Raw genomic sequence first — 113,172 nt, 5'->3', positions numbered from 1 at the left:
GACGTATAAGTCCCCACTCGCTGACCGTGGGCACGAGCAACACCATCAATCATCGCCAGGGTAGAGCCCTTGCCGTTGGTGCCAGCAACGCTAATCACCCGTTTGGCAATGGGGCGTTGCGCCAGCCCCATTCGCTTGGCCACCTGACTTACCCGGTCAAGCCCCATTTCGATCCCCACCGGGTGGAGCGTTTCCAGATGTTCCAGCCACTGCGCCAGCGTTTTAGGCATTGCGAGAGGTGTCGTCACGCTGGGGCTTATTTGCCTCGCTCGTGCCGTTGATCGCCTCGATCCACTCGGGATCTTCAGCGTGCTCGGCCACCTGGGGTTCATCGACCACCGGTTCGAAAATAACGGCCTCTTCCTCTGGAGCAGGCTCGCTACCAGCCACCGGTTGGTGGGATAGCTTACGTAGCACACCGCCCACGCGCTCGCGCATATCGTGGCGATGGACAATCATGTCCACCGTGCCGTGCTCAAGCAAAAACTCGCTGCGCTGAAACCCTTCGGGCAAGGTTTCGCGCACGGTCTGCTCAATAACCCGGGGGCCGGCAAAGCCGATCAGCGCGTTGGGCTCGGCAATATTCAGATCGCCCAGCATGGCCAGCGAGGCAGAAACGCCCCCAAACACCGGATCGGTTAGCACCGATATGTAGGGCACGCCCTCTTGCTTGAGCTTTTCGAGGGCCGCCGACGTCTTGGCCATCTGCATCAGCGAGAACAGCGCTTCCTGCATACGAGCACCACCGGATGCAGCAAAGCAAATCAACGGCACGCGAGACTCAAGCGCTAAGGTAGCGGCACGAACAAATTTCTCGCCGACCACTGCGCCCATCGAGCCGCCCATGTAGGTAAACTCAAACGCTACGGCTACCACTGGCAAACCATTCAATTCGCCGTGCATAGCCACCAGCGCGTCTTTCTCGCCCGTGGCTTTTTGTGCAGCGACCAAACGGTCTTTGTATTTTTTGGAGTCACGGAATTTGAGACGATCGACCGGCTCAATCTCAGCCGCAATCTCTTCGCGTCCCGTTTTGTCCAAAAACCAATCCAAGCGTTTGCGGGCGGTTAAGCGCAAGTGGTGATCGCACTTAGGGCACACACTTTGCAGTTTCTCTAACTCAGGAAGATAGAGGACGGCTTCACACTTAGGGCATTTACGCCAAAGACCATCGGGAACGCTAGCGCGACGATCCTTACGCTGGATACGCCCCATGGAGGGTACGATCTTGTCTAACCAGCTCATATCAAAAAGACTTCCGTTGTACGTCAACGCTTGGCAGTGCCAAGCTTGATGAATGGGGTCAAACTAATGTCATTTAGTGTAGACGATGAAAGGACGCATTAAGCATCCATGGCCTTGCGCATGTCGCCAAGCACATGCTTTAACTGGTCGGCGATGGTATCCGGCGCATCGGCGCTCTCAGCAATCCGGTTGACCAAGGCACTGCCAACGATAACCCCATCGGCTACCTTAGCGACCTCTGCGGCTGTCGCCCCGTCGCGGATACCGAAGCCCACACATAGCGGTAAGTCGGTCATACCGCGTAGCGGTGCCAAGTGCTCTGCCACATCATCAGCGTTGAGTGTTGCCGCGCCGGTCACGCCTTTGAGCGATACATAATACAGGTACCCTTCACCGTGGGCGCATATTGTAGCGGCCCGGGCATGGGAAGTGGTAGGCGCAACCAGAAAAATGGCCGCCAGATCACGCGCCTTCAAAAGCGGGCCAAAGACGTCCGCTTCTTCCGGTGGCATGTCCACGGTCAAAACACCATCAACGCCCACGCTTGCTGCTTTGTCAGCAAAGGTCTCGTAGCCAATCCGCTCGATGGGGTTGAGATACCCCATGAGCACCACGGGCGTGGTGGTATCGGTTTGACGAAACTCGGCCACCATGTCGAGCAAATCGACTAACCGGGTGCCTTGTTTAAGCGCACGTTCGCAGGCTTTTTGGATAACGGGGCCATCCGCCATGGGATCGGAAAACGGTACGCCCAGCTCAATAATATCCGCACCAGCTTCCACCAAGGCGTGCATAAAGCCTACGGTGTACTGGGGCGCTGGATCCCCAGCGGTGATGTAAGGGATCAGGGCTTTGCGGCCCTGCTGCTTTAATTCACTGAAACGCTGATCAATACGGTTCATGCTTGCCCTTAAAAAATCTCTGGCCCTTAAAATTCGATGCCGTCAATCTTGGCCACCGTCATAATATCTTTGTCACCGCGGCCCGATAAGTTAATCACGATGTGTTGATCAGCACGCATAGTGGGCGCCAGCACTTTGGCATAAGCCAACGCGTGGGCTGTTTCAAGGGCCGGCATAATGCCTTCCATGTGCGTTAGCTCGCGGAAAGCCACCAGCACATCCTGATCATTAGCAGCTACGTAATTCACTCGACCAACGTCTTTCCATAAGGCGTGCTCGGGCCCCACACCGGGATAATCCAGTCCGGCTGAAATCGAGTGGGTATCGGAGACCTGACCCGCTTCGTCGGACATTAAATAGGTACGGTTACCGTGCAGCACGCCACGCGGTGCGTTGGACGATAACGGAGCCGCATGACGGCCGGTTTCAATCCCATCGCCACCGGCTTCGACGCCGTACATAGCGACATCATCATCTTCAACAAACGGATAGAACAGACCAATGGCGTTCGAGCCACCGCCCACGCAAGCGACTAGTGCATCGGGCAGACGACCGATCTGCTCAAGCGACTGACGGCGCGCCTCACGCCCCACCACGGCGTTGAAATCACGCACCAGTTGCGGGTAAGGATGCGGCCCCGCTACGGTGCCGATAATATAGAAGGTGTTATCGACGTTGGTCACCCAGTCGCGCAGTGCTTCGTTCATCGCGTCTTTCAGGGTACGCGTACCCGATTCAACCGGAATCACCCGCGCGCCCAACAAGCGCATGCGATACACATTAAGCTTTTGTCGCTCAACGTCCGCCGCGCCCATGTAAACATCGCACTCAAGGCCCAAGCGTGCCGCCACGGTGGCGGTGGCCACACCGTGCTGGCCGGCACCGGTTTCAGCGATAACTCGCGGCTTGCCGGTCTTTTTGGCCAGCAATGCCTGGCCAATAGTGTTATTAACCTTGTGGGCACCGGTGTGGTTCAGGTCTTCGCGCTTCAGCCAGATTTGAGCCCCGCCAAGCGCTTGCGACCATCGCTGGGCGTGATAAAGCGGCGATGGCCGCCCTACGAAGTGGGCGAGATCACGATCAAACTCAGCCTGAAAATCGGGGTCGTCGCGCAGACTCAAATAAGTCTGCTCCAACTCTTCCAGAGCAAAGCTCAAGGTTTCTGACACGAACCGGCCGCCATAGGGGCCAAAATGACCACGGGCGTCCGGCATTTTGGTCAGTTCACTGAAACGTGTTTTAGAAACGGTTTCAGAAGCACCAGTTGCTGAGACAGTCACAGGGGTACCTCACAAGATCGCCAGAACAGGCAAACAATAAATGAATTCACATTAAGACGCAGACGAACGAAAAACCGAACTGCGTAACCAACCTAACGCACGTCAGCGAGCGCCACTTGACGCATAAACAACGCCATTTTACGGGCATCTTTACAGCCGCGCGAGGCTTCAATTCCGCCGGAAACATCCACCGCATAGGGCATCACTTGATGCACGGCTTGTGCGACATTCTCAGGCGTCAATCCTCCCGCGAGAATAACAGGTTTTGCTAGTGTTGCGGGGATTCTCGACCAATCAAATGCTTCTCCAGTACCGCCCGGCGTGCCCGGTCGATAAGCGTCTAACAGCAGCGCCTGGGCTTGTCCGTAACGCTCTGCTTCTTCGGACAAATTGATTGTCTCGCGCATGCGTAACGCCTTGATCCAAGGACGGCCGAAGGCAGCACAAAATTCCGGCGATTCGTCGCCATGGAATTGCAGCAAATCCAAATGCGGCAAACACTGCTCTACCGCCTCGACTGACGGGTCGACGAACAACCCCACGCGACTCACAAAGGCAGGCACAGAGGATGCAAGCGGCGCCAGCTGCTCAACGCTAACGCTGCGCGAACTCTTGGGCCACATCACAAAGCCCAGGGCATCGACCCCCAATGCCACGGCCCTGGCAACGTCATCCTCGCGGGTAAAACCGCAAAATTTAACCCGGGTACGCAATAAGGGCTCAGCGCTCATCAAGACGTCTCCTGGGGCTTTTCGGGGGCTTCACGGGTAGTACCCGGCTTGGGCTTGGTAAAGGTCAGCCGCCGCCTGGCCGCCACGCGCTCGTTGTCGGGGAGCTCGCGCTCCCCTGTCCATTCGCCGGAAAAGGCCAGCAGGTTCGGACCCAGCGGTTCCTTGGGCAGATCAAAGCGCTCGTCGTAAACCGAGTCAACAAAATGCAAACCACAGGCCGGTGCGGTGACATCGCCTAGTTTACGGTTTTGAAGCGCCATCAGGCGTTCAATATAGCCCTCGTCTTGGGCCCCGCGGCCCACGCTAACCAAGGCACCGGCAATGTTGCGAATCATATGATGCAAGAACGCATTGCCTTGAATATCAATCATCACCAGCGGGCCGTAGCGTTTCACATCAACAAAGTGCATTTGTCGCCATGGTGTTTTTGACTGGCACCCTGCTGCACGAAAGCTTGAAAAGTCATGCTCCCCCACCAGCGCCTGCGCCGCTCGGTGCATGGCGTCCGCATCCAGTGGATCCCGGCACCAGGTGACATTATGCCGCTCCAATACGGGGCGGCTGAGTTGGTTCAAAAACAGATAGCGATAGCGACGCGCCAGCGCGCCCAAGCGTGAGTGAAAATCATCCGACACTGGCTTAACCCAGCGTATCGAGACATCCCTGGGCAAATTGGTATTTGCCCCAAAAACCCAGGCTTTTTCCGAACGCTGGGCCGGGGGATCGAAATGAACCACTTGGCGGGTTGCATGCACGCCGGAGTCGGTTCGACCGCTGGCATGGATCTGAACTGGCGCGCCGGCCACTTTACTCAGCGCGTCCTCCACCGACGCCTGCACTGAGGCGGCGTGCTTTAGTCGTTGGAAACCACAAAAGCGAGTGCCATCGTATTCGATGCCCATCGCCAAGCGGCCGGTTAACGGTTGTGTCTCATCAAAATGGTAAAACAGCGTCATCGCCTCTTATCAACGTTGCCGGGGGTGGAAGGCGCGCTATTATCGCGAGGAGTGGGCGCAAATGCTACCTCCTCGATATCCCATTCAGGCTCACGGGCAGCGGGAGACGATGGCGGCACTTCACGCTGGGCATCAAATTCAACCGTGGGTTGCATGGGTGTTTCCTGGCGTGCCGCTTTTTCTGAGGCCAGCGTCGGCGGCTGATAATCAATCATCCAAGCGCCGTCCTGGCTCCCCCGCAACGACGTCCGCTCAAGCTCAGATTCAGGCACGGCCGCTTCTTCAGGCGTCGCTGCCGGCTCAGGCGTAGCGACAGGCGCGTCCTCCGACGTACTGGGGTATCCCATTGCCGACAGCATCGCTGCCACCGAATGAGGCTTAGCGGGAGGCGCAAGCCATAGCTCAGGGTCATGCCCGGCGGGCAACGCTTTTAACGCTAAACGCCGTTCTTGGCCAATCTCGATCAGCCCTGCCGCTTGAGTATTGACCATAGCCGCCCTATCCAACGATGCATCGTACGCCGTATATTCCGTGGCTGCCTGTTCGGGGGCCGTTTGCTCAGGTGAAGGCTGGCTAATATCCACCGTCAAGGCCATCTCGCTTACCGCTGAGGGCGACACCGCCGGTGTCTCTTGGGAAGGCGGTACTGACGACACCGATGGAGACACGCGGCTCGACCCCGTCGCCCCAGACGAGGGCTTTTGGGGTTTCTCAGCGCCCGTCGCTGCCATCGGCGGTGGTGTTTCCCACTGCTGTCGACGGCGGCGCACCGTTATCAACAGCCCCACCAGCAGGAGCAGCGCGCTTAGCAGCAACCACCATTGATAGTCGCCAAGCCGCTCGACGATAGGCAGGCTTGCGGCCTCAGCCGGTGACCGTTGCTGCGTGGCGACCACATCGCTTAACCGAGCCACCTCCTCACGCAACGCGGCTAACTCGCGACGCATCGCGTCGCGCTCTTGCTGCCATTGCTCGCCCGGCACATCCTCCAGCGAAGCTGAAGATGCTGATGACGACGAAGATGACGCGCTGGGCGCCATGTTGGCAAGCACCCGCACCGCACTGACCACGGTTGGGTCAATTAGCGGGGCTTCCGCTGAGTTAGCGTCCGTACCTGAAGACGCTGCCGGCGCTGCGGATGCGCGATTCGCCTCGACGGTCTCGGCGTCGCTGTCATTTGCCTCGTTAGGTGTTGCGCTATCATCACCGCTTGCCACCTCGGGTAGCGCCACCGGATCGGGGCCGTTTTCATCGCGGCGCTGCCATGCAGCGTTCATTGCGCGAATGGTGTCAGCTGCCTGATCCGGCGAACGCGCCATCACGCGCGAATCATCGGGCAGCGTCAGCCGCTGGGCGGCGCGCATTTGGTGGATATTACCCGAGGGGAACGCACTGGGGTTGGCTTCCAGTAGCGCGAGCATCATTTGTTGAACGCTGGCTTGCGCAGGCTTGGTCCGTGCCGCGACACTCCACAACGTATCGCCGCTACGCACATAGGCATCGCCCTGCGTAGCTACTGGGTTTTGCGACGCCGTTGTAGAAGCGCGCTCAGCAGGGCTTGGCTGGGCGACAGGCTCGCGGTTGGCACTTTCCCCACGAACGGCGTAATCGGGGGGATCAAACAGCAGCGTGATTTCCTGCGTCTGCTGGCCGTCGGGCGATGACACGGTAAGCAAGAGGTCGAGCCAAGGCGACGTCACCGGCGCATCGCTGGTGAGCACCACCACGCGCTGCCCTTGGCGCTCTTCTATGGCAACCTGCACGCTACCCGCCAGCGGCGTCCATTCGACACCCGCCGATTCAAAGTCACTCTGGTCAGCAACGCTAACGTCAAAGGACGAGCGCGGGTAACTCCCGCTATCGACAAGCGGGAGCGTGGCCTCCAACCGGGCGTCTAAGCTGGAGTTCACCTGCGCAGGCCCCAGATCAAGCGCCCAGCTTAATGACCCCACCATGCTTAGCCACAGCCCTACGGCCAGTGCGCCTACTTGTTTCATGGATGCCCCTGTTGCCAATCTGGCTTTTTATATACAGCGTTTTTATAGAACGTTACTGCTTCATTGTGCAGCTGACTCATACGTTTTTACCATAGTACTGCTCTGTATCGCACAAAAAACAAGCACGCATAAAAAAACGGGAAGCGTTTGATTCGCCCCCCGTTTTTAACCGCACTTAGTGCTGGCTTGACCTAAGCGTTAGATTATTGCTCGCGCAAAATCTTCAGCATACGCTTAAGTGGCTCGGCCGCACCCCACAGCAGTTGGTCGCCAACGCTAAAGGCAGAGAGATATTCACCACCCATTTGCATCTTCCGCAAGCGACCAACCGGCACTTGTAGCGTGCCTGTTGCGGCTGCCGGTGTTAAGCCGTCGATGGTGGCGTCTTTCTCGTTGGGAATCACCTTGACCCACTCATTGTGCTTGGCAAGCCGATCCTCGATTTCATCTATCGGCACATCCTGCTTCAGCTTGATAGTAAACGCCTGACTGTGTGAGCGCATCGCGCCGATACGCACGCATAGGCCATCGATGGGAATCGGGTTATCGCCGAGGCCGAGAATCTTATTGGTCTCGACGTTACCTTTCCACTCTTCGCGGCTTTGGCCATTTTCCAACTTGGTGTCGATCCACGGCAGCAAGCTGCCGGCTAGCGGCGCGCCGAAATTGTCAGTGGGGAAGTCGCCACCGCGCATGGCGGCCGTTACCTTGCGATCAATATCCAGGATCGCGCTTGAAGTATCTTTCAGTTCTTCGCCAACACTGTCGCGTAATGTCCCCATCTGGTTAAGCAGCTCGCGCATGTGCTTCGCGCCAGAACCCGAGGCCGCCTGGTAAGTCATGGAGGTCATCCACTCGATCATATCGGCTTCAAACAACCCACCCAGTCCCATCAGCATCAGGCTCACGGTGCAGTTGCCACCGACAAAGGTTTTGGCGCCTTTAGCTAGCTGGGCGTCAATTACCTTGCGGTTAACCGGATCCAATACAATGGTCGCTTCATCTTCCATGCGCAGCGTGCTGGCGGCGTCAACCCAGTAGCCTTTCCAGCCAGCGTTGCGCAGGTCTTTGTAAACGGGCTTGGTGTAATCACCGCCCTGACAGGTCACAACGACATCCAGCGCTTTCAGCGCATCGATATCAAAGGCATCTTTCAGCGGAGGCACATCCACACCGATGTCGGGGCCGGGCTGGCCGACCTGGGAGGTGGTGAAAAACACCGGCTCGATGCCGTTGAAATCACCATCTTCCAGCATGCGCTGCATCAGCACTGAGCCCACCATGCCGCGCCATCCCACGAAACCGACTTTCAACATTATGAAGTCCTCCTGCAAAGAATGAGTGTTTGCATTATACACGATTCTTGACGGTGGTTTTATAAGCGCGAAACTGAGGGTTTCACTGCTTAGCAAACGCCGCCAGCACGGCATCGCCCATGGCGTCGGTGCCGATGGTCTGCATACCCTCTGATGCAATATCCGCGGTGCGCAAGCCATCATCCAGCACGCTGCCCACGGCGGCTTCAATACGCTCGGCCATGGCATTTTCACCCAGCGAGTAACGCAGCATCATGGCCACCGAGAGCATCATGGCCAGCGGGTTGGCCATGTTCTGGCCGGCGATATCCGGCGCGCTGCCATGGCAGGGCTCGTACATGCCCTGCCCGCTTTCGTTGAGCGAGGCGGACGGCAGCATGCCGATGGAGCCGGTGAGCATAGCGGCGGCGTCGGAAAGAATGTCGCCGAACATATTGCCGGTGACCACCACATCAAACTGCTTGGGCGCGCGCACTAGCTGCATGGCGGCGTTATCGACATACATGTGCGATAGCTCAACGTCCGGGTATTCCGGTGCCAGACGTTCCATGACCTCGCGCCATAAAATGGTCACTTCAAGAACGTTGGCTTTATCTACCGAGCAGAGTTTTTTGCCACGTTTCTGGGCCATTTCAAACGCCACGCGGCCAATCCGTTCAATCTCGCTTTCGGAATACACGTAGGTGTTAAAGCCCACGCGCTCACCGTTGCGCTCTTCGATACCACGCGGATGGCCGAAGTAGATGCCACCGGTCAACTCGCGAACAATCATAATATCCAGCCCGGCGACTAGCTCAGGCTTTAAGCTAGAGGCGCTGGCGAGCTGCGGGTAGAGCATCGCCGGGCGCAGGTTGCCGAACAACCCCAGGTTTTTACGCAGGCCTAGCAAGCCTTTTTCGGGTCGCTTGGCGAGATCTTCGATTTTGTCCCACTTGGGGCCACCCACCGCCCCCAGCAGAATGGCACTAGCGGCTTTAGCTTTATCGAGGGTTTCCGCGGGCAGCGGGTCGCCGTGAGCATCGTAAGCAGCGCCGCCAACCAGCGCTTCTTCCACCTCAATATCCAAGCCAGCGTCCTGACAGGCTTTTAACAGCCGCGCCGCCTGAGCGGCGATCTCGGGGCCGATTCCGTCACCGGGGAGCAATAAAACTTTGTGAGTCATGCAACGTCCTTAGCATTCAATGATGAGAGGCTGGCTTACGCAGTCTGGCGAAACAGCCAGGGGCGTGCGGCTTTATGTTTTTGCTCAAAAGCACGAATAGCCTCTTCGTCTTGAAGCGTAATACCAATATCGTCCAAGCCGTTCAGCAGGCAGTGCTTACGGAATTCGTCCACCTCGAATTCAAGAATCTCACCGCGCTGCGTGATAATTCGCTGCTGCTCTAAATCAATGTCCAACTGGTAGCCATCTTTGGCCTCCACTTCGTTGAACAGGCGCTCCACTTCATCTTCCGATAACGTGATCAGCAACAAGCCATTTTTAAACGCGTTGTTGTAGAAGATATCAGCAAAGCTTGGCGCAATAACCACCTTGAAGCCAAAATCTTCCAGCGCCCAGGGCGCGTGCTCGCGAGAGCTACCGCAGCCAAAGTTACGACGGGTTAGCAGTACCTCGGCGTTTTGATAGCGCGGCTGATTGAGCACAAAATCCGGGTTCAACGGACGCTGCGAGCAGTCTTGGCCGGGCTCGCCTTCATCCAGATAGCGCAGATCGTCAAACAAGTTCACCCCAAAACCGGTGCGCTTGATCGACTTCAAAAACTGCTTCGGAATGATCAGGTCGGTATCCACGTTAGCGCGATCCAACGGCGCGACCACGCCTTCAAAACGTTCAAACTTTTTCATGGCTTAAGCCTCCTGAGCGTGGGTGGCGTCGTTGGCGGGCAGGCTACGCACGTCGACAAAGTAACCGGCAATCGCTGCCGCCGCCGCCATGGCGGGGCTAACTAAATGAGTGCGACCACCGTAGCCCTGGCGTCCTTCAAAATTGCGGTTAGAGGTTGAAGCACAGTGCTCACCCGCGCCCAATTTGTCCGCATTCATCGCCAAACACATGGAGCAGCCCGGCTCGCGCCATTCAAAGCCGGCTTCGATGAAGATTTTATCCAGACCCTCTTCCTCGGCCTGACGCTTCACCAAACCAGAGCCCGGCACCACCATGGCCAGCATAATGGAGTCGGCGACTTTCTTGCCCTTGGCGACTTTAGCGGCTTCGCGCAAATCTTCGATGCGCGAGTTGGTACAGGAGCCGATAAAGATTTTATCCAGCTTGATATCGGTGATTTTCTGATTGGGTTGAAGCCCCATGTACTCAAGCGCACGAGTATGGCTACGCTGCACGGTTTCATCCGGCGCAGCACTGGGATCCGGCACCTGGCCTGAAATACCGGTGACCATTTCCGGGCTGGTGCCCCAACTAACCTGTGGCTCGATGTCTTCGGCTTGCAGAGTAACGACGTTGTCGAACTTAGCGTCCGGATCCGACACCAAGTTGCGCCAGTCGGCCACGGCGGCTTCCCACTGCTCGCCAGTCGGCGAATAGGGGCGATTGCCGATATAGTCGATCGTGGTGTCGTCCACCGCGATCATGCCCACACGAGCGCCCGCTTCAATGGCCATGTTGCACACCGTCATGCGACCTTCCATGGACAGCGACTCAATGGCACTACCGGCGAACTCAATCGCGCAGCCGGTGCCGCTCGCGGTACCAATTTTGCCGATGATTGCCAGCACCACGTCTTTCGCGGTGACGCCAAGGCCCAATTCGCCTTCGACGCGCACCTGCATGTTTTTCATTTTCTGGGTCAACAAACACTGGGTGGCCAGCACGTGCTCAACTTCAGAGGTGCCAATACCGTGAGCCAGTGCGCCAAAGGCACCGTGAGTCGCCGTGTGAGAGTCACCGCAGACCACCGTCATGCCCGGCAAAGTGGCACCCTGCTCCGGCCCAACCACGTGAACGATGCCCTGGCGTGGGTCGTTAATCCTGAATTCGGTAATACCGTACTCAACGCAGTTATCGTCAAGGGTTTGCACCTGAATCAACGACACGGGGTCTTTAATGCCACTATTACCCTGGGCGCGTTCTTCCAGCGTGGTTGGCACGTTGTGGTCAGTGGTGGCGAGGTTGGCATCCAACCGCCACGGCTTACGGTTCGCCAACCGCAGGCCTTCAAACGCCTGGGGCGAGGTCACTTCGTGGAGCATGTGGCGGTCGATATAGATCAGCGCAGTGCCGTCATCGCGCTGCTTGACCAAATGCTGATTCCACAACTTATCGTAAAGTGTCTGACCTGACATGTGCTTCTCCCGGGCAAGGCCCTGCTAGTTCGTAACAGCAGCTTGTTGGCGCTGCTTTTATAACGCGTAGAAAGAGTGTCACGCGGCTCGAAGATAAAAGCAATTCATGTTATTCATAGTTTAGATTCCAAAACGGAATACAAGACCAATTGCCGCACGGATACCTCACGCAATGGACACCCAAAGCCTTCAAGCCTTTTTGGCCGTAGCCGACACACAAAGTTTCTCACGCGCGGCAGAAGAGCTTTACTTGACCCAGCCCGCCGTCAGCAAGCGCATTGCCACACTAGAGACCCAGGTGGGTGCTAGGCTGTTCGACCGCATTGGACGGCGCATTGCGTTAACGGAGGCAGGTAGTGTGCTGCTGCCCCAGGCGCGGCAGATTTTATTCACTGTTGAAGACAGCCGACGGGCGCTGGCCAATCTTTCCGGCCAGGTGGGCGGGCGCTTGACCGTGGCTACCAGCCACCACATTGGGCTGCACCGCCTGCCGCCCATTTTGAAGCACTACACACAACGCCACCCAGAGGTAGAGCTGGATCTGCATTTTCTGGACTCGGAACTTGCCTACCAGGGCGTGCGTGATGGCTCGCTGGAAATGGCCGTGGTGACCCTGGCACCCCACCCCGTCGAGCAACTGCACGTAGTGGAGCTATGGCGCGACCGGCTGTGCTTTGTCTGCGCCCCCGACCATCCGCTGGCCAACGCTGACCAACCGGGGGCGTTGTCGCTTGCAACCCTGTGCGACTACAACTGCGTGATGCCCGGCGCGAGGACGTTTACCGGCACGCTGATTGCCCAGCGCTTTGAAGAAGTCGGCCTGGAACTGCCGGTCAGCATGGCCACCAACTACTTAGAAACGCTCAAAATGATGTGCAGCGTGGGGTTAGGCTGGAGCCTGCTGCCGGAGAAAATGCTCGACCACGATCTTGTCGAGCTAGACGTGGCGACCGCCCCGCTCCACCGCCCGCTAGGCTACCTGGTTCATACCAACCGCACGCTGTCTAACGCCGCAAAAAAGATGATTGAGGAATTAGAAAGTGCGCGCAAGGAAGAGACCAACGCTTAACCAACTGAGCGACGTTTGTGCGCATCCAATAAAAATTCGCCATGGCGGACGCCATGACGAATAAAGCAATCAAGTCAATTCGACACCCAGTCAGGCCGCCATCCTCGGTGACCGCCTTTTAAGCTTCCAGCCTATTGCCTTCCAGGCTCTGACAAAGCGCTGCCAACCTGTCGACCGTCTGCATTAACACCTCGTCCGGTACCGTCAGCGCCAACCGAATCAATGTCGTGGCACTCTCGCCAAAAGAGGCGCCAGGCATTACCGCCACACCCTGCTCTTCGAGTAGGCGCCAGGCAAAGGCCTCCCCGTCCAGACCGGTCTTGGAAACATCAATCATCAGGAACATACCGCCCTGAGGCAAGCTTGACGACAGCATCGGCAACTCGCTGATGGCCTCATGCAGAAGCTTAGCACGCCGCCCCAGCGCCTCACGCAGGCGGTCGGCGGTGTCAAAATGCTGTCGCAGGGCCACTTCGGTCATATCGGCGATAAACGGTTGGTTGCCGAACAGCATGGTTTCCGAGATCGGCAGCAGCCGCCGCGAGAATTCCACCGGGCCGATGGACCAACCGCTGCGGAAACCGGTGGCGGCATGGCTCTTGGAGATTGAGGACACCACCACGGTGCGCTCACGCAGCGCTTCGATTTCCAGCGGTGAGACAAAATCACCATCAAAAATCAACGCCTCGTAAACCTCATCGCAGAGAATCCACAGGTCATGCTCAATGCATAATTGGCCCAACTGCTCCAGAGACTCGCGATCCAACACCGCACCCGTGGGGTTATGGGGTGTATTGAGCATCAGCACCCGGCTTTGCGGCGTGATGGCGGCAGCCAGATCTTCGGGTTGCATGATGAAGCCATGCGCCATGCGCAGCGGCACCGGCTGCAAATGCGCGCCTGCAGCGCGAATCACCCCTTCATAGGTGGCGTAGTAGGGATCGCCGGTGATCACGCCTTCCCCTTCATTGACCAGCGCCAGGATCACGGCGAACAGCGCGGTCTGGGTACCAGGGAAGCACAGCACGTTCTCCTCACTTATGTCGGGCAAACGAGACGCATAGGTATCGATCAGTGCATCCACCAGGCCCGGCTCACCGCGCCCGTTGGAATAACGGGTACGACCGGCTCGCAAAGCATCGACGCAGTGCTCAACCAGGGCGCGATCGGTGGTAATGTCCGGCTCGCCGATACTCAATTCGATGATTTCTTCACCCTTGGCCTGGCGTGCTCTGGCGGCGTTGTGCACCGCCCATTTGTCACCACCTAGATCATACAGGCGATCGGTAATCGCGGCGTAGCGCATGAGTTATTTCCTATCGTGTTGCGGGTTAAGAAGACAGTGAATCGGCAGCGGCATGCTGCATCAGGGTGTTGCTAGGCAGCGCGAGGATACCCTCCGCTGCGCTCAGTGCGATTTTCGGCAGCAGCGCCGTGTCGTAGAGGCCGTGCCCTAGCCCCCCTTCAAGCCACAGACCATCGATCACGGCATTCAGGGCAATGGCATAGTGCTGGCAAGTGGTGGGATCCGCCGGACGTTTAAGCCCCATAAGCAGCGGGTGAATCAGCGTTTCCAGCAGGGCCATGAATTCGCGGTAGCTTTCCCGGTGGATATCGGCATAGGCCGGCTCGGTACGCACCCGTCCGATAAAGGTGGCCCATAACGCTACTTTGCGCGGAGACAGGTTGGGCGCGGTGACATTGGCGACGATAAAGCGCGCCAACCGCTGCTCGGGCGCCTCACTACCTTTCTCGGCAGACTCCCCGGCTTCGTTGGTCAGTTGCCCGATCAGGTAGCCATACGCAGCACTCACCATCGCCTCTTTGGAGCCGAAATAATGGCGAATGAGGCCCGCTGTCACCCCGGCACGTTCAGCCACGCGCCTTGCGGTAGCGCCGCTCATACCATGCTCGGCCACACAATCCAGGGTGGCTTCGAGCAAGCTGCGTCGCCGTGCGTCCATGGACCAACGTTGAAATGATTTCCTGCTCATAGTTCCCATCGCTTCCGGTAAAAAGCAGCCGTCTCAGCGTTTTCACGTCAAGTAGATCAGCACTTCGTAGAGGCGCCACCATTTAATAAGGTAAACTGCTGATAACCTTGTGAGTTTGGCGCCTAACCTGCTCATGAAGTCGACTAACCAACCGCATCAGATTCATCTTTCGTTGAATGTTGATACTTTGAATCTCGTCGGACTTGGCTTACAGTTATACTGTCGTATAACAAGAAATTAATTGCAAGCGCCTTCTAATATGACGACGTTTCCCGCTCCGGGAGGCAGATGGGCGCCCCCAGAGACGAGAGAACCAATGGCAAACGAACCTGCAATAGAGATACGCGACCTGCGCAAGCAATTCGGCTCCCTAGAGGTTCTGAAAGGTATTCCCTGACCGCCAACCAGGGCGATATTGTCGCCATCATTGGCGGGTCGGGCTCGGGCAAGTCGACACTACTGCGGTGCATCAACTTGCTAGAACGCCCAACCTCAGGCGAGGTGGCGATTCAAGGCGAAACTTATCGCCTGCGATCCGCCCGCCACGGCGACCTGGAAATTGCTGATCGGCGCCAGGTTCAGCGCATTCGCGCCCACCTCGGCATGGTCTTCCAGAATTTCAACCTCTGGCCGCACCGCACGGTGCTGGAAAACGTCATCGAGGTGCCCATTCATGTGCTGGGCATGAAGCGTGACGAGGCTATTCATCGCGCCGAGGGGTTGCTCGACCGGGTGGGGCTTGGCAGTAAGAAAGACATGTATCCAAGCTTCATGTCCGGCGGGCAACAGCAGCGAACCGCTATTGCTCGCGTACTGGCCGTCGACCCGCTGGCCATACTGTTCGATGAACCCACCTCGGCGTTAGATCCAGAACTGGTCGGCGAAGTGCTCGCCGTGATCCGTGATCTAGCCGCCGAACACCGCACCATGCTGCTGGTGACCCACGAAATGGCTTTTGCGCGGGACGTGGCTAGCCACGTGGTGTTTCTGCGCGAAGGCATCATCGAAGAGCAGGGCCCTCCCGAGCAGATTTTTGGCGACCCTCGCTCACCGCACCTGAAGCAATTCATCAGTTCGGTGGCCTGACCGTCAATGGCATTTCCGCCACGCCTTTAAACAGGACAGACCCTTTAAACAACACTGAAAACCACAGAGGAAGTTTCTATGATCAAGACACTAACCACCACCGCCAGCCTTATCGGCCTAAGCATCTTCGCTGCACCGGCCCTGGCCGAAACCTACAAGATCGGCCTGTCCGCCGAGCCCTACCCGCCTTTCTACTCACCGGATGCCGCCGGCAACTGGTCGGGCTGGGAGATCGACTTCATCGATGAGCTATGCGACCGCCTGGACGCCGAGTGCCAGATCAAGCCAGTGGCCTGGGAGGGCATCATCCCCGCCCTCAAAACCGGCAAGATCGACATGATCATCGGTTCGATGTCGATCACTCCGGAGCGCGCCGAACAGATCGCCTTCTCCAACAAATATTACGCTAGCCCCACCGGCATCGTGGCGCTCAAAAACAGTGATATTACGCCTACCCCAGAGGGCGTCGAGGGCGCTTATCTAGGCATTCAATCGGGCACCAACCAAGAGCAATATGCACGCAAGCATTACGCCGATACAGCCGATCTCAAGGTTTACCAGACTCTTAGTGAAGAGCTTCAAGACCTAGTCGCTGGCCGCCTGGACGCGGTGGTGGCCGACACCCTGGCCGTGCAAGACTTTATTAACTCCGAGACGGGCCAGGCCTGCTGCGAATACCGCGGTGAGGTGCCCAGCGACACCGACCTCATGAGCGAAGGCATGGGCGTAGGCCTGCGCCAGAGCGACACCGAACTCAAGGCAAACGTCAACGCAGCTATCGATGCGATGCGCGCCGACGGCACTTACGAGACCATCACTGAACCCTACTTCGACTTCGATATCTACGGCGGCTGATGCCCGCCCACGAAGGCCGCCCCAACAGGCGGCCTTCGCTTTTCCGCCTTAACAAGGACAACCGCCACTATGACGACTGTCTTCGATTTTAGCCTGCTGGCCTATTCGCCCCCCGGGTGGGGCAAGGTGCTACTGGTTGGGTTTCTGCGCTCGATCGAATTGGCAGCAGGCGGCTATCTGCTGGGCATCCTAATCGGCATCGCCGGCGCCAGCGGTAAGCTGTATGGCAACAAGGTCGTCCGCGACCTGCTGGAAATCTACACCATGGTGATCCGCGCCGTGCCAGAGCTGGTATTGATGCTGCTGTTCTACTATGTCGGCACCGACCTGCTAAGCCGCGCCTCGAGCGCCATGGGCTTCGGCGGTGTCAATATTGATGGCCTGACCGCCGGTATCCTGGTCATCGGACTGGTGCAGGGTGGCTACGCAACCGAAGTCTTTCGCGGTGCCATCCTCGCCATTCCCCGCGGCCAGATCGAAGCGGCTCATGCCTTCGGCATGCCCCCTGGGAAAGTGCTGCGCCGTGTCACACTGCCTGCCATGACCCCGCATGCCCTGCCCGGCATGGCTAACCTATGGATGATCGCCACCAAGGACACCGCCCTGCTGGCCGTTATCGATTTCAGCGAGCTGACGTTAGTCACCCGTCAGGCCGCTGGTGCTACCCAGTACTACATCATGTTTTTTCTCGCCGCGGGCGTGCTGTATCTGGCGTTAACGCTGGTGTCTAACTTCGCCCTGCGTCGCTTTGAGCGCCACGCACGGCGCGGTCTTGTCCCCGCACGCTGATTTCGAGGAATAATGCCTGTGTCTGACCCCCACCCTATCGCGTCGCTTGTTCGCCCCTCGCGAACGCGCACGTTAAACAAGCTATCGGGGCTGCTCGAGCCTCATCGCCTCATCCTGCTGGCGTTGTTCATCGCCGGTGTGTTGGCGGCGATTCAACTGATGGAATGGAGCTGGCTGCCCGGCTACCTACCCAAGCTCTGGGAAGGGCTGCAGATGACCCTGATTATGCTGGTTTCCAGCGTGGTCGTGGGTTTCCTGTTCGCTTTACCGCTAGGGCTTGCGCAGGTCAACGGCATCTGGCCGCTGCGCTGGCTGGCCACCGGCTTCTGTACCGTGATCCGCGGCACACCGCTATTGCTGCAGTTGTGGTTGTTCTACTTCGGCCTGGGTGCGCTGTTCGGCCAGTTTCCGGAAATCCGTGACTCCTGGGCCTGGGACTACCTGCGCCAAGCCTGGCCCTATGGGTTCATCGCTCTGACCGTATCGTTCGCCGCCTACCAAGGTGAGATCATGCGGGGTGCTTTTGCCGGCGTGCCGCATGGCGAGCTGGAAGCCGCCGAGGCCTTCGGTATGTCCCGGCGCAAGGTGTTTTGCCGGGTCTGGTTTCCGCGTGCCCTGCACCGCGCCCTGCCAACCCTAACCGGCGAGATCATCCTGCAGCTGAAATCCACGCCGCTGGTCGCCACCATCACGGTGATGGATCTGTATGCGGTGATTACCCAGGTGCGCCAGACCACCTACCTGACCTACGAACCGCTGCTGTTCCTGGTCGCTGTCTACCTGTGCCTAAGCGGCATTCTGATCGTTGGCTTGCGCTGGGTGGAGAACCGAGTGCCGTACTGACGCCCACTCACCTGGTCGTGGCGGCAATACCTACCAACGACAGGCTTAACCACGGTATCAACAAAAAAGAAGGGGGCGGCCCAATGGCCGCCCCCTTCTTTGTTCTAGCACCTGTTACAGCTCAATCCTTGTAGCTTGGATCCAACGCATCGAGGGTACGCAAGTGGGCTGCCCACTCAAGTTTGAGATCGCCGTCTTCATGAATGGTCTGGTCGTACTGGCGTGCCACATGGCGGGCTACGTCCTCCGGCACCAGCCGCACGGCCTGACCGGTGGACCGCACCGCCACCTGAAGCTCGCAGGCACGCTCCAGATAAAACATATTATTGAACATCTCAGCGGCCGAAGCGCCGGTGGTCAACAGACCGTGATTGCGCAGTATCAGCGCCGGATTACGCCCAAGGCTTGCCACAATGCGCTCGCGCTCGGCCAGGTTCAGGGCAATGCCTTCATACTCGTGGTAGGACACCCGCTCGTGGAACTGCAGCGCGATCTGGTTAAGCCGTGTTTCGAGGCCTGATTCCAACGACGACACCGCCACCCCGGCACGCGTATGGGTATGCATTACCCAGGCGGCATCATGGCTGGCGCCATGGATCGCGGAATGGATGGTGAAACCGGCCGGATTTACCTGTTCTGGACTGTCATCGACCTTATGGCCGTCAACGTTGATTTTCACCAACGAGGAAGCAGTGATCTCCTCCCACCGCCAGCCATAGGGGTTGATCAAGAAATGACCTTCCTCGCCCGGCACCCGTGCGGTGATATGGGTATAGATCAAATCCGTCAGACGGTAGTAGGCAGCCAGGCGATAGCAAGCCGCCAGCGCAATGCGGGTCTGTTGTTCGGCGTCGCTCATCGTATTGGATTGAGACGAATCGAGGCTCATCGGACGCTCCTTTGCAGCAAGTAATCGTCATGCAGCGTAAATAGGATTTGCTTCAGTAACCGCGTGACCGGTCGACACCCATGGCAAGCGGCTGACCATCGCGCAGGGCACGAGCGGTGTCGATCACCTGACTCGCGACCACTTCCGGCAGCGAGTCACTGGCGATGTGCGGGGTGATGCGAAGGCAGTCATGCTGCCAGAAAGGATGATCCTCGGGCAGCGGCTCTTCCCGGAAAACATCCAGGCTCGCCCCCGCTAGATCACCACGCTTAATCGCCTGAACCAGATCATCCTCGACCAAATGCTCACCGCGGCCAATCTGCACCAGCCAAGCGCCCGAGGCGAGCGTCGCGAACAGGTTTTTATTGAGCACGCTCTGGGTAGATGCCGTCAGGGGTAGCACATTGATCAGATAATTGGCGCCATCCGCCGCATCCATCACCGCGCTTTCACCGCTCAGATAAGTTACCCCCTCGACTGGCGCCTGCGGCTGGCTGCGGCAGGCCACGCGCACGGAAAAGCCGAGCGCGGCCACCGCCTCCACCACCGCACGGCCCATGGTGCCATGGCCCAGTACCGCCACCGTGGCGGATGCCGGCGCGCGCATGGGCAGCGGCTGCCAATGTGCCTTAACGGCATTGCTTTCCAGAGTGGCGAAGTCGCGTTCATGATGAAGCACCTCATGCGCCGCAAATCCTGCCATCAAATCGGCCTGGTGCGGATCGCGCACCCGAGCGATCTGAACCGCATTGCTTAGGCCGGGATGCGCCAACAAAGCATCGACGCCAGCACCAATGGACATTGCAAGCTCAAGATTAGGATAAGCCTCAAAGGCGTTCTCGTCGGGCAACCAGCAGATCGCAAAGCGTACGTCTGCAGGATTGTCAATCTCGTGCGGGTGGCGCAAGACGACATCGCTGGCGCCCTCGCGCAGGGCTTCACCATAAGTGGCATCCAGATCAAGCGAATCACTCAGATAGACGCCCAGGATCGAATTCGCATTGGTCATGCAGCTTCCTTCGGTTCACATTCAAGATAATCAGCGACTGTAAAGCAGCCCTTGTTACTCAACTGTATAATAAATCGACCAGCGATGCCATATCCGCAAGCATCTGCGTACTGGATGTATTGCGTCTTAAACTTGTGGAGAAACTGGATAACGCAAACAGGGCAGCGCCAACCCCGGCAGCCACGAAAGCCACCTGCTCTAGTAGTCGGCTGAAGGGATGCGCCACGGGGGGTAATAGAGTAAGGGTCTGTTTTTAATTTTAGTTAATGACGTGCACGAGTCTGCGCCCGAGATCAAAATGAGGGCACCCGCTCACAAAAGCAGAAAACACACAAGATAACGGTATAAAAACTCATTGCGGTTAGAGGAATCCGCGCACAACAGGCTACTTCCGTTAAGGAGCAGGCTTTCTGTCGCTAATCACCAAAATAGGCTTGATAGTTCACCTTCATCAACGAATTATCCTGCCCCATGGTCATCAGAAAGATACCAATCTTGCGGTTACCCTCGATCCAACTCACGCTGGCTTTTCTCATGATGCCTGCCTTGGTGGTTTCAGAATCCGCTTCTTCCCCATATTGTTCGCGCAGGTCTTTGGTCAACGCCTCCACCAGCGCCATATTGGTGTCGAAATCCCGCTCGTCGTCCAGCTTGAAGGTGACCTGAGTAAGCTGTCCGTTCATGAAGTAAAACTGCTGGGTAAACGTCTCGCCCGCCAGTTCAACGTCATCCTTGCGGACTTCTTCTACCGCCGTGGTGGCCAGGCGGCCACCGTCCTCAATGCGGTAAGCGCCATCCACCGCCCGCAAAACCTCCTTCACCGTCATCCCCGCGTTGGTCGGCCCCCATAGCTCGGCTGACAACGCCGTATTGGGTAAAAGCAGCAGCAGTAAGACACCCGCCAAGACATTACGCATTCGAGATTCTCCTTTGGTTTTTGTGTTTTGAAGATAGCAACATGGGGAGCAAAGCAAAGCTTTTTTATTCATAACGCTTAGCCAATAACAGCGCGTAGTTGGCGGCCCGCTGAGCGCTTAGTTAGAACACATCGGCCGGTTAACGTAGTTGACCATATTCACTTCACCAACCGACACATGTGTAAGCCCACAATTCTCATGTGGAAATCGCGTTTTATTCGGCATGGAAAGAATGTTGTTTAATAACTCGCGAAGCATGTGGCCGTGAGTGACCACCAGCACTCTGGCGAAAGGCTGGGATACGATTAATTTATGAGCCTCCACAACGCGACTCAGAAATGCCCCTGCGGCTTCATGTTCAGAAGGATAGTCATAACCAGATGTGTGGCGGAAGTACTTGAGTTCCTCTTGAACGGGAGACTCTCCCAGTACTAGCTGCCCTTCAGCCAAACAGGGATGAACGTCTACCTCTAGCTTTGCTGCCTGCGCAAATGGTCGGATGGTTTCCAAGGCCCTGGGATATGGAGAACTTAAAATGGCTTCGACCTCAAACTCCATGAGACCTTCAATGATGCTTTGTGCCTGCGAGCGACCGTGCGGAGTGAGCGTATCCCCGCTTCCAGTTGCCAACGCTCCATCTCGATTTGCTTTCGTCTCTGCATGCCTTAAGAGAAATATTTCCATATCTTCCTTATTCTACTGCCGGAGATTGGTGACTTCCCAAAGCACCGTCCAGTGCATCCTATTCTAGGAAATCGGGATCTGCTGCGCCCAAATAGCATCGATCTCCTCTAACAGTTCATCACCGAACAGACGTCGACCATAATGTCGTTTCCTTGCAATTTGCTACTCTGCGAGGAGATTACCTGTATAGATAGGGATAAAAATTGGCAGCAGGCTCATGGACTAATGAAGCGGCACTCTGCCCACCATTGTGCTTCAAGTATCTTTCGACTAACTGATAACCGAGGCTGTAACCGGCCCAATGAGGAAGCTCTCCTTGGCCAAAGAACCATGCTTCATGCCGGTAAGATGGCATGCTCCACTCTTGCTCTGCCTTCATGGCGCAAGCAACTGTCTCTTTATCACTTAACGCAGATTCCCAAGGCTCAGGCGCTGAACCATAGAGTTGGCGGCAAAAATGGCCCGCCAGCCCCTCGGAGACCAGGGCTTCTCCCAGGGTTCTGCCATACCCTGGCCCTCGCCAACGCATCACATGGTGGAGCTCGTGTACCACCATACGTTCGAACGGTTCCCCCATACTGTCGGCGAAATGGGCATTACCTGGGTCGAGTGTTAGCTGCATCATGGTGCCCGTAGGTGCATAACCGACAAATCCTCGGCACTCGATGACACATCCGGGCCAGACCTGCACCACTACATCCAGGTTGATTGCCGTCGACACTTGCTCGGCTCGATAGCGCGCTTCTTCTATCCCCTCGCTGATACGTTCGATCCAACCATCGAGTTGCCCGCAGGCATTTGCGTAGTGCACTGTCCATTGTGCCATGTGGCCTCCTACTTGCTTGATACGATGCTCTTCAGCTTTTACACATCCTACGCAAGGCTATGTTCATACCCGTAGGCTTTGTCTGAGAAGTCGGTGAGCGAAGGCCAGACAAGGCAAAAATCGGCGAAAAGACGGATCGGACTCGCGCACGAGCCGATTTTTAACGCAGTATGGTCGAGCGCAGCCAGTTTTCCGACAGAGACTAATACCTGCACTTATTAGGCAAGTTTATTATCCAGCAAGAACCTCAGGCTCACATCCGACGTCAAAATTGACGGAATTGGCAATAAAGCAGAACGAATGCGCTTTATCGTGGAGAGATTTGGCAAGCTCGCTATCGTCAGCCGCCCCTATTCGGATGCTTGGCTTCAGCGTTACGCTCTCGAAATAGCCACTGCCATTGGTCGTCTCAATCATTCGCCCTGTGGCGTTGTCTATATACTCCGTTACCGTAATGCCAGCGTTGGCACACAGATGCAGATACCAAAGCATATGGCATGCCGAGAGCGAGCTTAGCAATAGCTCTTCCGGGTTATAACGGGACGAGTCGCCCAGGAATGCGGGATCTGCCGATCCGAATACTGTCGGTTTACTGGCGCACGTTATCTCGTGGTCACGCGAGAAGGCGCGATAATGTTTGGTACCTTCGCCTGAATTCCCCGTCCAGACAACGGTAGCGGCATAATCGTGCCGACCTTTTTCTGACATTGATGCTTCCCTCTTCAGAAATGACCCGCCTCATCGCTTAAACGGAGACGCACCCGTCGATCGGCCTTTATCCACCATACTGAGCGAACACTTCTTCGCCGGTCAGCTGCTTGGTTTTTTCTGCTAGCGAATAGTAGCGTGGCTTTTGGTCGATGAATATTTGCTCGGTTATTTGCCAATCATCCGAGCCATCAAGAAGACCAACGGGAAGCGCGTAATGACCATCCTGCTTTAAGCGATAGAAGAGATGAGTGCCACACCGCTGGCAGAAACCACGTTCGGCCCATTCTGAGGAACTAAAGGTGGATATATGCTCTGTGCCTTGGAAGTCCACATCACCGGCAAACTCAACCGCAAACATAGGGCCACCACCCCACTTTCGACACATTGAGCAGTGACAAACGCCGACATGGTTGCTGTTGGTGGTAACAGTGACGCTGACCAGACCGCACAGGCAGGCCCCCTGACGCTGTGTGATAGATGCCATCTTGGTCTCCTTCAGTTGTGCTTACATCAACTCTGATGCCCCCCACTGCCGTCTCAATAAGGGAGGAAACGCAGCTGCTAGCCCGCTGGATCGATGGTCAAGCGTTGAGATAATGCTTCGTGGAGTGTTTGCCGGGCAGCTTCATCGAATAAAACAACGCGGATCAGGCGCACTTTGTGCAAGGTGGGCAGTATGGCTTCAAGGGTCGTCGCGCATACTTGTGCGGCCTGCTCCACCGGGTAGCCAAAGGCGCCAGTGGAGAGCGCCGGAAAGGCCAGCCGCTCAATGCCGTGCTCGTCAGCCAGTGTCAGCACATTGCGGTAGCAGTCTGCCAGCAACTGATCCTCGGGCTTATCCACGCCATACACCGGGCCCAGACAATGAATCACCCACCGGTTAGGCAGATCATGGCCGCCTGTAAGTACCGCCTGGCCCGGGGAGATAGGCGCCATAGGCCGCCCTTCTTCCGCCAAGCCTGGCCCGGCAGCGCGATGAAGCGCCCCGGCGACGCCACCGCCGGTTCTCAATTGCGCATTGGCAGCATTGACCACGGCATCGACATCGGGCTGCTGGGCAATATCACCCACCACGCACTGCACGCTGATGCGGTTGTCGCTCATAGGCTCCTCCGTCTATTGCCACGTATCATGCAGGCTCTAGTGTTGCTGAACCTTGGTGACTGCGGCAAATATTGAAAGTGTAGACTGAAAAAGAGCTTTGGTTCATGCATTGCCCTTTATGACCGCACCGGCTTCGCGAATCTTATCAATCGCGGTGCCAGCCTTGTTACTCGCTCCTGCATCGGATCCTTTCATGCCGCGCTGCATGTCGATGGCTATGAGAGCAATCTTTATGGGTCATATTTTTGTGCGCCATGGCTTTGCGGCGTGCCGGAGCGCTAGCGTAGGCGCGTCGGACAACAGCCACTGGTTAAGCTGCTTCGAAGTCCAGGGGATGAATGCCATCCAGGTTGACCGTATTGCGGGCCACCCAAAGATCGTACATATCCTGCATTGCCAACCAGCTCTCAGGAGTGCGACCGAGAACCTTGGATAGCCGCAAGGACATTTCCGGGCTAATACCACTAGCCCCTTTGAGAAGCCGAGACAACGTAGAGGGCGAGACGCCCAGGTTGGACGCAAGCTGGCGGGAGCTGATACCGAAAGGCTCCAAGTAAACCTCTCGGATGAACTCACCGGGATGTGGGGGATTATGCATAGTCATCAGTGATAATCCTCATAATCAAGAATGTAGGCGTTGCCGTCCTGAAATTCGAACGTCATGCGCCAGTTTCCGTTCACCCGAATCGACCACCGCCCTTTGTCTTTACCCTTCAATAGATGAAGCCGAAAACCGGGGATGTCCATGTCTTCCACCGAAGTCGCTGTATCCAGGGCAGCCAGCTGCATGCGCAGCTTCTTGGCGTGGTCAGGCTGTATGCCTGACGTGTTGCCAGTCGAGTAAAACCGCTTCAGTCCTTTGTGACGGAATGATTTAATCATGGGGAGATCTTAGCATGTTGCGCATCACGCAACAACAGAGCTTAACGCCTGCATAAGCGGCGGCCTGACAAGGCCGTCCGGTGGAGGCCTATTTGGGCCGAAACAAACTTAATGCACTGGTTAGGCATATCACTCATAGTCTGGGAAAAACGATTCGTCGCTATTGGCTGACCAACTGCTTTTTCTACTTGGTTTTGAGGGCCTGGACTCTTTTGATGATCTTGAAGGGCGGGATTGTCTTGACCCGCGAGAAGGCCTTGACTGTCTCGAAGGGCGAGAAGGCCCACCTGAGGAATATTTGGTAAAAAAAGCACATGTGCCATCTAGAAATGAATAAACACTACCATTGTGAACCCAGCCTAAATATCGACCGGAAAAAGAAACAACATACTGATTATTATGGAGATATGCTAATGGGGTACCATCATAATGATAGAACCACTTTTGATCTCTTAGATAAAAAACTGCCCTACCCGTTGCACAGTAAAATGTCACTACTTCATCTGGGTATGGACATTCGTCTTCCATTTTATTCTCCAACAAATGTGCCTAACGCTTTTGTTTAGCGGCGCCCCGCCAGGGGCGTCCGGTGGAGGCCATAGGCCGGAACAACCTACAACAACTGGTTATATCCATCCCATAGCTTCCTGTACCAAAGCTGTTCCGTAAGCCCAAATCACGGTGCCGACTACCATGAAACCAACGCCATATTTCTCATCAGCAAGGACTCCCAGGACCCAGCTTTCCATCTCTTTGCTTAGAGTCTTGGTACCCATTGGGCCAGCTCCCGCCTTGATGTGATATTTGTCGATCAAAGGTATTTTGAGATGAAATGCCATCGTGTGTTTTATGTTCAAGAAAATACCGCAAATGGTGACTACTGCACCTGCGCTGGCAAATAGGTCATCCCTATAACCCCAAAATACAGTTGCACAGAAAGAAGCAACACATATCAGTATCGCTAGCACGAGCAAAAAACGACGATTAAACCAGAACGGGTGCTCCACATTCATCATAAGTGCTTACTCGAACGCCAAAATCGATATAACGCCCGCATTTGCGGCTGGTTTGAAGCGCAGCGGAAAAACAGTCCGACAACATGCGCTTGTTAGTCTTATCTAAGTCGGTGCTGCTGTAATTCATTGCCAGTACACTCCTTGTAGAGTGCATTCATTGCCGTAAATGTATCCGCCAATTCAAATTTCGCGTAGTCTAAAAATCCACTCTTTCTTATGTCATGCGGAAAGGGCTCATCATTTTCTTCGGCAAGAAGTCCCTTAATTAAACCACTTCTAACGTGGGCCATATTTCGTACTTCTTCGTATGATGATTGAGCAAGATCGAATAAGTTAGAATCTAGTTCAGCAATGCTGGCAATAAACTTTTCGTAGTATTTGTCGTGTACTATCGGTATCGGGCAGCTCTCTATCAAATCATCGCCATCATATCCGTGGATATACTCTTGACCAGACTCTTTTATAAGAAGCGTATAATTAGCGTTTGGATGCTCTTCTTCCTGACTTTCTATGTCTTTCACAATCATGAGTAACCTTTTATATGCCCATAGATTCAACTCTAACTCTTCAGAAATTAATGATTTGTAAGCAAAGAGCTTTCTCTTTGACTCTCGTCTCTTTTTGAAAAACTCTAACACCTCTTTAACTATAAAAAGTAATATTGCCACTACAACCGTGACAGGTAATAAGCTGACATCTCCATTCACGACCTTGTCGGCTAACTTTGAAAAGCCTGGAGAGGAGGTTACCTCCAATGAAAAAGAGAACAAAATATACGCAAATGCCATAAGAACAACTGCGAAAGTAGCTCCTAACATTTCTGGCAAAAGACTTTTCAATAATGCTTTGATGCTAAAGCTCCTTCCGCCTAACGCGAAGCTTTGCGGCAATTTTGGAACCGCGAAGCGGTGGAAAAATTGTCCGGCAACAGCGGATGGTTATATTTTTCCGTCAATTTGATCTGCGGCCTGCTGTAGAACACTTGGATCAAGTGATGACGAAAGCTCGTTAAGGAAAATGACTTTACCACCATTTTCACTGGCACTTTTGAGTGGCCCTGGCTTTTTGTCGAGTGTCAGGACGTAATTGTGCACGGACAGTGCTCCAAGCTCGATATCGGCCTCTTGTTTGTTAAGAATCAAGGCATCTTTCCTTTTTCCCTGCCCACCAAACAGGGCGTTCAACCTTTTCCGTTCATTGTTCTCAAAAACGGAACTAAAGCCACCCGCACCAAATCCTGAGGATCGCTGCTCATCATCTGGATAACGCGGATCTTTGAAGCCAAAGGTGTGGACTTCCTCTATATCGCTACCGAGGAGTGAGAAGATGTATTTCTTGAGCCCGACCGTGCATGGCTTATCAGGCATCTGATTTATTTCAAAGCGACCATGCTTACTGATCGCTAGAGCGAACTTATCACGAGGAAAATAGGCCGTCAAATCAACATAATTTTGATAGGCGAAATCCCACACATTGTTGTCAAGATAGACTCGGTTCATCAGTTCCCTTAAATATAACGCCCGCGTAAAGCGCGCGAGGTACGAGTGTCGCATTTAACGCGCTTGTTACATTTTGGATTCCACATAGCTTGGCACATCCAGGGGTGAACCTCCAGAATGATAGTGGTCATCCAGGAAATAAGCCATTTTCTCTAACGGAGCGGAGTTATAACCAAAGCTTTGAATCTCGTTTATGTACCGACTTATGAAACCCTCTGCACCGAGTATGCTCCACTGAACTACATGAACGAGCTCATGAAAGTGCAGCCGAAGAGTACTTGCCTGCTTTGGGACTACATAGTAGGTGTTCTTGTAGGTAATGCCGTTCACAGGCATATCAATAAAATCACCGAGTCCCATTTGGCGCAGTTCGGGGAAATTAGGCTTAGGGATATCCTCCACAACCACAAAATACGACCCCCTCAAAAAGTGAGGCGGATAGAAACCACTAAATGAAGCCTCAAACGTTGAGCACGAATAGCGCTGGGATTGATATTCACGATTGGTTTCATCAATCCAATTTTCTATTCGGTTAATCACATACTCTCCAGAAAAATGTAACGCAGAGCGCACCGGTGACCTTTACAGAGCCGAGCGGCGTAAAGGGCATCCGCGTGACGCGTATGGTTATACACCGGCCTTGGCCTTTTGAATCAAGGCGGCCAAGTCCTTATTAATAGGCATTTTTTTAAAAGAACTGACATTTGCGCCGCCGGTATTACCTTGCGGCACTAGGCCAAAAGCGGTTTTAGTCGCAGCGCCAACAATACGAAATAGCTGACCCAGCGCTTCCCGGATTGAACCATTGCGGATAGCCCATGCCAACATCAGCACATGGATCCTAACGTGCCAATACGTTGATTCCTGCCCAAGCACATGCGCCCGCTCCAAATGACTAAATTCTTGCTGAGGATCACCTGCTGAGCTTGCCTCCCTGGCACTCGATAACTCCGCCTCGACATAGAAGGCTACTCGCTGTGTAAATGTACCTTGCATAAGGCCCTCCTCGTAGGGGTATAACGCCGCCAACACGCGCAGCGTTGCAGTGGCGACGGAAAAGCTGTCGCCGTGCTTGGCTTGGTTATGTGTAGGGCTCCCCGTCAGCACCTCACCTTCCGCGACTCTGCAACAAGTCACTGGTGCTCTACGACGATGCCTGTGCAGCACCCACCGTTTGTTGGATGATAGTCCACGGAACAGGCCGTGATCACGACAAATAAATCAGCATCGGCTCGCAGCAGCACGTTTCCACCGGGGGGATTGTCTGATGCAATCACTTCAAGCCGACCGTCGGGTTGCGGCTCGGATCGCTGGAACAGATTGACCGGGTCAGGAACAATCGGGAGGGAAATACCAGCTTTGGACAGGATACCCAGGAGGTTATCTCGACAGTTCGGGTGGCTCCGGAAACCGGCGCGCTCATAAAGCCCACGGTTGCATGCAGGAAAAAGCATATCGTGGGGACAGGGTGAGTTGTCTTCGATGAGCGTCAAGACCTGGTTAGCCTGTTCGCTGTAAAAGCTCTTGCCAGGAACAGGAAACATTCGTTCTGTAATGTCCCGTGTTTGCGAGGTGCTAAGCCAATCGACTCCATCGCTGCTCACGACGAACGCCCACAAGTCAGCAACCTGTTGGCCCTCGGGGTCAATCACACGCAAGCATTCACCCTTCTGCACTCGGAAGCCTCGCCCCGATTGTGGCGGTATTTCGGTGCGGTATTGCTGGTGTCTCTCAACTTCAAAATCATCTTCCATCTACATTCTCCAAGATGGAGTCTTTGAGCACATAACGCCGAAAGCACAGCGGCGACCTTGGAGTGGCTACGAAGGAGCCACGTAAAAGGCGTCCGGCGGCCATCGGCCGCGTACTGCTGCGACTTGTTATGGGCCAGGAGCACAACACCCGGACCCTTGTTGAATTGGTGGGCACGGAACTGTGCCGTATGAACAAAAGACACAGCAGTCTCCATGCTTAGGCTTCAGTAAAGCATGGCAAAACTCACACTCGTAAAAATACTGGCATGAGTCTGTAGGCATGGTTTCCTCTTTCTGGTGGCCACAGTTCGGACACTTGATCGTCGATTCCAAGACTACATCGACCATAGCCATGCTCTCCCGAAAGGTAAGAATTTCAGCCCCATCCATACTGGACGTGCCTCAGCACAGAAACTGACTAGGCCTATAACGAGGCTGTAGAAAAAACCACTTCCGAGCGATCTCTACCACCTGCTGCCTTAATTAATTTGTCCGGCTAGTAAATTGGCCGATTTTCTTAATACGGTTACTTCCACATTGATTCATCGTGCCGACGCTAATAACTCACCTTTGCTCGGCTCACCAAGGCGCACTTTTCGGGCATTACCCCCCGTTCACGCCTGCAATTGGCCATAATTCGCTAACTTCTCAATATTATGCACCAGGCAGTATAACTGCCACTGACCCTGCACCTTTTTCTTACCCCGTAGACTGAACCGGCTCAGTCTTTTCGTCGTGCCAATATTGCCGAACACCGGCTCCACTACCGACATGCGATGGCTGTAAATCTGCTTGCCCTTCGGGCTATCCACTCGGTGCTTCATCCAGTCGGTGTAATTCGGTAAGCGGTTGTTCTCAATGATAAAAGACACTTGGCGGCCAACACCGTTGCGATGGTCGGCAGAGCTCGGGTTCTGCATGCATCGGTATTTCTTTGGGCAATGCCGACATTGCAGCAAACGCCCTTCGAAGTGTACTCGGATCTTGCCATTGTCGGTGTCGCGTTGCCCTCGATAGGTCAATTTTTCGCCGGTTGGGCAGGTACACGTTAGCTTTACAGGATCAAACTGGAACGCGCTGGCTGGTGTCGTCTCTCGCCAGCCTTTGTCCGGTAGGTTCTGGTGGCGCTTGCCGTATTTGTCTTTCTGGTCGGCGAACTTCGGATCTCGACTGCGGAACTGGTTATCGGGGATGTAGCCATTGATCTGACGTTCGTGCAGGTATTTTATATTGGCTTCGTTAGCGAAGCCGGTATCCGCGGTCACGACGGGCCTTTCTGGTAGATGTTCTCCGCCATCCCCAGCTTCTTAAAGCGCGCTTCAACGGTTTCCAATACTGGCTGCAATGTGTGGTGTTCTTGGCCTTCGCCAAAGGCCTGAGCGTCAATAATGATTTGGTGTTTTTTGTCCACTGTGGCGACACCGTTATAGCGCTGGATCGTGCCTTTACTGGTGGTCATCTTGGCACTTTCGTTATCAGTGAGGTTGCTCTTCACTTCCTTGATCCGCTTCCCCCGGCCCATCCTTGGGCTGTGCGTCTTTAGGAAACGATCCAATTTGTTCATGGCCGCATCTAGCGAGAGGGTCGTCTTGGCCCGGCGAATGTCCCGATCCAGGTCGGCTTCCGTTTCGGCTTCATCACGCGCGTAGTGCTCTAGTAGGTGATGCCGAATCAGGCCTCTCAGTTTCTCCCGCTTCTCGCCCAGCTCTTTGAACGTACCCGACCACTCCTTAGAGGCATCGGAGGACATCTTACAGCCGTCAATGGCAAAGAGTTCGTTACCCAACAAGCCTTGTTCGTGGCACACCAGCAGCACTTGTTCAAACAGTGCTTCAATCTCATCGGCATGGCGGCTGACGAAGCTGGCCAGCGTGGTGAAATGGGGCACGGTATCGCAGGAAAGGGCTTTGAAAATAATATTGGTCTCGCAGCACCACTGCATCTCGCGACTGGAGGTGATGCCTTTGGAGTAGGCAAACAGGATGATCTTCAGCAGAATGGCCGGATCATAGGCCAGCCGACCTGTCGCATCGTTGCGATACTTAGGATGGAAAACCGACAAGTCGAGTTTATGCTCGATCAGGTAATGCACTGCGTGCTCAAAGGTGCCGGGTTGGAGTTGATCTTGGTAGTTGATCACCACCATGGCGTTCTGGTCGTAGTTATAAGCCTTGAAGCGCGGCATGCTGACCACTCCTCGTCTGTTTCCTCGATCCTACCAAAACATAGCCGTCAGCGAGGTTTTTCTACAGCCTCAACGCCTAAGCTCAGGTGCGTTTGAGGCGACGGCCGTTTTTGTGGTAACAAAAATGGGCGGCGGGTCAAACGTCACCTGCATCGATTTGTTATGTGCCTGCTCGCCACACCCTGAACGACTAAGCCATGCCAGCATGAACAACATTGATCGCTCGCTCAACGAATTGCCGTAACTCACCATCTATGATCTGCACTTGATCAGCGGATGGATTGGTGTCGTGATGGTACTGGCCGGCGTAACCATTGATGTCATTTAACTCATCGGTGATGTTCTGCGCATGAACAAGTGGACTGCCTTGTGGTGCATTATTGATTGCGTCGATGACCTGCCCAAAGAGCAAACCACCGCTTATCAAGCCGGGGAATCGCCGATGCAGGTATCCTTCAAGCATAGGCCTTATCGATCTAGCCACCTCCATGCTGCTCTGCGCTGTGCCGTTCAAATATTCGCCCAGCACCCTATGGCATTTGAAGTACGCGCTCTCGCACTCCTTATCAACGTCAATTGCATCAAAGTTACTATAACGGTTTGCGACGGTTTTCAATTTCACACATGCAATATTTTGAGGAGAACTTGCTCGTAAAATTTCATCCCTTAGGCTTCGCATGAAATGAATATCGTGAACCAACACGATTAGTTGCTCACAACCGTTATGAACTCTCTTCAAGATCAAACGCGTTTGCTGCTTGCGATTAAGATCCAAACTGCACATAGGGTCGTCAATGACAACGACTTTATTTGCCAAGTCAGGATCAGACTCAACAGATGCTATAAAAAACGCAAATGCTAATGTCCGTTTGTCACTCTCACTCAAAGAAGTATTAAAATCTGGTATGCCTCCGGTCAATTCAATATTTGACCCTCGCATGTGTAAGTTGTAATTACTTCTCAATCCGCCCCTGTAGTTGAAATCTATGTTTGGAATTGAAAATTGCGCACCGAAATCACCAAGCAGTTGATTTATTCTGCCTTTGTAGCGTTCGAGCGTTGCCTGCATGATGGCATTCAAGGCATCCTTTTTATTTTGCTTTTCTTCCTTAGTAGCAACTTCCTGCGCAAGAGCCGCATCAAGTTGAGAGAAGAGATCAATAACATCCTGTCGATGTCGAAGCTTCGCCAACTCCAAATTGGTAATTGCCTGACGTAAACCATCCGGATTCACAGCGGCCAAGCTCGCCTTGTATGCCGTGATTAGGTTAACTGCATGGTCTATACCGTCATTACACGACTTCACTATTCCAATGAGTTCATTCCAGATGCCAATCAGTTCATTCTTCGTGTCGTCGGAACCTACTGATTCAAGGAGATTTGCTTCTTTGGCAAGCCTTAGAGCATCAAGACGGCCTCTTATGGTAGCTAATTTTTGCTTCGCAGCCTCACCATCAAATTCTGGAGGAGGTATCTCAACATGCTCCTGCCAACCGTCAATGATCGCGCTAGCGGTCGCAAAACTCGCTTGAAGTCTTTCGATGATTGCTTCGGGCGTTGTAATTGATATTAGTCTGATCAGATCAGCGACAGAAGCCTTCAGTTGGTTGTAATCCTGATTGAAATAGCTGCGATAGGCTTGTATGAGATCGACCCCTTCAAGTGGTTGGTTGCAATATGGGCAACTTTCCATCTCTCCAAAGGCGTGGCCATCACTGATCCATCTTTCAAGGTTCGGCTTGGCATGAGCGTCTAAGTGCTGCTTGACTCGTTGCTCTGCGGCCAGATCAATATCGGCTAGCGAGCTTTCAAATATATCGAAGATTTGAGCAACATCAAAAGCTGGCTCATCCAACTTCTTAGGCATAGCTTTCGCTTGGATTACGCCGATATTCTGTGCTTCAACAATACGTTCGTTTAACGCTGCGATCTGGTCGTCCGCATCTGCCACTTCCGCTAGGTCTCGGAACTGTTGCAGTGAAACTCCCCGATGAAACCCAGTCAGCTGATTAGTGAGGTCTCTTACCGATTGAGATGCCGCAAGCGCATCATTGTCAGCTTGATCGTACTCACGTTGAGCGTTCACTGCGCTGGTTCCCAACGCAAATTGAAGTAGGTTCTTCCTCTGATCAGTCGTTACCTGACCGCCCGCGTATACGTTTTGCTCTACAAAGTCCGCATCGAAGACCAGCAGTTCTGGATGTGGGTTGCTCCAACTACTGTTTGCAAACGCCGACTGCTGCCCATTCGAGAATTGAAGGAGAACCTCGGGTTGGTGGCTGCCATCTATCGTTTTTCGGCGACGGATCAAATCAGAATCATTATAAGCACAAGACCGAAAGATAGACGCGAGAGTAGACTTTCCTACTCCGTTATCAGCATAAACAAGAGTTGCCTTCTTAAAAGCATGCTGCCTGCCGTCTGCATCATGGAGAAGGCCAATTCCCTTAACTCGGTGTATTCTTTCTAGTGTGGTGATTCTCAAGTTCGCATAATTAATCTGACTTGTCGGTGCGCCGATCAAGAGCTGATGCGGCTCGACCCACCGACGCCACTATCTGGTCAGCAGTTTTCCGCCACTGGAAAGGCTTTGGGTTCTCGTTATAGACCGACAGGTAGTGCCGAATAGAATCTTCCAAGTCCTTCACGCTTGTGTGCGCCTGACGCTTGATCCACCTCTCGCTGATCGTGGAAAAGAATCGTTCTACCAGATTCAACCATGATGCTGACGTTGGCGTGAAATGAACATGATAGCGCGGCCTCTCCGCCAACCAGGCCTTTACCTTATCGGTCTTGTGTGTCCCATAGTTGTCCAGAATGAGGTGGACATCGAGATCCGCTGGCACTGACCGATCGATGGCATTGAGGAACTCAAGAAACTCCACACTGCGGTGCCGCCGCTTGAGGCGACCAATGACTTCACCGGTCGCAATGTCTAGTGCCGCAAACAACGAGGTCGTGCCATGACGTTTATAGTCGTGGGTACGTGTCTCAGGCTGCCCAAAGGTTAATGGCAGGCCTGGCTGGGTACGGTTGAGTGCCTGAATCTGGCTCTTCTCGTCAACCGACAGGACGATCGCCCGGTCAGGAGGATCCATGTAGAGACCGACGACGTCATGCACCTTGTCGACGAAAGCCGGATCAGTAGACAGTTTGAACGTCTTCTCCCTGTGGGGTTTGAGGCCGAAGGCCCGCCATATCCGATGCACACTGGCCGGGGAAATCCCTGTCACTTCGCTCATGGAGCGCGTGCTCCAGTGGCTGGCATCTTCTGGCTTTTCCTTTCGTACCCGATCAATGACATCCTGAATCACGTCGTCGGAAATTGATCGTGGACGGCCACTACGAACTTCATCATTCAAGCCGTCCAGACCATAGGCAGCAAAGCGCCGCCGCCACCTCGAGACCGTTTGTGCAGTGACACCCAATCGCTTACCAATCGATGTGCCGGGCTCACCGTCTTTGCAACCCAATATGATCAAGGCGCGGAGTCGCTCATCGGCAGGCCCTTTCCGAGCGGCCACTCGCCGATTCAGCTCAGCCAACTGATCGTTTGTGACGGTAATCTGGGTGGCAGGCCGACCTTGCTTGGCCATAATACCTCCAGCAATGGTGCGAAATTCAGGTATCAGGATAGTCTATATTTATGGGGTCAACTTGTGAAACACCACACTAGCATTATTTAGCCTCTGTAAATCCCCCAATCGCCAACCATCCAGCACTCAGTAGCGCCCAACCGGCACATAACAGGTATTAGACGGCGCGTCCTATGACTGCATAAACGCGCCTGCATGTTTACTTAGCAAATGTAGCCTACCTTTTCGCGTGTAACCACATGATTTTCAATTAAATTAATATTAATTAGGCTACATTTTCAGAATTCGCACGTTTGCGCGTTTTGCCAAGCTCAATAATACTGTATGCATACCCACCATCAGGGGATCGACACCAAATGGATATGCAAAGCAGATCCCCGAAACTAATGGATCGTGTGAAAGCTGTTATGCGAGTAAAGCGCTACAGCCCACGTACCGGAAAAACATATACGCTAAACGAATGCAAGCTACCGCCCCGGTGCGTCTGGGATGCGTTAAAACACTCCCCTTGCGACCGTCTCACCAATCTTAATCGCCTATTTCAAATTAAACAGACGTTATATCGTTGACGTTACTCAGTTTTATTTGGCATTGCAAAGCAGGTACAACGTTTTTTGCTATGGCATTCACCACCGCGATTTCATGGCGGGGTTTTGGTCATATCATCGCTCGGCTAGTCTGGCTCCTGCATGGGTGTGGTGCTTTTAGGGGGTTGCGTGGTGCTGTGGATTTCTGGGCATTTTGGTGGGTGCCTTTCTTGAATCCATGCATGCGTTAGGTGTTGTGGCCTTATCAATCGCCCGAAAAGTCTGGCTCCTACATTGGTGTAGTGCTTGTAGTGGGTGGCGTAACATTTTGAATTTATGTGTATTTCTGCTAATGCCTTTACTGAACCCATGCATGCGTTAAGTGTTGTGGCCTTATCAATCGCCCGACAAGTCTGGCTCCTACATTGATGTGGTGCTTGTAGGGGGTTGCGTGGCGCGGGGGATTTCTGTGCATTTTGATGGGAGCTTTTACCGCACCCAGGGTGTTGCGGCCCTTGCCGGTCGGTTCGGGGCTGGCCTTCCGTTGCAAACCCGATTAGCCTGCTAACTCAACCAGTAAGGGATTGCGATGCAAGAGACGACTCCTCGGCAGCGTTTGGCGGGTGTGCTGATTCTGCTTGGTTTGATGGCGCAAATAGTGGGGTTTACCGGCTGGGTGACAACGATTCACGCGGTGAGCTATTTGCTGTGGGCGGGGGCTTTTTTGCTATGGCGGGATATTCCCCGGCGTTCACGTATCCAGGCGGAGGTGTTGATTGCACTGGGCGCGGGCATGTTGCTGGTGGCACAGTTTGTGTACGGCGCCGAGGTGGATTGGCCCGCCATGCTTCAGGGCAATGCCTTTGTGGTGGCGATGCTGGTGGGCGTTAGCTTTATTTCGTTGATTGGCAAGCAAGGCAGTAAGGGGGCGTCGGGCAGCCGCGTCACCGGCGCGGGCGGTGTGCTGCGCACCTGGCTGGGCGTGCACTTTTTGGGCACGATCTTAAATCTTTCCACCGTGTTTATGGTCGGCGATAAGCTCGCCCGACGGGGGCCGCTTACCACGCCTCAGTTATTGGCGTTGAACCGTGGACTGACCAGCGCGGCGCTGTGGTCACCGTTTTTTGCCTCAATGGGTGTGGTTCTTTCATTGGCGCCCGAAGTTGAGTATGCACAAATTGCTATGGTCGGTTTTCCCTTGGCGATGCTCTCGGGGCTGTTAACCACGTTAGAACTACGTCGGCGATTTGACCTTGCCGAAGTCGATGGCTTTTCGTTGGCGCCGCGCAGCCTGTTGATGCCGGTTAGCATGGCGGCGCTGGTGATGCTGTTTCATTTTTGGGTGGCACCCTCGCTTACCATTGTCAGCATTATTACCTTTCTCCTGCCGAGCGTTGCCGTACTTAGCAACCTGCGCGACGGGCCGCGTTATACCCTACGGCGCGTGCGCCAGCATACCCTCATCCGGTTACCTGCCATGCGCGGGGAAATTTCGCTGTTTTTAGCGGCTGGGTTATTAACGCTGGGGCTTTCCACCCTGGTATCAGCGGCGGCCGGAAGCGATTGGAACTTGTTTGCCCACTTTGGCGCGCCCCAGGCGATGATCAGCTTCGTCGCCATTTCGCTAAGTGCACTGGCCGGGCTGCATCCGATTATCGGCGTGTCGGTATTGGCATCAATACTCAACTTACAAGGCAGCGAGCAAACGCTGTTTGCCATGGTGGCGCTGTGTTCCTGGGCGGTGGGTACTAGCGTAGGGCCGCTATCGGGCATCAACCTGTCGCTGCAGGGGCGTTACGGGATGAGCGGTTACCGGATGATGACCAACAACCTGCTTTATGCCGGCGTGATGAGCCTGCTTTCGCTGGGGGCGATCGCAGGCATCAGTGTGCTAGTCGACTAGGGTTATCGATGCGGGGTTATCACGTCTCGACGACGGTGCTCGGAATGCGGTAGAAATAGCGGTGGCCGCATTGGTGGCATGGGTCGATACGCGCCACGTTAGGCAGCATGACCTGAGCGTCGCAATGCACGCAGGCCAGCAGGCCGGGAGCAGCCATTTCGCCTTCGCAATAGTCGGCACGGGCGGCTTCCAGATCCTCGGCAAAGCGCTCACGGTCGACGACACTACGGTCGGCAATCGATAACAGCGATTCCACCACCCGGCGTGAAAGGCCTTCAATATCAATACCCAGCCAGGTGGCCACCTGTTTGCCGGTATCTGCCATAAAGTAGCGCATGTCTTTCAGGTCACGCTCTACCCAGGCGCGCAGCAGGGCCAACTCGTCTTTGGTGTATTCTTCCAGCTCCGCCTCAAACTCGACTGCGTCGTCCAGATCCTTTTGCAGATTTTCCCAGGTTAGCTCGTCAGCGCCGTCCTGCATCCGCTCCAGCAAGCGTTCGTAGCCCTCGCGTAGGCGATGATCATTGCGTTGTTCACTCATGGTACTTCTCCTTTTGTCGACGCGGGGTGTGACCTATCATCGGCAGACCGTTCAAGGATACACCTGCATAGGATACAATCGACGCCACTAATCTGACAGTCGTCATCTAACATTCACTTTGCGCCCAACTTGGGCGATACGCCAAGGCATTAAATAAACCGATGGACGCACAATACAGCCCTCGTGAAATTGAACGCGACGCCCAACAATATTGGGATCAACATCAATGCTTTAAAGCAGTAGAGGACGCGAACCGCGAAAAGTTTTACTGCCTTTCGATGTTCCCCTACCCCAGCGGCAAGCTGCACATGGGCCACGTGCGTAACTACACTATCGGCGACGTGGTGTCCCGCTTCCAGCGCATGCAGGGCAAGAATGTCATGCAGCCCATGGGCTGGGATGCATTCGGCATGCCGGCGGAAAACGCCGCGATTCAAAACCAGGTGCCGCCCGCCAAGTGGACGTACCAAAACATCGACTATATGCGCAACCAGTTGAAGGCGCTTGGTTTTGCCTACGACTGGAACCGTGAATTTGCCACCTGCGATCCCAGCTACTATCGCTGGGAGCAGTGGTTCTTCACCAAGCTGGTGGAAAAAGGCTTGGTATATAAGAAGATGTCGACGGTCAACTGGGATCCGGTCGACCAGACCGTACTCGCCAATGAGCAGGTAATTGAAGGCCGTGGCTGGCGTTCCGGCGCGTTGGTCGAGCGTAAAGAGATCCCGCTGTGGTTTCTGAAGATCACCGACTACGCCGATGAGCTGCTGGCGGATCTCGACCACGTCGAGTGGCCCGAGCAAGTCAAAACCATGCAACGCAACTGGATCGGTAAATCCCAGGGCGTTGAGCTGAGCTTTGATATTAAAGCCGCCGACGGTTCAAGCGGTGAGCCGCTCTCGGTCTACACCACCCGCCCGGATACGCTGCTGGGTGTCACCTATATGGCCGTCGCGGCGGATCATCCGCTCGCCAAACAAGCCGCTGAAGGCAACGCGGAACTTGCTGCATTCCGTGAAGAATGCGCCCGGGGCGGCACCTCGGAAGCCGAAATGGCGACCAAAGAGAAAAAAGGCCTGCCGACCGGACACAAGGCCATTCATCCGCTCACTGGCGATGAACTCCCGGTGTTTGTGGCTAACTTCGTGCTGATGGAATTTGGTACCGGTGCGGTCATGGCAGTGCCTGCCCACGACCAGCGCGACTGGGAATTTGCGACCAAATACGACGTCGAAATCAAGCCGGTGATCGCCGATGAGAACGGCAATTCGCCCGATCTCACACAAGGCGCGTACACCGAGCACGGCCCGCTGATTAACTCAGGCGAGTTCGACGGCCTGGGCTTTGAAGACGCGTTTGATGCAATCGCCGCCCGCCTCGTTGAGATGAACCGCGGCGAGGTGAAAACCAACTACCGCCTGCGTGATTGGGGCGTGGCCCGCCAGCGCTATTGGGGCGCGCCGATCCCGGTCAAATACGGCCCGGAAGGCCAGACCGTGCCGCTCACCGATGACCAGTTGCCGGTCGAGCTGCCGATGGAAGTCACCGTCGACGCCTCAGGGTCACCGCTCAAGAAGATGCCCGAGTTTTCCGACCTGGGCGACGGCTGGACCCGGGAAACCGACACCTTCGACACCTTCATGGAGTCCTCCTGGTACTTCGCGCGCTTCTGTTGCGCGGATAACCATGAAGCGATGCTCGATGAACGCGCCAACTACTGGCTGCCGGTGGATCTGTATATCGGCGGTATCGAACACGCCATTCTGCACCTGCTCTACGCCCGCTTCTTCCATAAGCTGATGCGTGACTTCGGCCTGGTGGATTCCGACGAGCCCTTCCAGCAGCTGCTGACCCAAGGCATGGTGATTGCGGAAACCTACTACCGCACCACCGAAAACGGCGGCAAGCAATGGTTTAATCCCGCCGATGTAGAGGTCAAGCGCGATGAAAAAGGCCGCCCGCTCAGTGCTACGTTAATGAGCGATGCTCAGCCGGTGGAAATGGGCGGCATAGAGAAGATGTCCAAGTCGAAGAACAACGGCGTGGATCCGCAGTCGATGATCGACAAGTTCGGTGCCGACACCGTCCGCCTGTTTATGATGTTCGCCGCCCCGCCGGAGCAATCGCTCGAGTGGTCGGATTCCGGTGTGGAAGGCGCGCACCGCTTCTTGAAGCGGCTGTTGCGCCAAGTGCACGAGCACCTGGAGGCCGGTTCGCCGAGTGAATTGGATGTCACTGCGCTGAACGACGATCAAAAAACGCTGCGCCGCAAAACCCATGAAACCATCAAGAAAGCCAGCGATGACATTGGCCGCCGGACGACCTTCAACACAGCGATTGCCGCAGTGATGGAGCTCTCCAACGCCCTGGCTCGCTTTGATGACGACTCGCCACAGGGGCTTGCCGTAAGCCGTGAAGCGTTAGAGGCATGCGTATTGCTGCTCGCGCCTATCACGCCACACCTCTGCCACCGCCTGTGGCAGCAATTAGGTCACACCACACCGGCGATTGAAACGCCTTGGCCAGCGATCGACGAAAGCGCCCTGACCCGCGATACGCTCGAACTGGTCGTACAGGTAAACGGCAAGCTGCGGGCCCGCCTTGAGGCGCCGGCGAATGCCGATAAAGCGGCCATTGAGCAACTGGCAATGGAAAACGAGAACGTCCAGCGTCACCTGGAAGACAAAACGGTGCGTAAAGTCATCGTGGTGCCGGGCAAGCTGGTCAACATAGTGGTAAGCGGATGAATCGACGGACTTTTATAGCCACCAGCATGGCCGCCTCGGCGGCCTTGTTCCTCAGTGCCTGTGGATTTCGTCTGCGCGGCACCGGCTCAATCCCCAGCCTGCCGCCGCTCGCCCTTGAGGGCAATACCAACAGCGACATGGCCCGGCAGCTAACTGATCGCCTAGAACAGCTTGACACCGAAATCACCGCCAACGGCGTATGGCGCGTCACGCTAGGCACCCCGACCTTGGATGAGCGTCGTTTAGGCGGCGAAGGTCGTGCCAGCCGTGACCACGAGCTAACGCTACGCAGCACGATTTCGGTTCAGCGCCGTGACGACAACGCCTATCTGGTCAACAGCGAAACGCTGTCAGCCAGCACCCGCATACGCGTCAACGACGATGACCTGCTCACCCGTGAGAACCTGTTCAGCGAAGCCGAACAAACCCTCAACCGTGAGTTGGCGGAACGTATTATCGAACGCCTCAGCGCCCTTAATAACGCATCGTGAAAGTATTTGCCGACCAACTGCCTGCTGCGCTGGCCAAATCGCTACCCAAGGTAGTGATTGTCGCCGGCGACGAGCCCTTACAACACCGTGACGCCTGCGATGCGGTGCGAGCCGCCGCCCGCCAGGCGGGCATCGAAGAACGCGAAGTATTGGACGTCGAGCCCAACTTCGCTTGGGGGCGGCTGCTTGAAGTCGCCAGCAACCTTTCGCTGTTCGCCACCAACAAGCTACTCGAACTGCGTTTAGGCCAGCACAAGCTGGGCCAGGAAGGCAGTAAAGCGCTAGCCGAATACGCCCAACACCTGGGTAATAACGATGACCTGCTGCTCATCAGCATGGGCAAGCTCGACGCCAAACAGCAAAAAAGCGCTTGGTTTAAAGCCCTCGATAAGCATGGTCTTTTCGTGCCGGTGTGGCCCATTGATGTTTCGCGGCTGGGTTACTGGCTGCGCGACCGCGCCTCGCTACATGGTCTGCAGATCGACCTTGATGCAGCTCGATTACTCGGCGAGCGTACCGAAGGTAACCTGCTGGCCGCCGACCAAGCCATGCAGAAACTGTCGCTTATTCACCCCCAGGGCACGCGGCTTAACGCGGAAAGCATCGCCCAGGGTGTGGAAGACAGCACGCGCTTTGATGTTTTCACCCTGGCCGACGCCTGTTTAAAAGGTGAGCCCAGCCGCGTGTCACGGATTATCCATGGGCTGCAAGGCGAAGGCGTTGAAGCGCCGATTGTGCTGTGGGCCCTGACACGCGAAATGCGCACGTTACTCTCGCTACACCAACACCTGGATCAAGGGCAGAGCTTTGAACATGCCTGCAAAGCGCAAAAGCCTATGATCTTCGATAAACGCCGTCCCAATTATCAAAAGGCCATTGCGCGGCTGCCCATGAAGCGCTTGCATAAACTCTTGCTGATGGCTCAACGCTTAGACCTAGCCGTGAAAGGTGCGTCACCAGTGCCTTTGTGGCCGGGATTGCACGACCTGGCCTTCACCATGGCGGGAGGGCGCGGCCTACTGGCGGAATCTGCCTGGACGTATCGCGTCGCGCCAAGCTTTTAAGTACTAGAGCAAACTCGCATTTACACATTCGCCACGAAATAAGCACAAACCATGAATTATCGGTACCAAACCGTACAATTGGCTTAAAAAAATGCTGAATTATTCCTATACTTAGCCTACAAGTGGATAATCGCTTGGCCTATCCCGGATCAGTCTAAGGAAAAAGACGATGAAAAACATACGCGCTTATCTCTCGACATTACTCATTGCCGCCTTGGTCATTACCAGCCTCCCCGTCGCCGCCGCTCCTGCGGCTTCGCCCTCGACGGATCTCGTCAGCACACAATCGGTATTGGCCAATGACAGTGGGCTAGCCGACCGCGAACGAATCCATCAACTGCTCAACCGTGCCGATATCCAAGACGAACTGGTAAAACAGGGCGTTGATTTGGATGAAGTAGAAGCACGTGTTGCTGCGCTAAGCGATGCCGAAGCCCAGCAAATGGCCAATCAGTTAGAAGAACTACCGGCCGGTGCGGGCGTGATTGGTGCCCTTTTTGCGGTATTTGTGATTCTGTTGGTCACCGATATCCTGGGTCTTACCGACGTTTATCCGTTTACCCGTTAAGCCATGGCCACTATTTACCGCTTCCAAAACGCCCGCCTAGCGGGCGTTTTGCTGTTACTCTGCCTGCTATCTGCCTGTGCTAGCACCCCGTCGCTTCGCGACACCACCGAGCAACAACTACCACGCCAAAGCGAACTCGCAGACGTACCGTTCTACGCTCAAACGGAGTACCAGTGCGGCCCGGCCGCTCTTGCCATGGTGCTCACCCACCAGGGCGTGGACACTGACGTTGAGACCCTTATCCCCCAGGTGTTTATCCCCGGCCGCGAGGGCAGCGTTCAGCCGGAAATGCTAGCCACTGTGCGTCGCCACGAGCGCCTTGCCTTGCCCATTCGCGGAACTTTCGACGATTTACTTAAGCATTTAGCGGCAGGCGACCCGGTTGTGGTAATGCAGAACCTGTCGCTCCCGGCATTTCCCATGTGGCATTACGCGGTGGCGATTGGCTACAACTTGGACGACGACTCTATTACGTTACGCAGCGGCGAAATTGAGCGACACACAATAGCTTTCAGCCGTTTTGATGCGACCTGGGCACGTACCGACCGCTGGGGATTTGTCGTGGCTAAGCCCGGCACGCTGCCCGAAGGCATTACGGCACACAATGCCCTCACCGGAATCAGTGCCTATGAAGAGTTGCACGGCCCGAAAGCCACATTGAGTAGTTGGCAGGCGATGGTCGAGCGTTACCCCGGCCATGCACTTGCCCAGTTTGCCCTGGGTAATGCGTATTACGCCGATGAGCAGCCAGATAAAGCGCTTAGCGCCTTTCAGTCGGCTACCCGGAATGACCCAGAAATGGGCGCCGCCTGGCTTAATATTGGGCTTCTACAGTTGCAGCAGAACCAACCCGACGCCGCTCGACAGGCACTTACCCAAGCCGCCTCCATCGAAGGCAGCTGGCAAGCACGGGCTCAAGAGCTCTTGGGTCAACGCTAGTGGCGATTAAAGGCACTGCACCTGACGAGCGCGCAGCAAAACGCCGTGGGCAAGCCACGGCGTTATAGAGAAAAAAGTAGCGTTAGCGGCGAGTCGCGTTATAACCCAGATCGGCACCGCGGCTTTCATCGCTACGGCGACGGACACTGCCTCGCTTGCGGTTTTCTTCTTCGCAGACCTTGTCTTTGCCGCCGCAGATATCGCAGCCATCTTTCATGCCAATTTGATTCAAGCCACCGCATGAACCGGCGATGGGCTTACGGCCCATGATGACACCCACGGCCATCACGCCCATGATCAATGCCATAAACCCGAAAACGAGTAGCCAAATAGCCATACATACCTCCTCTCACGATAGGACTATACCATAGACAGTCGCTGGCTCAGTTAGTGCCTGAGATAGTGACTGAGGAAGAGCTTTAGGTAGCGCCTGGCATCCCTGACGTGAAAATAAACGGGGCCAGCCAATGGCTAGCCCCGCAACAGCCCGAAGGCGTGACGTTACCCGCCGAAATCATCCAACATGATGTTTTCCGGCTCAACCCCTAGATCAAGCAGTAGCTTAATCACTGAGGCGTTCATCATGGGCGGTCCACACATGTAGTATTCGCAATCTTCAGGCGCGGGGTGATCCTTCAGATAGTTGTCATACAGCACGTTATGGATAAAGCCAGTCGGCCCATCCCAGTTATCTTCTGGCAGCGCGTCTGACAACGCAAGATGCCATTCAAAGTTCGGGAACTCTTCAGCCAGCTGATCGTATTCTTCATTGTAGAACGTTTCGCGCCATGAACGCGCACCGTACCAAAACGAGATTTTACGATCGGTCTTCAAACGCTTGAGCTGATCGAAGATATGGCTACGCATGGGTGCCATGCCGGCCCCGCCGCCGATAAAGATCATTTCGGCATTGGTATCCTTGGCGAAGAATTCGCCAAACGGCCCCATCACGGTGACCTTGTCACCCGGCTTCAGGTTGAAGACGTACGTCGACATCAGACCTGGCGGATGGCTGGTACCCGGAGGCGGCGTCGCGATACGGATGTTGAACTTGAGGATACCCTTTTCATCAGGGTAGTTCGCCATTGAGTATGCGCGAATGATTTCCTCGTTGTTCTTGTGGGAAACATCGAACAGACCGAACTTTTCCCAGTCGCCGCGATACTCTTCTTCGATATCAAAATCGGAGAACTTAATATCGTAAGGCGGCGCTACCAATTGCACGTAACCACCGGCACGGAAACCTACTTCCTCGCCTTCCGGCAGCTTCAGGTTCAGTTCTTTGATAAAGGTGGCAACGTTGGGATTGTCGATAACCTCGCATTCCCACTTCTTAACGCCAAATACTTCCTCAGGCACTTCAATCTTCATGTCCTGCTTGACAGGTACCTGGCAAGACAGGCGCCAACCTTCTTTCTTCTCGCGCATGGTGAAGTGCGATTCTTCGGTGGGCAGAATGGAACCGCCGCCCTCTTCCACCCGGCATTTACACTGGGCGCAGGAACCCCCGCCGCCGCATGCCGATGAAAGAAAAATACCGTTGGCCGCCAGGGTATTCAGTAGCTTGCCACCGGCCTGGGTCTTCAAGGTATGTTCGGGGTCTTCGTTGACCTCAATGGTCACGTCCCCACTACTCACTAGCTTGCTGCGCGCTGCCAGAATGATCGCCGTCAAACTAATAACGATGACCGTGAACATGACAACACCGAGCAAGATGACTGCTGTATCAACCATGTCGGTTTCCTATTGCTGGAGGTTTTCTATCACCCGACAGTGCCTTCGCACCGTCGGGAAAAACCGGCTCCGATTAAAGCTGAATGCCTGAGAAGGACATAAAGCCCAACGACATCAGACCCACGGTGATAAAGGTGATACCCAGGCCCTGCAAACCAGCCGGTACATCGCTGTACTTGAGCTTTTCACGAATACCTGCCAAGGCGGCAATGGCCAGCGCCCAGCCGGTACCTGCACCGAACCCGTATACGACCGATTCGCCAAAGTTATAGCTACGCTCTACCATGAACAGTACACCACCGAGGATGGCGCAGTTCACGGTAATCAGCGGCAGGAAAACACCTAACGCGTTGTAGAGCGAAGGCACGTACTTATCCAGAAACATTTCCATGATCTGGACAAGCGCGGCGATAACACCGATGTAGCTCAGCAGACCCAGGAACGACAGGTCAATATTCTCAGCGCCGCTGATACCGGTCCAGGTAAGCGCCCCTTCCTGCAGCAGGTAGGTAAATACCAAGTTGTTAACCGGAACCGTTACGGTCAGTACCACGATAACCGCGATACCTAGGCCAATCGCGGACGATACCTTCTTGGATACGGCCAAAAAGGTACACATCCCAAGGAAGAAGGCCAACGCCATGTTCTCAACGAAAACCGAAGCAACAAAAAGGCTTAGATAGTGTTCCATGTTACACGGCCTCCTTCGGCTGAGTGTTTTCCTTCATTTTGAATTCGTTCTCTTCTACCTGTTCGGGGTTGAGTGAGCGCAACACCCAAATCATCAGGCCGATAATAAAGAACGCTGAAGGGGGCAGTAGCAGCAAGCCGTTGGTCACGTACCAGCCGCCATCCTGAACGGTCGGCAGCACGGTGAAACCAAACACGCTTCCTGCGCCCAGAAGTTCACGGAAAAAGCCAACAACCATCAACACAAAGCCATAGCCCAGGCCGTTACCAATACCGTCTAGGAACGACATGCCCGGCGTGTTGGACATCGCAAAACCTTCTGCACGCCCCATGACGATACAGTTAGTAATGATCAGCCCCACGAAAACCGACAACTGCTTGGACATTTCGTACGCGTAGGCTTTGAGAATCTGATCCACCACGATGACCAACGAGGCGATAATGGTCATCTGGACGATAATACGAATTGAAGACGGAATATGGTTCCGTATCAACGAAACGAATAGATTCGATAACGCCGTTACAAAAATAACCGCCAGCGCCATTACCAGCGATACGCTCATGCTGGTCGTTACCGCCAGTGCCGAACAAATCCCCAAGATTTGCAGTGCAATCGGGTTATTCTTGAAAATCGGCGCTGTTAAAACGCTTTTTGCATTTACGTCCGCCATGATCAGGCCCCCTCAACGTCGTCGAAGTTGGTATCGGTGTCTTCGGCGTCTTCCGGGTCAGTGCCACTGCGGAATCTGGCCAAATACGCACCGAAGCCTTCTTCACTTAACCAGAACTGCAGCATGTTGGTCACGCCGTTACTGGTAAGCGTAGCGCCGGATAGCGCGTCTACTTCGTGCTCACTACTCGCGCCGCCTTTGGTGAGGTGGATTTCCGGTGAGAGGTCGCCCTCTTCATCGTAAATCTCTTTACCTTTCCACTGAGACTGCCAGCGCGGATTGTTAACCTCAGCGCCCAGGCCAGGCGTTTCGCTGTGCTCGTAGTAGGTAATACTGACGATGGTGTTGCCATCGCCTTCTACTGACAAGAAGCCACGCATTAGGCCCCACAGACCTTGGCCGCGAATAGGCAATACTATCTGGTCAGGGTCTCCAGCATCACCCACCAAATACACCGTCGCGAATTTTTCTACCCGCGAAAGGCCTGCGATATCCTTTTCGCCGGAAAGCGTGCGACCCGAAGCAGGATCCCGCGCAGCCTCGAAACTATTGTAGGTTTCGGGATCAAACTCATCGGTATACTCGCCGGTTTCCAGATTCACGACCCGAGCGGTAATGTCCTCGTTGAACACCTCTTCAACGTCCATACCCGGCTCATAGAGTTTGGCGACGTTCAAGATATTCGTTTTACGGTCAAGTTCCTGATTCAGCTGCTGCAATGGTCGCAATGCGACAGCCGCCGTCGAGACAATGACGGAACACACGATACACAGTGCAAACGCCACAATCAGGATTTTCTTGATTGAGTTATTACCTTGTGCCATTAGGCAGTCTCCTCGGCCGGTACGCCGGTACGCTTAACGCGACGTTTGATATTGGCCTGGACGAAGAAATGGTCAATCAGCGGTGCAAACAGGTTAGCGAAGAGAATCGCCAGCATGATGCCTTCCGGGAAGGCCGGGTTCACAACGCGAATCAAGACGGTCATCACACCAATCAACGCACCAAATAGCAGGCGGCCTTGGTTGGTCATCGAGGCGGATACCGGGTCGGTCGCCATAAACACCATGCCAAAGGCGAAACCACCAACCACCAAATGCCAGTACCACGGCATGGCAAACATCGGGTTAGAGTCAGAGCCCATCAGGTTAAATAGTGCGCTGGTGGCCACCATACCGAGGAACACACCCAACATAATCCGCCATGAGGCGATACCCGTCCACAGCAACACCGCGCCGCCGATGAAGATCGCTAGCGTAGAAACCTCGCCTACCGAACCCGGAACAAACCCTAAGAACGCATCCCACCAACTAAAGGTATTGGCCAGCGAGCCCATGCCTTCCTGGAAAGCCAGCGACAGTGCCGTTGCGCCGGTATAGCCGTCGGCCGCGACCCAAACGGCATCACCCGAGATTTGCGCTGGATAGGCAAAATACAAAAATGCACGGCCGGTTAACGCAGGGTTAAGGAAGTTTTTGCCGGTGCCGCCAAAAATCTCTTTACCGATGACCACGCCAAAGGTGATGCCCAAGGCCACCTGCCAGAGCGGGATGGTCGCAGGCAATATCAGTGCGAAAAGAACCGATGTGACGAAGAAGCCTTCATTCACCTCGTGACCGCGCTTGATCGCGAACAGTACTTCCCAGAAACCACCGACCACAAAGGTGACCAGGTAGATAGGTAAGAAGTAGGTAGCGCCAAGGACGAAGTTGGCCCACAAACTGCTGGGGTCATGCCCTGAAGCCAGGGTCATCATGATCGCTTCGCGCCAACCGTCCATGGATGCGTAGCCTGCGTCGATGGCGGTGTTGGCCTGCCAGCCAGCGTTCCACATACCGAACAGCATAGCCGGGAAGGTACACAACCACACCGTGATCATGATGCGTTTGAGGTCAATACCATCGCGCACATGCGCCGTGGTTTTGGCCACATTGGGGGGAGAGTAGAAAATTGTGTCTACAGCTTCATAAAGTGGGTAAAACTTTTCGTATTTACCACCTTTATGGAAGTGCGGCTCGACGCTATCGAGTGTTTGTCGAATACCCATCATCAGGCCTCTTTCTCAATCATGGAGAGATTGTCACGCAGAATGGGACCGTACTCATACTTGCCGGGGCAAACATAGGTACACAATGCTAGGTCCTCTTCATCCAGCTCCAGACACCCCAGTTGCATGGCAACCTCAATGTCGCCCACGATCAACGAACGCAATAGCTGCGTTGGCATAATATCCAGCGGCATTATGGTCTCGTAAGCGCCGACCGGCACCATAGCCCGCTCTGACCCGTTGGTAGACGTGGTAGGGGCGTAGTTTTTCAGACCTTTAATTTTCGAAAGGTAAATACCCAGCACGGAATGGCGATCAGTACCTGGCGACAACCAGCCCAAGAAAGCGCGTTTATTGCCCTCTTCAATCAAGCTGATCTGGTTATCAAAACGGCCCAGGTAGGTCAATTTGCCTTCAGCGGCAAAGCCTGAGAAGACCGATCCTGAAATAACACGAGTGTCCTCAGGTTGGATTATATCACCCGCTAAGAGTTCATCCGTGCTGGCACCTATGCGAGTGCGCACCAAGCGTGGATTTTCGGCACGCGGACCACCAATAGCGACCACACGACTGACATCCAGCTTACCTTCGGCAAACAGCTTGCCGAAAGCGATAACATCCTGGTAACCAATGTGCCAGACCGTCTTATGTAGGGCGACTGGCGACAAATAGTGAATATGTGTACCGACCAAACCCGCAGGGTGTGGTCCGGCGAAGCTCTCGGTTGTAACGCCCTCGACGTCACCACCGGGAACAGAGGCGTTGGCTCCCGTGCACAGAAAAACGTTGCCCTCGGTCAGGCGGGTTAGCACCTTGAGGCCGTCTTCAAATGCTTGGGTATTCTCATTGATGATCACCGAAGGATCTGCACTTAGTGGGTGCGTATCCACGGCGGTGACAAAAATATCGGTTGGTGTGCTATCAATTGCAGGCGTCCGCGAAAAAGGACGCGTACGTAGCGTGGTCCAGAGTCCAGACTCTACCAGTTGATCGACCACGACCTGACGGTCAAGTTGGCCCAAAGAGCCACGCTCATGAGAGGCAAAACTTACCGCCTCCTCTTGCTCATCGGCCTTGATCACGACAGACAATAGACGACGCTTTTCGCCACGGTTTATTGCGAGCACTTCACCGGAGGCGGGTGCGGTGTAGCGCACGCCCTCTGTTTTTTTATCGGTAAAGAGCAGTTGGCCTAGTTTGACCTTATCCCCTTCCTGAACTTCCATGGTTGGCTTCATGCCAACGTAGTCAGTGCCCAGGATTGCCACATGGCGCACAGGACGCGCATCTTCAATACGCTGCTCGGGCGCTCCCGTGATGGGGAGATCCAGGCCTTTTTTGACTTCGATCATAGTCTCGCCCAGTTGATGGATCGGATATACGAAGGTAAGGGGTTCGAATGGGTTCGAATTCTTGTTTGCTGTTCAGATTGTAACCAGTCAGGCTCAAGCGGTACTTGAACAACCCCGAAAAATCTACCGCATTATAAAGACAAGCGAGCCTAATGACCACATCAAGTGGTGTCGCCAAAAGTGCTATAGACGCATCAAAAACGAGGCTCTTTTAGCCAATCCATAAGCAAAAACGCCACCTTACGGTGGCGTGGGTCGAACAATACTTATACATAAAAATTCAACGTTAGGCTGCTTGATTCGGCAACTTCAAGAAGCTGACATTGGACATTTGCTGGAGAATGCGTATGACCTGGCAGCTATAGCCAAATTCATTATCGTACCAAACGTAAACGACTGCGTGGTGGCCGTTAGCAATCGTGGCTTTGGCGTCGACAATACCAGCATGCCGATTGCCCACAAAATCGGACGACACGACTTCGGGAGAGTCGACGAAATCGATTTGCTTTTGGTAGGCCGAATCGATCGACATACGACGCAAGTAGTCGTTTAAGGCCTCAACATCAGTAGTTTTATCCAATGTCAGGTTCAAAATCGCCATCGACACATTGGGGATGGGTACGCGAATCGCATTGCCCGTTAGTTTGCCTTCAAGCTCCGGCAGCGCTTTGGCCGCTGCCTTAGCAGCACCGGTTTCGGTCAATACCATGTTGAGCGCTGCGCTACGGCCGCGGCGATCACCCTTGTGGTAATTGTCGATCAGGTTCTGGTCGTTAGTGTAGGCGTGTACGGTTTCCACGTGGCCGTTAACAACGCCGTACTCGTCATTGAGCGCCTTGAGAACCGGTACGATGGCGTTAGTGGTGCAGGAAGCCGCTGAGACAATACGGTCTTGCTCAGTAATCGCCTCGTGGTTGATGCCGTAAACAATATTTTTAATGTCGCCCTTACCCGGTGCGGTCAGCAACGCTTTGGACGCCCCTGGGCAAGCAACATGCTGGCCAAGCCCCGCTTCATCGCGCCACATACCAGTGTTATCAACGATAACCGCGTTGTTGATACCGTAGTCGGTATAATCAATATCCGTTGGGTTATCGGCATAAATCACCTTAACCACATTACCGTTGATCGTCAGGGTGCGCGCCTCGACATCCACCACAATGGTGCCGTCAAAGGGGCCATGAACCGAATCACGACGTAGCAGACTGGCCCGTTTTTCCAGGTCTTTCGCCACATCACCGCGCCCGCGCACGACAATTGCCCGTAGCTGTAAAAGGTTCCCGCCGCCGGCTTTCTCAATCAATACGCGCGCCAGCAAACGTCCGATGCGGCCAAACCCGTAAAGCACCACGTCTTTCGGTTCACCCTTGCTGGCGCCCGGCTGGTAACCATCAACAATTTGGTGCAGCTCTTTGCGTAGAAAGGCTTCAACATCGCCGCCGCCCTGCTTTTTAAACATCACCGCCAGCTTACCGACATCCACATGCGCCGGTCCCAAGTTAAGTTCGCACAGCGCTTTGACAACCGGATAGGTATCTACCACCGATAGCTCGGTGCCTTCGATTTTACGCACAAAACGATGGTCTTTGAGGATGCGAATGACCGATTGATTGATCAACGAACGCCCATACATGGTCGCCACAACATTATGCTGACGGTACAGACGGCCAATCAAAGGGATCATCTGCTCTGCCAGAGCTTCGTTGCTTTGCCATTCTTGAAAAACGTTTTCGAGCGTTTGCTGACTCACGGGCGGCCTCATTAAGTAATGAAAAAAATGCAGGGGTATTATCAATAGCCATCTTAAGCGCCGCAATGCCTGGATAGTCGCAGACGGTGTAGGTGGATTACACAAACGGCTAATCGACTACAAGCATGCCGTTTCTGCCTAAAAGCGTTGATCGTGTATGATCTAGCTTCCGTTTCAGCGCAGAACGACATCACTATTATGCCGACTTTTTCTTTACTGGCTCCGCCCCAGCCTCAAGGCGCGCGCGATACACTCTATTGGACCTCGCCTCCTGGAAGCGCGACGGCGCTGGCCTTAGCTCGCCTTGCCGCCGACGCACCGCTGCTGGTGATCACGCCCAGTACCGCGAGTGCGCAGCGCCTGGAGCAGGACCTGTCGTTTTATAGCGATGTGCCGGTCCTGCCCTTCCCCGACTGGGAAACGCTGCCCTACGACAGCTTTTCCCCGCACCAGGATATCGTCTCAGCAAGGCTGCGCACCCTGCGACAGCTCCAAGACGGCGTTCGCGGCCTCGTGCTGGTGCCCATCAATACGCTGATGCAGCGCTTACCACCGGTTGATTATATTGCCGGACGCGTCCTCACGCTGACTGCCGGTGAAAAACTTGACCGCGAACAGTTTCGCGAAGCGCTGTCCCGAGCGGGCTATCGAGCGGTGGAAACGGTTTACGAGCCCGGCGAATATGCCATGCGCGGTGCTTTGATCGACCTGTTTGCCATGGGCATGGACGAACCGATCCGCATCGACTTGTTCGACGATGAGATCGACACCCTGCGTCACTTTGACCCAGGAAGCCAGCGCTCAACGGAAAAACTCAGCACCATTGAATTGTTACCGGCCCACGAATATTCGCTAAGCCGCTCGTCGATCGCCTGCTTCCGCGAACATTTTGAAACCTTGTTCGACGTCGACCCACGCCAATGCCCGCTTTATAACGAGGCGTTAAAGGGCATCCCCTCGCCAGGACTGGAACATTATTTGCCGTTATTTTTTGAGCAAACGGCGTCGCTATTTGATCATTTAACCGCTGACACGCGAGTCGCCCTGCTGCCGAATGTTCATTCAGCGGCCGAGCAGCACTGGCAGGCGATTGAAAGCCGATACGAAAATCTCGGCGTTGACCCCACGCGGCCATTACTGCCGCCGCACCGCGCGTTTTTCTCCGTCAGCGATGTATTTGCGGCGATCAAACAGCGCCCAAGGGTTGAGCTTAGCGACGACCCTGAACAGCGCCACGCGATAGAGCCTGAGGCAAAATCACTGCCAACGGTGGCGATCAACTCTCGCGCAAAACGGCCACTGAGTGACTTTTCTGATTTCCTGGAACGAGAGCAAGATTCCCGCGTATTACTAGTGGCCGAGTCCCGCGGGCGGCGCGAAGCCCTTGAAGAGATTCTGGCACCGCTGTCGATAAAATTGCCGCACATTGACGGCTTTCAAGATTTTCTCGCCGGTGACCAACGCATCGCCATTACCGAAGGGCTGATTGACAGCGGGCTATGGCTCACCGACCCACCGCTTGCCGTGATAAGCGAAACGGAGTTGTTCGGTGATGTGGTACGCCAAAGCCGACGTCGCGAAAAAGCCACCGACGAGAACGAGTTCGCCGTTCGTCACCTCTCCGAACTACGTCGCGGCGCGCCCGTGGTTCATCAGGCTCACGGGGTCGGCCGCTATATTGGTTTAGAAGCACTTGAGGCGGGTGGCCAGGCGAACGAGTTTTTAGCGCTGGAATACGCTGACGGGGCCAAGCTTTATGTGCCGGTCGACAGCTTGCATCTGATCTCTCGCTATAGCGGTGCGGATGATGAGCTAGCACCTCTCCACAAGCTAGGCTCCGACCAATGGGAAAAAGCGCGCAAAAAAGCCGCCGAGAAAATTCGCGACACCGCCGCCGAGCTACTGGATGTGTATGCCCGCCGCGAAGCTCAGGAAGGCGTCGTGTACGAATCGCCTAGCGATGAGTACGCGCGCTTCGCCGGGAGTTTCCCGTTTGAAGAAACCCCCGACCAGCAAGCCGCCATTGAAGCGGTGATTGACGATATGACCTCGCCTCAGCCCATGGATCGCGTCGTCTGCGGTGACGTTGGTTTTGGTAAAACCGAAGTTGCCATGCGTGCGGCCTTTCTGGCCGTTCAGTCCGGCCGCCAGGTGGTTGTGCTGGTTCCCACCACGCTACTGGCCCGCCAGCACTTCGAGAATTTCCGCGACCGCTTTGCCGACACAGCGGTCAATATCGGCCTCATCTCACGCTTTACCCACGGCAAAGAGATGAATAAGACGCTGGAAGACATCAAAAACGGCCAGACCGACATTGTGATTGGCACCCATAAGCTGCTCGCCAACAGCGTTGAGCTGCCTAAAATGGGGCTACTGATAATCGATGAAGAGCACCGCTTCGGCGTCGCTCAAAAAGAAAAGCTCAAAACCCTGCGCGCCCAGGTCGATATCCTCACACTCACCGCCACACCAATCCCCCGGACCCTGAATATGGCGATGAGCGGTATCCGCGACCTGTCGATCATCGCCACCCCGCCGGCCCGACGCTTATCGGTCAAAACCTTTGTCCAGCAGCACCAGGACGGCGTCATAAAAGAGGCCCTACTGCGGGAGATTTTACGCGGCGGCCAAGTCTACTATTTACACAACGAAGTTAAGACCATCGAAAATGCCGCCGAGCGCATTCGTACATTGGTACCTGAGGCCCGCGTTGCGGTCGCCCATGGCCAACTACCCGAGCGTAGCCTTGAGCGCGTGATGTCCGACTTTTACCACCGTCGTTTCAATGTCTTGGTCTGCTCGACCATTATCGAGACAGGTATCGATGTGCCCAGCGCCAATACGATCATCATCGAACGGGCCGATAAATTTGGCTTGGCCCAATTACACCAATTGCGCGGGCGTGTGGGCCGCAGTCACCACCAAGCCTATGCGTATCTACTCACCCCGACCCCCAAGGCAATGACCCGGGATGCCATGAAGCGCCTGGAGGCGATCAGCGCATCGGATGACTTGGGTGCAGGCTTTACCCTGGCGAGCCACGATATGGAAATTCGTGGCGCGGGCGAGTTACTGGGCGACGAGCAAAGTGGCCAAATGGAGACGATCGGCTATACCCTTTATATGGAAATGCTTGATCGTGCCGTCAAGGCAATTCGTGCTGGCAAAACGCCCAACATCGACGCGCCCTTTGATAGCGGCGTCGAAATCAGTCTCAATCTGCCTGCGTTGATTCCTGACGACTATATTCACGATGTACAGCAGCGTCTGGTGATGTACAAACGCATCGCCAACACGCAAAGCGATGCCGAGCTTAAAGAACTCCAGGTTGAGCTGATTGACCGCTTCGGATTGTTGCCCGCGCCGCTCAAGCACCTGATCCGCCAAACACGTTTACGCCAGCGTGCCGAGCAACTCGGCATTAAGCGATTGGAGGCTGGCGAGCAGCGCGGGCGGATTATCTTCGATGCCCACACACAAGTGGATCCCTACACCTTGGTGACACTCATTCAATCGTCGCCGCAACACTACCGTTTGGACGGCTCAGACACCTTACGGTTTGAATTTTCAATGGAAAAAGTTGACCAACGGTTTGAACATATCGAGTCACTGTTAACCACGCTCAATCAAAAAGTGGCGGCAGCGTAGCAGTTGCGGCAAACTGCGCCTGTTGCCATCGCCTGCGTTAGCGATGTATTCACTGATTAGGAATCACCATGAACATTCGTCACACCTTTCTTCACTGGGGCCCCACCAGCCTCGCGGTTCTGCTAGCCGCAAGCCTGTCGGCGCCGGTGATGGCCCAATCCGATGACGAGCAGGCAAGCCAAGACATGCCTGAGCTCAGCGACATCGCCATTGAAGGCGCCAAGCAAGTCGCGCTGAAGACACCTAACGATCTACCCCGCGGGGAGTTCTACCTTCCCGAGGAAGGCGACGTGATCGGCAAGCGCTATACCATCACCATCGACAACCCAAAAGACACGCTGATCGATGTTGCCCGACGTCATAATATCGGCTACGAAGAGATCCGCATGGCCAACCCCGACGTCAGTATATGGGTACCCGGAGAAGGTACTGAAGTCGTGATTCCGGCCCGGTACATTCTTCCGCCGGCTGAGCGCGAAGGCATTGTGATCAACCTGTCAGAACTCAGGCTTTACTACTATCCCGCTGATAAGCCGGGGATTGTCGAGACTTATCCGGTCAGCGTGGGTCGCGAGGAATTTGCAACACCGGTAGGCAAGACCAAAACCACCATCAAAGTGAAAGACCCGGCTTGGTCGCCGCCTTCCTCGATGCGCCGCGAAGCCGCTGCGCGTGGCGAGCCAGCCCCCTCAATCGTGCCGCCCGGCCCTGACAATCCGCTTGGCCGGCATGCGATTCTATTGGGCTTACCCAGCTACTTAATCCACGGCACAAATCGCCCGGAGGGCGTCGGGATGCGCGTCAGCCGCGGTTGTATTCGCATGTACCCAGAAGATATCGAATCCCTTTACGAGCGTGTACCGAGCGGTACACCCGTGAATTTGATTGATGCGCCTTTTAAAGCAGGCTGGGCCTCAGACGGTACGCTATTTGTACAGTCTTACCCGCAACTTGAAGAAAATATGGATGACTTTGAACCGCTGCTGGATGCCCTCAAGCGCGTCTCTGAACTTACCGAAGACAATATTCAGGTCGACTACGCCCAAGTACGCCGTGCGGTAGAATCACCCAATGGCCGCTTTGTTGCGCTATACGGCCCTCAGGCGCCTGCACCCGAACCTGAGGCACCTGCAGTGGAGGAAACGCCCGATTTTCTTGAGCAGGGTATCTTTGAACAGATCGAGCTGAGCGACCGCCGCGAGGGCGACGAAGAGGCGTAATTTTCTTGCGTTGTGCGTGATGCAAAAACACTGATCACGCACCGCATTCCAAAATGCACCCACAAAAAACCCCGCCGAAGCGGGGTTTTTTGCATGCTTAAAAGTTGTGAAGAGCTTGGCCCTTACAACCGATAAGTCATATTACTTCTGCATAGAGCGCTCAAACATGCGCTCCATTTCTGCACGGTTCTGCTCAGACATCTGCAGGGCAGCTTGCGCGTCGCGCTGAGCTTGGTTTGCAGTGTTCAGAGCTTGAGAAGCCATGCTACGTGCTTCAGCGGCATCAGCTTGCGCTGATTCAGCTGTCATGCGAACTTCTTCCAGTGCGCCAGTAGACGCACAACCAGCCAGAATGGCCAGCGAAGCGGCAGCAGCAGACATCTTCAGAGTAGTCTTAAAAGTCATCGTGTTCTCCTTGATCTTCCTTGGGTACAACGTTAAGGGTATGACAAATATAAGCCTACGAGGTACGCCTAAATTTGTCTACCTGCGGTGCAGGTTCTATACAGTGACTAGTGCCGCAAAGCACGTCAGTCAAACGCTGTTTTATTATAGACCACAGCGGTTGTCTATAGCCACGAGTTTAAAACCTCGAACTTCCTTCAACAACACCAGCTTAGCGGATCACCACGCGAGTGCCAACCTCAACTAACTCGGTGAGGCGTTCAATTTGCGAATTCGTCACCGCGACACAACCTTGGGTCCAGTGGTAGCGGCCATGGATATCGGGATCCGCCTCGCCTAACCCATGAATGCCAATGGCACCCCCCAACACTGTTTGTTGGGGCGGCTCGCGGTGGCGCCGGTAATAATCGAAGTAAGCATCGTAATCATGCTGCGAGTAGACACCGTTTTGCAGCGCCATACGCGCATGCGTAGGCGTCGGATAATTGACGCCCATAAAAGTGTGCCACTTACTGTCATAATTGAAGCGGTTAATGCGAAACTCACCCATTGGCGTCGCATTACCACCCCTCAGCCGCTGGGTACTGGCCCCACCACGGCCTAACGAGACAGGTTTAAACGCCTCAATCACCCGGTAGCCACGATAGACAGAGAGCGTTGCGGCTTCATCGTCGATCAACACCCATAGCTCATTGGGCTCGCGGGGTTCAGCGGCCCGCTCAAGCGTCTTGGCGACAAGGTCAGGATATGCTTCAGATGCCAAGGTGGTACTGGCCGCGGCGCTGGCAGCAACGGGCCAACTAAGGGCAATCGCTAGGAAACGACGGCGGGTTACCAGCTTCATTTAATACTCTCACGCTTAACGGGTGTTACGGCAATGTCGCCATTTCAAGCAGCTTTATAACTGAGATTGGTCATCACTACTAGGGCCGCGGGTCTAAACGCCTTGCAGCTCTTCGATACTGGCGACAATTCGGCGCAGCTCTGCGTTGTGGCCTTCCGCCAAAGCATTAAAGAATTCGGCTTCGGGTTCAATGACCGCCCGGTTCACGCGGTGAGCATAAAGCGCTTCCAGAGTACGGTGTGCTTCGACAGCGGACGCCATCACAGCGTCAATAGAATTGCCCAAAGGCTTATCGGCCAGCGCTTCTAATTGAGGCGGTTGGGGAAAGTCATTCGGATCATCAAACCAGGTTTCAAGTACGTCACGCTTTTCATGCCCTTCATCGAAAATAGCACGCAAGCCTGCCTGCATGCGGGTTTCGTGTTCGGCTAGGTAGGTCAGTACCATCTGCAGGCGTTCGCTTTCAGCATCCTTTGCACGAGCACTGTATTGCTGGGCAAGACGCCCATGGTAGCCCTCAACCCAGGCAATTAAATCTTTAACTTGGTTATAGCGCATTGTCTCTCCCCTCTAGCATCGCACCGTTCACTTATGCGACCCGTTATCTGATTACCACTCTTGGCTGGTTTCTCGCAATGCGGCAACTTCACGCTTAGCGGCGTTGAGGTGAGTCACCAGTTGCTCGCTCAAGCTGGCTTGATCAGCGACCGCGATCATTGCCGGGTTAGCAGCGCGGCGCGTTGCCACCCCGTCACTGCTATGCAACTTCTCAAGCTGCGACACCAGCCAAAACAACCAACTGTCTGGATGCTGTGCCAAGTCACGTAGGCGCTGAAGCTCTGCCATCGCAGGCCCTTCATCGGACAATAGATAACGCCAATCGTGTTGCCCCAAGCGAGCGTGCTCGGTCACTTCGCGCAGCAACGATACCAGCGCCAGCTCAAACAGGGCGAGCGCGCCCTCCTCTTGGGCCATTCCCCGGGCGGTTGCGTGCTCGTCATCCTCACTGGTGGATGTGATCAGTAGTTCAGCTTGATAAAGCAATTGATTGGTGCGCGAACGATCACTCATTTCTTGCGTTTGTCCTCAACATGCCACTTACCGCCTTCGTAGGTCGCCTTCCAGCCCGTCGCTTTACCTTCCTCGTCGGTCATTACGTACTGCTCTTTAAACTTGCGCGAGTAGCGAATTTGCGCAGGACGTCCATCCGGATCTTCACTCGGTGCCTTGAGAATAAAATGATACTTCTCGGGCAGTTCATCGGCATGGGCTTTCAGCTCTTTAACAAGCGGCGGACGTGTTTCACGATTTTTGGGGAATTTGCTGGCCGCCAAAAATAGCCCGCTTGCCCCGTCGCGCAGCACATAGTGGTCGTCAACTTTTTGACAGGTCAGCTCAGGCATCGCAATGGGATCCATTTTAGGCGGTGCCACTTCGCCGCTTTTTAACAGCTTCCGGGTGTTTTTACATTCGTCGTTGGTGCAACCAAAGTACTTCCCGAAACGGCCCGATTTAAGCTGCATGTCGGCACCGCATTTATCGCACTCGATCAGCGGACCATCGTAGCCCTTGATTTTGAACTTGCCGGTTTCCACCTCGTAGCCTTCGCAATCCGGGCTGTTACCACAGATGTGCAGCTTGCGGGTTTCATCGATCAAATAGTTATCCATGGCCGTGCTGCAAATCGGGCAGCGGCGCTTGGCTCGCAAGGCGTTGGTTTCGGCCTCTTCATCGGCGTCGGCGGCCACCGCCTCTTCACCGGGAATCAAGTCAATGGTGGTTTTACAGCGCTCTTTGGGCGGCAAATTATAGCCACTGCAACCGAGAAATACGCCGGTCGATGCCGTCCGAATCTGCATTTCACGACCGCAGGTAGGGCAATCGATATCGGTGGGCACCGGCTGGTTGGGCCGCATACCGTCTTCGCTTTCGGCCTGGGCTAACTCCTCGCGAAACTCTTCATAGAACGCGTCTAACAGCGCCTGCCAGTTTCGTTCGCCCTCAGCCACTTCATCCAGGCCGTCTTCCATCCGCGCGGTAAACGAGAAATCCATTAAATCAGGGAAGGATTCTTTTAACCGCTCGGTGACGATATCGCCAAGCTTTTCCGCGTAGAAGCGGCGACTTTCAAGCTTCACGTAGCCGCGATCCTGGATCGTCGAAATAATTGAGGCGTAGGTCGACGGACGCCCAATGCCTTGTTTCTCAAGCTCTTTGACCAAGCTTGCCTCGGTGTAGCGTGCAGGTGGCTTGGTAAAGTGCTGCTGTGGGTCGAGTGTTTCAAGCGTCATCGGCGTACCGGTCGGCAAGTCGGGCAAACGCTGGTCTTCGTTTTTACCGCTGGGTTTCATGACCCGCGTATAACCGTCAAATTTCAGCACCCGCCCTTTGGCGCGCAGGTCGTAACCGTCAACTTCCACACTCAGCGTGCTGGAAAGGTACTCGGCAGGTGTCATCTGACAAGCGACAAACTGCCGCCAAATCAGCTCGTACAGCCGCTCTGCGTCGCGTTCCATGCTTACCAGGTCAGTAGCCTGACGCTCAACGCTAGACGGACGTATCGCTTCGTGAGCCTCCTGAGCGCTTTCTTTACTGGTATAGCGGTTGGCCGTTTCGGGCAAGTAGCGAGGCCCGTATTCTTCACCAATAAACGCACGCACGTTCTCAACCGCGTCTTTTGAAAGATTGGTGGAATCGGTACGCATATAGGTGATGTAGCCCGCCTCGTAAAGGCGTTGGGCCATGGTCATGGTCTTTTTAACCGAGAACCCCAAACGCCCACTCGCCGCCTGTTGCAGCGTAGAGGTAATAAAAGGCGCCGTGGGCTTGGAACTCGTCGGCTTATCTTCCCGGGAGGTAATCGAAAGCTTAGATTTCTTGAGCTGCGCAATGCGCGCCAAGGTGTCTTTTTCCGACGTTGGGCGGAACGCTTTGCCATCTTGGCGAACCAGCGCAAAACGCACCTGATCGCCGTCCGGCGAGGCTAGATCGGCGTGAACGTCCCAGAACTCTTCGGGTATAAACGCGCGTATTTCACGCTCGCGCTCAACAATCAAACGAACGGCAACGGACTGGACACGGCCCGCCGAAAGTCCTCGAGCAATTTTGGCCCACAGCAGCGGCGACAACATAAAACCCACTACCCGGTCGAGAAAACGCCTGGCCTGCTGGGCCTCAACGCGAGGAATATTCAAGGCACCCGGGGCTTTGAAGGCATCCTGAATCGCGTTTTTGGTTATCTCGTTGAACACCACGCGCTTGTAGCGGCTGTCGTCGCCGCCAATGGTTTCACGCAAGTGCCAGGCGATCGCTTCCCCCTCACGATCCAAATCCGTCGCCAGATAAACGGCGTCGGCTTTTTCGGCTAGCTTTTTGAGTTCAGCCACTACCTTTTCTTTACCGGGAAGCACTTCATAGTGCGCCTGCCAACCGTTGTCAGGGTCGATGCCCATCCGTCGTATTAACTGGTCTTGGGCCTTACGCTTTTTGTATACGGCCTTCTCATCCGCCGACATTTTGCGAGTTGCTGCAGCTTGGCGAGCGCGCTCCTTAGGGTCAGAGGCCGCCTTACCTGAGCCGCTGGTCGGCAGGTCACGGATGTGACCCACGCTCGACTTTACGATGAAATCGTTGCCGAGGTATTTATTGATCGTCTTCGCTTTGGCGGGCGACTCGACGATGACCAGTGACTTGCCCATAGTGCTCCACTTTAACTTTATTAGTGCACACGCTGACGGTGCAATGAATACGTTGCCGCAACAGCGAACAGTAACCGTGCGGGCGAAAAAATGCGCCTACCCTACCCCAGCCCAATACGAAGCGCCAGTAGCAAGCCTTGAGAATCCCGTCGATTTGATGGTGATGAAGATCACACTTTTCAATTAAAGCGTAGCTAGACACTAGACTGCCGGTTGCACAACGGCAACCCAAAAATCCTAGCGCTCAACGCAAACGCCCCTGCCTATAAGCAGGGGCGTAAGAGACTAACCGAAAAAACTATCCTTTCGTGGGAGGCTTGCGCCGTGATGCTGTCGGCTTTTTAGTGCTTGCGTTGCTCTTTGCCGCCGGGGCTTTCTGGGTGGCCTTTGCCGGGGCTTTCTGGGTGGCCTTTGCCGGGGTTTCCTGGGTGGCCTTTGCTGGCGCCTGAGAGGCCTTTGCAGGCGGTTGCTGAGGCGTGTCAGGACTAGACTCAACCGCTTTCACGGCGGGCCGAGCTTGACTAAATAGTTCGCTGACCTGCGCAAAGCGCGACGCCGCATGTTCCGAAAGCTCACCGCTTGCCGACAGTACATCTTCAAGATGCGTCAGATGGGCATCAATCTCAGCATTGGATTGACCCTTGAGCAGTGTAGGCAGCGAGCTAAGCGCTTGCTCCCGATCCAACTTCAAGATGAAGAACTGCTCACGCACCAAGTGCTTAAAGTCACTCAGCTTGGTACTGGGCTCAAGGGCCGCCCGTGAGGCACGGAGGCGTTTAAAGTTACGTTCGTCAGTGGCAGGCGCGCCCCCGAGCACGTAAATCACTGCGCGCATAACCGCTTCGTGGGCGCCACCTTGCTCAATTTTTTCACGCAGTTCATTTTGGCGCTGCTCCAAAAAGCGGCGGTGCTCGGGCTCGTCACCGGGACGGCGGCGATGCACATGAGCATCGCCATATAGCCCAACGGCGGCCTGAAGAAGCGGTTGACCGTAGATATCCATAAATAGCCGCTCGGTAGCGCTATCGCGGGCATCGCGCATCGCGTTGAGGCCTGTCACGATTTGGTCGGACGTCATGGTCTCAAACGCTTTAAACAGATTGTCTTTGCCCACCGGGTGACGATCTTGACGAATCTGTTCTGCCATAACGGGTAGCGGCACGCTCATGGGGTTACGGTCGGAGAGTAGTTTATAGCCAAGTCTTATGGGGTGCATTCGACGGATCCAGCGCGCCGCCTCGGGGGTCATGACCGCCTGCAGCCAAGGCTGCATAAAAATACGATATAACCCAAGATTAATCTCAGAGATGCGCGCCACCGTAGCAAAACGGCGATCATCTTCCGGCTCGTGCATTACCTCGCGATCCAGCTCGTCAAAGTTACGCGGGGTAAATTCAAGCAAATAGTCACGCTCGATCAACTCGCCTTGGTCATGCTCATCAACATGCGTGATGGTCGTTTCGAACAGTCCCGGCGGCATGACATCGATGTAATCCATGTTAGCCGTAAACTCGGTGTGCTCCTTGCGCGACACACTGCTCGATACGAAAATGCCCAAATGCCCTGTGGTGTCGTGCTGGCAATAGACGATGGTCTGCTCGTTGGCAATAATATCTTTTTCGTCATCGTACAAATCACGAATCCAGCCCAGCGCCTGGGGTGGCGGCGTAATGTCATCGCCTCGTGAGCAGAAGACTACAACCGGCGAACGTACGTTGCGTAAATCGATTCGACGACCGTCGCGGGTCACCAGCTGCGCGGTGGACAGCCGATTGCCTATAAATAGATTATCGACGATGTACTGGATCTCTTCGCCGCCCAGCACAACATGACCACCCCACCACCGCTCAAATTCGAGGTAGCGGTTTGCCTCGGTATCGACATTGGCAAACAGGTTGTACTGTTTTTTCCAATAGGTATTCGCTGGGTTAAGGCGCTCAAAGTTTTGAACCAGCCACGCCCCATCAAATAAGCCGTTACCCAAATCGCTGGTCATAGCGGTCACCCAGCTGCCGCCGGCCATCCCGCCGGTGTAGCGCATAGGCGCTTTGCCGTGCTCACCTGCCCAATACGACAGGGGTGCACCGGCAATCAAAATAGGACCAAAGACATCGGGCTCTAGCGCCGCGGCCATCATCACCTGCCAGCCTGCCTGGCAATTGCCAACGACCATCGGCTTTTCAGTGGTTTCAGGGTGGCGCTCAATGATGTGACGCAGGAACGCCACCTCTGACTCGACCACGTCTTCGACCGTTTGGCCTGGCTCGGGAAACGGTAGAAAACCAATAAAGTAGCAAGGGTGCCCAGCTCTCAATGCCACACCAAGCTCGCTGTCGGGTTTAAACCCGCCGATACCCGGCCCATGGCCGGCGCGCGGGTCAACCACCACAAAGGGGCGACTTAGCGGGTCAGTTTCCACGCCCTCAGGCGGTATAACGCGAAGTAATTCGTAGTTGGTGGGCTGCGGTAAAGTGCGCCCATCCACCAGGACTTCGGTTTCAAACCCCAACACACTGGGCTTGGTCTGCTCCATGTGGGCCAAGTATTGATTGCCACGCTCGCGCATCACATCCAGGTAAAGCACGCTACGTTCAACGCTATCACGCCAGTAATCAAACGCAGCGCGGCCAAACCCAAATGGATCCATCAGCGTCGTCATCGCCTCGCTGACGGAAACCGCCAAGTTCTCTTGGCCACCTGAAGGACGAGCCTGAGTTGGCATGAAAGGGTTAGCGAAGAAATTCATAGGATCTCCCATTAGGTTGATGCAATAGCATCGAACCCGAAAGCAATGATGCTGCAATGCAATATAGTTTAGGACACTCGCCGCTGAACGTCGATGCTTATCGCTGACTCATTGGTATAACCTATTACTAAGCCCTTGTGCCCACTGCAACCTCTTTGTCCTTTGTTAGGGCCTGTGTCTAGCATGCGGTGTCATGCAAAAGCCAAGTTATGTTACATTATGCTTTACTACCTACGTATCAATCGGCATGCAGTCGGAGATGGCTTACGTTGCCGCGTGACATTGCCTGCCGCCCAGTAGAGAGGCTCTCTCGCTATGAGCAATAACACCTCGCCACGTGTTCCCAGCGGTGAAAAATTCCGCAACGAACACGGTATGTCGGTGATTAAAGATGGCATGAAACAGCGTAAGACAGACGCTGACGCCCCTTCTTTAGATCGTAAGCCCAAATGGCTACGCGCTCAGATCCCCGGTGGCGAGCGCTTTGAGGCGGTAAAAAAGAACGTCGCCACCCATCGGCTCAGTACCGTTTGCGCCGAATCCCACTGCCCGAATATGGGCGAGTGTTGGAGCAACGGCACGGCAACGATCATGCTGATGGGATCGGTGTGTACGCGTGCCTGCCGTTTCTGCGCGGTCGACACCGGCAATCCTCAGGGCTGGCTTGATCACGAAGAGCCTGAGAACACCGCAAAATCGGTCGAGCTGATGGGCCTTCGCTACATCGTGTTGACCTCGGTCGACCGCGACGACTTGGACGACGGTGGCGCCGGCCACTACGCCAATTGCATTCGCGCTATCAAGGCGCGCACCCCCCACGTGGTGGTGGAAGCATTGACGCCGGATTTCGACGGTGAGCCAGCGGCGATCGAGCAAGTGGCCGACTCAGGGCTTGAAGTCTTTGCCCAAAACGTCGAAACGGTCGAACGGCTGACCAGCCGCGTGCGCGACCCACGGGCAGGCTATCGCAAGACGCTGGATGTGTTGGCCCATGCAAAACGCCACCGTCCCGGCGTAATCACCAAGACCAGCTTGATGCTCGGCCTGGGTGAAACCGACGAAGAGATCCTTCAGACGTTTGACGATCTCCGCGAGATTGGCGTCGATATCGTTACGTTGGGACAGTATCTGCGCCCGACCAAGAACCACCTGCCGGTGGAGCGCTGGGTAAGCCCTGAGGAATTCGATCGCTATCGAGAAATCGGCCTAGAGAAAGGCTTTATGGAAGTGCCGTCGGGCCCGCTGGTTCGCTCAAGCTATCGCGCTGACCGCGTATTTGAAAAGAACAATTTAGGCTTGGCCTCTCCAGCGACAGTTCCCGGTCAAGAGCCAGACCCAAACCGTATTCCCACGCTTAACGTTGGTTAAGCAATAAGCCTACCGCGCCGCCGCTAGTCGAGCAGCGGTGGCTGCTTGCCCGCCACTAACGCACGCTGTAATTGATTGGCCAGCGCTTTGGCAAGCTGCTCACCGACTTGGTGATCTTTAGGCAAGGCAACCCAATCGGCCAAACGGGTCATGGGCATACCGGCGTAGCCACAAGGGTTAATGGACGAAAAAGGCGTCAGATCACCATCTACATTGAACGCCACGCCGTGAAAGCTAGCACCGCGGCGGATGCGCAACCCCAAAGACGCAATCTTCGCTTCGCCGGTATCGCCCGCCACGTAGACGCCGGGCGCATCGGGCCGAGCGCTTGCCGACACACCGTAGTCCGCCAGAACGCTGATCACCGCATTTTCCAGCGCTGTGACCAGCGTACGCACACCCAGTTGACCGCGTCGCACATCAAGTAGTGGGTAAAGTACCACTTGCCCAGGGCCGTGATAGGTCACCTGCCCTCCTCGGTCGGTATGCACCACCGGAATGTCACCCGGCATTAATATATGCTCGGGTTTGCCGGCCTGCCCTTGGGTAAACACCGGGTCGTGCTCCACCAGCCAAAACTGGTCAGGCGTTTGTGCATCACGGCTGTCGGTCAATGAGCGCATGGCCTGCCAAACAGGCAAATAAGGCTTTCGCCCCAGCACATGCAGCTCAATGGGCAGTGCTGCCATTACACCACCATGTGCACTAGGCCGGTGGCTTTTAGCTCATCGAAAAGCTGTTTCAATTGCGGCTCACCCGTCGCCGTGATGGTGACCCGCACCGATTGAAAACGCCCGTTTCGGCTATCAATAACCTGCATAGTCGCTTCATCGAAGTCCGGCGCATGCCGGACGATGACCTGGCATACCCGTGCCGGAAAATCTTCAGTAGCGTCTCCCACCACTTTTAACGGATATTGGCAGGGAAAGCTGATTTTAGGCGTTTCTTGAGGTGCAGGCTTACGCAGATCACGGAAGCTATCTTGTCCACCTTTTGACATAAAAAACCCATTGGTTTCGCAAATAATAATCCGCTCACAGAGCGTAAGACGGTGCGCTATCAGTCAATAAATTTACTGAGTAAATTGGAAAAGAAAAGACGCACCTGATCAAACATTTTTTTGAAGAAGCCGCCTTCTTCGACGTCTTCCAATGCCACTATACGTCTTTCTCCGACCACATCATCGCCCATATGAATCTCTAGCGTGCCGACTTCATCGCCCACGCTAAGCGGTGCGTGCAGATCCGCATTGAGATTTAAGCGGGCACGCAGTTCATCGTTGCGGTTGCGGGGCAGCGTCATGGTCACTTTTTCATCAACCCCCACGCGAACCTCGTTGATATCACCGCCCCACACGCGTGGTGTGGCCAGCACAGCGCCGCGCTCGTAAAGGTTCATGGTTTCAAAGAACCGAAAGCCATAACTGAGTAGTTTTTGCGTTTCCTGCGCGCGGGCCTCATCAGAATCGGTTCCCATTACCACCGAGATCAACCGCATCTCGCCACGCTTGGCCGATGAAACCAAGCAATAACCCGCCTCGGATGTCCAGCCGGTTTTCAAACCATCAACCGTAGGATCACGCCACAGCAGGCGGTTACGGTTGGGCTGTTCGATCCCGCTAAAGGTAAAGTTACGCTGGGAATAAATTTCATAGTGTTCGGGATAATCGTTGATGATGTGCTGAGTAAGCAGCGCCATGTCTTCCGCTGACGAGTAATGATTCTCGCCCGGTAGCCCCGTGGCGTTTTCAAAATTGGAGTTTTCCATCCCCAACCGTGCGGCGTGCTGGTTCATCAAATCAGCAAACGGCGCTTCGCCTCCCGCCAGATGCTCCGCCATCGCCACGCTGGCATCGTTGCCGGAAACAATCACAATGCCGTGCAGCAAATCTTCAACCGCGACCTGATCGCCTACTTCAACGAACATTTTAGAGCCGCCGGTACGCCAAGCTTTTTCGCTAATGCTGACCTTGTCATCAGCGCTAATGCTGCCCTGGTTCAACTCGCGTTCGACCAGATAGGCGGTCATCAACTTGGTTAAACTGGCCGGGGGCAGCCGTTCATCGGCATTATGCTCAGCCAATACTTCACCGCTGTCCGCATCCATTAATATCCACGAGCTGGCCGCCAGTTGAGGCGGCGCAGGGATAATCGTTTGCGGCTGCGGCGAGGGTGAATCTTGGGCACTCACGGCAGGCGCAACCACAATGGCAGCGGCTACCACACACAGCCGCGCGGAAGACAATAAAGCGTGAAACATTTTCATGGAGACAATCTCATTAACTTGAAAAAAAACGCGGCCATCGGCGCGCGCCTACTAATAAATGGGGGTGCAATTATCGCACGATAAACACATCGGTAAAGCCCGCATCGTGTAACGCTTTGCGAGCCTCACTTTCTTGATCGGCCGCTACCGGCCCTACCTGCACACGGTAAACATCATCGCTTGCTTGCACACGCACAGTGTGGCGCAACGCATCATTCAGTTGCGTTTGCAGTTGCCGTGCCGCTTGGGCATTGCCCAACGCCGCTATTTGCAAATAGACACTGTCGGCGGCATTGGGTTGAGTCGGTGCTTGTGGGGCCCTATTGACCGACGTCGATGCTGACGTTGACGCGGATGCCTGACTCGATGCCACCGCGGGCTGAGCGGTTCCCCCCGCATGTTGCGCCCGCCATTGAGCGGGGTCAATCGCCTCGACCTTCACCGCACCGGTGCCCTCATCCAAAATATCCAGCCGGGCGGCGGCGGCATAAGAAAGGTCAATTTCACGCTCGCTATGGAAGGGCCCACGATCGTTAACCCTGACAATCACCGACTGTCCATTGCGCTCGTTTGTCACCCGGGCGAATGTGGGAAGCGGTAACGAACGGTGCGCCGCCGACATTTTATACATATCGTAAATTTCACCGTTCGAGGTGGCATAGCCGTGGAATTTTTTACCATACCAAGAGGCTAACCCACGCTTGCTATACCCGTCAGCGTCCGGCAGAACATGGTAAGTTTTTCCCCAAACCTCGTAAGTTGAACGGTTGCCCGCCCTCGAATGCGGTTCATCGCGCGGCTCGGCGTCAGGGACTTGTGAAACATCCGGGGGATCAAGTGGATAGGCATCGCCGCTCATGGCGTAACGACCACCGGCCGTCTCCCGATCGTTGGTTGGCTCAGGGGAAGCACTTGTTTGGTTGGCCGCCGTTTGCACGGTATTCGGTTCGTGGCTGGCACAACCGCTTACCAAGGTCAGGGCGACGACCGCCCAACCTAACCGCTGATAGACTTTCGCGTGGCACCTCATGCGTCGTCCTCACCCTGGGTCTCGTTCGCTTCTGCCCCTATCGCCTCTGCCAGCTCTGCGACGGCCATGGCATATAGGTGACTGTGGTTGTAACGGGTAATCACGTAAAAATTATACTCACCAAGACGGTACGATAGCTCTCCATCGCTTTGGGTCAGGACGAGCGGTGACACCTTTATAGCCTCATCCAGCGTCACGTTAGGGGTAATGCCCACTGACGCCAGCGTGCTTAACGCCGTGTCAGGCGGTGTTATCTGATTCACAGTAAGACCTGAGGGCGCTGTATCGGGCCCCTGGGCAGCGTGGTACACCGCTTCGCCCGCTTGCCAGCCGTGCTCCGCGAAATAGTTCCCAACGCTGCCAATGGCGTCCACCGGGTTATTCCACAAATCGCGTTGGCCGTCGTTATCAAAATCAACGGCATAGGCCTGGTAGCTGGTAGGGATAAACTGCGGATACCCCATTGCTCCCGCATAAGAGCCTTTTAACGCGGCAGGCTCAACCTGCTGGTCATAGGCAATCTGCAGGAAGGCCGCCAGCTCACGATAAAAAAAATCGCCCCGTGTAGGGTGCTCAAAGGCCAGTGTGGCTAATGAATCCAATACAGGGTGCTCACCTCGGTAGCGGCCGTAATAGGTCTCGACGCCAATAATCGCGGTGATAATGTCGCGGGGAACACCGTAAACTTGCTCGGCTTTAGCCAGCGCATCGGCGTGCGTTTGTTGGAATTCAACGCCTTCCTCAATACGCTGCTGGGTAATAAAAATATCGCGATACTCATGCCACTCAAGATGGCGCTCGGCCGCCCCTTGCATGGCATCCAGCACGGACTGGCGCATCGATGCTTGGCGCAATTGTTCGGTTAACCAAACACCGGGCAATCCCTTTTCTTTCAGGCTTTCAACAAGCGACCGCGCCCCTTCGTGCTGTCGCGGGTCAAAATCACCGGCCTCCGCCGCCATCCCTGGAAGCGCTACGCTACCCAACATCAGGGCCGCGATGCCGACGCTTGCCATCCTTTTGGCGTTACTCATTCACTCACTGCTCCTTTAGAAGGCGTTGTGTCTTGTTTCAGTTCATCGCTAGCGCGGAAGAAGCCGTCGATGCGAGTGGATCGACATGAGAATACCGAAACCCAACAGCAAGGTCACGCTTGAGGTTCCCCCATAGCTGACCAACGGCAAGGGTACCCCGACAACTGGTAAAATCCCGCTTACCATCCCGACGTTAACAAACACATAGATAAAAAATGTCAGAATAATACTGCCGGCCACCAAGCGGCCAAAGGTGTTTTGCGATTCGCTCGCCAACCACAGCCCCCGACCCACAATCAACAAATAGAGGAAAATCAACACTACCATGCCAATAAGCCCCACTTCTTCACCCAACACCGCCACGATAAAGTCGGTATGGGGCTCAGGTAAAAATTCCAAATGCGATTGCGTTCCTTCTAGCCACCCTTTGCCGAAAATACCGCCGCTGCCAATCGCGGTCGTCGATTGAATAATATTCCAGCCTGCGCCAAGCGGATCGCTTTCAGGGTTCAGGAACGTCAGTATGCGCTGACGCTGATAGTTATGCAGATTCATCCATAGCAAAGGGAAACCCGCCACCAGCAAGGCGACGACAAGACCAATCAGTCGCCACGACAAACCCGCTAACAGCACAACAATTATCGCCGCGCTGGCCACCAATAATGAAGTTCCCAAATCAGGCTGGGCGGCAATCAGCGCCACGGGGAGCGCGATAAGTACGGCGCACACCATAATATCTTTCAACTTGGGAGGCAGCTCACACCGATTAAGATACGCGGCGACCATCAATGGCACGGCCAGCTTCATCATTTCAGAAGGTTGAAAGCGAATCACCCCGGGGATCACCAACCAGCGCTGGGCGCCCATACCAATATCGCCGACAAGCTCGACCGCCACCAACATCAGCACCCCGAAGCCGTAAACCACAGGCGCCCAACGTAGAAAGATAATCGGTGAAAACTGTGCCACCACCAACATCGCCACTAAAGCAACACCAAAACGTAACGCTTGGGCGATGACCACATTCATGCTCTGGCCAGAAGCACTGTAGATCACCAACAGACCACTGCCCATTAGGATCAACAGCAACCCCAACAACCAGGGATCCAAATGAATGCGCTCCCAGATACTTTTGCGTTTTGAAATGCCGCTACCAGCACGCACTGGTTGCCCGCGCATTGAACGGGTTAATGCCTGCCATGGCATGGTCAGTTACCCTCCACGTTGTGGGTATCGGTTTCAAGGGTTTCGCGCACTTCATCAACCTCAGGGGCTTCGTCTTCCAACAGCCATTCATCGGTCATTGCGCGTGCCAAGTGCGCCGCATGGGTACTGCCGCCGCCAGCGTTTTCGACAATCACCGCCACAGCAATCTGTGGGTCTTCGATGGGGGCAAACGCGATAAACAGCGCATGGTCACGTAGCCGCTCTTTCAGTTCGTCGGCGTCGTAGCGTTGGTCTTGGCCAAGTGAGAAAACCTGGGCGGTGCCCGACTTTCCTCCCATACGATACTCAAGCCCTTGCCCCATCCGACGAGCCGTCCCTTCCCGGCCGCTAACTACTTTTTCCATGCCGCTAAACACCCGATCCCACCAACTATCCTGTGCCAGATTGATATCGTCAGGCGTATCCGGCAGATCAGTTGGCAACGTCGAGTCGCCCACTTCACGGGCTATCCGTGGTTTTACCCACTCCCCACGATTGGCAAGGGTGGCCGTCGCAGTGGCCAACTGTAAGGGGGTTACTTGCCAATAGCCTTGCCCAATACCCACGGAAAGCGTCTCACCTGGGTACCACGTCTGGCCAAAGCGTTCGCGCTTCCATTCACGAGAAGGCATCAAGCCGGTGCTTTCGCTCTGCACATCGTGGGAAACGCGCTGACCAAAGCCAAAGTTGCTCATTTGCTCGTGAAGACTATCGATGCCCATCTCATGGGCAAGCGAGTAGTAAAAGGTGTTATTGGACACTGCCAGGGAGCGCTCCAAATCGACGCGCCCGTGCCCCCAGCGCAGCCAGTTGCGGTAGCGCCGAGAATCATTTGGCAGTTGGTAATAGCCGGGGTCGTTGATGGTGGTGTCCGGCGTGATAGCACCATCGGCGAGCCCGCCAAGTGCCAGGAAAGGTTTGATCGTGGAACCCGGTGGATAATGGCCTCGAATCGCGCGATTAAACAGTGGTAAATCGAGATTCTCCTGGAGCGCCTGATAAGAGGCCCTATCGATGCCGGTCACAAACTGATTGCTGTCAAAACCAGGCGTGGACACCATCGCGAGTATCTCGCCGCTGCTAGGCTGGATCGCCACGATCGATCCCCGACGACCGTCCATTAACTCGTAGGCCAGCTGCTGCAGAGATTTATCAAGCGTAAGCGTCAAATCCTTACCCGGCACGGGATCAGTGCGGCCTAACTCCCTTAGCACCCGACCGCGGGCGTTGGTTTCAACCTTACGTAACCCAGCCTGACCATGAAGCGCGTCTTCATAAAAGCGCTCGACGCCGGTTTTGCCAATAAAGTGCGTACCGGCATAGCGACTGGCATCCAGATTGGCTAATTCTTCAGCGTTGATCCGCCCCACATAGCCCAACGCATGGGCCATAATCTCGGCATTAGGGTAGTAACGCAACAACTGCGCTTCGACTTCGACCCCAGGTAGCTTGTGGCGATTAATCGCCAGCCGGGCAATTTGCTTTTCGCTCAGGTCACTGGCCAACAGAACCGGCTGAAAAGGTCGTTGCCACTGCTGGGAACGCTCATAAAACGTGGCGACATCTTCGCCGGTAAGGCCGAGAAGCTCAACCAGCAGCTCAAGCGTTTCGTCGACGTCTTCCGCTCGCTCGCGCACCAACGTCAGATTGTAGGTGGGCCGGTTTTCAGCCAAGAGCACGCCGTTACGGTCGTAAATCAAGCCACGATTAGGCGGAAGGGGTTCAACGCGAACGCGGTTGTTTTCAGAGCGCGTGCTGTAGACATCGTGCTGAACCACCTGCAAATAAGCCAACCGGCCGATCAGCAGGCTGGTTAAGGCCAACACGACCACCAGGGCCAATAACGCTCTCGCGCGGAAAATGCGTAGCTCTTGCTCGGGGTTTTTAAGCTTGTCGGAGCGCTGCGGCATAGCGGTGACTAACTCTCAATCAATCGATGACGGGCACCCAGTAGCATCCGGCTGCTTGAACGGTTAACGGTGATAGGGATGCCCGACCAGCAGCGTCCATGCACGATAAAGCTGCTCGGCGAGCATAATACGCACCAAGGGATGAGGTAAGGTGAGCGGGGAAAGCGACCAGCGTTGCTGGGCGATTGCCGACAAGCCTGGATCTAATCCATCTGGGCCACCCACCAGCAAAACCACGTCCTGGCCTTGCATTCGCCAGCCGTCGGCCTGCTTTGCAAGCTGCTCGGTTGTCCAGGGATGGCCGTGAACTTCCAACGCGACGACGTGCTCATTACCCCGCAACTTGCCACGGATGCGTTCGGCTTCTTGCTCACGCGCGCGGGCGATATCCGCGTTTTTTCCGCGCTGGCCTAACGCCACCTCTTCGATATCCAGGCTGAAATCTTTGGGTAAGCGTTTTCGGTATGTATCCACACCGTCGTCCACCCAAGCGGGCATTTTACCACCCACCGCCAACAGGCGGATTTTCATGACATGCTGGCCCGCTCGTCATGGACAGAAAGTTCATGCAGCGATGTGTCGCTGGGCAAATCGGCCCATAAGCGCTCCAAATCGTACAGCGCGCGGGCCTCAGGTAGCATAATGTGAACAATGACATCACTCAGGTCGACAAGCACCCAATCGGCGTTATCACCGCCCTCAACACCGCGCGGGGCCAGCCCGGCGGATTTGGCTCTTTCTACCACGTTTTGCGCGATTGCCGCCACGTGGCGGGTGGACGTGCCGCTGGCAATGAGCATGATGTCAGCAACGTCGGTTAGCTCGGCGACATCTAACTGCGCGATATCGCGAGCTTTTAACTCTTCCAGCGCATCAAGCGCTACGTTCTTTAATGTATCGATGTGCATATCTCCTAACCATAACCCCGTGTAATGCGCTTTTATAAGCGAGCCATTGTAACGGCTAATAAGCGGACTACCAGCGCTGATACAGCCCTTCGCGTAAAATGGTGTTCTCAACCGCCTCGGTCAACAGGTAGCGCACACTTTTACCTTCGCTAATCCATTGACGAATTTGGGTCGCTGAAATGGCCATCGCCGAGGGTAGCGTCACATGCAGCAGGTTTCCGTAGGGCGCGGCCATTATATCGGACACGCTATCGACTTCGCGTTGTCCCAGCAGTTCCCGTAACGATGCCGACGGTGGCTCGGCATGCCCAGGGCGGGCAATAACCACCAGATGGGCAAAGGCAAATAGCCGTTCCGGCTCACGCCACTGGTCAAGGCGCAAAAACGCATCCCAGCCGATAGCCATCACCAAGCGTGCCGACTCGCCGTACTCTTGGCGCAACGAACGAAGTGTATCGACGCTGTAGGAAGGGCCTTCACGCTCAAGCTCGCGCGCATCCGCTTGAAGACCCGGCGTGTCGCCTATAGCCATTTGCAATAGCGCCAAACGCTGGCGAGGCGACACCTGGGGGGCGTCGCGCAGGGGTGGCTGAGGTGCCGGCATCATGTGCACAGTGTCTAAACCCAGCGCATCACGCAGCTCTACCGCACTGCGCAAGTGCCCGATATGCACCGGATCAAAGGTTCCCCCCAGCATAGCGATTCGGGCAGGCTGGGTCATTCACGCACCTGGCCGTCGCCCATCACCACGTATTTCTGAGTGGTGAGCCCTTCAAGCCCAACCGGGCCGCGGGCATGTAGTTTGTTTGTCGAAATACCGATTTCCGCACCCAAACCGTACTCAAACCCATCGGCAAAACGTGTCGAGGCGTTAACGATCACCGAGCTTGAGTCCACTTCGGCCATAAACCGCCGCGCCAACGAATAATCTTCAGTCACGATGGCGTCGGTATGGTGGGAACCATAGCGCTCAATATGGCCAATCGCTTCATCAATGTCGCTGACTACTTTAATGGCCAAAATCGGCGCTAGGTATTCAGCGCCCCAGTCGTCTTCGCTGGCAGGCAACGCCTGGGGAAGCAGCGCCTGGGTTTGTTCGCAGCCACGCAACTCAACCTCATGCTCCGCATAGCAGCGAGCCAACTCGGGTAGCAATAGATCGGCAATCGCCTCATCCACCAGAAGCGTTTCCATGGTGTTACAGGTGCCGTAACGGTGGGTCTTGGCATTCACCGCGATCGCCAGCGCTTTGGCAGGATCCGCCAAGCTGTGGATGTAAACATGGCACACCCCATCCAGGTGTTTGATAACCGGCACGGTCGCCTCGCGAGAAACCCGCTCGATCAATGATTTGCCGCCGCGCGGAATAATTACGTCGATATAGTCGGGCATGGTGATCATCGCCCCAACCGCTGCGCGATCGCTGGTCGCCACCACCTGGACGCTCCCAGCGGGTAGCCCGGCATCGCTCAGCCCCGTCCGAATACAGGCAGCAATGGCCGCGTTGGATTCACGCGCCTCAGAGCCGCCCCTCAGGACACACGCATTGCCGGATTTAAGGCACAGGCTGGCGGCTTCTAAGGTGACGTTGGGACGCGACTCATAGATAATGCCGATAACGCCTAAGGGGACACGCATTTTGCCCACTTGAATACCGCTGGGGCGATAACGCATGTCGTTAATCTCTCCCACCGGATCAGGAAGGCTCGCGACTTGCTGCAGGCCTTCTATCATGGCATCGATGCGCGCATCGCTTAATGCCAAACGATCCAATAACGCCGCGTCTAAGCCGTTTTCCTGCCCGTTGGATAGGTCGCGGGCGTTGGCCGCCAACACGTCAGCGCGGGCGGTGTCTAAACGGGCGGCCATGGCCAGCAGGGCACGGTTTTTTTGGCCGGAATCGGTACGGCGAAGCTCGCTAGACGCCTGACGTGCGGCTTTGCCCAGCGTCTGCATGTAGGCCGCAACGTCTCCGGCTTGTAAGGATAACTGTGCATCGTCTTCGAACGATGTTGAAACGCTCATGCGATCTCCATGGGGTTCCTCGGTGGACTAAGCCACGCGGTGGCATTTGGCTTGTTCGCAATGCAATATATTAAGCTATTTTAAGGCTATACTAAGGATCTAGTTAACACTTTGCGCCACGTTAATGATGACTATTTTACGCATATCGTGCTCACCATCACGCATCTCCTTTAAGGTTGATAGTAAGCCACCATGCAAAATAAATACAAAATACGTCTATTAAGGACCAATTTACTGGCCGCCGCCATGGCGCTTGCTTTATGGACGCCCGCCGCACCGCCATCTGCAGCCCTGCTGCTATGGCTGTCGGTGGGGTGGCTATTTATCACCGCCTTATTGCTGGACTTTAGCCATCGGCATTCGCGTGGCCGTCCGTGGCAATTGTTACCGGGAGCGCTGCTGCTAGGGCTGATTGCCACAGCGCCTGAACGACACGGCCTGTTAATTTGGGCTTGGGCCGCGCTGTTTATGCTACCTCAAATGAGTTGGGTGGCGGCATTTAACATCAGCGCTGGCCTGCTAAGCGCCGTGTTAGTTGCCCCGCAGCTTTCGACACCGGCATGGCTGTTGATGGTTATTTCGCTGGCGATTTTATGCGTGCTGGCATTGGCCCGCGCCCAACAGCTGATCGATATGAACGGCGCGATTCGCCAGCGGCTGCGGCTCATTCCGGGCCTCAACCTGTGGGCCGGCGAACAGTTAGTACGCGACATTCATCGCGAGCAGACCCGCTGCGCACGGGAAGGGGTTTACGGCGAGCTATTGGTGGTACATGTAAAACGCCACCAGCTATGGACGACGGCCAAAAAACTCTGCGAGCTGACCCATGACTTTGAGAACGTTTATCGAATTAATGGCGCCACTCTCGCCACGCTGATGCTGTCTCGCTCCGCCTTGGAGACCCATGACCGCTATCGGCTCATGGTCGATAGCCTACCCGACAACATTACCATTGAAGCGCTTGAACTGATGGATGTGGCCCCCACCCCTTCGATGTTGGAAACACTCACCCAACGACCGATTGGCGAACTTCGAGGCCAACCATGATTCAGCATCAGTTCCCCAGACGGTTAATGACACTGGCTTATCTGGCAAGCATCGCCTTAATGAGCTGCTATGCGATGTGGCTATATGCCATGGGTGAGTATCGCGACTTGGTGGTGCCCAGTTTCATGACACTGCTTTTGCTCACCGCGTTTTTGCTTCATTTGGGCCAGGATATCCGCGCTCACCTCCCCCGGCTCGTACTTCTGGCCTGCGCCTACACAAGCGTCATGGCTGCGCTTTACTTCCAACCTGAAATACCACTGATTTGGATCGGCCTGCCGATGACCGCCGCCTTCCTGTTGCTTCCGTTGACCGGTGCCGTGGCCTTGCACCTTGTTCTCGTCCCATTATGGTGGCTCATGCCATCGCTTAGCCAAGCGCCGCCAACGCTGGTCATGGGCTACATTGCACTGGGGCTTCTGTTGGCACTACCGCGCTGGGAGCATGCACGACGCCGGGCGCTGCTGCGGGCTACCGACCCCAACGACAGCGAATGTGACGCCTACCATATCGATACCTTAAAAGAACGCCTGCACAGCGAATACCAACGGGCCGACCTGCTGAACCAGCGCCTCGCCGTGCTGGTAATTCATTTACCCCAGCGGGACATGGCGGAAGAACAGTTCGGCCCCCGGGCTGCGCAAGCCTTGCTCAGCGCTTTGTGCACGGAAGTCTATAGCTGCTGCCGTGATCATGACCTACTGGGCCGCGCTGATAATGCCACCTTTTGGTTAGTACTGCCCGACACCAGCGAAAGCGGTGCACTGCTGGTTCGAGACCGACTTCAGCACGCGCTGTCACGGCGGGTACTGGTCGAAACAGGCCACGTTGAGGTACGCATTGCGGCTTGCCTGCCCTGCCCCAAAGAAAGTTTTGAGCACTACCTTCAGCGACTAGAAGCACGTGGCGCTACCCTCTCCAACGTTTAGCCTACCGTTTCCGATTATACCTACCTGTCGCAGGAGAAGTCTGTGCCGCTTGTCGATACGCTCCACTCATTGACGCTTAATCCTCCCCTGTTACTTTGCGTAGTGCTGGCAATTTCATTAGTAGAATCGCTCGCCCTGGTGGGCTTGCTGGTGCCGGGCGTGGTGCTAATCACTACTGCAGCTTCCCTGGCGGGACACCAGGATATCGCCTTGGCGTGGTTAATCGGCGCCGCCTTTATAGGCGCTGTTTTAGGCGACGGCATCAGTTTTACACTGGGATTTAAGCATCGCGAGCAGGTCATACAGCGCTGGCCACTGTCCCAGCATCCCGAATGGCTAGCCCGTGGGGCGCGCTTCTTTGAGCGCTATGGCGCATGGTCGGTTTTTATTGGCCGTTTCGTGGGGCCGGTGCGGCCAATCATTCCATTGGTAGCCGGCATGATGCGGATGCCGCCACGCACCTTTATCTGGGCCAACCTCGTCTCTGCAGTGTTATGGGCGCCCGCTTATGTGCTACCCGGCTACTTACTGGGCCGCACTTGGCAGCAGCACTTAAATCTTCCGCCCGGCCTAGAAGCCGCTCTACTTATACTGGGCACGATTATCGTCGTACTCGCCGTGATTTTTTCCTGGGGGCGGCAACAGGCTTCACGCCATGGCAGGCTTTATCGGGCGATGGTCGTTGGCATTCGTCGTTTGCCACTGCTACGCCGACCCTGGCTCGCCATGAGCCAATCCGGCGATGTTCCGCTGGCCTCTCTCCTCCTGTTGGTGATCGCAGTGGGCACTCTGTCCGGCTGGACACTGCTGGTGATCGGCCACGATGGGCCGCTGGAAATGGATCTATTTATTCAGCAACTGCTAACCCAGCTACAAAGCGATGTTTCTGTCACCGTCGGTAATATTTTTGCGCGTATCGGCGACACCTTGGGCATTATTGTTTTAACGCTGCCGTGGGCGGCGTGGATGCTGACCGCCAAGCGGTGGGATGCGCTATTGCACTGGTGTGGCGCCTTCGCTGGCGTAGCCTTGCTTAACGTAGTAGGTAAAGGTGTGTTTGAGCGCTCACGCCCAGACACACCGGACTATCTGATGGGTTCGTACTCTTACCCTAGCGCCCACACGTCAACAGCCGTGGTGCTATTTGGGCTGACGGCAGCTTTCGTTGCGGCCGAAATGCCTCGCCAGAAGCGTTTTTGGGCTTACTGGGTAGCCCTAGCGCTTGCGCTACCCATGGCGCTATCGCGGCTGGTGGTTGGCGTACACTGGTTTAGCGACCTGGTGGGAGGCGCGCTACTGGGGTTAGTCGTCTGTGCGCTCACCCGGCTTTACTGGCAGCAGCAGCCCCGCCCACCTCTGCGCCCCTGCCCTTGGCGGTTGCTCAGCGTGTCATCGCTGATACTAATCAGCGCCCGCGTCGGCCTGCTGCCGCCGGTTTAGGCTTCAATAGCGCCCTTCACTAGCCTAGCGCCAACCATAGCCCCACGCCGATCATTAATGTGCCAGCGATACGGTTCAAAAGGCGCACGTTGCCGCTTTTACCCAGCACACTGCGCAGCGTTTTTCCACCGGTGGCATACACCAACATGCTGGCAAACTCTATGCTTAGAATCACGGCAATCAGCAGAGCCAACTGATGGGCTAGGGGGCGGCTGCTGTCCAAAAACGGCGGCAGTAGCACCATAAAAAACGCCCAGCCTTTGGGGTTAGCCACCGCGGTAACGAAGCCTTGCAGCGCCAGTTGCCAACGTCCCGCTGGTGGGCCTGTATCTAGCTCGCTGGGGATCGCCATACGCCCGCGGGAGCGCCACATCATCACACCCAAGTAAGCGAGGTATGCCCCACCCACCCATTTGAAAATCGCAAAAACCTCCGGGTGCTTAAGCATTAGCGCCGCGACACCCGCACCGGCTGCCGCCGCCACCAACCCAACACCAAGCAGTTCGCCGATCATCATCCATAGCGTGCGTTTTACGCCTTGGGTCATGCCTAAGACCATCGCCAGGGTCATGCACATTCCCGGGGTTAACGACACTAACAAGAAGGTCGGTACAAATACCGAGAGCGTGGCCCATGACATCATTGGCTATCCATCCTTGGTTTTGGAGACAGACGATTGATCTTCACCCCAGCGAGGCATCAACTGGTGATCAATGCGAAGTTGATTGAGTATACGCGCCACCACAAAGTCAATTAAGTCATCGATGCTTTGGGGGCGATGATAAAAGCCTGGTGCTGCCGGGAGGATCACCGTCCCAAGCCGGCTCAGCGTCAACATATGTTCCAAGTGGATCGCTGAAAAGGGACTTTCCCGAGGAACCATGACGAGCGTGCGCCGCTCCTTAATCGCCACATCTGCAGCCCGCTCGATAAGGTTGTTGCTAGCGCCCGTCGCCACGGCAGACAGTGTCCCCGTTGAGCATGGGCAGATCACCATAGCGGAAGCAGCCCCGGATCCGGAGGCCACGGGAGCCATCCAGTCTTCACGCCCAAAACAGCGTATCTGCCCCGCCGCTGCTCCGCTTCGCTCACTCAGCGCCGCCGCCAGTCGATCGGGCTGGGCAGGTAATGTCACCTCCGTTTCAGTGGCAATCACCATGTGGGCGGCTTTGGATATCATCACCCAGACTTCGTGCCCTGCGGACACCAACACATCGATCAGCCTTAGTCCGTACTGAGCTCCCGAAGCACCGGTAAGCGCCACGGTTACCGGTGGCTTAAACGATGAGGTTTTAGCATTGTCCATCATGCTTGCTCCTGGGCCGCTAATGCGTTTAACAAGCGCTCATGAACCCCTTCAAAGCTTCCGTTGGACATCACTACGATACGATCCTGGGGTGACGCTTGGATAACCACTGCGCTGACCAGCGCGTCAATATCATCAAACAGGGTCGAATGCGCCTGGTCCGCCACAAGCGCCTCCATCGACCACGTAACCGAGGGCGGCTGGAACCAAAACACCGCATCGGCCTGCGCCACGCTTTCAGCCAAGCGTTCATGCATCGTTCCCAGACGCATGGTATTGGAACGTGGCTCAATAACGGCCAGCAAGCGTCCTTTCGGTGTCGCGGCCCTAAGACCCTGCAGCGTCGCGGCAATCGCCGTGGGATGGTGGGCAAAATCATCGATCACCTGAATACCGTTGATTTCACCGCGCACCTCTTGACGGCGACGCGGGGTTTCAAAGCGCGCCAGCGCCGCGCAGCCACGCGCCAAGTCCACACCGCACTGCCAAGCAGCGGCTAGCGCTGCTAACGCGTTGCGTGCGTTGTGCTCACCGGTTAGCGCCCATTCCACCACGCCATCTTCTTCAAGTTTGCTTTCCGGGTCGCGATGGATCACCTGGAAACGACTGGCATCCGGGCGTTCGCTACGCAGCTGCCAGGCGCTTTCCGGGTCGTCACCCAAGTATTCCACCGGTGTCCAGACGCCCTCAGCCAATACCCGCTCAAGCGCCGGTTGGCGGTCAGCGACCAGCAACCGGCCCTGGCTAGGCACAGTACGCACCAAATGGTGAAACTGACGTTCGATGGCCGCAAGGTCGGGAAAAATATCCGCGTGGTCGTATTCCAAATTGTTGAGCACGGCGATGTTCGGGCGGTAGTGCACAAATTTGGAACGCTTATCAAAAAACGCCGTGTCGTACTCGTCGGCCTCGACCACAAAAGGCGCATCAAGCGCGCCCAATCGGGCTGAGACGTTAAAATTGCGGGGCACGCCGCCTATTAAGAAGCCTGGCGACATCCCGGCACTCTCCAACAGCCAGGCTAATAGGCTAGCGGTGGTCGTTTTGCCGTGGGTGCCCGCCACCGCGATCACCCGACGGCCAGGTAATACGTGCTCTGCCAGCCACTGGGCGCCGGATGTGTAAGGCAAACCGCTATTCAGCAGCGCTTCCACTTCAGCATTGCCACGCGACAACGCGTTGCCCACCACCACCAGGTCAGGAGACGGTTGCAAATGCGCGGCTTGATAACCTTCCATCAACTGAATGCCGGCTTCTGCCAACTGGGTGCTCATCGGCGGGTAGACATTGGCGTCAGAGCCGCTTACCTGATGCCCAAGCTCACGGGCTAGCAGCGCCAAACTGCCCATAAAAGTGCCACAAATTCCGATAATGTGCAGATGCATCGCTACGCCTCTTAACAACCCAAAACAGCCAGCAAGCCTAGCACGCCAGGCTAGCTGGCTCACCTGTCTTGCCCGTACCCCAATCATGCACCCGTCATGAATCATACCCCAGCAGGCCGTTCATCCAGTGACAACGCCGGTTAGATATTGCACGATGCGGGCTCAGCAAACACTCGCTGCCTTATTTCACCGTCTTGCCAACCCGGTAAGCAACGATACGACGAGGGTTACGTTATGCGCATATTGATCCGCTACTTTTTCCGCGGACTCCGCGTGGTGCTCACACCCATCATGCTGGTATCTGAAAAACTCTCGACGCCCCAAGCGGTTAAGCGCACACCCGACGAGCAAGCCGGGGTCGACGACGCGTGCAAAGATCTCGCACTCTATCAATTCCGCAGTTGCCCGTTTTGCATCAAGGTGCGCAAGGAAATGGCCCGGCTAGGGCTTTCCATCGAAAAACGCGACGCCCAGCTTGACCCCGAGCACAAAAAAGCCCTGCAGGAAGGCGGCGGCCGCGTCAAGGTGCCCTGCCTAAAGATCCGCCACGCGGATGGCCGTGAAGAATGGATGTATGAATCCGACACCATTAATGCTTGGCTACATCAACGGTTTGGATAGGCCCTACTTACCTCCCCTCTACCCCCTTCTTTGGTCGCACTCCCCTCTTGTACGCCCGGAACACCGCCCGCCTCATTCAGTAGATGAATGAGGTCAGTCATTATTTCGATTGTAGGATGCAAGCGCGAGTCTCTATGTTGTCCCCATAGCTTACGAGCTGACCGTGTCTGTTTTGTTGCCATCATGTGCCGTTATTTAAGCCTCACGGGGTGCGTGTCGATGCAGCAAAGCGAACAACAAATAATCCTATTAGGGAACGACTATGACGTTTAAAAAAACGCTATTGGCTTCTGTTATTGGCGCAACGCTTGCCAGCACAATATTCGTGTCTACTGCAGCGCAGGCTGAAAACACGCTGCGTATGGCGTATGACGCCGACCCGGTAACGTTGGATATTCACGAACAGCTCTCTGGCGGGATCCTGCAGCTTTCGCACATGACCCACGACCCACTCGTGCGCTGGACACAGGATTTCGAGTTCGACCCGCGCCTAGCCACCGACTGGGAGCAAGTCAACGACACCACCATGCGTATGTCGCTGCGCGAAGGGGTTAAGTTTCACAGCGGAAACACCTTCACCGCCGACGACGTGGTTTGGACCATTGAACGCCTCAAGCGCAGCCCTGACTTCAAAGCCATTTTTGATCCCATTGAAAGCGTCACCGCAGTTGACGATTACACGGTAGAGATTATTACCAAAAAGCCCTACCCCTTGTTGCTGAATTTGGCCACCTACGTCTTCCCTATGGATAGCGCTTTCTATTCGGGTGAAGCCGAAGACGGCGACCCGAAAGACGAAATCGTCAAAAACGGCAACTCCTTCGCCTCACGCAACGTGTCGGGCACCGGCCCCTATACCGTCGCTGATCGCCAGCAAGGCGTGCGTACTGAGTTCGAGCGCAACCCTAACTATTGGGACACCGAATCGCCGGGTAACGTCGACACCATCATCCTCAAGCCCATCGGCGAGAATGCTACCCGCGTTGCGGCGCTGCTTTCCGGCGACGTTGATTTCATCGCACCGGTGCCGCCCAATGATCTGGAACGCGTGCGCGAAAGTGAGGACGCCAAGCTCGTGACGATGTCCGGCACGCGTATCATTTTCTTCCACATGAACCAGGATCGCGTCGAAGCGTTCCAAGATCCGCGTGTGCGTCAGGCGTTTGCCTATGCCGTTGACCAGGAAGCGATTGCCGACCGGTTAATGAAAGGCTTTGCCACACCCGCCGCGCAGTTTTCACCGAAAGGTTACGCCGGCCATGTCGAAAGTCTTGAGCTACGCCACGACGTAGAGCGCGCCAAGGCCCTGATGGAAGAAGCGGGCTACGCTGACGGCTTTGACATCACCATGATGGCGCCCAACAACCGCTACGTGAACGATGCCAAAATTGCCCAGGCCGTTGCGGCAATGCTGGCCCGTATCAACGTTGACGTGGATCTGAGCACGCTTCCGAAAGCGCAGTATTGGGGTGAGTACGACGACCGTGCCGCGGACATGATGCTGATTGGCTGGCACGCCGATACCGAAGACAGTGCCAATTTCCACGAGTACCTGACCGCCTGTACTGATCTGGACACCGGCGCTGGGCAGTACAACGCGGGTAACTACTGCAACCCAGCGCTTGATGAACTGGTGGCCGAGGCCAACGTGGAAGTTGATCGCGACAAGCGTGCGGCCATGCTGCAGGAAGTTGAGCAAACACTTTATGACGAAGCCGCCATCCTACCGTTGCACTGGCAAGACCTCGCCTGGGCGTCGGCCAATCACGTTAACATTGAGCCGGTGCTCAACGTGATGAACTTCCCCTACCTGGGTGACTTGGTCATGGACGCCGAATAACGCCTCCAGTGCGTTAACCCAGTGTCATTCGACTCGCTCGCCCCGAGGTTAATCGCCTCGGGGCGAGCTCTCCCTGTTTTACTAACGGAACCGTTCTAATGATCGCCTTTTTGGTTAAGCGCCTCTTTCATGCGCTGCTGGTGATGTTTGTCATCAGCATCATTGCCTTTGCTATACAAGATAACCTGGGCGACCCGATTCAGCAGATGGTCGGCCAGTCGGTCCCGGAGAGCGAACGTGCCGAACTGCGTGAAGAGCTTGGGCTCAACGACCCATTCTTGGTGCAGTACGCGCGCTTTGCGATCAATGCGGCACAGTTTGATTTCGGCTATTCGTACGTTTTCAACCAGCCCACCACCGAGGTCATTGCGCGCCACTTGCCAGCAACGCTAGAGCTTGTGGCCGCAGCCACCTTTTTGATTATCACCCTCTCGGTGCCGATTGGCGTTTATAGCGCCATCAAGCCCCGCGCGTGGCTTTCGCGCTTTTTTATGGGCATATCGATTGTTGGCATTTCGATCCCGGTGTTTCTCACCGCGATCATGCTGATTCAATTGTTCGCCATCGGCGTCAGTTGGACACCTTTTCCCGTCGATACCGCCTGGGGCAGTTGGCTCAACGACCTGATCTCCACCGAAGGTGGCATGCCCGCCTACGGCCGCGGTAACCCAGTGCCGGTGTTTGGCACCTGGGAGACTAACTTTGCAAGCCTAGAGGGATTGACCTACTTGGTGCTCCCCGCCGTTTCGCTGGCCTCGATCATGCTGCCGCTATTTATCCGCTTGATTCGCGCCGAAATGCTTGAGGTGATGCAATCTGACTACGTTAAGTTTGCCCGCGCTAAAGGGATATCCATGCGCCGTATCTATTTTCTGCACGCCTTGAAAAACACCATGTTGCCGGTCATTACCGTCGGTGGGGTGCAGATTGGTACGCTGGTGGCTTACACCATCCTGACCGAAACCGTTTTCCAGTGGCCCGGCATGGGGCTTATGTTCCTGGATGCCATCGAGCGTTCTGATATTCCGCTAATCGTGACCTATCTCATGATCGTGGGCCTGATCTTTGTGATCACCAACACGATTGTCGACCTGATTTATGGCCTGGTTAATCCCACTGTCAAACTAACCGGAAAGCCCGCATGAACGCATCCTCTTCCGCGCTTCCCAGCCGCTGGGAACGCCTTCGTGACTCGTATCTGCTTTACAGCTTCAAACGCGACATCGTCGCTCAGATCAGCCTGGTGGTATTCATTGGGTTGGTAGCCGTTGCGGTTCTCGCGCCGTGGCTGTCGCCCATGAACCCCTATGACCTGGCGCAGATCGATATTCTGTCCTCGGAACTGCCCCCGTTCTGGATCGACGGTAGCGACGCTCAGTACCTGCTAGGCACTGACGCCCAGGGCCGCGATATGCTCTCGACCATTTTGTACGGCGCACGCGTATCGCTGATGATCGGTTTTGGCGCCGTGGCGCTACAGGCGCTAATCGGCGTTTGTTTTGGCCTACTTGCCGGCTATCTGGGCGGGCGTATTGATGCTTTCCTGATGCGTCTCGCGGATATTCAGCTGTCGTTCTCGACGCTGATGGTCGCGATTATCGTTGGTGCACTGGTCAAAGCTATTTTTGGTGGTGAAACGTTCAGCGCCTATGCCGTACCACTTCTGATACTGATCATTGGCCTGGCTGAATGGCCGCAGTACGCCCGCACCGTGCGCGCCTCGGTACTTGCCGAGAAAAACAAGGAATACGTCGATGCCGCCCGCGTCATGGGGCTTCGCAGCAAGCGGATTATGTTCCGTCACATATTGCCTAACACCCTGTCGCCAATCTTCGTGATCTCAACCGTTCAGATCGCCAATGCGATTATTTCCGAGGCGGCGCTGTCGTTTCTGGGCCTCGGCATGCCCGAAACCCACCCGTCGCTGGGCTCGCTGATTAAAGCTGGGTTTGACTACATCCAGTCTGGCTCCTGGTGGATCACCCTGATCCCGGGTGCGGTGCTGATAGTGCTGGTGTTGTCGATCAATCTACTCGGCGATTGGCTGCGCGATGTCATGAACCCACGACTCTACAAAGGCTGAATATTCCATGGCACTGCTAGAAGTCAACCACCTCGATGTCCGCTTTGCTCTGCGCCTGGGTGAAGTGCACGCCCTACGCGACGTGAACTTTACCCTTGAACGTGGCGAGCGCTTAGGCATCGTCGGCGAATCCGGCGCGGGCAAGTCCGTTGCCGCCTTTTCACTGCTCAACCTGATTGCCAAGCCTGGCTTTATTGCCGGGGGTGAGGTTCGCTTTGACGGCCAACAACTCAACAGCATGTCGGAACGGGCCTTGCGTAAAGTACGCGGCAACCGTATTTCGATGATTTTCCAAGACCCGATGATGACGCTGAACCCGGTGCTTTCCATCGGCGAGCAGATGCTTGAGTGTTTAAAAGCGCACCGGCGCATCTCCTCCAAGGAGGCCCGCGCCATCGCGCTGGATAAACTATATCAGGTTCAGATCCCCTCGCCTGAGACGCGCTTGGATCAATATCCACACGAACTCTCTGGCGGCATGCGCCAACGCATCATTATCGCCATCGCACTGCTGCTCGACCCGGATATCATCATTGCCGACGAGCCCACCACCGCACTGGATGTGACCATTCAGGCCGAGATCATGGCGCTATTGCTGGAGCTGTGTGAAAAGCACAACGTCGGGCTGATTTTGATCACCCACGATTTAGGCGTCGTAAGCCAGGTAACCCAGCGAATGCTGGTCATGTACGCCGGCCGCGTGATCGAGCAAGGCCCCACGCGGGAAATCATCAACGACCCGCAGCACCCTTACACCCAGGGATTAATCAACGCCCTGCCGCAGATGGCAACGCCCGGCGAAAAGCTCAACCAAATTCGTGGCAGCATGCCCTCGCTATCTAACCTGCCTAGCGGCTGCGCTTTTCATCCGCGCTGCGATTTTATCAATCGCGCCGATGGTCAGCCCCGTCCGGCCTGTACCCAACAGGTTCCCGGCTTTGTCGAGTCCGGCAACTGCCAGGTCGCCTGCCACATGGTGGCTGAACTGATAGACAAAGAGGCCACTGATGAGGCCCGCCTGAAGGAGACGAACCCATGAACGCGCAGGCAGAGGCCATGACGGATAACCGCATTCCGACGCAAAACGAAGAGAGCGCCGAGTCGCTTTTGCAAATCCGCGGGTTGAAGAAACGCTTTTCGCTGTCGGGGGATTTTCTTGACCAGCTGCGTTTCAAAGGCGGCAAACTGGTGCGCCACCAGGAGTACGTCCACGCGATTAATGGGGTGAACCTGGATATCCACCGCGGCGAGGCGCTCTGCGTAGTGGGTGAATCCGGCTGCGGGAAATCCACCGTCGCCCGCATCGTCATGGGGCTGATTTCACCCACCGAGGGGGAAATCAGCTACAACGGCGAGCGTATCGATAATCTTAACTCACGTGCGCTTTTGGCCTACCGCAAGCGCATGCAGATGATCTTTCAAAATCCGTATGCGTCGCTGAATCCGCGCATGACAATTCAGCAAACGCTCGAAGAGCCGCTGCGTTTACACCACCCCGATTGGGATCGCCAGAAAGTCGTCACTAAAGTTGAAGAAGTGATGCACTCAGTAGGCATCGACCCGGACTGGGGCAAGCGCTTCGGCCACGAATTCTCCGGTGGCCAGCGCCAGCGCATCGCCATTGCCCGCGCGCTGGCGGTTGACCCAGAGTTTATCGTCGCCGATGAACCTATCTCGGCATTGGATGTGTCCATTCAGGCGCAGGTGCTGAACCTCTTGATGGAAGCACAGCACGAGCGGAACCTCACTTACCTATTCATCACCCACGACCTAGCCGTGGTAGAGCACTTTGGTACTCGAGTGGCGGTGATGTATCTAGGCACGGTGTGTGAGATCGCCAACACCGCAACACTCTTTGCCAAACCGCGCCACCCCTATACGCAGGCGCTTATGTCGGCGATTCCGCGTTTGGAAGATGATCGCCCACAGCACGTCCGTTTGGAAGGCGAAGTCCCGACGCCGGTGAACCTGCCCAGCGGCTGCGTATTCCACGGCCGTTGCCCGTATGCCAACGCGCGTTGCCGCGAAGAAATTCCACTGTTGCAAACGCAGGATGACGGTACACGTGTGGCGTGCCACGCTGTTGAGGAGGGCCGCCTATGAGGCGGTCGTTGGTTCTCGCATGGAGAGTTAAGGCATGGAAATTCGCTGGCTAGAAGACTTTATCGCCCTGGCCAGAACGCGACACTTCTCCCGCGCCGCCGATGAACAGAACGTCACCCAGCCCACTTTTTCCCGGCGCATCAAGCTCCTGGAAGAGGAAATGGGCGTGACGCTGATTAACCGCCAAACGCTGCCGCTATCGCTCACGCCGGCTGGGGAAGAGTTTCTCACCCTGTGCGAGCAGGTGACCGAGGGGGTGCGCTTAACACGTGATCGCGTGCGGGAGATCAATGCCGGGCAAAAGCGACGTATTATGGTCGCCGCGCCGCAAAGTCTGCTTGGCCAGTTTCTGCCCGAATGGTTGGCATCAACCGGCTGGCAGGAGCGTATTCAACCCTATCTTCGTGCCACGGGCTGGGTAGCCAGCGATTACTTTCAAGCACTGAAGCGCGGTGAATGCGACCTCGCGATCTGCTACTGGCCGTTAGACCGCTGCGATCTGGATATCGACACCAGTGATTGTCGCTACCGCGTTATTGGTCATGAACGGTTGATTCCAGTGACGGGCGTAGATGAACAATCGCGCCCCCGAGCCCTACTGCCGGGCAGCCAACAGCAGCCGATTCCATGGTTAGCCTACCCCAAGCGGGGGCTCTTAGGCTCAGCTGTAAAAGCCCATTTGGCGCGGCTACCCGAAAGCAGCTATTTAACGGCGCAAAGTGAAAACCTGTATGCGGCCGGCATCAAGGAATTGGTACTGCTGGGCTACGGGATGAGCTGGCTGCCCGAACGTAACGTCACGGCAGAACTTCAACAGGGCAGCTTGGTTCGCGCTGGAGATCGTCACTGGGATGTGCCCATGGAGCTTCGCCTGTATCGCCATCAAGCCCAGCATCACGCAGAATTGGATAGCTTTTGGAGCGAACTCACTCCCCTTCGTACCTAATAGGGACCCCCGCATGTCAACTCGACTTTTTGCTTTACAGCAAGAGCACCTAACGCACTTGCAGCGCGACTATACGGTTTTGCTCGAAGAGCACCGGCTCGACAGCCTAGCCATTTACAGCGGGCACGCCAACGCTTACTTTGCCGATGATCAGGCCCCCGCTTTTCAGACGTATGGGCACTTCATGCATTGGGTGCCACTGGCCGGTGTGGAACACAGCTGGCTGGTGATACGCCCTCAAAAGCGGCCCCAGCTGTATCTCTATGCCCCGGCTGATTTTTGGCACCTGCCCACTCACTTACCAGACGAACCTTGGGTGACCGAATTTGACATCCACCTATGTACCGACAAGGTTAGCCCCGCGCTGGAAGGCCACGCGGCGATTATCGGTGATGTCGCCCAGTTGCCAACCGCCAGCCAGCAAGCGCAGTTGAACCCCGTCTCGCTGATGAACCGCCTGGACGAGCGCCGTATGCATAAGTCAGCCTACGAGATCGCCTGCCTCCGGGAAGCCAACCGGCTCGCCATGGCCGGACATGAAGCCGCTGAAGCGGCCTTTCTCGGTGCCTCCGGCGAGCTCGACATCCAACTCGCTTACCTTGCGGGCAGTCGCCAGCGCGAATCCGCCGTTCCCTACCAAAATATTATTGGCCTTAATGATCACGCGGGCGTACTTCATTACCAGCACTACGAGCTAAGCCCACCCAAGCAGCGCCACAGCCTGCTGGTGGACGCGGGGCGCCGGTTCCGTGGCTACTGCGCGGACATTACCCGCACCCATGCCGGGCCGGATGCCCCGGCACTGTTCGGCGAGCTGGTCAAGGCGCTGCACGGACTGAAAGATGAGCTGGTCAGCGGCGTTACTTCAGGCGCTGATTTCGTCGCCCTGCACGAGCAGATGCACCATCATCTGGGTGATATTCTGGTCGCCCACGATCTGTTCCGAGGCAGCCGCGAACAGGCGGTTGCCGAAGGTGTCACACGCGCCTTCTGCCCCCACGGCCTGGGCCACTCACTGGGCCTACAGGTGCACGATGTCGCCGGGTTACGTCAGCCTGACGGCTCCCCGGCCCCGCCGCCCAGCGAGCACCCCGCGCTGCGGCTCACCCGAACGCTTGAACGCAATATGGTGGTCACCATCGAGCCAGGGTTATATTTTATCCCGATGCTCTTAGAGCCGTTGCGCCAAAAGTCGCTGCCCATCAACTGGACCCTGGTTGATCACTGTCTGCCCTGCGGCGGGATTCGTATCGAAGACAATATCGTCGTCACCGACCACGGGCCGGACAACTTAACGCCTTAAGCGGTAGCCATTTGCCGCTCAACCGGCAGCTTAAGATGAAAATTGATCAACAATCAGGCATAAAAAAAGTCCCCCGAAGGGGACCCAGGTGGAGCACGCCAGCTCACTCGGTGTATCGCTGACCGAACGGTCGCGATGTAGGCAATGAAGGGAAAGTCGGTTTCAATCACAACGTCAATCGTATCCGACTCTTTTCAATGGCCTTGCACCCAGTATATTGCGACATGCGTGCCACTATTTTAAAAAACCCTAATAATCATATACTTATAAAAATAGCGCTCTGACAACCTTTGGCGATCACTTTTTTTTCAGGGGGTATGCGCACCACGAACGATCAATTTTTCAGTCAAGCGTGTCATGATGATGCAGTGCACACTCTTGCACTGAACCGTTGCGTGCATGATGGACTGGCTATTTGAATGGCTCATTGCTTACCACCTCATGCAGTATGGTGAACCGGCTGCAGACCGTAGACAGTCGTTTTCAGCCCCTCCATGCGTGCCTTCAACTGCAGCGCCAAGGCATAGTGCCGCCGAATTGGCAGGGGTGATAAGTAGTGTCAGCGACCATCTGAGCTATTTAACCTGGACGAAAGATGTCTAAACCCAAGCCATCAATATGCCGGTAATGGCGACCATTGGCGGTTAACAAGGGCGCGCCCAGTTCCATGGCCGTTGCGGCAATAAGTGCATCCGCCATTTGCATGTTATGGCTAAGCGCGTAGCTTTCAACCAGAAACGTGGCACGAGCCGAGACCCCTTCGTCCAAATGAACTATTTTCGCTTGCCAATAGTGCAACGCTTGGCGCAGTTGGTTGAGTTCCTGCTTATTGCGCATGCCCTGAACCAACTCCATATAACTCACAGCGGACAGCGAAAAACCAGGCAAATCATCCAGCCGTTCCGCCGCCGCGATATTCCCGCGGAGATTCCAGATCAGTACGTCTGTATCGACCAGCATCACTCTCTCATCTCGAAGCTACGTGGCGCGCGTAGGCGACGCACTTGTGACTCAACATCGTTGCCATTCGAGGTATCCTGATCCGCCCATAAACCGAAAGCAGGGTTACGCACTGGACGCGTTTCCTGGTCGTTCTCAACGACACCGACCAACCGAGCACAAGGCTTACCACGGTAAGTGATGTCGACGGTTTCCCCACGCTGCGTCGCCGCTAAGAGCGCCTTAGTTTGTAAACGCAGCTGTTTGACGTTGGCATGCATGACATTGTCCTCTCGTTCCACGCTATCATTATCTTCTGTTGTGACGATTATGACAGCTGCGGAGTAATTAAGTTACACAGATAAGTGTAACTTTTGAGGCATTGGCATACCACCCATCGTAGCCATCGTTATACAGCTCGTTGGCCTTGAGGGTGACCCTCACGTACACTTGTTTGAATCCATTTATAAACCCGCTTTCGACAAGCTGAGGCTCTCCCATGGCGTTTGACTCCACCTCTTCCTATATCGCAACCGATGCGCTCAAGCAGGCGGTAAACGCCGCCGTGGTGCTGGAACGTCCGCTGTTGATCAAAGGCGAGCCGGGTACCGGCAAAACCCTGCTGGCCGAGGAGCTGGCCGAGTCACTGGGCACTCAATTGATCACCTGGCACATCAAGTCCAGCACCAAAGCGGCCCAAGGTTTATACGAGTACGATGCCGTTAGCCGCCTGCGCGACTCCCAGTTGGGTGTTGAAGGCGTGGAGAACGTGGCCAACTACATCAAGCCCGGCAAACTGTGGGAAGCCTTTACCGCCGGTGAGCGGGTGGTGCTGCTGATCGACGAGATCGACAAGGCCGACATCGAATTCCCCAACGACCTGCTTCAAGAGCTGGATCGCATGGAGTTTCACGTTTACGAAACCGGTGAAACCATCCGCGCCGAGCAGCGTCCGATCATCGTCATCACCTCGAACAACGAAAAAGAGCTGCCGGATGCGTTCCTGCGCCGCTGCTTTTTCCACTACATCGAGTTCCCCGACCGCGAGACCATGCAGGCGATTGTCGATGTCCACTTTCCGGATATCGCCCCCCGGCTTGTCAGCGAAGCCTTGGAGGTGTTTTTCGAATTGCGTAAAGCACCCGGCCTGAAGAAAAAGCCCTCTACCTCTGAGCTAGTCGATTGGCTCAAATTACTGATGGCCGATGAATTGGCCCAAGAAGCGCTGTATAGCCGTGACCCAGTGAAAGCACTGCCACCCATGGCCGGTGCGCTGGTCAAAAACGAGCAGGACACCCAACTGTTAGAACGCCTGGCATTTATGCTGCGTCGCCAGAAAGGCACAGGCCGCTAAGCCATGTTTATCGGCCTGTTTGAGACCTTAAAACGCGCGGGCGTGCCGGTATCGCTGCGCGAGCTGCTCGACCTTCACGCGGTAGTAGAGCGCGGCGTGGTGTTTGCCGATATGGATGCCTTCTATCAAGTGGCCCGCACGGTCATGGTCAAAGACGAGCGGCACTTCGACCGCTTTGATCGCGCCTTCGCCGCCTGGTTTAAAGGCCTTGATGACATGGACGCCGCCATTGAAGCGCTAATTCCCGACGACTGGCTGCGCCGCGAATTTGAGAAGCAACTCAGCGACGAAGAAAAAGCCAAGATTGAGTCGCTGGGCGGCCTTGAAGAGCTCATCGAGACGTTCAAGAAACGCCTGGAAGAACAGAAAGAGCGCCACGCGGGTGGCAACAAGTGGATCGGTACCGGCGGCACCAGCCCGTTTGGCGCCTACGGCTACAACCCGGAAGGTATTCGCATTGGCCAGGATGGATCGCGTCACCGCCGCGCCACCAAGGTGTGGGACGAGCGCCGCTTTCGCGACTACGACGACTCGCTGGAACTCGGCACCCGCAATATCAAAATGGCGCTACGCCGCCTGCGCAAATTTGCCCGCCAGGGGGCGCTTGAAGAGTTCGACGTGGATAGCACCATCCGCGAAACCGCCCGGGATGGCGGCTTATTAAACGTGCAGATGCGCCCGGAGCGCCATAACGCGGTGAAGGTACTGCTGTTTTTGGACGTCGGTGGCTCGATGGATGACCATATTCGCGTCTGCGAAGAGCTGTTTTCGGCGGCCCGCTCCGAGTTCAAGCACCTGGAACACTACTACTTCCATAACTGCCTTTACGAAGGCGTTTGGCGTAACAACCTACGCCGGGGTAACGAGCGCATCCCCACGATGGATGTGCTGCATACCTACGGCGCGGATTACCAGGTCGTGATTGTCGGCGACGCGGCCATGTCGCCTTATGAGGTAACGCACCCAGGCGGCAGCGTCGAGCACTTTAACGACGAAGCCGGCGGCGTGTGGCTAAAGCGTTTATGCGCAACGTTTCCCCGCTTGGCGTGGCTTAATCCCATGCCACCCCGCGCTTGGGAGTACACCTACTCGACCCAGGTGATCCGCGAGATCATTGACGACCGCATGTACCCCATGACCATGGAAGGGTTGGAAACTGCTATGCGCGAGCTGGTCAAGAAGTAGCTAAATAGTGCTAGTTAAAAAGCTTCATCAAAATGCGCCAAGCTATCGATAAATGCCTGTTTTGACGTTTCAAATGCCGCCGGGTCGTGCTTGAAACGGCGCAAAATCAGCGCTTCGTCCAGGCCCAGGGTGGGCGCCAGCTCGCTAACGCTTTTGGCGGGGTGGCGTGCACCCAAGCCTATCCGCTTTCCATCCGTCTCGCCGAACCAGCGCTTTATACCACTCTTCTGGTAGAACGCTTCTTGCTCGGCGCTATCTACCTCGACACGTAGCGGCGCTTTCAGGCTAAGTTCACTGATCAGGCGCTGTTGGGCATCCGCTTGGTCTAAATGGCAGGCGTGGGTCACCGTCATGCCCTCACCTTCTTCGTCTAGCACCAGCAGCGCCAGCGCTTGGGGCTTACCTTCGCCATCAACCGCCGCGAACAAACGCGCGGCTTCTTGGGGAAATAACACATTGCGCGTACCGGTAAAGACGACAAGCGGTGTAAGACCTGAGGATTGACCATAAACCGCTGCACACAGCCTCGCCAGACACGCATCTCGCTGTGCTGGCTGGTTAATTTGCATTACCTTCATGGAGTCCCCCGCTCGCCGAAAAGCGGCAAGCCTAGTGTAAATGGCACTATTTTAACAGCGCTAAACGCCGTGAACCTAGCAAGGGACTGTGTGTCGAACAAAATACGTAAAGCAATACAAGGACGACTATGACAACGTTTACCAACGACCCGACCATGCCCACCCCAAGTTTTCCCGGCAGCCACATGGTGATCGACGAAAATTATGTATTCATTTCAGGGATTACCGTTTCTGATCTATCCAACGGCCAAGCCGCTCAGGGCGACGTCAAAGAAGAGACCCACCTGATAATGCGCGCGGTTTCCCGGATGCTGGAAATGGAAGGGGGCAGTCTTGCAGACATCATGCGCGTGGATATTCACTTGAAGGATCTAAAGTTCATCCACGATATGGACGGCGTTTATGCCGAGTTCTTCGAACCTGGCCGCTACCCGGCCCGTACTTGCACCGAATCGCCTAACATTTGCGGTGGCGGCCACGTTGAGATTACGGTGATGGCTAAACGTCAGCTCGCAAAAGAGCAATAATCGCCTCGATATCCAAATGCGTTTCTAGCGTCTCTGCCAAACGGTTCAGCTCGCGCTCGCGGTGGGCGCGGTAGTCAACAGAGTAAGCAGCCTCCAAACCCAAGCGCATTAGCAGCGCTTGGCAGGCGTCTGGATGATCAAATAAGCCATGTAGATAGGTGCCCATCACCTGACCATCGTCACTGACGGCGCCATCGAGGTGGGAGCCTAAGTCAAACAGCGGCGATGTAAGGGCTGGCCCATGGCTAACGCCGTTATGAATTTCATATCCGGTGACGGTGGCCCCTTCTGCCACTGTCACGCCACTCACATTGCGCAATTGCTTGCCCGCCACCATACGCGTAGTCAGCGGCAGCAATCCCAGCCCAGCGATTTTCCCCGGTTTGCCCTCCAGGCCGTCAGGGTCGTTCACCCACTCGCCCAGCATTTGAAAACCACCGCAAATACCCAGCACCTTGCCGTCGTAACGCAGGTGGCGCTGAATGGCTTTATCCCAGCCCTGGCGTTTAAGCCAGGCTAAATCGCTCACCGTACTTTTACTGCCCGGCAGTATGATCACATCGGCGGGAGGAATGGGCTGATCCGGGCCCACGAAGGTCAGCGCCACCTGAGGGTGCAAGCGTAGCGGATCGAAATCGGTATGGTTGCTGATTCGCGGCAGTGCCGGAACGACCACTTTGAGGGTCTGGCTAACTTTTTCGGCATGGGTTAAGCCAATGCTGTCTTCGGCATCCAGCAACAGCCCCTGAAGATACGGCAGTGTGCCCAACACCGGCTTTCCAGTACGCGTCGTTAGCCACTCAAGCCCTGGGTTCAGTAAGCCGATATCGCCGCGAAAGCGGTTGATGATAAAGCCGCGCGTGCGGGCCTGTTCGCTTTCGCTCAACAGCGCCAGCGTGCCTACTAGCTGGGCAAAGACACCGCCCCGGTCGATGTCGCCCACCAGCAGTACCGGACAGTCAGCCGCTTCGGCAAAACCCATATTGGCAATATCGCCCTCGCGTAGGTTGACCTCGGCGGGGCTGCCCGCGCCTTCGGCAATCACCACATCAAAGCGGCTTTCCAGCGCCTCCCACGCGGCCATCACGCTGTCCTGTGCGGTGCGCTTGAAGGCGTGATAATCGATCGCATCCATATGGCCGTACACCTTGCCGCGCAGAATCACCTGGGCGCCGCGGTCGGTTTCGGGCTTAAGGAGTACCGGGTTCATATCGCTATGCGGCTCAACGCCGGCGGCCTGCGCCTGTAAAGCGGTAGAACGACCAATTTCACCCCCATCCACCGTCACTGCACTGTTTAACGCCATGTTCTGGGGTTTAAACGGGGCAACTGACAATCCACGGCGTTGCAACACCCGACATAACCCTGCCACCACGGTACTTTTTCCGGCATCCGAGGTAGTGCCTTGAATCATCAGCGTTGTCATGTACCTGCTTCTACGTCTTGCAATGCCCAGGCGACGGCCTGAGCAGCGTGGATATCGGTGGTGTCGTAAAGCGCAACGGCGGTATCGGCCGGTTTAACCAGCAAGCCGATTTCAGTACAGCCTAATACCACCCCTTGAGCGCCCCGCTCGGTCAAGGTATCGATGACCTCAAGGTAAGCAGCTTTCGAATCAGCGGTGTTAATACCCTTACACAGCTCCTCAAAAATAATCCGGTGCACCGTCTCCCGCTGATTCGCATCGGGCACTACCACTTCGATTCCCCGGGCTTCCAAGCGCTCGCGATAAAACGCCTGCTCCATGGTAAAGCGCGTTCCTAATAACCCGACACAGGTCACGCCATCGCGAACCAACGCATCTGCTGTTGCCTCAGCAATATGCAGTAGCGGCATCGACACCGCTTGGGCCACCTCGTCTGCCACCTTGTGCATGGTGTTGGTGCCGATCAATAAACAGTCCGCCCCTGCTGCTTCCAAGCGTTGTGCGGCGCCCGCTAGTATGGTTCCCATCGCTTGCCAATCGCCTTTGCGCTGTAAGGCTTCAATCTCGGCGAAATCGACGCTGTAGAGCACAATCTTCGCCGAGTGGAAACCTCCCAATGCCCGGCCTACCTGCTGGTTGAGCAAGCGGTAATAAGTTTGCGTCGACTCCCAGCTCATCCCACCCAGCAAGCCAATGGTTTTCATGCTTGGTCTCCCCGTTTTATGCGTTCAAACAGATGCCCTTTATACCCCTTAACACAGCCAGTGCTAAAGCCTGATACGTCTGCTTTAAAGCACGTGGTTAGGCTGTCTTTGCTCGACAGCATCATCCAGCCGACTGTCACATCGTTGGCTTTGATTCCACTGCGCTAACTCCCATGCCTGCACCATCTGTTTTTTCTCGACGCCCCAGCGGTAGCCGCCTAGCGCGCCGCTTTGCTGGATTACCCGGTGGCAAGGAATCCACAGCGCGACCGGGTTAGCGCCCACCGCATTGCCTACCGCACGGGATGATTTAGGCATGCCCAGCGCTTGGGCGATATGGCTGTAACTAGCCAGCTGCCCTTCGGGAATCGTCAGCAACGCCCGCCATACGGCAATTTGAAAGTTGGTGCCGGTGACGTGCAACGACAAAGCGCTAGCCCCCTCTTGAGGCTTGGTAAATAGCGCCTCCACCGCATAGCGCGTTTTGTCAGTGCTGTGGCAAACCGTGCTGCGTGGCCACTCTTTGGCCAACCGTGCCAACAATTCTTCCGAATTAGACGCATCAACAAAGCCCATGCGGCAGATACCCCGAGGCGTTACCGCGACGAACAGGCGGCCTAAAGGCGTTTCATGAACGCCGTACGCAATCTCAACGCCCTCGCCCTGGCGCTTATACTCCCCCGGGGTGGTGGCTTCTAGTTGCACAAAATGATCGTAAAGCCGAGAGCCACCGCTCAGCCCCAGCGTGTGGGCAATGTCCAACAGCGAGGTGGATGACTGCATTAATTGCTTGCCCCGCTCTAACGTGAGCGCTTGCAAAAAGCGTTTGGGGCTAATCCCCGCATAACGGCAAAAAAGCCGCTGGAAGTGAAAGGCACTTAAATGAACGTGACCGGCCACCGTCGCTAAGTCAGGCTGATCAGCCGTGTGGGCCACCATAAAGGCCATGGCCTTTTCAATTCGAGCATAGTCGTTCATTTTCGCCTCACTCACCGCCAGGTTATCGGTTATCAATGTGCTTATACTGGTAGCCTAAGCGATCAAGGCCTGAGTACCGACCCGATTCTTGCGCATTAGCGGGTGATCAGACACGCTATGTTTCAATTTTATAATGCCGATGGTTTAAATAGACAGCTTCACGATTACCCCGCCTCAATTGACGGTAGACGATACGCCCATGCAAGACTTAATCAATGACATCGCCGACACTATGGCCAACGCCGAACGGCGGGGTAAGGTCGCCGACTATATCCCCGAGCTCAGCTATGTAGATCCAAAGCAGTTTGGCATTTCGCTAGCCACCGTGGATGGCAAGGTGTATTCAGCCGGCTGCGCGACCACGCCTTTCTCCATTCAGAGTATCTCGAAAGTATTTACGCTGACCATCGCGCTGGGGCAGATGGGCGACTCACTCTGGTCCAAAGTAGGCCGTGAACCCTCGGGCGACCCCTTCAACTCCATCGTTCAGCTTGAGCACGAAAGCGGTAAACCACGGAATCCGTTTATCAATGCCGGGGCCATTGCGGTGGTTGATGCCATCATGATGGGGCACGAACCCAAAGAGACACTGGGTGAGATTCTCAACTTTGTGCGCTATGTCGCCGATGACGACCGCATCTGCTTCGACCACGCCGTGGCCGCTTCCGAGATGGCTCACCGAGACCGCAACGCCTCTCTTGCGCATTTTATGAAGGCCTTCGGTCGCCTAGACCACGATGTCGATAAAGTGCTGGGCACCTACTTCCATCAGTGCGCTATCGCGATGAGCTGCGAGCAGCTTGCCCATGCCGGGCTTTTTTTGGCCTCGGATGGCATCAACAAACCCAGCGGTATCCGGGTGGTGGCGCCCCAACGGGCACGCCGTATCAACTCGCTAATGATGATGTGCGGCCACTACGACGCCTCCGGGGAGTTCGCCTTTCGGGTTGGCCTACCCGGCAAAAGCGGCGTGGGCGGCGGCATACTGGCCATCTCACCAAGCCACGGTTCTATTGCCGTGTGGTCGCCGGGATTAGATAGCTACGGCAACAGTTTGCTAGGCACCCAAGCGCTGGAAATGTTTGTGCAGCGTACCGGCTGGTCGGTATTTGGGCATTATTAAGGCTGAGCGTTTAAAGCAGCCACCTCAATTTTATGCAATACGACCCGAAGGCGCTCCGGCAATCTCCTTGTACTACCAAGGAGAATGACCATGAGCGCGTCACCACTGCTACCTTTACTGCTACCCATGTCCACCTTTGCCCTGGCCGCGTCTATTTCGCCGGGGCCGGTCAACCTGGTTTGCCTGAATAGCGGCACCCACTACCCCATCGCTAAAGGGCTTATCTTTGTCACCGGTGCCACGCTTGGGTTTGTGGCGCTGTTTTTAGGCATTGGCGCAGGGCTTTACTCACTGCTGAGCCAAGTGCCGATACTGGAAGAACTCTTACGCTGGGCGGGTATTATGTTTTTAGTCTATCTCAGCTATCAACTTTTACAGCACGACGGCCGCTTGCAGGCACAAGGCGCCGTCAAAGCGCCAGGGTTTATGACAGGCGCTATGATGCAGTGGCTCAACCCGAAAGCTTGGCTGGCGTCTGCCGCTGGTATTGGCGCCTACACCAGTGGCAACGCGACCTATCAACTGTGGCTATTCGCCGCTCTCTACCTGCCTATTTGTTGGTTATCCCTGGCCAGTTGGGTATACGCAGGCGCCTTTCTCAAACGCTATGTTCAACGTCCCATCATCTTGGTAACGATTAACCGAGCTCTGGCTGTTTGTCTGGCCGCTAGCGCACTATTTCTGCTGTTTTGATTGGCTGTTGTTGTTTGAGAAGCGGATAGCGGTACTGATTTGGCGTCGCCGCCACCAGCCGTTTGAAGGTGCGTTGGAAGTGAGGTTGATCGTTAAAGCCTGCGTTTAGAGCCGCCTCAACGATAGGCTGCCCCTGTTTAAGCGCTTTCTGTCCCAACTGAACACGCTGGTTAATCAGGTAGGCATGGGGCGTCAGCCCAAAGTGCTGTTTAAAGGCGCGAATCAGGTGCCCAGCGCTATAGCCAGACTGCTGGCATAAGCACTCAAGCGATATATCGGCAGCACAGTTGGCACGCAAATAGGCCGCGACGTGTTCCAGTGCGCCGGGGGCTTGGGGCAATGTCGCGGGGGATTCCTGGGCCAGTGTTTGCATCATGCTAGACAGGTACGCGATTAATGCCGTTTGCTTATCGCCAATAGCGCGTTGTTCATCCAACAAGCAGGCAGCCATATCACAATACCCTGCATAGAGGTCTGGCTGGGTAATGACGGCGGTGGCTATGTCTTGCCAATAAGAATCATCTAGCAGGCCTAATTGATAGCGCAAGTCGCTCAGCCAAGCGGTATCGACGTAGAGCATCAGGTACGCCCAGGGCTGGTTCTCGATGGGATTGCAGGCATGCACCCAATGGGGATTCATCAAAACCAAGTCGCCCGCTCTAATCTGATAGATGGCCTCGCGGTAGCAAAAGGTGCTTCTACCTGCGGTAACGGCTCCAAGCGACCAGTGCGGGTGGCTATGAGGCGCATAACAGACTTGCCGTGCATCGCTAATCTTACGCAGCTCCACATGGGGCATACGCGTATCGCGCCAGAATATAGGTGAACGGGAATCAGCCATGCGTTACTCGACCCAATAAAATACAAGCGACTATAAAAGTATAGTCAGTTCTAGTAGACAATAACTTCGCATCTCCGCCCACATCTCCTACCCTAGACAATAGTACATCACCCACACAGTATAGGCTGCCGCCCGAATACGGATATTTTGCAACGCCATTTTTTGTCAGGAGGACACCATGGCCACTTCATCCCAGACCCCCGACCATCGAGACGCTATCTCGCTATTTGCCCGCATGGGCTACGCCGCCAGAGGCATCGTGTATGTATTGGTGGGTGGCCTCGCCGCGCTGGCAGTGTTTGGTCAAGGGGGGCAAACAGAGGGCAGCCGTGGTGCCTTAGAACGAGTGCTCACCGCCCCCTTCGGTAAAGTCTTATTAGCGATAATGGCAATAGGCTTAGTGGGCTACGCCATGTGGCGTTGCATTCAGGCGATAAAAGACGCCGACCATCACGGCCACGGCGCCAAGGGATTAGCGATTCGCGCGGGCTTATTGGCGAGCGCCGTGACCCATACGCTGCTGGCCTTTTTTGCTGCCACCCTTATCTTCCAATTCGGTGGTTCCTCAGGGGGTTCAGGCGGCGGCTCGCAAGGTGTGGCAGGCTGGCTGATGCAGCAGCCCTTCGGGCGTTGGTTGGTAGGTGCGGTGGGCTTAGTATTGATTGGTGTCGGTATTGCCCACGCGCTTAAAGGCTACAAGGCCAAATTCGACAAACACTTCGAAATGCCGAAGCAAACCCAGCAATGGGCTTATCCGATTTGTCGCTTTGGTTTAGCCGTGCGGGGTTTAGTGTTTGTGATTGTCGGCTGCTTTTTTATTATCGCGGCCTACCAATTTGACCCTAGCGAGGCGGGAGGCATTGATGAAGTCTTCACCACCCTTCGCAGCCAAATTTACGGGAAGTGGCTGTTGGCATTTGTCGCGATAGGTCTTTTTGCCTTTGGCATTTACAGCCTGTTGGCAGCGGTATATCGCCGCGTCGACCCGTCCGCATAGCGGCCGCTCCTCATGGCTTTTTCTACAGCGAAAACCAAAGCTTGGTTCGTTCGTATCAATGGCTCCCAGCACATGTTTTGGCTGCTGGCCGGTCTATCTTTTCTGGAAACCATTATTCTGCCGATCCCCATTGAGCTGGTACTGATCCCGCTGATGGCAGTTAATCGGCAGCGCTTGTGGGCCATGGCCGCCGCCACTACGCTTGGCTGCCTGGCTGCTTCGCTGATTGGTTACGGCGTGGGGATGGTGCTCTTCCAGTCGATAGGCACCTGGTTTATCGACTCGATGGGAATGCAGGATGCCTACGCGTCCTTTCAGCGCTTCTTTAACCAGTACGGTTTTGTGGCCATTTTAACGCTGGGAATTTTGCCAATTCCTTTCCAGATCGCGATGATCACCGCTGGCCTTTCAGGCTACCCCGTGTTGATGTTTGCGCTGGCGGCGCTCATGGCACGGGGGCTTCGCTACTTCGGTCTTGCTTGGCTGGTACACCGCTTCGGCAACCGCGTCATCCTGTTATGGAAGCGCCACGCGCTAATGACCAGCCTGATAGTCGGTGTCGTCGTTTTGCTCGTGGCCCTGGGCATGCAGGCATTAGCCAGTTTAGTAATGTAACCCACAGTGAAAGGCACTTAATAAACTGGCATTGGCAGTAACGACGTTCCTTTCACGGTCGTTAAATCCTGTTAATTCAAAACACTATTGTACTTTTCATATTCGAAAGCGGGGAGATTTTCGACATCTTCCCTTGAGTAAGGAAGTATGTAGTGAGAGTCACCCGGCCGCCAACCTTCGGGATAACCATAAAACGGATAAGCACGTGGCCCTTGGCCAAACTCTTCATTCGCTGGCTTGACAATAATAGCCTGCATAATGCCGCTTCTTGAAAAAAGAGTGTCCGTAATATACCCATAACCCCCAGCATTTTTCATGCTTGCATAATCATCGATGATATCTGATATTTTCCATGTCCTCAGACCAGTAGCGACATCCTCTTCTACAGTGAGAACCTGTTGCATTTCTCGTTTATAAATATAGGAGTCGTTTATGGTTACATTTGTAAAAAGATCGTACTCCTCCACGTTATCTTCTCGAACGGGGACTTTAATACCATTTTCAAAAAACTCAACGTCGTCCCATGGAATGGCGACATGCCTGTCTCCGCTGTTCCACATTCCTCCTATCTCAGCAATAACAGTGACAATCTGATTCTTCTGATCAAGAACGATATTTGCCATTGTCCCTATTTCATTGTCTTGTGGGGAAAATACTTTTGCATCCAACAATTGTTCTGCGCGAAACCCTTCCTGTTCGTAAATAGCACTATAATTCCACTCGTCAAGAGATCTAACATCTTGTTCATTTTGCGGTTCATTTAAAACACTTTGATCAGCCCCCATGCTGGGCTGTTTTTCATCATCCGCTGCATAGGCGTACACTGGTATAAAAGAAGTGATTACAAGTAGCTTTGTGAGTGGCAATACATTGCGATACAGTTTCATATATTTATCCTCTTAAATAATTAACTGGTTAAACAGAAAAACGACTTTTCGTTATACGAACTTTCAACTCATCAACCAGCACATGAAAAAAGTGATGTTTTACACCTACTCTTAAATCGGTTTATTTATGTCAGCCTCCATGCTTCCATACCAGCTTCAAGAATTTTCTTCCTTTCGTCGGTATATATGAAGTTAGAAGATAACGTATTGGCTGTAAAGGCATTAATTTATGGTGATCCGTAATGTTTCAAACATAGCTGGCCAAATGCAGCTCCAAGATTCAGCGGCTAGCATTAACCATTAGAAAACAACACAATGAATCCAGTACATGTTGAAAACATTGGTACTTGTAGATTTCATCGTGCAAGCTAACCATACAATTCAATATTGATTTGCAAAGCTTTTACGCTGGAGAAAGACTCTTTGCATTTGGCCTTTACAGCTCGCTAGCCGCTATCTAGCGTCGAATGAACCCAGACGCCTAGCTTGGATCGTCTTGTTTTGTCCCCGGCGTTGACGCAGTATGCTTCGCCTTCATATCCTTGAACGCCTCCATGATGTCCATGGGCAGCGGGAAGACGATCGTCGAGGCGTTCTTGTTGCTCATGTCGCTCATGGTTTGCAAATAACGAAGCTGTAACGCCGCCGAGTTCTCCTGCATCACATTCGCTGCTTCAACCAGCTTCTTGGAGGCTTGAAGCTCACCCTCGGCGTGGATAACTTTGGCGCGGCGTTCGCGCTCTGCCTCGGCTTGGCGCGCAATAGCGCGGATCATGCTCTCATCCAGATCCACGTGTTTGATTTCAACATTGGCGACCTTGATGCCCCAGGCGTCGGTCTGGGCGTCGATAATTTCCTGGATATCGTCGTTGAGTTTATCGCGCTCGGAAAGCATCTCATCCAAGTCGTGTTTACCCAGCACCGAACGCAGCGTGGTCTGTGCCAGTTGGCTGGTCGCCTGGGTGAAGTTTTCGACCTGAATAATCGCCTTTTCAGGATCAACTACGCGGAAATAAAGCACGGCATTAACCTTCACGGTGACGTTATCCTGGGAGATCACGTCCTGCTCGGGCACGTCCATAGTAATAACGCGCAGGTCGACCACCTGCATCTTTTGAATGCCGGGGATCACGATGACGAGGCCTGGCCCTTTCACAACCTGGTAACGGCCCAGAAAGAACACCACGCCACGCTTGTACTCCGGCAAAATGCGGATAGAGGCGGCGATGAGTAGCACCACCAACACGACTGGGACAAGATACGAAAGAATCATGTAGCACCTCGTTTAGCGGATAATCAGTTACCTGGATAAATGATAGATAGGCCGCAAGCGCTAATAGTGCGAGACGTAGACCGTCAAGCCTTCAAGGCGCAGCACCTTCAACTTATCGCCCTGCTTGACGGGGGCATCACTCACCGCATTCCAGCGTTCGCTGTGTAAGCGCACGTGGCCATTGGTTTCAAAATCTTCCAGCGCAATAGCGATGGCGCCAATTAACTGCTCAGCACCGGTATGCGCCTGGGTTCGGCGCAATGAGGCAAAGCGCGTCAGCGTCCAGAGCATCAAGCCACCGGACAACAGCGCTACCCCACCGATAAGCGGCAGCGAAATAGCCAGATACTCGGAATCCATCAGCATCACCGAGCCGAGCACAAAGGCAATAATGCCGCCGACACCTAGCACGCCGAAGCTGGGCATTAACGCCTCGCCCACGATCAACGCCAGCCCGACCACAATCAGCGCCAGACCTGCGTAATTAATCGGCAGCACCTGAAAGGCAAACATGGCAAGCAGCAAACAAATGACGCCGATCGTGCCCGGGAAGAGACTGCCGGGGCTGGAAAGCTCAAAAATCAGCCCGTAAAAGCCAATGATCATCAGGAAGTAGGCGACGTTAGGGTTGGTAATCAGCGATAGCAGTTGGGTACGCCAATCCGGATCGAAGCGCTCAATGGCGAGATCGGCGGTCTCAAGCGTATAGTCGCCGCGCTCCATAACCACCGTCATACCGTCAATCTGCTCAAGTAGCTCGTCAAGATCGCGCGCGACTACTTCGATGACGTTTTGCTCCAGGGCCTCGTTGGCGGTGAGGTTCACCGCATCGCGTACCGCGTCTTCGGCCCACTCAACATTGCGACCATGACGCTCCGCTAAGCTGCGAATAAAGCTCACCGCGTCTTCCAGCACCTTGCGTTCCATGGCGCTGCCGTCGCGCTCCGACTCGTCTGACGCGTTTTCTTCCTCGCCTTCATCGCTACCGGTCAGCCCACCACCGCCCATTTGTACTGGCGTGGCAGAGCCTAAGTGGGTCGAAGGCGCCATGGCCGCCACGTGGCTGCCATATAGTAAATAGGTACCCGCACTTGCCGCCCGCGCACCGCTAGGGGAAACATACATCACCACGGGGATATCGGCGTTGAGCATTTCGCGAATCATGTCACGAGTGGTGTCGACCAATCCGCCTGGGGTATCAAGCTCAACGATCATCACTTCACTACCCTGCTCGCGGGCATTGTCCAAACCGCGCTCAAAGTAGTCCTTGGTCGCCGGGCCAATGGCACCTTCAATGTTAAGCACCAAGGCACTGGACGATGACGTTTGAGCCATGGCCTGCCAGGTTAACGACAGCGCTGCCATCAACAACCCCGCCAGAAATAACCACAGCCAATGCGATTTGTAAGAAAGGGCCAGCATCTTTACCCCCGCACGGTGCGACTTAATACCGGTACATCGAAAAACACTATGCCTACTAGAATTTCACTTTATTTCACAAAACCTATTCTGTGTATATATTTTGGACAATAATATTGTGACGGGTTATTTATTCAACGTAGCAGGCGCATGAAGCATCGTCAGGAAGAACACATATAGCAGAGGTTTCAAGCGAGACTGATCATAAAGGGAGGATGGCTAATCACGTGTGATCACGTGATGCGAGGGTTCTATCGTGGGAGGCTACTCCACGTAATAGCCGCTAACCTTCCACGTACCCCCTTCCAAGTACGGCGTCACGGTTTCAATGATCCCCGATTGGTTTTCAAAACGCGTTTGAAACATGTAAACCGCATAGTCGCCTTCGGGCGCGCCGGGCATCGATTTTTCACGAGTAACACGCACCCGTTTGCGCGACTCCACCTCACCGAAATCTCGGCGCGCAAGCTCTACTGTGCGCGCCAACATGCCGGCAGAGAGAGGCGCTTGCAGCAGTGTGGACGAAGTTTCCCAGGCATGCTCATAGTTGCCGTTGTCGACGGCCTCCAGCCACGCCAGCGCCGCCGCCTCGGCTTCATTAGTATGCGAGTAAGCGGGCATGGGAAGCACTAGCAGCGCAGCGGTGATGCAAAGGGTCAGCGTTTTGAGCATGGTTGCCTCGTTGGGCGTTTGGCAGCCGCCAAGGGAATTTCGTGGGTCTTATATAGTTATCGGAAATCGGCGGGGTTTCTTTAGGGTTGGGGTTGTATTTCCGTAACCGAAAAGCCCCAGGCTCCACGTTTCTCCCCGCGGCATCCATCCTGTTTCTGCTGCCACTAGTAGATCACCATGCCCGCCAATGCCTTCTATTCCGAACTCTCCAGCTTTTACGAATTGATGCTCGTTAAAATCGGCTCCCTCCACTCTGGATAGCAGCATTTGTCAGCAATAAGATGCTGCTCTCATTTGGCCGAAAATGCCCGCCTTGTGGCCGCTCAACGCATCGTTGGAAGAATACGTAACAGCTAATCTGTAATCTCACTTCAACACGATGAGATTAGCCATGACCCAGCCTAAAACGGCCTTGTTATTAATCGACGTTCAAGCCTCCTTCCCCGCCCGCGATTACTGGGTAGAATCACTGGCTCAGGCGTGGCGCCCCAAGCAGCGTGCGGTGCTAAATGCCGCCCAGACCAGCGGTATACCGGTTGTGCGCATTCTGCATGAAGAACCTGGCAGCCAAGGGCCTTTTGACCCTGATGGTGGCCTCATTCGTCCGCTTGATGACTTTAACGATGAAGTGGCGGTGACCTTTCATAAGCGTGTACATAACGCGTTCAGCGATACCTCGCTAGAAAGCTGGTTACGGGAGCGAAGCATTGAACGTCTGGCGATTAGCGGTATTCGTACCGAGCAATGCTGCGAAACCACCGCACGGGTGGCGTCGGATTTGGGATTTAGCGTCGACTTTATTAGCGATGCTACCCTGACATTTCCCATGACGCGCCAAGGTATCACCTGGTCAGCGGATGATATTAAGGCACGCACCGAACTGGTACTTGAAGGCCGCTTTGCGCGTATTATCAGTACACAAGACTTGATCAACGAATGGCAAAAACCACGTGATTGAAGAGCAACACAATAGCCAACCGCCATCCACGAGAGCCACCACCTTGCGGGTGGCGGTACTGATGATGCCCGGCCAAGTGCCGCTTGATTTGATTGGCCCACTTCAGGTCTTGCAGTGTGCTGACCGGCTTTCGATAGACGTTCAGGTGCGCTATATCGGCCCCAAAGCGGCCATGCAGTGGCTAGGGCCGCTAACCCTCAGCGGTATTGACCCCTTGCCTGAACAGCTTCCACCTCAAGATTTACTGCTTATCCCTGGGCAGTACCGCAGTAGCCTTGAGCCATTGGCTCAGCAAGAGTGTGTCGCTTGGCTCAAGGCGAATGCCCACTATGCAGATACACTGATGACCGTTTGCTCGGGCACGCTATTACTGGCGGATGCTGGCCTGTTAGAGGGGCGGCGCTGTACCACCCACCACACGCTAATCGAGCAGCTGCAAGCCAAAGCCCCACAAGCAAAGGTACAACGTGATTGTATCTTTACCGAGGACGGGCGCTATTTAACCAGCGCAGGGATTTCAACCGGCATTGATACCATGCTGTACTGGCTTACTCGTGCTTGTGGCCATTCACTGGCCTTGGCGGTAGCGCGAGAAATGGTGCTGTATCTTCGCCGTAGTGGCCAAGAGCCTCAACTGGGGGCCTGGCTTGAAGGCCGCAATCATGTGGATGAACGACTGCATCGCGTTCAAGATGCAATATGCGCCGCCCCCGCGCAAACCTGGCGTATCGAGACATTGGCAGCTCAGGCAGCCATGAGCGAGCGTCATTTCCGGCGCCAATTCAAAAACCTCACCGGCATGCTAGTGGGCGACTACATTATGGGGTTGCGCCTGCAGCGAGCCAAAGCGTTAATGACCGAAACGACCTGGACGCTAGCGCGCATCGCCGAAGCATCCGGATTCGGTGATGAGCGACAGCTAAGGCGCAACTGGGTTCGCCAGGAAAAAGTGCCGCCTAGTGTATGGCGTCGCTCCCAGCTATCTTGATCAAAGGTTTATTCAGCATCACTCCAGAATCTCGTAATGCCGTTCAACATTGGCTGAAACCTTGCCCCAGACGGAGACTTTCACTCTAGCTTGATGACGCTCAAATGAGTCTCGATCTATGAATTCTTCATATACATCAAATCGGCAGGGGTTCGTTGAGCATTGAACAACGTCAAAGGCGATACAGCCTGACTCTGCTAACGTTAGCTGCTTGTGGTTAATAAGTTCTTCTTTAACATCGCCTAGATACGACTCTGGAACGATAATGAAACCTTTCAGTATGACCTTTGACATTGATTCCCCTCGCATTGCCCGCCACTATCGCCGGTAATGTAGTTGCCTCAACAGATCAAAGGCGGTCTTGATGACCTTGTCTTCAGGTGTTATCTGCTGCATGATTTTGACATTGCCGTTTCCATGAGGCTGGGTAAATAGATGAATACAGCGCAACTTGAAACCATCACGAACGAAGCAATGACCCTATCGGAGAAAGAGCGGGCTAAACTCGCCCATGATTTGGTAGCAAGCCTGGATGGTATGGCTGAAATCAGTGTATCGGAAGCTTGGGACGCGGAGATATGTCGCAGAATCAATGAGATTGAATCTGGCAAAATCAAATCTTTAGATGTCAGTGAAGTCCTTGAGCGTGCCAGAGCTCGGTTAAGGAATTGATTTTGATAGTAAAGGTTAGTCCAGAGGCTGCAGAAGAACTGATGGAAGCCGCAGCTTGGTATGAACTCGAATCACCGGGGCTTGGTGAACAGCTAATTGATACCTTTGAACAAGCTACCACAAAGCTAAGCGCACCAAATCCACCACTAGTTCCTGCAGTAGGCGAAGCAAGCAAACGTGGCGCAAAGCGCTTGATCCTTCAACAATTCCCGTTTTCCCTTGTGACTGTTTCCAATAACCAAACAATTACCATTGTTGCTTTCGCCCATCATTCGAGAAAGCCGGGTTACTGGCATAATCGGGTTAGCCCATAATACCAATCATCGCGCAATTATCGCTTTTATGTCATTAGTATGAAGTACGTCCCACTACTGCTGGGTTAGCCGGTACAGCCTCACTGGACGGCCATGAAATTCAAGATTATCGAACGCAGAAAACCCTGCTTTCTCTGCAACCTTAAGTGACGCACCATTTTCAGGCTCAATAACAACCACCACCGACGATAGCTGCTTTTGATTAAATGCATAATGGAGTACCACTTGCACTGCCTCAGACGCCAGTCCCTTGCCCCAGTAACGTTTGGCTAGCCGATAGCCCAGACCAATCTCCTCAACACCATTTACCTCTTCAGGGCTGACACCGCAAAAGCCGACAAGCTTACCGGAGCACTTCTCTACTAAGGCCCACGGCCCGATGCTGTGAGCTGCATAGCTCTCCAAACACCACTCGATAAACCGCCGAGTCGCCGTTTCATCGCAAACGCCTCGAATCGAATATTTCATGACCTCAGGGTCGCTGAGGATATTGGTCAACTCGGGAACATCATCTAGGGATAAAGTCCGTATAAGTAGTCGTTCCGTTTCGTAAATTTGCACCATTTCCTCCTTGTTGATGATGCTCTTGGCAAGCGCTAACCCCGAACGCAATTGATTGTCGGGAAGAGTGTGCCTTTACTGGGCTTAAGCCCTCGACGTTGGGTAAAACCGCTACCCAAACTCGGAACAGCTCAAGGAAGAGGTTAAGCGTCGCGATGGTGTGGCGAAGCGTCTTAAAACTCAACTACGGCTTCAATTTCCACAGCAAACCCCTTCGGCAATGAGCCAACACCAATGGCAGAGCGTGCATGCTCACCGCGCTCACCAAGAACGGTAACAAACAGGTCGGAGCAACCGTTGATGACTTCAGTGTGAGAGGTGAAATTTGGATCAGCATTGACCATACCAAACATCTTCACGACACGCCGCACCCGATCAAAGTCTCCCAGCGCTTCTTGGATGAGCGCAAGGAGATACAGGCCAACTTCTTGAGCGTACATCCGGGCCTGCTCGACAGTGACTTCCTGCCCAACTTTAGGGACAACCCCCCCCCTTCTCGCAACGGAGCCCCCTTACCTGACAGATAGAGCATGTTGTCCGAAATGACATAGGAGCGAAAGTTGCCCCTTGGCATGGTAACGACGGGTAGCTCCAAGCCCAACGAATGGATGCGCTCTTCCACGGTTGATTTCATGACAGGCTCCACGTATAGATTGTTAAGGCTTTAGTGACAACGAGCACTGATTTATTAAAGCTTTAGCCGATAAATATTCGCCCTGATTTTGGCAGCAATATCCGCTAAAACGTTATCGTCTTCACGTTTATAGTCATGGGACGAAATATAGCCTTCATACCGATCAAAGTATTTGCTCACGCTAGACGCAATGGGCTTGAACGCCGAATGTTGACCCGTCCCGTGCATAGGGAATAGCTTCGCATGTAAATGATCTACTCCATAACCTTCGAATATCATTCCCGTACGACCGACATCATCCAATGCCTCATCAAGCAGCAAAGCCACCCGCTTAGAAGCCAATACTAGCGCCGTTACGACATCATCATCTTGAGCAAACAGATAGCTTGGAACATGACGCTTGGGAATGACCACTGAAAACCCAGGTGTATTCGGATAAATGGAAAGAAAAGCCAAGTGATCTGCGTCCTCCCATATCTTGTGACATGGAACGTTACCGGCCACGATCTCACAAAAAACACAGTTCATATTCAGTCCTTGATGTCACTTGATATGCCCTTGTTCATAGACAGCCTTAGTCGAGCTTCGACCATCCCGCAGTGGCAGGTAGCCCTGTGCTTAGCTTGAATCCTGAATTCAAACATTAAGCGCAGCACCCGCGGTTTTCAGCGCCCCTGAATACTCTCCGAGGAACACTTGTGCCGGTGTCCGATACCCCAAACGTTTTCTGGGGCGATTGTTCAGCTTGGCAACGACTCTCCTCAGTGCTGAGTCGCTCACCTTTCGGAAGTCCGTTCCTTTCGGGAAATACTGGCGAATCAGGCCGTTGGTATTTTCATTGGTACCACGCTGGCATGAGCGGTACGGGTCACAAAAATAGGTCTTGGCCGAGACGGCCTTGGCAACCTGTCGGTGCTCAGCGAATTCCGAACCGTTATCCAAGGTGATGGTCTGCACTGCGCCTCGGCGTGGTTCTAATAACCGGGTCATCGCCTTGGCCGTTCCAGTGGCTGTGATCGTCGGCAGGCGCGCCGCCAAGAGGTAACCGCTGCGCCTCTCGACCAG

General features: G+C 55.1%; 115 protein-coding genes and 1 pseudogene (1 of these 116 only partly in view). 36 read left to right on the top strand and 80 right to left on the bottom strand.

Translation table 11 applies throughout. The features are described from left to right. From folC to leuC, 11 genes are all read right to left on the bottom strand, one after another. Window positions 1-230 carry the 5' end (the start) of a bifunctional tetrahydrofolate synthase/dihydrofolate synthase gene (folC, locus tag BLR97_RS12385; RefSeq protein ID WP_089706844.1) on the bottom strand. It extends 1,042 nt beyond the left edge of the window, so only the first 230 of its 1,272 coding nucleotides appear in the window; it begins with the start codon at window positions 228-230; its stop codon lies off the left edge, out of view. Then, on the bottom strand, window positions 223-1,245 hold the full coding sequence (gene accD / locus BLR97_RS12380) for an acetyl-CoA carboxylase, carboxyltransferase subunit beta (RefSeq protein WP_089706843.1): 1,023 nt from the start codon (window positions 1,243-1,245) through the stop codon (window positions 223-225). Before accD ends, folC begins: the two co-directional genes overlap by 8 nt. A 98-nt stretch (window positions 1,246-1,343) precedes the next feature. Beyond that, window positions 1,344-2,147, bottom strand: a complete 804-nt coding sequence (gene trpA / locus BLR97_RS12375) for a tryptophan synthase subunit alpha (protein WP_089706842.1) — start codon at window positions 2,145-2,147, stop codon at window positions 1,344-1,346. A gap of 26 nt (window positions 2,148-2,173) precedes the next feature. Beyond that, window positions 2,174-3,427 carry a tryptophan synthase subunit beta gene (gene trpB / locus BLR97_RS12370; RefSeq protein WP_089706841.1) on the bottom strand — a complete coding sequence of 418 codons (1,254 nt, stop codon included), beginning with the start codon at window positions 3,425-3,427 and terminating at the stop codon, window positions 2,174-2,176. 92 nt (window positions 3,428-3,519) lie between these two features. After that, complete coding sequence (locus tag BLR97_RS12365; protein WP_089706840.1) at window positions 3,520-4,158, bottom strand: phosphoribosylanthranilate isomerase; 639 nt, start codon at window positions 4,156-4,158, stop codon at window positions 3,520-3,522. After that, window positions 4,158-5,114: a tRNA pseudouridine(38-40) synthase TruA gene (gene truA / locus BLR97_RS12360; RefSeq protein WP_089706839.1), complete on the bottom strand. Its 957-nt coding sequence runs from the start codon at window positions 5,112-5,114 to the stop codon at window positions 4,158-4,160. Before truA ends, BLR97_RS12365 begins: the two co-directional genes overlap by 1 nt. Beyond that, entirely contained in the window at window positions 5,111-7,111 is a 2,001-nt protein-coding gene (locus tag BLR97_RS12355) for a type IV pilus assembly protein FimV (RefSeq protein WP_089706838.1), read from the bottom strand. The genes truA and BLR97_RS12355 overlap by 4 nt, the downstream gene beginning before the upstream one ends. A gap of 203 nt (window positions 7,112-7,314) precedes the next feature. After that, the gene (asd, locus tag BLR97_RS12350; protein ID WP_089706837.1) at window positions 7,315-8,427 is read right to left on the bottom strand and encodes an aspartate-semialdehyde dehydrogenase; all 1,113 of its coding nucleotides are present in this window, start codon (window positions 8,425-8,427) and stop codon (window positions 7,315-7,317) included. An 82-nt stretch (window positions 8,428-8,509) separates the two neighbouring features. After that, a complete protein-coding gene (leuB, locus tag BLR97_RS12345; protein ID WP_089706836.1) occupies window positions 8,510-9,589 on the bottom strand; it encodes a 3-isopropylmalate dehydrogenase in 1,080 nt (359 codons plus the stop codon). A 35-nt stretch (window positions 9,590-9,624) separates the two neighbouring features. Beyond that, entirely contained in the window at window positions 9,625-10,272 is a 648-nt protein-coding gene (gene leuD, locus BLR97_RS12340) for a 3-isopropylmalate dehydratase small subunit (RefSeq protein WP_089706835.1), read from the bottom strand. A 3-nt stretch (window positions 10,273-10,275) separates the two neighbouring features. After that, window positions 10,276-11,727, bottom strand: a complete 1,452-nt coding sequence (gene leuC, locus BLR97_RS12335) for a 3-isopropylmalate dehydratase large subunit (RefSeq protein WP_089706834.1) — start codon at window positions 11,725-11,727, stop codon at window positions 10,276-10,278. A gap of 172 nt (window positions 11,728-11,899) precedes the next feature. Between leuC and BLR97_RS12330 the strand changes: the two genes are divergently transcribed. Beyond that, window positions 11,900-12,796, top strand: coding sequence for a LysR family transcriptional regulator (locus BLR97_RS12330; protein WP_089706833.1), 897 nt, complete (start codon window positions 11,900-11,902; stop codon window positions 12,794-12,796). 118 nt (window positions 12,797-12,914) lie between these two features. Here the strand turns inward: BLR97_RS12330 and BLR97_RS12325 are convergent, their stop codons facing one another. Then, window positions 12,915-14,102 carry a pyridoxal phosphate-dependent aminotransferase gene (locus BLR97_RS12325; protein ID WP_089706832.1) on the bottom strand — a complete coding sequence of 396 codons (1,188 nt, stop codon included), beginning with the start codon at window positions 14,100-14,102 and terminating at the stop codon, window positions 12,915-12,917. Window positions 14,103-14,127: 25 nt separating this feature from the next. Further along, window positions 14,128-14,790, bottom strand: a complete 663-nt coding sequence (locus BLR97_RS12320; RefSeq protein WP_244511302.1) for a TetR family transcriptional regulator C-terminal domain-containing protein — start codon at window positions 14,788-14,790, stop codon at window positions 14,128-14,130. Between the two features lie 316 nt (window positions 14,791-15,106). On the opposite strand from BLR97_RS12320, the pseudogene BLR97_RS12315 reads away from it, so the two are divergent. From BLR97_RS12315 to BLR97_RS12300, 4 genes and pseudogenes are all read left to right on the top strand, one after another. Further along, window positions 15,107-15,876, top strand: a pseudogene (locus tag BLR97_RS12315) (ABC transporter ATP-binding protein). A 78-nt stretch (window positions 15,877-15,954) separates the two neighbouring features. Beyond that, the gene (locus tag BLR97_RS12310) at window positions 15,955-16,731 is read left to right on the top strand and encodes a transporter substrate-binding domain-containing protein (RefSeq protein WP_089706830.1); all 777 of its coding nucleotides are present in this window, start codon (window positions 15,955-15,957) and stop codon (window positions 16,729-16,731) included. 69 nt (window positions 16,732-16,800) lie between these two features. Continuing rightward, window positions 16,801-17,520, top strand: a complete 720-nt coding sequence (locus tag BLR97_RS12305) for an ABC transporter permease (protein WP_089706829.1) — start codon at window positions 16,801-16,803, stop codon at window positions 17,518-17,520. A 12-nt stretch (window positions 17,521-17,532) separates the two neighbouring features. Beyond that, window positions 17,533-18,363, top strand: a complete 831-nt coding sequence (locus BLR97_RS12300; protein ID WP_089706828.1) for an ABC transporter permease — start codon at window positions 17,533-17,535, stop codon at window positions 18,361-18,363. A gap of 121 nt (window positions 18,364-18,484) precedes the next feature. Here the strand turns inward: BLR97_RS12300 and BLR97_RS12295 are convergent, their stop codons facing one another. The 22 genes from BLR97_RS12295 to BLR97_RS12195 form a co-directional block, all read right to left on the bottom strand. Further along, window positions 18,485-19,252, bottom strand: a complete 768-nt coding sequence (locus BLR97_RS12295; protein WP_089706827.1) for a class II aldolase/adducin family protein — start codon at window positions 19,250-19,252, stop codon at window positions 18,485-18,487. Between the two features lie 52 nt (window positions 19,253-19,304). Further along, the gene (locus BLR97_RS12290; RefSeq protein WP_089706826.1) at window positions 19,305-20,261 is read right to left on the bottom strand and encodes an NAD(P)-dependent oxidoreductase; all 957 of its coding nucleotides are present in this window, start codon (window positions 20,259-20,261) and stop codon (window positions 19,305-19,307) included. Window positions 20,262-20,677: 416 nt separating this feature from the next. Continuing rightward, complete coding sequence (locus tag BLR97_RS12285) at window positions 20,678-21,178, bottom strand: hypothetical protein (protein ID WP_089706825.1); 501 nt, start codon at window positions 21,176-21,178, stop codon at window positions 20,678-20,680. Between the two features lie 117 nt (window positions 21,179-21,295). Next, window positions 21,296-21,862, bottom strand: coding sequence for a histidine phosphatase family protein (locus BLR97_RS12280; protein WP_089706824.1), 567 nt, complete (start codon window positions 21,860-21,862; stop codon window positions 21,296-21,298). 178 nt (window positions 21,863-22,040) lie between these two features. Further along, window positions 22,041-22,688, bottom strand: coding sequence for a DUF2268 domain-containing putative Zn-dependent protease (locus tag BLR97_RS12275; RefSeq protein ID WP_089706823.1), 648 nt, complete (start codon window positions 22,686-22,688; stop codon window positions 22,041-22,043). Window positions 22,689-22,919: 231 nt separating this feature from the next. After that, entirely contained in the window at window positions 22,920-23,396 is a 477-nt protein-coding gene (locus BLR97_RS12270; protein ID WP_089706822.1) for an OsmC family protein, read from the bottom strand. Window positions 23,397-23,463: 67 nt separating this feature from the next. After that, window positions 23,464-23,883: a GFA family protein gene (locus BLR97_RS12265; protein WP_089706821.1), complete on the bottom strand. Its 420-nt coding sequence runs from the start codon at window positions 23,881-23,883 to the stop codon at window positions 23,464-23,466. Window positions 23,884-23,960: 77 nt separating this feature from the next. Beyond that, window positions 23,961-24,503 (bottom strand): macro domain-containing protein, encoded by a 543-nt coding sequence (locus BLR97_RS12260; protein WP_089706820.1) that lies wholly within the window; start codon window positions 24,501-24,503, stop codon window positions 23,961-23,963. 310 nt (window positions 24,504-24,813) lie between these two features. After that, window positions 24,814-25,107, bottom strand: a complete 294-nt coding sequence (locus BLR97_RS12255; protein WP_089706819.1) for a HigA family addiction module antitoxin — start codon at window positions 25,105-25,107, stop codon at window positions 24,814-24,816. Then, the gene (locus BLR97_RS12250; RefSeq protein ID WP_089706818.1) at window positions 25,107-25,385 is read right to left on the bottom strand and encodes a type II toxin-antitoxin system RelE/ParE family toxin; all 279 of its coding nucleotides are present in this window, start codon (window positions 25,383-25,385) and stop codon (window positions 25,107-25,109) included. The genes BLR97_RS12255 and BLR97_RS12250 overlap by 1 nt, the downstream gene beginning before the upstream one ends. Before the next feature lie 129 nt (window positions 25,386-25,514). After that, on the bottom strand, window positions 25,515-25,913 hold the full coding sequence (locus tag BLR97_RS20175) for a 4-fold beta flower protein (protein WP_422821921.1): 399 nt from the start codon (window positions 25,911-25,913) through the stop codon (window positions 25,515-25,517). A 98-nt stretch (window positions 25,914-26,011) separates the two neighbouring features. After that, on the bottom strand, window positions 26,012-26,401 hold the full coding sequence (locus BLR97_RS12240) for a hypothetical protein (protein WP_089706816.1): 390 nt from the start codon (window positions 26,399-26,401) through the stop codon (window positions 26,012-26,014). A 98-nt stretch (window positions 26,402-26,499) separates the two neighbouring features. Next, window positions 26,500-27,291: a hypothetical protein gene (locus BLR97_RS12235; RefSeq protein WP_139172944.1), complete on the bottom strand. Its 792-nt coding sequence runs from the start codon at window positions 27,289-27,291 to the stop codon at window positions 26,500-26,502. Between the two features lie 48 nt (window positions 27,292-27,339). Then, a complete protein-coding gene (locus BLR97_RS12230; protein ID WP_089706814.1) occupies window positions 27,340-27,900 on the bottom strand; it encodes a hypothetical protein in 561 nt (186 codons plus the stop codon). Window positions 27,901-27,966: 66 nt separating this feature from the next. Further along, complete coding sequence (locus tag BLR97_RS12225) at window positions 27,967-28,440, bottom strand: hypothetical protein (protein ID WP_089706813.1); 474 nt, start codon at window positions 28,438-28,440, stop codon at window positions 27,967-27,969. 87 nt (window positions 28,441-28,527) lie between these two features. After that, window positions 28,528-28,896 carry a DUF3703 domain-containing protein gene (locus BLR97_RS12220; RefSeq protein ID WP_089706918.1) on the bottom strand — a complete coding sequence of 123 codons (369 nt, stop codon included), beginning with the start codon at window positions 28,894-28,896 and terminating at the stop codon, window positions 28,528-28,530. A 137-nt stretch (window positions 28,897-29,033) separates the two neighbouring features. Next, window positions 29,034-29,654 (bottom strand): DUF1989 domain-containing protein, encoded by a 621-nt coding sequence (locus tag BLR97_RS12215; RefSeq protein ID WP_089706812.1) that lies wholly within the window; start codon window positions 29,652-29,654, stop codon window positions 29,034-29,036. A gap of 126 nt (window positions 29,655-29,780) precedes the next feature. Then, the gene (locus BLR97_RS20095; protein WP_089706917.1) at window positions 29,781-30,002 is read right to left on the bottom strand and encodes a GDCCVxC domain-containing (seleno)protein; all 222 of its coding nucleotides are present in this window, start codon (window positions 30,000-30,002) and stop codon (window positions 29,781-29,783) included. A gap of 266 nt (window positions 30,003-30,268) precedes the next feature. Continuing rightward, entirely contained in the window at window positions 30,269-30,919 is a 651-nt protein-coding gene (locus tag BLR97_RS19960) for a transposase (RefSeq protein WP_244511301.1), read from the bottom strand. Beyond that, window positions 30,916-31,839 (bottom strand): transposase, encoded by a 924-nt coding sequence (locus BLR97_RS19955; RefSeq protein WP_244511300.1) that lies wholly within the window; start codon window positions 31,837-31,839, stop codon window positions 30,916-30,918. The genes BLR97_RS19960 and BLR97_RS19955 overlap by 4 nt, the downstream gene beginning before the upstream one ends. 190 nt (window positions 31,840-32,029) lie before the next feature. Beyond that, the gene (locus tag BLR97_RS12200) at window positions 32,030-34,363 is read right to left on the bottom strand and encodes an AAA family ATPase (protein WP_244511299.1); all 2,334 of its coding nucleotides are present in this window, start codon (window positions 34,361-34,363) and stop codon (window positions 32,030-32,032) included. Beyond that, on the bottom strand, window positions 34,335-35,435 hold the full coding sequence (locus tag BLR97_RS12195) for an IS630 family transposase (protein WP_089706811.1): 1,101 nt from the start codon (window positions 35,433-35,435) through the stop codon (window positions 34,335-34,337). Before BLR97_RS12195 ends, BLR97_RS12200 begins: the two co-directional genes overlap by 29 nt. Before the next feature lie 1,116 nt (window positions 35,436-36,551). Between BLR97_RS12195 and BLR97_RS12190 the strand changes: the two genes are divergently transcribed. Beyond that, a complete protein-coding gene (locus tag BLR97_RS12190) occupies window positions 36,552-37,865 on the top strand; it encodes a hypothetical protein (RefSeq protein ID WP_089706810.1) in 1,314 nt (437 codons plus the stop codon). Window positions 37,866-37,884: 19 nt separating this feature from the next. Here BLR97_RS12190 and BLR97_RS12185 read toward each other — a convergent pair whose 3' ends face one another. Next, window positions 37,885-38,406 (bottom strand): zinc ribbon-containing protein, encoded by a 522-nt coding sequence (locus BLR97_RS12185; RefSeq protein WP_089706809.1) that lies wholly within the window; start codon window positions 38,404-38,406, stop codon window positions 37,885-37,887. A 161-nt stretch (window positions 38,407-38,567) separates the two neighbouring features. On the opposite strand from BLR97_RS12185, the gene leuS reads away from it, so the two are divergent. The 5 genes from leuS to BLR97_RS12160 all read left to right on the top strand — a co-directional run bounded on the left by leuS (window position 38,568) and on the right by BLR97_RS12160 (window position 44,215). Beyond that, the gene (gene leuS / locus BLR97_RS12180) at window positions 38,568-41,153 is read left to right on the top strand and encodes a leucine--tRNA ligase (protein WP_089706808.1); all 2,586 of its coding nucleotides are present in this window, start codon (window positions 38,568-38,570) and stop codon (window positions 41,151-41,153) included. Continuing rightward, window positions 41,150-41,644, top strand: coding sequence for an LPS-assembly lipoprotein LptE (locus BLR97_RS12175; protein ID WP_089706807.1), 495 nt, complete (start codon window positions 41,150-41,152; stop codon window positions 41,642-41,644). Before leuS ends, BLR97_RS12175 begins: the two co-directional genes overlap by 4 nt. Beyond that, window positions 41,641-42,708 (top strand): DNA polymerase III subunit delta, encoded by a 1,068-nt coding sequence (gene holA / locus BLR97_RS12170; protein ID WP_089706806.1) that lies wholly within the window; start codon window positions 41,641-41,643, stop codon window positions 42,706-42,708. The genes BLR97_RS12175 and holA overlap by 4 nt, the downstream gene beginning before the upstream one ends. 169 nt (window positions 42,709-42,877) lie before the next feature. Further along, a complete protein-coding gene (locus BLR97_RS12165; RefSeq protein ID WP_089706805.1) occupies window positions 42,878-43,276 on the top strand; it encodes a PA2779 family protein in 399 nt (132 codons plus the stop codon). Window positions 43,277-43,279: 3 nt separating this feature from the next. After that, a complete protein-coding gene (locus tag BLR97_RS12160) occupies window positions 43,280-44,215 on the top strand; it encodes a PA2778 family cysteine peptidase (RefSeq protein ID WP_089706804.1) in 936 nt (311 codons plus the stop codon). 82 nt (window positions 44,216-44,297) lie between these two features. On the opposite strand, the gene nqrM is transcribed toward BLR97_RS12160, so the two are convergent. The 8 genes from nqrM to BLR97_RS12120 form a co-directional block, all read right to left on the bottom strand. Next, complete coding sequence (gene nqrM, locus BLR97_RS12155) at window positions 44,298-44,552, bottom strand: (Na+)-NQR maturation NqrM (protein WP_089706803.1); 255 nt, start codon at window positions 44,550-44,552, stop codon at window positions 44,298-44,300. Window positions 44,553-44,716: 164 nt separating this feature from the next. Then, a complete protein-coding gene (gene nqrF / locus BLR97_RS12150) occupies window positions 44,717-45,949 on the bottom strand; it encodes an NADH:ubiquinone reductase (Na(+)-transporting) subunit F (protein ID WP_089706802.1) in 1,233 nt (410 codons plus the stop codon). A gap of 73 nt (window positions 45,950-46,022) precedes the next feature. After that, on the bottom strand, window positions 46,023-46,640 hold the full coding sequence (nqrE, locus tag BLR97_RS12145; RefSeq protein ID WP_089706801.1) for an NADH:ubiquinone reductase (Na(+)-transporting) subunit E: 618 nt from the start codon (window positions 46,638-46,640) through the stop codon (window positions 46,023-46,025). Between the two features lies 1 nt (window position 46,641). After that, a complete protein-coding gene (locus tag BLR97_RS12140) occupies window positions 46,642-47,310 on the bottom strand; it encodes an NADH:ubiquinone reductase (Na(+)-transporting) subunit D (RefSeq protein ID WP_089706800.1) in 669 nt (222 codons plus the stop codon). A 2-nt stretch (window positions 47,311-47,312) separates the two neighbouring features. Further along, window positions 47,313-48,134, bottom strand: a complete 822-nt coding sequence (locus BLR97_RS12135) for a Na(+)-translocating NADH-quinone reductase subunit C (protein ID WP_089706799.1) — start codon at window positions 48,132-48,134, stop codon at window positions 47,313-47,315. Continuing rightward, the gene (locus tag BLR97_RS12130; RefSeq protein WP_089706798.1) at window positions 48,134-49,360 is read right to left on the bottom strand and encodes an NADH:ubiquinone reductase (Na(+)-transporting) subunit B; all 1,227 of its coding nucleotides are present in this window, start codon (window positions 49,358-49,360) and stop codon (window positions 48,134-48,136) included. Before BLR97_RS12130 ends, BLR97_RS12135 begins: the two co-directional genes overlap by 1 nt. Further along, window positions 49,360-50,709: a Na(+)-translocating NADH-quinone reductase subunit A gene (locus tag BLR97_RS12125; protein WP_089706797.1), complete on the bottom strand. Its 1,350-nt coding sequence runs from the start codon at window positions 50,707-50,709 to the stop codon at window positions 49,360-49,362. Before BLR97_RS12125 ends, BLR97_RS12130 begins: the two co-directional genes overlap by 1 nt. A gap of 286 nt (window positions 50,710-50,995) precedes the next feature. After that, window positions 50,996-52,459, bottom strand: coding sequence for a glyceraldehyde-3-phosphate dehydrogenase (locus BLR97_RS12120; RefSeq protein WP_089706796.1), 1,464 nt, complete (start codon window positions 52,457-52,459; stop codon window positions 50,996-50,998). A gap of 198 nt (window positions 52,460-52,657) precedes the next feature. On the opposite strand from BLR97_RS12120, the gene mfd reads away from it, so the two are divergent. Beyond that, window positions 52,658-56,107, top strand: coding sequence for a transcription-repair coupling factor (gene mfd, locus BLR97_RS12115; RefSeq protein ID WP_170833021.1), 3,450 nt, complete (start codon window positions 52,658-52,660; stop codon window positions 56,105-56,107). A 68-nt stretch (window positions 56,108-56,175) separates the two neighbouring features. Continuing rightward, complete coding sequence (locus BLR97_RS12110) at window positions 56,176-57,327, top strand: L,D-transpeptidase family protein (protein ID WP_089706794.1); 1,152 nt, start codon at window positions 56,176-56,178, stop codon at window positions 57,325-57,327. A gap of 141 nt (window positions 57,328-57,468) precedes the next feature. Here BLR97_RS12110 and BLR97_RS12105 read toward each other — a convergent pair whose 3' ends face one another. From BLR97_RS12105 to BLR97_RS12080, 6 genes are all read right to left on the bottom strand, one after another. Beyond that, window positions 57,469-57,732 (bottom strand): Lpp/OprI family alanine-zipper lipoprotein, encoded by a 264-nt coding sequence (locus BLR97_RS12105; RefSeq protein ID WP_085919284.1) that lies wholly within the window; start codon window positions 57,730-57,732, stop codon window positions 57,469-57,471. 211 nt (window positions 57,733-57,943) lie between these two features. Next, window positions 57,944-58,576: a L,D-transpeptidase family protein gene (locus tag BLR97_RS12100; RefSeq protein WP_089706793.1), complete on the bottom strand. Its 633-nt coding sequence runs from the start codon at window positions 58,574-58,576 to the stop codon at window positions 57,944-57,946. 93 nt (window positions 58,577-58,669) lie between these two features. Continuing rightward, the gene (locus tag BLR97_RS12095) at window positions 58,670-59,134 is read right to left on the bottom strand and encodes a hypothetical protein (RefSeq protein WP_089706792.1); all 465 of its coding nucleotides are present in this window, start codon (window positions 59,132-59,134) and stop codon (window positions 58,670-58,672) included. Between the two features lie 51 nt (window positions 59,135-59,185). Next, on the bottom strand, window positions 59,186-59,647 hold the full coding sequence (locus BLR97_RS12090; RefSeq protein WP_089706791.1) for a DUF6586 family protein: 462 nt from the start codon (window positions 59,645-59,647) through the stop codon (window positions 59,186-59,188). Beyond that, the gene (gene topA, locus BLR97_RS12085) at window positions 59,644-62,274 is read right to left on the bottom strand and encodes a type I DNA topoisomerase (RefSeq protein ID WP_089706790.1); all 2,631 of its coding nucleotides are present in this window, start codon (window positions 62,272-62,274) and stop codon (window positions 59,644-59,646) included. The genes BLR97_RS12090 and topA overlap by 4 nt, the downstream gene beginning before the upstream one ends. 298 nt (window positions 62,275-62,572) lie before the next feature. Then, window positions 62,573-65,020: a DUF3141 domain-containing protein gene (locus BLR97_RS12080; RefSeq protein ID WP_089706789.1), complete on the bottom strand. Its 2,448-nt coding sequence runs from the start codon at window positions 65,018-65,020 to the stop codon at window positions 62,573-62,575. Window positions 65,021-65,335: 315 nt separating this feature from the next. Between BLR97_RS12080 and lipA the strand changes: the two genes are divergently transcribed. Then, window positions 65,336-66,388 (top strand): lipoyl synthase, encoded by a 1,053-nt coding sequence (gene lipA / locus BLR97_RS12075; RefSeq protein WP_089706788.1) that lies wholly within the window; start codon window positions 65,336-65,338, stop codon window positions 66,386-66,388. Window positions 66,389-66,411: 23 nt separating this feature from the next. Here lipA and lipB read toward each other — a convergent pair whose 3' ends face one another. The 11 genes from lipB to BLR97_RS12020 form a co-directional block, all read right to left on the bottom strand. Then, on the bottom strand, window positions 66,412-67,077 hold the full coding sequence (gene lipB, locus BLR97_RS12070) for a lipoyl(octanoyl) transferase LipB (protein ID WP_089706787.1): 666 nt from the start codon (window positions 67,075-67,077) through the stop codon (window positions 66,412-66,414). After that, the gene (locus BLR97_RS12065; protein WP_089706786.1) at window positions 67,077-67,388 is read right to left on the bottom strand and encodes an HP0495 family protein; all 312 of its coding nucleotides are present in this window, start codon (window positions 67,386-67,388) and stop codon (window positions 67,077-67,079) included. Before BLR97_RS12065 ends, lipB begins: the two co-directional genes overlap by 1 nt. Window positions 67,389-67,447: 59 nt before the next feature. After that, the gene (locus BLR97_RS12060) at window positions 67,448-68,653 is read right to left on the bottom strand and encodes a D-alanyl-D-alanine carboxypeptidase family protein (RefSeq protein WP_089706785.1); all 1,206 of its coding nucleotides are present in this window, start codon (window positions 68,651-68,653) and stop codon (window positions 67,448-67,450) included. A gap of 70 nt (window positions 68,654-68,723) precedes the next feature. Next, complete coding sequence (locus BLR97_RS12055) at window positions 68,724-69,683, bottom strand: septal ring lytic transglycosylase RlpA family protein (RefSeq protein WP_089706784.1); 960 nt, start codon at window positions 69,681-69,683, stop codon at window positions 68,724-68,726. Further along, a complete protein-coding gene (gene mltB / locus BLR97_RS12050) occupies window positions 69,680-70,717 on the bottom strand; it encodes a lytic murein transglycosylase B (protein ID WP_089706783.1) in 1,038 nt (345 codons plus the stop codon). The genes BLR97_RS12055 and mltB overlap by 4 nt, the downstream gene beginning before the upstream one ends. 48 nt (window positions 70,718-70,765) lie before the next feature. After that, window positions 70,766-71,923: a rod shape-determining protein RodA gene (gene rodA, locus BLR97_RS12045; RefSeq protein WP_089706782.1), complete on the bottom strand. Its 1,158-nt coding sequence runs from the start codon at window positions 71,921-71,923 to the stop codon at window positions 70,766-70,768. Window positions 71,924-71,925: 2 nt separating this feature from the next. Next, on the bottom strand, window positions 71,926-73,833 hold the full coding sequence (gene mrdA / locus BLR97_RS12040; RefSeq protein ID WP_089706781.1) for a penicillin-binding protein 2: 1,908 nt from the start codon (window positions 73,831-73,833) through the stop codon (window positions 71,926-71,928). Window positions 73,834-73,896: 63 nt separating this feature from the next. Beyond that, window positions 73,897-74,364 carry a 23S rRNA (pseudouridine(1915)-N(3))-methyltransferase RlmH gene (gene rlmH, locus BLR97_RS12035; protein WP_089706780.1) on the bottom strand — a complete coding sequence of 156 codons (468 nt, stop codon included), beginning with the start codon at window positions 74,362-74,364 and terminating at the stop codon, window positions 73,897-73,899. Continuing rightward, window positions 74,361-74,741 (bottom strand): ribosome silencing factor, encoded by a 381-nt coding sequence (gene rsfS / locus BLR97_RS12030; RefSeq protein WP_089706779.1) that lies wholly within the window; start codon window positions 74,739-74,741, stop codon window positions 74,361-74,363. The genes rlmH and rsfS overlap by 4 nt, the downstream gene beginning before the upstream one ends. A gap of 67 nt (window positions 74,742-74,808) precedes the next feature. Beyond that, window positions 74,809-75,462 (bottom strand): nicotinate-nucleotide adenylyltransferase, encoded by a 654-nt coding sequence (nadD, locus tag BLR97_RS12025; RefSeq protein ID WP_089706778.1) that lies wholly within the window; start codon window positions 75,460-75,462, stop codon window positions 74,809-74,811. Next, on the bottom strand, window positions 75,459-76,766 hold the full coding sequence (locus BLR97_RS12020) for a glutamate-5-semialdehyde dehydrogenase (protein ID WP_089706777.1): 1,308 nt from the start codon (window positions 76,764-76,766) through the stop codon (window positions 75,459-75,461). Before BLR97_RS12020 ends, nadD begins: the two co-directional genes overlap by 4 nt. Before the next feature lie 192 nt (window positions 76,767-76,958). Here BLR97_RS12020 and BLR97_RS12015 point away from each other — a divergent pair, with 192 nt between their 5' ends. The 3 genes from BLR97_RS12015 to BLR97_RS12005 are packed head-to-tail and all read left to right on the top strand — an operon-like array spanning window position 76,959 to window position 80,182. After that, a complete protein-coding gene (locus tag BLR97_RS12015; protein ID WP_244511298.1) occupies window positions 76,959-77,813 on the top strand; it encodes a hypothetical protein in 855 nt (284 codons plus the stop codon). Further along, window positions 77,810-78,742: a diguanylate cyclase domain-containing protein gene (locus BLR97_RS12010; RefSeq protein WP_089706776.1), complete on the top strand. Its 933-nt coding sequence runs from the start codon at window positions 77,810-77,812 to the stop codon at window positions 78,740-78,742. The genes BLR97_RS12015 and BLR97_RS12010 overlap by 4 nt, the downstream gene beginning before the upstream one ends. 42 nt (window positions 78,743-78,784) lie before the next feature. Further along, a complete protein-coding gene (locus BLR97_RS12005) occupies window positions 78,785-80,182 on the top strand; it encodes a bifunctional DedA family/phosphatase PAP2 family protein (protein ID WP_089706775.1) in 1,398 nt (465 codons plus the stop codon). A 19-nt stretch (window positions 80,183-80,201) separates the two neighbouring features. On the opposite strand, the gene BLR97_RS12000 is transcribed toward BLR97_RS12005, so the two are convergent. Genes BLR97_RS12000 through mpl form a run of 3 tightly spaced genes read right to left on the bottom strand, consistent with a single transcriptional unit; the run spans window position 80,202 to window position 82,873 of the window. After that, on the bottom strand, window positions 80,202-80,825 hold the full coding sequence (locus BLR97_RS12000) for a LysE family translocator (RefSeq protein ID WP_170833020.1): 624 nt from the start codon (window positions 80,823-80,825) through the stop codon (window positions 80,202-80,204). A 3-nt stretch (window positions 80,826-80,828) separates the two neighbouring features. Next, complete coding sequence (locus tag BLR97_RS11995) at window positions 80,829-81,488, bottom strand: flavin prenyltransferase UbiX (RefSeq protein WP_089706914.1); 660 nt, start codon at window positions 81,486-81,488, stop codon at window positions 80,829-80,831. After that, window positions 81,488-82,873, bottom strand: coding sequence for a UDP-N-acetylmuramate:L-alanyl-gamma-D-glutamyl-meso-diaminopimelate ligase (gene mpl, locus BLR97_RS11990; protein WP_089706774.1), 1,386 nt, complete (start codon window positions 82,871-82,873; stop codon window positions 81,488-81,490). Before mpl ends, BLR97_RS11995 begins: the two co-directional genes overlap by 1 nt. Window positions 82,874-83,107: 234 nt before the next feature. Here mpl and BLR97_RS11985 point away from each other — a divergent pair, with 234 nt between their 5' ends. From BLR97_RS11985 to pepQ, 8 genes are all read left to right on the top strand, one after another. After that, window positions 83,108-83,494 carry a glutaredoxin family protein gene (locus BLR97_RS11985; RefSeq protein ID WP_089706773.1) on the top strand — a complete coding sequence of 129 codons (387 nt, stop codon included), beginning with the start codon at window positions 83,108-83,110 and terminating at the stop codon, window positions 83,492-83,494. A 262-nt stretch (window positions 83,495-83,756) separates the two neighbouring features. After that, entirely contained in the window at window positions 83,757-85,334 is a 1,578-nt protein-coding gene (locus tag BLR97_RS11980; protein ID WP_089706772.1) for an ABC transporter substrate-binding protein, read from the top strand. Window positions 85,335-85,432: 98 nt separating this feature from the next. Continuing rightward, window positions 85,433-86,479 (top strand): ABC transporter permease, encoded by a 1,047-nt coding sequence (locus tag BLR97_RS11975; protein ID WP_089706771.1) that lies wholly within the window; start codon window positions 85,433-85,435, stop codon window positions 86,477-86,479. Next, complete coding sequence (locus tag BLR97_RS11970) at window positions 86,476-87,417, top strand: ABC transporter permease (RefSeq protein WP_089706770.1); 942 nt, start codon at window positions 86,476-86,478, stop codon at window positions 87,415-87,417. Before BLR97_RS11975 ends, BLR97_RS11970 begins: the two co-directional genes overlap by 4 nt. A 7-nt stretch (window positions 87,418-87,424) precedes the next feature. Next, window positions 87,425-88,456, top strand: coding sequence for an ABC transporter ATP-binding protein (locus BLR97_RS11965; protein WP_089706769.1), 1,032 nt, complete (start codon window positions 87,425-87,427; stop codon window positions 88,454-88,456). Beyond that, window positions 88,453-89,520 carry an ABC transporter ATP-binding protein gene (locus BLR97_RS11960; protein WP_211605134.1) on the top strand — a complete coding sequence of 356 codons (1,068 nt, stop codon included), beginning with the start codon at window positions 88,453-88,455 and terminating at the stop codon, window positions 89,518-89,520. Before BLR97_RS11965 ends, BLR97_RS11960 begins: the two co-directional genes overlap by 4 nt. Before the next feature lie 34 nt (window positions 89,521-89,554). Continuing rightward, window positions 89,555-90,466 (top strand): LysR family transcriptional regulator, encoded by a 912-nt coding sequence (locus tag BLR97_RS11955; protein WP_089706768.1) that lies wholly within the window; start codon window positions 89,555-89,557, stop codon window positions 90,464-90,466. Between the two features lie 13 nt (window positions 90,467-90,479). Beyond that, the gene (gene pepQ, locus BLR97_RS11950; protein ID WP_089706767.1) at window positions 90,480-91,769 is read left to right on the top strand and encodes a Xaa-Pro dipeptidase; all 1,290 of its coding nucleotides are present in this window, start codon (window positions 90,480-90,482) and stop codon (window positions 91,767-91,769) included. Between the two features lie 579 nt (window positions 91,770-92,348). Here the strand turns inward: pepQ and BLR97_RS11945 are convergent. Both BLR97_RS11945 and BLR97_RS11940 read right to left on the bottom strand, forming a co-directional pair. After that, complete coding sequence (locus tag BLR97_RS11945) at window positions 92,349-92,729, bottom strand: type II toxin-antitoxin system VapC family toxin (RefSeq protein ID WP_089706766.1); 381 nt, start codon at window positions 92,727-92,729, stop codon at window positions 92,349-92,351. Beyond that, complete coding sequence (locus tag BLR97_RS11940) at window positions 92,729-92,989, bottom strand: type II toxin-antitoxin system Phd/YefM family antitoxin (protein ID WP_089706765.1); 261 nt, start codon at window positions 92,987-92,989, stop codon at window positions 92,729-92,731. The genes BLR97_RS11945 and BLR97_RS11940 overlap by 1 nt, the downstream gene beginning before the upstream one ends. A gap of 218 nt (window positions 92,990-93,207) precedes the next feature. Here BLR97_RS11940 and BLR97_RS11935 point away from each other — a divergent pair, with 218 nt between their 5' ends. Then, window positions 93,208-94,062 (top strand): AAA family ATPase, encoded by an 855-nt coding sequence (locus BLR97_RS11935; protein WP_089706764.1) that lies wholly within the window; start codon window positions 93,208-93,210, stop codon window positions 94,060-94,062. 3 nt (window positions 94,063-94,065) lie between these two features. Beyond that, window positions 94,066-95,247 carry a vWA domain-containing protein gene (locus tag BLR97_RS11930; RefSeq protein ID WP_089706763.1) on the top strand — a complete coding sequence of 394 codons (1,182 nt, stop codon included), beginning with the start codon at window positions 94,066-94,068 and terminating at the stop codon, window positions 95,245-95,247. Between the two features lie 14 nt (window positions 95,248-95,261). On the opposite strand, the gene BLR97_RS11925 is transcribed toward BLR97_RS11930, so the two are convergent. Beyond that, entirely contained in the window at window positions 95,262-95,825 is a 564-nt protein-coding gene (locus BLR97_RS11925; protein ID WP_089706762.1) for a hypothetical protein, read from the bottom strand. Between the two features lie 128 nt (window positions 95,826-95,953). On the opposite strand from BLR97_RS11925, the gene BLR97_RS11920 reads away from it, so the two are divergent. Then, window positions 95,954-96,352, top strand: a complete 399-nt coding sequence (locus BLR97_RS11920) for a RidA family protein (RefSeq protein WP_089706761.1) — start codon at window positions 95,954-95,956, stop codon at window positions 96,350-96,352. Here the strand turns inward: BLR97_RS11920 and BLR97_RS11915 are convergent. The 3 genes from BLR97_RS11915 to BLR97_RS11905 all read right to left on the bottom strand — a co-directional run bounded on the left by BLR97_RS11915 (window position 96,324) and on the right by BLR97_RS11905 (window position 99,460). Further along, entirely contained in the window at window positions 96,324-97,778 is a 1,455-nt protein-coding gene (locus tag BLR97_RS11915; protein ID WP_089706760.1) for a cobyric acid synthase, read from the bottom strand. The two genes, BLR97_RS11920 and BLR97_RS11915, sit on opposite strands and share 29 nt — an antisense overlap. Beyond that, window positions 97,775-98,482, bottom strand: coding sequence for an aspartate/glutamate racemase family protein (locus BLR97_RS11910; protein WP_089706759.1), 708 nt, complete (start codon window positions 98,480-98,482; stop codon window positions 97,775-97,777). Before BLR97_RS11910 ends, BLR97_RS11915 begins: the two co-directional genes overlap by 4 nt. An 84-nt stretch (window positions 98,483-98,566) precedes the next feature. After that, window positions 98,567-99,460 (bottom strand): methylated-DNA--[protein]-cysteine S-methyltransferase, encoded by an 894-nt coding sequence (locus BLR97_RS11905; RefSeq protein ID WP_089706758.1) that lies wholly within the window; start codon window positions 99,458-99,460, stop codon window positions 98,567-98,569. A 199-nt stretch (window positions 99,461-99,659) separates the two neighbouring features. On the opposite strand from BLR97_RS11905, the gene BLR97_RS11900 reads away from it, so the two are divergent. Beyond that, window positions 99,660-100,583, top strand: coding sequence for a glutaminase (locus tag BLR97_RS11900; protein ID WP_089706757.1), 924 nt, complete (start codon window positions 99,660-99,662; stop codon window positions 100,581-100,583). 90 nt (window positions 100,584-100,673) lie between these two features. Then, window positions 100,674-101,276, top strand: a complete 603-nt coding sequence (locus BLR97_RS11895; RefSeq protein ID WP_089706756.1) for a LysE family translocator — start codon at window positions 100,674-100,676, stop codon at window positions 101,274-101,276. Here the strand turns inward: BLR97_RS11895 and BLR97_RS11890 are convergent. Further along, on the bottom strand, window positions 101,251-102,117 hold the full coding sequence (locus BLR97_RS11890) for an AraC family transcriptional regulator (protein ID WP_211605132.1): 867 nt from the start codon (window positions 102,115-102,117) through the stop codon (window positions 101,251-101,253). The two genes, BLR97_RS11895 and BLR97_RS11890, sit on opposite strands and share 26 nt — an antisense overlap. Window positions 102,118-102,295: 178 nt before the next feature. On the opposite strand from BLR97_RS11890, the gene BLR97_RS11885 reads away from it, so the two are divergent. Further along, window positions 102,296-103,114, top strand: a complete 819-nt coding sequence (locus tag BLR97_RS11885; protein WP_089706755.1) for a DUF1206 domain-containing protein — start codon at window positions 102,296-102,298, stop codon at window positions 103,112-103,114. 12 nt (window positions 103,115-103,126) lie between these two features. After that, window positions 103,127-103,729 carry a YqaA family protein gene (locus tag BLR97_RS11880; RefSeq protein WP_089706754.1) on the top strand — a complete coding sequence of 201 codons (603 nt, stop codon included), beginning with the start codon at window positions 103,127-103,129 and terminating at the stop codon, window positions 103,727-103,729. A gap of 71 nt (window positions 103,730-103,800) precedes the next feature. Here BLR97_RS11880 and BLR97_RS11875 read toward each other — a convergent pair whose 3' ends face one another. The 4 genes from BLR97_RS11875 to BLR97_RS11860 all read right to left on the bottom strand — a co-directional run bounded on the left by BLR97_RS11875 (window position 103,801) and on the right by BLR97_RS11860 (window position 107,980). Next, on the bottom strand, window positions 103,801-104,616 hold the full coding sequence (locus tag BLR97_RS11875; RefSeq protein ID WP_089706753.1) for a PRC-barrel domain-containing protein: 816 nt from the start codon (window positions 104,614-104,616) through the stop codon (window positions 103,801-103,803). Window positions 104,617-105,097: 481 nt separating this feature from the next. Then, entirely contained in the window at window positions 105,098-105,889 is a 792-nt protein-coding gene (locus tag BLR97_RS11870; RefSeq protein ID WP_089706752.1) for a slipin family protein, read from the bottom strand. Between the two features lie 60 nt (window positions 105,890-105,949). Further along, a complete protein-coding gene (locus BLR97_RS11865; RefSeq protein ID WP_089706751.1) occupies window positions 105,950-107,311 on the bottom strand; it encodes an NfeD family protein in 1,362 nt (453 codons plus the stop codon). 261 nt (window positions 107,312-107,572) lie between these two features. Further along, the gene (locus tag BLR97_RS11860) at window positions 107,573-107,980 is read right to left on the bottom strand and encodes a DUF4019 domain-containing protein (protein WP_089706750.1); all 408 of its coding nucleotides are present in this window, start codon (window positions 107,978-107,980) and stop codon (window positions 107,573-107,575) included. A 391-nt stretch (window positions 107,981-108,371) separates the two neighbouring features. Between BLR97_RS11860 and BLR97_RS11855 the strand changes: the two genes are divergently transcribed. Beyond that, on the top strand, window positions 108,372-108,938 hold the full coding sequence (locus BLR97_RS11855) for an isochorismatase family protein (RefSeq protein ID WP_089706749.1): 567 nt from the start codon (window positions 108,372-108,374) through the stop codon (window positions 108,936-108,938). Next, window positions 108,931-109,926 (top strand): GlxA family transcriptional regulator, encoded by a 996-nt coding sequence (locus tag BLR97_RS11850; RefSeq protein ID WP_089706748.1) that lies wholly within the window; start codon window positions 108,931-108,933, stop codon window positions 109,924-109,926. Before BLR97_RS11855 ends, BLR97_RS11850 begins: the two co-directional genes overlap by 8 nt. Window positions 109,927-109,944: 18 nt before the next feature. On the opposite strand, the gene BLR97_RS11845 is transcribed toward BLR97_RS11850, so the two are convergent. Next, window positions 109,945-110,220, bottom strand: coding sequence for a putative quinol monooxygenase (locus BLR97_RS11845; protein ID WP_089706747.1), 276 nt, complete (start codon window positions 110,218-110,220; stop codon window positions 109,945-109,947). Between the two features lie 141 nt (window positions 110,221-110,361). Here BLR97_RS11845 and BLR97_RS11840 point away from each other — a divergent pair, with 141 nt between their 5' ends. Both BLR97_RS11840 and BLR97_RS11835 read left to right on the top strand, forming a co-directional pair. Continuing rightward, window positions 110,362-110,598 carry an addiction module protein gene (locus tag BLR97_RS11840; protein ID WP_027957578.1) on the top strand — a complete coding sequence of 79 codons (237 nt, stop codon included), beginning with the start codon at window positions 110,362-110,364 and terminating at the stop codon, window positions 110,596-110,598. A 2-nt stretch (window positions 110,599-110,600) separates the two neighbouring features. Then, window positions 110,601-110,912, top strand: coding sequence for a type II toxin-antitoxin system RelE/ParE family toxin (locus tag BLR97_RS11835; RefSeq protein ID WP_089706746.1), 312 nt, complete (start codon window positions 110,601-110,603; stop codon window positions 110,910-110,912). A 54-nt stretch (window positions 110,913-110,966) separates the two neighbouring features. Here the strand turns inward: BLR97_RS11835 and BLR97_RS11830 are convergent, their stop codons facing one another. From BLR97_RS11830 to BLR97_RS11815, 4 genes are all read right to left on the bottom strand, one after another. Further along, window positions 110,967-111,476, bottom strand: a complete 510-nt coding sequence (locus BLR97_RS11830; RefSeq protein WP_089706745.1) for a GNAT family N-acetyltransferase — start codon at window positions 111,474-111,476, stop codon at window positions 110,967-110,969. 170 nt (window positions 111,477-111,646) lie between these two features. Next, window positions 111,647-111,913 (bottom strand): RidA family protein, encoded by a 267-nt coding sequence (locus BLR97_RS19810; RefSeq protein WP_211605130.1) that lies wholly within the window; start codon window positions 111,911-111,913, stop codon window positions 111,647-111,649. Window positions 111,914-112,161: 248 nt separating this feature from the next. After that, entirely contained in the window at window positions 112,162-112,635 is a 474-nt protein-coding gene (locus tag BLR97_RS11820; RefSeq protein WP_089706744.1) for an HIT family protein, read from the bottom strand. Between the two features lie 108 nt (window positions 112,636-112,743). Beyond that, on the bottom strand, window positions 112,744-113,172 hold a 429-nt coding region (locus BLR97_RS11815; protein ID WP_139172942.1), incomplete at its 5' end, for an IS30 family transposase.

This window comes from Vreelandella arcis, from assembly GCF_900103865.1.
Classification (GTDB): Bacteria; Pseudomonadota; Gammaproteobacteria; order Pseudomonadales; family Halomonadaceae; genus Vreelandella; species Vreelandella arcis.
Note: the sequence above shows the minus strand (reverse complement) of the source record. Positions and strands in the feature narration are given on the sequence as shown.

What these genes read in the sequence shown, in the direction of transcription:
- BLR97_RS12290 (WP_089706826.1), bottom strand. Translation starts at nt 20,261, where the DNA reads ATGACCAATGCGAATTCGATCCTGGGCGTCTATCTGAGTGATTCGCTT.
- BLR97_RS11995 (WP_089706914.1), bottom strand. Translation starts at nt 81,488, where the DNA reads ATGGACAATGCTAAAACCTCATCGTTTAAGCCACCGGTAACCGTGGCG.
- BLR97_RS11885 (WP_089706755.1), top strand. Translation starts at nt 102,296, where the DNA reads ATGGCCACTTCATCCCAGACCCCCGACCATCGAGACGCTATCTCGCTA.
- leuS (WP_089706808.1), top strand. Translation starts at nt 38,568, where the DNA reads ATGGACGCACAATACAGCCCTCGTGAAATTGAACGCGACGCCCAACAA.
- BLR97_RS12260 (WP_089706820.1), bottom strand. Translation starts at nt 24,503, where the DNA reads ATGAGCGACAACCGCATCAGCGTGCAGTGCGTGGTGGGTGATATTGCC.
- BLR97_RS12230 (WP_089706814.1), bottom strand. Translation starts at nt 27,900, where the DNA reads ATGAACCGAGTCTATCTTGACAACAATGTGTGGGATTTCGCCTATCAA.
- BLR97_RS11970 (WP_089706770.1), top strand. Translation starts at nt 86,476, where the DNA reads ATGAACGCATCCTCTTCCGCGCTTCCCAGCCGCTGGGAACGCCTTCGT.
- BLR97_RS11925 (WP_089706762.1), bottom strand. Translation starts at nt 95,825, where the DNA reads ATGAAGGTAATGCAAATTAACCAGCCAGCACAGCGAGATGCGTGTCTG.
- nqrE (WP_089706801.1), bottom strand. Translation starts at nt 46,640, where the DNA reads ATGGAACACTATCTAAGCCTTTTTGTTGCTTCGGTTTTCGTTGAGAAC.
- BLR97_RS11980 (WP_089706772.1), top strand. Translation starts at nt 83,757, where the DNA reads ATGACGTTTAAAAAAACGCTATTGGCTTCTGTTATTGGCGCAACGCTT.
- BLR97_RS11890 (WP_211605132.1), bottom strand. Translation starts at nt 102,117, where the DNA reads ATGGCTGATTCCCGTTCACCTATATTCTGGCGCGATACGCGTATGCCC.
- mltB (WP_089706783.1), bottom strand. Translation starts at nt 70,717, where the DNA reads ATGAGTAACGCCAAAAGGATGGCAAGCGTCGGCATCGCGGCCCTGATG.
- BLR97_RS12095 (WP_089706792.1), bottom strand. Translation starts at nt 59,134, where the DNA reads ATGCGCTATAACCAAGTTAAAGATTTAATTGCCTGGGTTGAGGGCTAC.
- BLR97_RS12125 (WP_089706797.1), bottom strand. Translation starts at nt 50,709, where the DNA reads ATGATCGAAGTCAAAAAAGGCCTGGATCTCCCCATCACGGGAGCGCCC.
- BLR97_RS12355 (WP_089706838.1), bottom strand. Translation starts at nt 7,111, where the DNA reads ATGAAACAAGTAGGCGCACTGGCCGTAGGGCTGTGGCTAAGCATGGTG.
- nqrM (WP_089706803.1), bottom strand. Translation starts at nt 44,552, where the DNA reads ATGGCTATTTGGCTACTCGTTTTCGGGTTTATGGCATTGATCATGGGC.
- BLR97_RS12130 (WP_089706798.1), bottom strand. Translation starts at nt 49,360, where the DNA reads ATGATGGGTATTCGACAAACACTCGATAGCGTCGAGCCGCACTTCCAT.
- BLR97_RS12285 (WP_089706825.1), bottom strand. Translation starts at nt 21,178, where the DNA reads ATGCGTAATGTCTTGGCGGGTGTCTTACTGCTGCTGCTTTTACCCAAT.
- BLR97_RS12110 (WP_089706794.1), top strand. Translation starts at nt 56,176, where the DNA reads ATGAACATTCGTCACACCTTTCTTCACTGGGGCCCCACCAGCCTCGCG.
- BLR97_RS12255 (WP_089706819.1), bottom strand. Translation starts at nt 25,107, where the DNA reads ATGACTATGCATAATCCCCCACATCCCGGTGAGTTCATCCGAGAGGTT.
- BLR97_RS12080 (WP_089706789.1), bottom strand. Translation starts at nt 65,020, where the DNA reads ATGAATTTCTTCGCTAACCCTTTCATGCCAACTCAGGCTCGTCCTTCA.
- BLR97_RS12310 (WP_089706830.1), top strand. Translation starts at nt 15,955, where the DNA reads ATGATCAAGACACTAACCACCACCGCCAGCCTTATCGGCCTAAGCATC.
- BLR97_RS11830 (WP_089706745.1), bottom strand. Translation starts at nt 111,476, where the DNA reads ATGGTGCAAATTTACGAAACGGAACGACTACTTATACGGACTTTATCC.
- BLR97_RS11975 (WP_089706771.1), top strand. Translation starts at nt 85,433, where the DNA reads ATGATCGCCTTTTTGGTTAAGCGCCTCTTTCATGCGCTGCTGGTGATG.
- BLR97_RS12215 (WP_089706812.1), bottom strand. Translation starts at nt 29,654, where the DNA reads ATGGAAGATGATTTTGAAGTTGAGAGACACCAGCAATACCGCACCGAA.
- BLR97_RS19955 (WP_244511300.1), bottom strand. Translation starts at nt 31,839, where the DNA reads ATGCCGCGCTTCAAGGCTTATAACTACGACCAGAACGCCATGGTGGTG.
- rodA (WP_089706782.1), bottom strand. Translation starts at nt 71,923, where the DNA reads ATGCCATGGCAGGCATTAACCCGTTCAATGCGCGGGCAACCAGTGCGT.
- BLR97_RS12010 (WP_089706776.1), top strand. Translation starts at nt 77,810, where the DNA reads ATGATTCAGCATCAGTTCCCCAGACGGTTAATGACACTGGCTTATCTG.
- asd (WP_089706837.1), bottom strand. Translation starts at nt 8,427, where the DNA reads ATGTTGAAAGTCGGTTTCGTGGGATGGCGCGGCATGGTGGGCTCAGTG.
- BLR97_RS11910 (WP_089706759.1), bottom strand. Translation starts at nt 98,482, where the DNA reads ATGAAAACCATTGGCTTGCTGGGTGGGATGAGCTGGGAGTCGACGCAA.
- BLR97_RS11920 (WP_089706761.1), top strand. Translation starts at nt 95,954, where the DNA reads ATGACAACGTTTACCAACGACCCGACCATGCCCACCCCAAGTTTTCCC.
- BLR97_RS12000 (WP_170833020.1), bottom strand. Translation starts at nt 80,825, where the DNA reads ATGATGTCATGGGCCACGCTCTCGGTATTTGTACCGACCTTCTTGTTA.
- nqrF (WP_089706802.1), bottom strand. Translation starts at nt 45,949, where the DNA reads ATGGTTGATACAGCAGTCATCTTGCTCGGTGTTGTCATGTTCACGGTC.
- BLR97_RS11895 (WP_089706756.1), top strand. Translation starts at nt 100,674, where the DNA reads ATGAGCGCGTCACCACTGCTACCTTTACTGCTACCCATGTCCACCTTT.
- topA (WP_089706790.1), bottom strand. Translation starts at nt 62,274, where the DNA reads ATGGGCAAGTCACTGGTCATCGTCGAGTCGCCCGCCAAAGCGAAGACG.
- BLR97_RS12175 (WP_089706807.1), top strand. Translation starts at nt 41,150, where the DNA reads ATGAATCGACGGACTTTTATAGCCACCAGCATGGCCGCCTCGGCGGCC.
- BLR97_RS12190 (WP_089706810.1), top strand. Translation starts at nt 36,552, where the DNA reads ATGCAAGAGACGACTCCTCGGCAGCGTTTGGCGGGTGTGCTGATTCTG.
- BLR97_RS12265 (WP_089706821.1), bottom strand. Translation starts at nt 23,883, where the DNA reads ATGGCATCTATCACACAGCGTCAGGGGGCCTGCCTGTGCGGTCTGGTC.
- BLR97_RS20095 (WP_089706917.1), bottom strand. Translation starts at nt 30,002, where the DNA reads ATGGTCGATGTAGTCTTGGAATCGACGATCAAGTGTCCGAACTGTGGC.
- BLR97_RS12100 (WP_089706793.1), bottom strand. Translation starts at nt 58,576, where the DNA reads ATGAAGCTGGTAACCCGCCGTCGTTTCCTAGCGATTGCCCTTAGTTGG.
- BLR97_RS11985 (WP_089706773.1), top strand. Translation starts at nt 83,108, where the DNA reads ATGCGCATATTGATCCGCTACTTTTTCCGCGGACTCCGCGTGGTGCTC.
- BLR97_RS12135 (WP_089706799.1), bottom strand. Translation starts at nt 48,134, where the DNA reads ATGGCACAAGGTAATAACTCAATCAAGAAAATCCTGATTGTGGCGTTT.
- BLR97_RS12250 (WP_089706818.1), bottom strand. Translation starts at nt 25,385, where the DNA reads ATGATTAAATCATTCCGTCACAAAGGACTGAAGCGGTTTTACTCGACT.
- BLR97_RS12325 (WP_089706832.1), bottom strand. Translation starts at nt 14,102, where the DNA reads ATGCGCTACGCCGCGATTACCGATCGCCTGTATGATCTAGGTGGTGAC.
- BLR97_RS20175 (WP_422821921.1), bottom strand. Translation starts at nt 25,913, where the DNA reads ATGGAAGACGAATGTCCATACCCAGATGAAGTAGTGACATTTTACTGT.
- mfd (WP_170833021.1), top strand. Translation starts at nt 52,658, where the DNA reads ATGCCGACTTTTTCTTTACTGGCTCCGCCCCAGCCTCAAGGCGCGCGC.
- BLR97_RS12240 (WP_089706816.1), bottom strand. Translation starts at nt 26,401, where the DNA reads ATGATGAATGTGGAGCACCCGTTCTGGTTTAATCGTCGTTTTTTGCTC.
- BLR97_RS11880 (WP_089706754.1), top strand. Translation starts at nt 103,127, where the DNA reads ATGGCTTTTTCTACAGCGAAAACCAAAGCTTGGTTCGTTCGTATCAAT.
- BLR97_RS12140 (WP_089706800.1), bottom strand. Translation starts at nt 47,310, where the DNA reads ATGGCGGACGTAAATGCAAAAAGCGTTTTAACAGCGCCGATTTTCAAG.
- truA (WP_089706839.1), bottom strand. Translation starts at nt 5,114, where the DNA reads ATGACGCTGTTTTACCATTTTGATGAGACACAACCGTTAACCGGCCGC.
- BLR97_RS12105 (WP_085919284.1), bottom strand. Translation starts at nt 57,732, where the DNA reads ATGACTTTTAAGACTACTCTGAAGATGTCTGCTGCTGCCGCTTCGCTG.
- BLR97_RS12060 (WP_089706785.1), bottom strand. Translation starts at nt 68,653, where the DNA reads ATGAAAATGTTTCACGCTTTATTGTCTTCCGCGCGGCTGTGTGTGGTA.
- BLR97_RS19810 (WP_211605130.1), bottom strand. Translation starts at nt 111,913, where the DNA reads ATGTACGCTCAAGAAGTTGGCCTGTATCTCCTTGCGCTCATCCAAGAA.
- BLR97_RS11865 (WP_089706751.1), bottom strand. Translation starts at nt 107,311, where the DNA reads ATGCTGGCCCTTTCTTACAAATCGCATTGGCTGTGGTTATTTCTGGCG.
- BLR97_RS12020 (WP_089706777.1), bottom strand. Translation starts at nt 76,766, where the DNA reads ATGAGCGTTTCAACATCGTTCGAAGACGATGCACAGTTATCCTTACAA.
- BLR97_RS12090 (WP_089706791.1), bottom strand. Translation starts at nt 59,647, where the DNA reads ATGAGTGATCGTTCGCGCACCAATCAATTGCTTTATCAAGCTGAACTA.
- BLR97_RS12320 (WP_244511302.1), bottom strand. Translation starts at nt 14,790, where the DNA reads ATGAGCAGGAAATCATTTCAACGTTGGTCCATGGACGCACGGCGACGC.
- BLR97_RS11875 (WP_089706753.1), bottom strand. Translation starts at nt 104,616, where the DNA reads ATGAAACTGTATCGCAATGTATTGCCACTCACAAAGCTACTTGTAATC.
- BLR97_RS11965 (WP_089706769.1), top strand. Translation starts at nt 87,425, where the DNA reads ATGGCACTGCTAGAAGTCAACCACCTCGATGTCCGCTTTGCTCTGCGC.
- trpA (WP_089706842.1), bottom strand. Translation starts at nt 2,147, where the DNA reads ATGAACCGTATTGATCAGCGTTTCAGTGAATTAAAGCAGCAGGGCCGC.
- BLR97_RS11945 (WP_089706766.1), bottom strand. Translation starts at nt 92,729, where the DNA reads ATGCTGGTCGATACAGACGTACTGATCTGGAATCTCCGCGGGAATATC.
- BLR97_RS11960 (WP_211605134.1), top strand. Translation starts at nt 88,453, where the DNA reads ATGAACGCGCAGGCAGAGGCCATGACGGATAACCGCATTCCGACGCAA.
- BLR97_RS11905 (WP_089706758.1), bottom strand. Translation starts at nt 99,460, where the DNA reads ATGAACGACTATGCTCGAATTGAAAAGGCCATGGCCTTTATGGTGGCC.
- BLR97_RS12055 (WP_089706784.1), bottom strand. Translation starts at nt 69,683, where the DNA reads ATGAGGTGCCACGCGAAAGTCTATCAGCGGTTAGGTTGGGCGGTCGTC.
- BLR97_RS12015 (WP_244511298.1), top strand. Translation starts at nt 76,959, where the DNA reads ATGCAAAATAAATACAAAATACGTCTATTAAGGACCAATTTACTGGCC.
- BLR97_RS11940 (WP_089706765.1), bottom strand. Translation starts at nt 92,989, where the DNA reads ATGCATGCCAACGTCAAACAGCTGCGTTTACAAACTAAGGCGCTCTTA.
- BLR97_RS12195 (WP_089706811.1), bottom strand. Translation starts at nt 35,435, where the DNA reads ATGGCCAAGCAAGGTCGGCCTGCCACCCAGATTACCGTCACAAACGAT.
- leuB (WP_089706836.1), bottom strand. Translation starts at nt 9,589, where the DNA reads ATGACTCACAAAGTTTTATTGCTCCCCGGTGACGGAATCGGCCCCGAG.
- BLR97_RS12270 (WP_089706822.1), bottom strand. Translation starts at nt 23,396, where the DNA reads ATGTCAGAAAAAGGTCGGCACGATTATGCCGCTACCGTTGTCTGGACG.
- mpl (WP_089706774.1), bottom strand. Translation starts at nt 82,873, where the DNA reads ATGCATCTGCACATTATCGGAATTTGTGGCACTTTTATGGGCAGTTTG.
- BLR97_RS11915 (WP_089706760.1), bottom strand. Translation starts at nt 97,778, where the DNA reads ATGACAACGCTGATGATTCAAGGCACTACCTCGGATGCCGGAAAAAGT.
- BLR97_RS11900 (WP_089706757.1), top strand. Translation starts at nt 99,660, where the DNA reads ATGCAAGACTTAATCAATGACATCGCCGACACTATGGCCAACGCCGAA.
- BLR97_RS11930 (WP_089706763.1), top strand. Translation starts at nt 94,066, where the DNA reads ATGTTTATCGGCCTGTTTGAGACCTTAAAACGCGCGGGCGTGCCGGTA.
- mrdA (WP_089706781.1), bottom strand. Translation starts at nt 73,833, where the DNA reads ATGCCGCAGCGCTCCGACAAGCTTAAAAACCCCGAGCAAGAGCTACGC.
- leuD (WP_089706835.1), bottom strand. Translation starts at nt 10,272, where the DNA reads ATGAAAAAGTTTGAACGTTTTGAAGGCGTGGTCGCGCCGTTGGATCGC.
- pepQ (WP_089706767.1), top strand. Translation starts at nt 90,480, where the DNA reads ATGTCAACTCGACTTTTTGCTTTACAGCAAGAGCACCTAACGCACTTG.
- BLR97_RS12185 (WP_089706809.1), bottom strand. Translation starts at nt 38,406, where the DNA reads ATGAGTGAACAACGCAATGATCATCGCCTACGCGAGGGCTACGAACGC.
- BLR97_RS12280 (WP_089706824.1), bottom strand. Translation starts at nt 21,862, where the DNA reads ATGGAAATATTTCTCTTAAGGCATGCAGAGACGAAAGCAAATCGAGAT.
- nadD (WP_089706778.1), bottom strand. Translation starts at nt 75,462, where the DNA reads ATGACCCAGCCTGCCCGAATCGCTATGCTGGGGGGAACCTTTGATCCG.
- BLR97_RS11855 (WP_089706749.1), top strand. Translation starts at nt 108,372, where the DNA reads ATGACCCAGCCTAAAACGGCCTTGTTATTAATCGACGTTCAAGCCTCC.
- accD (WP_089706843.1), bottom strand. Translation starts at nt 1,245, where the DNA reads ATGAGCTGGTTAGACAAGATCGTACCCTCCATGGGGCGTATCCAGCGT.
- BLR97_RS11935 (WP_089706764.1), top strand. Translation starts at nt 93,208, where the DNA reads ATGGCGTTTGACTCCACCTCTTCCTATATCGCAACCGATGCGCTCAAG.
- lipB (WP_089706787.1), bottom strand. Translation starts at nt 67,077, where the DNA reads ATGGCAGCACTGCCCATTGAGCTGCATGTGCTGGGGCGAAAGCCTTAT.
- BLR97_RS12365 (WP_089706840.1), bottom strand. Translation starts at nt 4,158, where the DNA reads ATGAGCGCTGAGCCCTTATTGCGTACCCGGGTTAAATTTTGCGGTTTT.
- BLR97_RS11840 (WP_027957578.1), top strand. Translation starts at nt 110,362, where the DNA reads ATGAATACAGCGCAACTTGAAACCATCACGAACGAAGCAATGACCCTA.
- BLR97_RS12065 (WP_089706786.1), bottom strand. Translation starts at nt 67,388, where the DNA reads ATGTCAAAAGGTGGACAAGATAGCTTCCGTGATCTGCGTAAGCCTGCA.
- BLR97_RS12275 (WP_089706823.1), bottom strand. Translation starts at nt 22,688, where the DNA reads ATGGCACAATGGACAGTGCACTACGCAAATGCCTGCGGGCAACTCGAT.
- BLR97_RS11845 (WP_089706747.1), bottom strand. Translation starts at nt 110,220, where the DNA reads ATGTCAAAGGTCATACTGAAAGGTTTCATTATCGTTCCAGAGTCGTAT.
- rlmH (WP_089706780.1), bottom strand. Translation starts at nt 74,364, where the DNA reads ATGAAAATCCGCCTGTTGGCGGTGGGTGGTAAAATGCCCGCTTGGGTG.
- BLR97_RS11955 (WP_089706768.1), top strand. Translation starts at nt 89,555, where the DNA reads ATGGAAATTCGCTGGCTAGAAGACTTTATCGCCCTGGCCAGAACGCGA.
- BLR97_RS12300 (WP_089706828.1), top strand. Translation starts at nt 17,533, where the DNA reads ATGCCTGTGTCTGACCCCCACCCTATCGCGTCGCTTGTTCGCCCCTCG.
- BLR97_RS12160 (WP_089706804.1), top strand. Translation starts at nt 43,280, where the DNA reads ATGGCCACTATTTACCGCTTCCAAAACGCCCGCCTAGCGGGCGTTTTG.
- BLR97_RS11820 (WP_089706744.1), bottom strand. Translation starts at nt 112,635, where the DNA reads ATGAACTGTGTTTTTTGTGAGATCGTGGCCGGTAACGTTCCATGTCAC.
- lipA (WP_089706788.1), top strand. Translation starts at nt 65,336, where the DNA reads ATGAGCAATAACACCTCGCCACGTGTTCCCAGCGGTGAAAAATTCCGC.
- rsfS (WP_089706779.1), bottom strand. Translation starts at nt 74,741, where the DNA reads ATGCACATCGATACATTAAAGAACGTAGCGCTTGATGCGCTGGAAGAG.
- BLR97_RS11860 (WP_089706750.1), bottom strand. Translation starts at nt 107,980, where the DNA reads ATGCTCAAAACGCTGACCCTTTGCATCACCGCTGCGCTGCTAGTGCTT.
- BLR97_RS12295 (WP_089706827.1), bottom strand. Translation starts at nt 19,252, where the DNA reads ATGAGCCTCGATTCGTCTCAATCCAATACGATGAGCGACGCCGAACAA.
- BLR97_RS12330 (WP_089706833.1), top strand. Translation starts at nt 11,900, where the DNA reads ATGGACACCCAAAGCCTTCAAGCCTTTTTGGCCGTAGCCGACACACAA.
- BLR97_RS11870 (WP_089706752.1), bottom strand. Translation starts at nt 105,889, where the DNA reads ATGATTCTTTCGTATCTTGTCCCAGTCGTGTTGGTGGTGCTACTCATC.
- BLR97_RS12305 (WP_089706829.1), top strand. Translation starts at nt 16,801, where the DNA reads ATGACGACTGTCTTCGATTTTAGCCTGCTGGCCTATTCGCCCCCCGGG.
- BLR97_RS12165 (WP_089706805.1), top strand. Translation starts at nt 42,878, where the DNA reads ATGAAAAACATACGCGCTTATCTCTCGACATTACTCATTGCCGCCTTG.
- leuC (WP_089706834.1), bottom strand. Translation starts at nt 11,727, where the DNA reads ATGTCAGGTCAGACACTTTACGATAAGTTGTGGAATCAGCATTTGGTC.
- BLR97_RS12220 (WP_089706918.1), bottom strand. Translation starts at nt 28,896, where the DNA reads ATGCAAGGTACATTTACACAGCGAGTAGCCTTCTATGTCGAGGCGGAG.